The sequence below is a fragment of the Burkholderia sp. TSV86 genome (assembly GCF_001522865.1).
GTDB lineage: Bacteria > Pseudomonadota > Gammaproteobacteria > Burkholderiales > Burkholderiaceae > Burkholderia.
The window spans coordinates 1-115,343 of the sequence record NZ_LOWB01000070.1; the positions used below are offsets into that span (position 1 = coordinate 1).

Here is a 115,343-nt window from a genome sequence, read left to right on the forward strand (position 1 = left end):
ACTATCGGCAGTTTGAGGACGTCGCCAAGGCGGCCTGACTCAAACAAATCGGTCTCCGATGAACCCGGGGCGATTCAGCCGCGTCCATCCCGCCGAACTTGTTGCGCCAGCAATAGAGCATCTGTTCCGAAATGTTTCGGCGCCTGCGTAGATCCTTCACCGGCTCATCGTGGCTCTCGGCCTCGCGCAAGCTGCGGATGATCTGCTCGTCGGTAAATCGCTTCTTGATCGAATTCTCCTAATTTCTAGGATAAATGAGAACTCACTTGCCGGGTGGCTACAAGAAACGTCTCAGGTCAGCAAAATCTGACTGATTTTAACCATGAAATACGGATACCAAAATTCTATAGCGTCAGTCACGCGACAAACCCGCTTCTTGCTTGTTCATGCACATGTGTCCACGTTGATTGAGCGTAGACACATGCCCCCATGATTCAAGCTCGTCGCCCAATGACGTGCGTTCAAGCGCGCCTGTACTCGGTCGAACGCGCAACGAATTAACTGAATCACGAACGCAGTTGATCCAGTAATTGCCATGCTCGAGCATGGGTCGGTGGCGAATGTGTTTGAGAAACGCCCTGCAAGGCATGACTCAGGACCTCAATGGCTTGAGCTGGCCGATCCTCTTGTTTCAGCATCGCCAATTGATACGCTGCGGCAATGCGCGCGGGAACGGAGCCGATCGCTCTGGCCGTCAATAATGCGCTATGCAACCTCTGCTCGGCTTCCTCGCGATTGCCCAGGGCCCATTTCGCTCGTGCGATTTGCACGAGCATTTCACCTAAGTAAGTACGGTCCTGATGTTCCAGAACACTATCAAGCGCTTGAGAAATCACCTCGATGCAACGCTGCTCCTCTCCCATATTCAACAGCATGTCAGCAAAATGCCAAGCATGAAAAGACCCCAACAGATTACAACCGTGCAGTTGCGTGTAATGTTGGTAAGCGTCTTGCATACACTTTTCGGCTTCCTCGTAACACCCTTTCCACGCGAGATGATAGCCACGAAACACCTTCGCCCTGTCTTTGTAAAAACTAAATCCATGGGCAATCGATAGTCTCTCGAGAGAGGTCGAAATTTCACCAAGCAGCTCGACTTCCTCAAACGAGCAAGCCAGCCAAGCAGCTCCTTGCAAAGCAATCGCACAGCTAAAAGCGTGCGACGGTTGCCGTGAGGAACGTGCAATGAGTCGCTCCATTGCTGCGCGCGCCTGATCATAGGCACCGATCTGAAAAGCCGAGAGCCCTTCGGCTGTCAATGCCATCTCCGCCAGATCAAAGCCTTGGATGCCCACGCGAACATCGTCACGACTAATGCCCAGTAGACCGCCACGGCTCAGGTAGGCCAGCGCTTCCTCATAATCGCCCAGCAAGAAAAGGGTGCTCGACATTGCGACATGCGCCTCATCCAACGCATTTCGATCATCGAGGCGCTGCGCCCGCAAAAGCATATCCAGTGCCGTAGCCCGAGCCCTGCTCAGGTCCAAGGTCATGAATTGAGAAATCCATAGGCCGAACCGAATGGCAGCCAACTCCAATTCGTCGTCTTTCTCCTGGCTGATCTTCAAAGCATCTTCATAGCAAGCATGCACCTTGTCACTCGACCAGCCGTGGATGCCACGCAGGCAAATTCCCAGCAATCTCAATACCTCTAATCGACGCGACACTTCTGTCCGTTCGTCGCCTTGAAATCGTTCGAGATAGTGGCGCAGTGCTGGAATCGCCGTCGAGAACTTGGACGCTTCGACTAGCGCACGCACTTGCATCAGAAGCGTATCGGCGGCTTGAATACTAGCTTCCCTTACCTTAAGCCGCCGCTCCACGGTCTTGCGACTAACACCGAGCAGCCTTGCCGCAACTGTCTTATTACCCTGGCTTCGGTGCAAGGCTCGATCGATGAGTAAGCTCTCGGCAAAGGCTAGCTTATTACTCCCCTCGAGTAAAAGTAAGGTATCCGCCAGCGCATGATGGGCATTGTCGGCACGCTCGACGGGCATCAGAAAAGGTTCCAACGTGAGAACGTCGACGCAAGTGTTTTCGGACAGAACACTCAATTGCTCGATAACATTACGCAATTGCCGGACATTTCCTGGCCAAGGCTGTTGATACAATCTCTGCATGGCTTCCGGAGTGAAGGTGAGTTTACGAGGTTGGATACTGGAAAAATATTCGACAAGCGCCGGTATGTCTTCTCGCCGCTCATTGAGGCCCGGCAGATCCAGTATGAAAACAGCCAACCGATAATAAAGATCTTCCCTGAAGTGCCCCATCTTTACCATGGACACCAGGTCGCGATGGGTAGCCGCTATGATCCGGCCTTCGAATGGCAGGCTATTTGAAGCTCCAACTTGCCGAAAACAACGTGTTTCAAGCACTCGAAGGAGTTTAGGCTGCAGAGAGAGGGGCAGCTCTCCGATTTCGTCGAGAAAAAGCGTACCATTTCCAACTTCCTGAAAAAATCCGCGCCGAGTGTTAGATGCACCAGTAAACGCGCCTCTGACATGGCCAAACAACTCCGATTCGACCAAATTTTCCGGGATGGCACCACAATTCACATCGATGAATGGCGCGCTGGCTCGAGGGCTCACCGAATGCACGCGTCGCGCGAGCACCTCCTTACCCGCGCCAGTCGGGCCGTTGATCAGCACCGGTCGATCAGTTGGGGCAATGCGCTCGATCAGCTGATTGAGATGTCGCCAAGCAGATGAAGTGCCGATCATTTCGAACGGCGCTTCTTTATGCGCTTGCGAACGGGAAGGCAGAGCAACGACGTCTTCCTGCATACCAGAAGGCAATTGAGTCAGCATCCGGGACATAGCATTGACCTCGAGTATGCGCCAGCGCGCGTAGCAAATTGACTATCGTCAGGATGCACAGAGATATCGGCGTCGGATTTTGTCTTCCTCAGCCTCAACAAAAGCATCTTGGATACCACTCCCTTTGCCCTATTACTCTTGACCATCATATTTTTCTTAAAACGAGCGTTAAATAATAAAAAATTCATCGCCCATGAAAGCACTTGACGAAAGACATCAGCTCCATCAAATAAAAATTCGATCTTCAATCGGTCAATCGATACACTTTTATCTACACACAATCCTATTGATTTTGTTTCACAAAAAAAAATTTTCTCACCACAACCAACAACATCCTCGACATTGGCATTTCTCATCGCTTATTCCCAACTAATCGAAACATCAAAATCAACATACATTGTGATTGCATCACATTTACAGCCAGCCCCCAATTTAAGCCAATCAAAATTAATAAACCAAATTTAAAATAATCCAAAAGTTTTTGCCTCAACCCCGCGACAGGTGTCGAGAAAGCTTACGGAACTGGATGCGCGGCCACCACCCTAGCAATTCAGACAGGTATTGCTTCGCGCCAATTGATAATTTAGTCGTGCATCCATTTTCAAAAATGGATATTGATATCAATATATATTCAATCTCACATCAATGTTGATCCTTTTGTATTGGAGTAAACCCTGAAATATTTCACACCACTTAAAATATATCTAGCACGCCAAACAATTTATTTCTATATATCCGAATAAAACCCAATCAACATATCAAAAGCGAAAAAATTTTTTAATTGCATTAAATCGATAGCGGCTCCTCGCTCAAATAAGCCGCCCTCTCACATCAAAATCGCGTCACGAAAAAAATTAAATAACTAAAATATTTCGCCGCCTTTTTGCAGATAGACCTGACGCAGTGCAACGAGTGAATTTTCGAGCTGCCCGTAACCAGCCCCGGGAAGACTGGCCCATAAATTTCCAACTCTATAAACTGCCAAATCAAAATTACCGGCATCGATCAATGACAATGCATTATGCTCTTTAATTAGCTGAATAGCCCACGAATCCTGCGACGCAGGCCCGAAATCAGGCAAATTAAGTAATTTACGATAGTAAGACCAATCTTTTAGCATAAATTGATAGTGCCCGGATGCATTGGATTCCAATCCTCTATTATTAATTCGCTTGGATGCACGACCGCGCCCAAAGGGGTGCGTGCTGCAATCCGTAAGAATTTCCGGCACTCCATCTATCCTTGCCACAATGACATCGTATCCGTCATTTCTCGCTGCGGGACTAATATTGGTACCCTCCGATACCGCCAGCATATCTAAAAACGCCTTTCTATTTCGCATCTCCCCTCCTTTAACTAACAGCACAGCGCTAAAATTTCCCTCCAATCATCCCGCCCAAAACCAGTGAATCATTCCACCGCCTCCTTCAAGGCCCTCCTAAAACCCAATTATTTTGGATTCTTTTTTTAAAATAGAAATCAAGGATTTTCCTTGAATCTCCCCTCCAAAAAGCGAATTCTTTCTTGAGACAACATCAGTTCACGGTTTTGCCCTTCCAACTGCTCAAGCGCCCCCTTCAATTGACCTTTAAGCTCCCAAACCTGCTGATAGGCATCATTTCGCTCCTTTGCAAACTGATCAACACGTTGATCAGCACTCATTCGTGCTTCGCGTTCTGCCTTCAGGAGACCCTCATAAACCGCCAATGCTTTGATTTGCCCCGATGCGTCAGCTCCAGTCATCTCTCTCTGACTACGTTCTCGCCACATCCAGATTACGATCGACATCGCAACTGCAAGTACCCCTCCAACCACGCCTTTCAACTCTGTGAATAATTTAATGAGATCATCCATACGTAACCCTCTCATGCTCAATTTATTCACCGTCAATTTTTTTGTTAACGTAATAAATATTTGAAATTATGATTATTTCTCCAACCCGAAATTAATATCCTGCCGCGATCAGATCATGATCTGGATTCATCCATAAGCAAACATTCCAAAGGCAATGGCAAATTACGCATTCTTCGCGACATTCAACAAATCCACATCAATCAAAATAAGACATCTTTGGACTCCAGTAATTTGGAGCCCAAATTTTGACAATTAAAATCAAAAATTCTACGCTGGATTCTACGAGCAACTATTTTTATTGGTATCAGGACGATCCGGGTCCTGATGCTGCTTGGGCTCGGCAGGATATCGATACTTCTTTCCGCTTGGGAAATCAGCTTCCATCGATGTCACGATTCCGTAGATTTCCGGGCGCCTATTGATGAGATAATCTGTATCAGGAGGTTGAGTACTAGGAAAGTCGCAGATAATACAGTCAGCAATCAACAAAGTATCTTGGTTTCCAAAGGCTTTCACCAGCGGCTTTCCATAGGGGCTACAGATGATACTATTTCCAGAGTATTCTAGAACATTTTCTGATTTCCCGTTTTCCACTTTAAATTCCCAACTCGCCCGATTACCATAACTACAAAAATTTTGATTTTGCAGAGCGTTGGCAGGAATGTAATGCTCGGAAATATCCGGGTAAGGTTCGCTCTGTCCAGGCAATTTGGAATTTGGCGCAGCAGTCGGCATTGCGGCAATCAATGCCCCATTAAGCGCCAATGATCGCGCGACTTCCGGAAATTCCGCGTCATAACAGATAGCCACGCCAATAGGGATGCCATTAACCTCAAATGTCCGAAAAGGATTGTCCGTGCCGCCATATTCCGGGATACGGAACCAACGCCGTTCGTCAATCCCCCACAGATGGTTCTTGAATTGCATGCCAAGCTTCTTTCCATCAGCATCGAAAATGACAGCAGCATCATAGATGCCATCATTCCCTTTGGGATCACTTCCCGCATACGGCAAAGGACAGATAATTGCAATATTTCTATATTTTGCAATTTTCGAGATCGGCCCCAACTCCTCCAAATAACCATTATCCCTAATATATTCCGCAGTTTTCTTAACCGTCTCCACGGGAATATTTGATTTATCGGTTTCGCCGAATTCATATCCAGACAAGAACAACTCTGGAAAACTAATGAGCTGACTTTGGTAGAAACCAGCCATCTCACAAGCCTTTTCCAATGTGCCAAAATTAAATTCCACTGCTTCTTTAATAGTGTCGAGCGTAGCTACTTGACTAGGCCCTTGTGCAATGGCATACCGCACCCCTTTATTTACCGAAGGAGGTGTGTTCCGGCGAAAATAGCTTTGAATGACAGGATCAAACGTGTGAGCCATGATATTTCCTTTCAAAAATTTGCAATCAGCAATTTTGCTGGTGACGCCTTAAATTCATAAATCCCAACAAGCCCTTTAATTGATCGCTCGATTTTCAACCCATGCGGATCATATTTCACGACCCAAGATCGCTGGATTTTGCTTGCTCGGATTCAAGCTCGTCCATACCGAATGGTTTCCCACTCGGCTTTTCATATGGGCATATAAATCTTGTCGCCGAAAAAGCGACCAACGAAAATTTTCGCTTGAGATGGTGATTTTGCTTGTAATTTCAATCGAACATTCTTACCCATCCTCTCAAAGAAATTTATTTAAAGATAAAGCCACGAATTTCGATTTACTTCATTTATCCATACCCTCCTTACGAATAATTGATTTTTACTGCTTCATGTGCCATGGAGTCGAAAAATATTCACGACAGCCCAAATTCAATCTCAAAATAAATTATTCCTCACCGTGATTGCAACGATCAGGAACAGATATTTCACATGATCAATAACTCCAACCTCACTGGAGATATACAGCGACCACACTGGGATACAGTCAGCAGCATCATGAAAACTCGTTAGATCGGAGATCAAGCTTATGCAACAGCTATGCCAAGTACGCTAAGGTCCTGCTTTAATGGAAATTTTGATTTGTCGCGCGTTTGGCACAGATTTGGATGGACGGATTGGGCCACTCGACTCTCGGCGCCCGTGGACGGTATCGTCCACCTCGTTGGATATTGAGATTCCGCGTCGAGCTTGCGAGCCGGGCGGTCCTACCGAACGCCCAGCGCGAGATACCATCGCCCGATGCTTGTGAAACCGCAGCGCGCATTGATTCGCGCACGTCAAGGTCCCGATTGATCCGCGCTCCGTGGCCTTCCCCCTGTCATAACCTGGTGAAACCTGCACCGGTTAAGCAGCTGAAGCGAACGCCTCTACCGGCGTTTTCATCTTCAGCGCCAGGTGGGCCGTCGATAGTTGTAGAACCGGATCTTGTCGACGATCACACGGCTGGCGTGCGGCAGCGTTTCAAACGCGGTGACGGTGTACGCATTGCTCATTGAGCGTGCGAATCACGCGTTCGATCATGCCATTCTGTTGCAGGCCACACGGCGTGATGAACTTCCGGCGCAATACGTAACGCGCACTAAAGCCGTGTAGAGCCGCGGCTCGTGAAAACCCGCCCGTTGTCGGGGGCTTCAGAAAACGGAAAATATTGCCGGCTAAGGCCGGCCGAGGTCAGCGCTATCGTCTTTCGAATGCCTGATTGGTCTCTCCGGCGCGGAGGATATCGTCGCCGCGCTGATACATCGAGGCAGACATGGCGCACAAGTTGCCGAAAATCGTCGTCAATCCAGCGCCACGAGCAACGGCATGGCTGGCATGACTACGACGCATCCAGTGGGGAGTTGCCTGCTGCAGCTTTTTTGCGAGCGTGGAATGAGCTGACTTAATGATATCGGTGGCTTGCAGAGAGCCGACGCATGACATGTCACCGCCGCGCATCGACAATACCGGCGTTGCCGTCCTCTCGAGGTTGGTCACCAATGATGTCCGGAGCTTCCGCCGTTCAGACGTGACCGGCTCGTGCTGATCCGCCACGCCGTTTCGGCTGTGCGTGCCAGCCACCTCGTGTATGGTGCTCGACCGCTCGTTCAATTCTGGCGCCCCCGGCGACCAGCGGCTGCCATTCATCCGGCAGCCAGCAATCTTGCACGTCAACGGTGCGCACAGTTGCGCGTCTCGATACGTTCGTGCGCGTTGTCGTGATGCTTGTCACGATGCAGGGCCAGGTTTTCGCAAGTCTCCAGCACCGTTGGCCGGTTGCCTTTAATCTGTGCGAGCACATCGGCTTCCTTCGCCAGCGCGAGCATGCTGCGCAAGAGGCCCCGGCCTGCCGTGGCGATCGATGATGGAGTTTCAGCACTTAGTGTCTTGCCGGGCGGCGCTTCGTTGTTTGACAATTCCACGATACCGCGCCGAACCGTAAAACACGGCCAAGATCGCCCATGCCGCCGCATGAATTGCGCAACAAACGCGTAAGCCCGCCGGACAAGCCGGCGCCGGCGATTCCTCAACCGTTCCCCAACGCGCTCTCCACCACCACCTGCAGCAGCACGTTGGCGCCAGCCTCGGCCCACTCGGGCGTGATCGCCTCGGCTTCGTTGTGGCTGAGGCCGTCGATGCACGGCACGAAGATCATGCCCGTGGGCGCGATACGCGCGAGATAACAGGCATCGTGGCCCGCGCCCGACACGATATCGGCATGCGGCAAATTCAGCGTCACGGCCGCGCGCCGCACGGCATCGATGCACTCGGGCGCGAACGGCACGGGCGCGTAGTCGAAGATCTGCGTGATCGTGTGGTCAAGCTGCGCGTCCTGAGCCACGCGCGCCAGTTCGGCGCGCAATTGCGCATCGAATTCGGCCAGCGCGTCCGAATCCGGATGACGAAACTCCACCGTGAAAAAGCAGCGCCCCGGCACGGTGTTGCGCGAGTTGGGCTTCGCGTCGATCATGCCGACCGTAGCGCGCCCATGCGGCGCGTACCTGCGCCCCAGCGCCTCGACGAACGTGATCATGCGCGCCGCGCCGGCCAGCGCGTCGCGGCGCAGGTCCATCGGCGTGGTGCCCGCGTGCGCGTCCACGCCAACGAATTCGATCTCGTACCAGCGCTGCCCCTGCCCCGCCGTGACTACGCCGATGGTCTTGCCGCTGCGCTCGAGAATCGCGCCCTGCTCAATGTGCAGTTCGTACACGGCGCGCACCGGTGTGCCGCCCGCCGGCTCATCGCCGGCGTAGCCGATATGCGCGAGCGCTTCGCCTATCGTCGTGCCCGACGCATCGGTGCGCGAGAGCCCGTATTCGAGCGTGTATACGCCCGCATACACGCCCGACGCAATCATGGCCGGCGCGAAGCGCGAACCTTCCTCATTGGTCCAGATCACGGCCTCCACGGGGTGCTCGGTCTGCACGCCCGCATCGTTGAGTGCGCGGATCACTTCGAGCCCGCCCAACACGCCATAAATGCCGTCGTAGCGGCCGCCGGTGGGCTGGGTGTCGGCGTGCGAGCCGGTCAACACCGGCGCGGCGCCGGGATTGCGGCCCGCACGGCGCGCGAAGACGTTGCCCATCTTGTCGACGCGAATCGTGCAGCCCGCCTCGCGCGCCCATTGCACGAACAGGTCGCGCCCTTCGCGGTCGAGCTCGGTGAGCGCGAGGCGGCACACGCCGCCCTTTTCCGTCGCGCCAATTCGCGCCATGCCTTCGAGCGAATCCCACAGCCGCGCACCGTTCACGCGCAACGCGCTCGGGACCCATCCGCCATGTTGGGGGCGTTCAGTCATCGGCGCGCTCCTGCGCCGGCTCACCGGCTTCGGCCGGCTTCGCGTCGCGCATGCGGTAACGGAAATCGCAGCGCTTGCCGCCCTGCATGATGGTGCTCGTGCGCGTGAGTTCGACGCGCGGGTCATAGCCCGAGATGAATTCGGCATCGCGCGCGCAGCTCAGCAGATGGCCGATTTCCCCAAGGCCCATGGCGTGATACATCTCGGCATAAGCGCAGCGATGCACGTTGTAATCGTAGGCTTCGTCGTCGATGCGCAGCGTTTCCACGTCGAGCGCGCCGTCCTTTTCCCAGAGCACCTGAAGCGCGGCGAACGACGCGACGCTCGTGCCGTTCGGTTCGCGCGCCGCGAACTGGCGGCCCGCATCGATCGCCGCGCCGCGCACGGCCTCGGCGATCACGGCTTGCGCGCGCTCGATGCCGCAGTCGCGCTTGAGAATCTCGTAGATCGGCTTGATGATTTCCGCTTCGATGCGCCGGCGCGCGAGAATGCCGAGCGTCTCGCCGTTCACGCCAATCCCGTCCGCGACGCCTTCGCGTTGTTGCTGTGTCATCTTCGTCTCCTCGTTACGTCGTTGCATCGTCGGGTTCAGCGGGCGGCGGTCTTCGCGAGCGTCTTCATGGCCGCGCCGCCGCCGAGCACGTCCACCACGGCCCATTTGCCGTCCTTCACCTGATAAATCGTATAAGCGGGATCCAGCAGGTTGCCTTGTTCATCGAAGCCGATCGCACCCGTCACGCCGCTGCGGCGAATCGTGTGCAGCGCCGCGACAATCTTTTTCGGCGCAACCGAATTGGCCTGCTGGGTCGCGGCGATCAGCGTCGCCGCCACGTCATACGCAAACGGTGCGTGCAATTCGATCGGCGCGTGCCAGCGCGCGCGGTACTGCGCGTCGAACGCCGCGCCGCCCGGCATGCGATCGAGCGGACGGCCCGGTTCCAGTGCCGTCACGCCTTCGCCCGAGGGCCCAGACAGCGTGACGAAAGTCTGGCTCACGAAACCGCCCGCGCCGAGCAGCGGCGCCTGAATATGCAATTGGCGCATGCGGCGCACGAGCGGCGCGGCCTGGGCGTCAAGACCGCCGAAGAAGATCAGGTCGGCGCGCTTCGCCTTGATGGCCGTTAGCACGCCGCTGAAATCGAGCGTCTTGTCGGTGATGTACTGGCGATCGATCACCGTGCCGCCGTTGGCCTGCACGCCCTTGATGAACTGGTTCGCAAGTCCCGCGCCGAACGCGGTCTGATCGTCGATCACGGCAATGCGCCGTGCCTTCAGCGTTTTCACCGCATACGCGCCGGTGTACGCGCCGCCATCGTCGTCGTGGCCCATGATGCGAAACGCGGTGTCGAAGCCCTGCTGCGTGTATTGACGACCTGTCGAGGCCGGCGCGATCTGCGCGATGCCGGCGTCGTGATACACGCGCGCGGCCGGCACGCTGCAGCCGGTGTTCCAGTGGCCGACCACGCCAACCACGTGACGATCGACGAGTTGCTGCGCGACCGTCACGGCCGTGCGCGGGTCCGATTGATCGTCGGCGCTCACGAGCTTGTAGACCACGGGCTTGCCAGCAATGGTCGGATGCTTTGCGTTGGCGTCGTCGACGGCGAGCCGTGCGCCGTTTTCCAGATCCTTGCCGATGCGCGCGGATGCGCCGGTCAGCGGCGCGGCGAGCCCGATCAGCACCACCTGTTCGTCCTGGGCATGCGCGATGCCCGTGAAAAGCGATACCGCAAGCGCGGCGACCGGCAACGGCAGAGCTTTCTTTGTCATGTCGATCGATTCCGATGAGCCTATGTATTGAAGCGCCATTGGCGCGCATGCCTGCCCATTCCGAGGGCTCATGGCACGCAGCGTTGAATGATGAAAAAGATTAATCTTTTGTGTACGGCTGTTTAAATTACGTTTGGTTCGATCGATATGCCAGAACCTTATTCTAACGCTTAAGATTATGTTTTATATGGAGAAACCGAAAAACATCGGCGCTGCGCACCTTTCGATATAATTCGACACATGAATAAAATTCAGCTAATCGCCGACGATCCGCTGCTGCGTGCGGTGCGCGCGTTCGAGTCGTTCGCACGTCATGGCTCGGTCGCGGCCGCCGCGCGCGAACTCGAAATCACGGCCTCGGCGGTGAGCCATCAGTTGCAACTGCTCGAATCGTTCGTGCAAACGCCGTTGACGATCCGCCGCGGCCGCGCGCTCGTGCTCACCGACGAAGGCCGCGACTACTATCGCTCGATCAGCGCGGCGTTTTCGGTGTTGCGCAGCGCCACGGGGTTCGTGCGCGAGCGCTCGTCGCGGCGACAGATCACGATCAGCCTGATTCCGCTCTTTGGCATGGGCTGGTTCATTCCCCGGCTGCACGACTTTCTCGCGGCCAATGAAGACGTGGACGTGACGGTGCTCTATGCGAATCACCGCAATTACCGCAGCGATGCCGCCGATTTGTCGATCCGCTTCGGCACCGGCGACTGGATCGGCTATACGAGCACGCCGCTTATGTCGGGCGCGGTGGTGCCGGTGTGCACGCCGCGCTTTTTGCAGCGCTACGGGCCGCTGTGCAAACCCGCGGATCTCGCGAGCGTGCCGCTCGTTCACGACGAGGACCGCAGCACGTGGGCAAACTGGCTGCAAAGCGCGGGCGTGCGCCACGTGGCACGCACCGAGGGGCCGCTCTTCGAAGACGGCCAGCTCACGCTGAGCGCCACGCTCGCCGATCTGGGCGCGTCACTCATGCGCGCGCCGCTGATTTCGCGCGAGCTCGCGTCGGGCGCGTTGCGCAGGCTCTTCGATCACGAACTGAACGACGGGCGGCATTACTACCTTTGCTGGCGCGCCGATGCCGAAATGCCGGACGGCGCGCAGCGGCTCGCGCAATGGTTGCTGGCGTCGATGAAAACGCGTTGAAGATGCGTTGAGGGTGCGTTGATTGCGCGCTGATAACGCGAAAAGCGTCGGGCGCGACCGCCTGAGCGGTCATGCGCTGACGCAGTACTTCGTGACGCTCGGCATCGTGCTGTCAAGGTCGTCCGCGGTCGGCCCGCTGGCCGGGAAGCTTCTGTCCGACTAGCACAGTTACCGGGTGTGCAATGGGCCGTGACGGCGCCACCGATCTTCGCGGGCTTCGGTCCCACATTCCCGAACATCCCGGCGCCCGCGCTGCGCAACTATGGCGCTTGCCTAGGACGCGCCAGCGCACTGTTCGGCGTGACCTGCTACCTGATCATGAATCAGGCATCTTTCCATTGCCGATAAGTGGCTGCCTGCCCTCGATATATTCCATCACGGTCGACCAGATTCCAGACAGTCACGTCCTCGATCCAAAACCGTCTTCCCGACTTGGCAATGCGTAAGCCACGATAACCGCTTGCAAAACCTTGGGTTCGCACAGCTTCGAGCAATTGGTCGCGCTCTTGTCGATTAGGGTGTTCAGCGGAAAGCCGTGAGCGTAAAGCTGTCATTTCAGCCCAGTCGTATTCGAAACAGCGCTGCGCGGTTTTGTTTGCGTAAATGAACCGCGGGTCCTCATCCGTATTGTGAGCAAGGACACAAAAAGGTGCGTCTTCGTATAGCCAGCGTGCGGCCTCGGTATCTTGCATTGTTTGGTCCAATAGAGGCAGACCGGTCAGTCGGAGGTGGCTATCCACCAAGAGATTGAGAAAAGCGGGATTTGTGGCTAGAGAACTGGACATAGAACGGTACTCGTGAGCGTCACCGGCATGCGGCGATCGTAGGAATATGCAGCATTGGACCAAACGGCTGATTTTTATAGCCAGTCTGCGCCGGGTACGATTAGTTAGGCTCGGATTTGACTGATAACGCAACGCCCGGAGTTCCGGCATAAAACACAATCAGCTCGACCGGCTCATCGCCACTTTGGCCGCGATGCGGTGCGTCGACCATCTCAGGTAGCACGTCTCCCGGGCCGATCACCATCGTCTTCCCGTCGCTCTTCCGAATGACCGTTAGGTGACCGGAAAGAACATAGGCGACATTGATGACCGGATGGCTATGCCACGGTAGTCCGCTATGTGCAGGGATCTTATAGCGCAGTACTGATACTTCCGGCGGCCCATCCGGATATGCGCGATATTGAGTGCCGTCCCAGGAATGCGTTGTTTTCAACAACTGTATTACCTTGGGCCGTGGCCCGGACGCCATTGCCGTAGGGATATGCATGGCACCGGCAAATACAGGCAGCGCAGCCGCCAGAACAATTGCCGAGCGCGTTCGAAGACGGGGGCGACAGAACATAAGCAGACTCCTCCATGAACAATAAGGCAGGCGGGAACAGTTAGTGGCAGGCGATGACATTCATTATTAAATAACTTAACAATTATCGCGCATGATTCGCGGCTCAGCCAATCAGAATAAAAAAATAACCATCGAGAAACCAGCCCGTTAGCGGGTTTCACCCCGCTTATCCGCTCTTCAAGCCGGGCTCGCCTGCCCTGCCCGCGCGTTCGCGCGACCGTCACAGGTGCTCATACCCGATATCACTGCGCACCTTGCCGCAAAACCCCAAGTACGGCCAGCACACGTTCAGCAGCACCGGCAGCATGAACGTGGCGCAGATCATCAGGAATTCCAACGACATCTGCGCGGACGCAGCGGACCACGGCGTGGCCGACGGCGGCGCGACGCATGGCCACTGGCTGAGCGCGGTCAAATCCCGTCATGGCTGGCCTCCTGTTGCCGCGCGCCGCTTTCCGACACTGCCGCCAGCGGCCGCGCAGTGTGTCGATGCGCCCTGCTCCGGCGCCGCCGCGTGCGCGCCGTCCTGGGCAGCCGGCCCGATCCGTGCGCGCCGGCGCAGCAGCGCTAAGCCTGAGCCGAAGATCGCAACGTAGCCGATGATGTAAAGCGCGAGCGACAGCGCCACGTCATCCGTAGTCAGCGACGGCGCGCCCGCCCCGCCCGCGCGGCACGCCGCTTGCGCGACGCCCCGCATGGCCACGTGCCGCCGAGCGGCGTCGCGCGGCTCATCGGCTTCGGCCCATCGCGAATCAAGGAGAAACGGCATGGCGACAGTGGCGGATTTCATCGTCGAGCGGCTGTACGATTGGGGCGTGCGCCGCGTGTACGGCTACCCGGGCGACGGCATCAACGGCTTTTTCGGCGCGCTCGACCGGGCCGGCGGCAAGATCGAAATCATTCAGGCACGCCATGAGGAGATGGCGGCCTTCATGGCATCCGCGCATGCAAAATTTACAGGCGAGCTTGGCGTGTGCGTCGCGACTTCAGGCCCCGGTGCCGCGCACCTCGTGACCGGCCTGTACGACGCGCGGCTCGATCATATGCCGGTGCTCGCGATCGTCGGCCAGCAGGCTCGCGCGGCGCTTGGCGGCCACTACCAGCAGGAAGTCGATCTGCCGGCGCTTTACAAGGACGTGGCGGGCGCATTCGTCCAGCTTGCCACGGTGCCCGGCCAAGTGCGCCATCTGGTCGACCGTGCGGTGCGCACTGCGCTCGGCGCACGCACGGTCACCGCGCTGGTGCTGCCGAACGATTTGCAAAGGCTCGACTATGCGCCGCCGAAACGCGCGCACGGCACCGTGCATTCCGGGCTCGGCTACACGCCGCCGAAGGTCGTGCCATACGCGGATGATCTGCAGCGCGCGGCCGACGTGCTCAACGCGGGCGCGAAGGTCGCGATGCTGGTGGGCGCGGGCGCGCTGCACGCGACCGACGAGGTGATCGCAGTGGCTGACCGGCTCGGCGCGGGCGCCGCGAAAGCGCTGCTCGGCAAGGCCGCGCTGCCCGACGATCTGCCGTGGGTGACCGGCGCGATCGGGCTGCTCGGCACCCGGCCCAGCTACGCGCTGATGACCGAATGCGACACGCTGCTGGTGGTCGGCTCCAGCTTCCCGTATTCGGAATTCCTGCCGAAGGAAGGCCACGCGCGCGGCGTGCAGATCGACCTGAAAGCCGACATGCTGAGCCTGCGCTATCCGATGGAGGTCAATCTCGTCGGCGACAGCGCCGAGACGCTGCGCGCACTGCTGCCGCTGCTGAACGCGCGCCGCGACACGGGATGGCGCGAGCGGATCGCGAAATGGAACGCGCATTGGCGCGACACACTCGCCGCACGCGCGGCGGCCAAGGCTAGCCCCGGCCGTGGCGTGAATCCGCAGCGCGCGTTTACCGAGCTGTCGCCGCGCCTGCCCGACGGCGTCATTCTGACGAGCGATTCGGGTTCCTGCGCAAACTGGTATGCGCGCGACCTGATGATGCGGCGCGGGATGATGGCGTCGCTGTCGGGCGGCCTCGCATCGATGGGCGCGGCGGTGCCATATGCGATCGCCGCGAAGTTCGCGCATCCGGCGCGCCCGGTGATCGCGATAGCCGGCGACGGCGCGATGCAGATGAACAACCTGGCCGAGCTGATCACCGTCTCGAAGTACTGGCGCAAATGGTCCGACCCGCGCTGGATCTGCATGGTGCTGAACAACGAGGATCTGAACCAGGTCACGTGGGAGCAGCGCGTGATGGAAGGTGATCCGAAGTTCGACGCATCGCAGCAGATTCCGGACGTGCCGTACTCGCGCTTCGCGTCGCTGCTCGGGCTGAAAGGCATCTACGTCGACGATCCGGAGCAGCTTGGCGCCGCGTGGGACGAGGCACTCGCATCGGACCGCCCGGTGGTGCTCGAAGTGAAGACCGACCCCGAGGTGCCGCCGCTGCCGCCGCACGTGACGCTGCAGCAGGCAAAGCATTTCGCCGAAACGCTGCTCAAAGGCGACGCGCGCGGGGCGAACGTGATCGTCGAAACCGCGCGGCAAATGCTGTCGGGCGTGCTGCCGGGCAACGGCGAACCCGGCGCGGGCGCGGGCAAGGACGGGACAACGAGTCGTCGGGAGTGACTGGTATGACGGCGCGGCGCACGCGTCGCGGCGCGTCGTACCCGGGCGGGCCGAGCGTAGGCTCGCATCGGCGGCGTGCCGCCCGTCGGCAGCCAGTGCCAGTGCCGCGCCAATAAGCCAGTGCAGCGCGCGCGATTCGCAGGCAAGCCGCGATATCGACGCCACGCCGCGCGCACGCATGAGCGCTCGCGCGGCTGGCGCTGGTTCGCGCCCGCGATCGTGACGGTCTTCACGTTCGGCGCTTCCCGCTTTTACCGATAGGCGGCGGCATGCTGCCCCGCCGGCGTCTCGACGTCATATATCGCCATATATCACCATGTATTGCCTCATATCACGGCTATCACGGCGTATCATCGCGCGGCGCGCGGTATGCCGCACGCCGCGCCGGCGGGTTGACGGGCAACCCGATCGACGCCGCGATGTGTCCCCTCGCCGTCCACGACGCCGCCATCGCCCAGCTCTCGACGATATGCGCGAGTGGTCCTGCCTGGCATGTGCGCGCCGGCATGCGCCGCGCTTGCCGAATAGCCGGAAGATGGCGGCGGCCCGCCCGCGCGCCGATAATGTATCGAAGGATAGGTTCACGGACGATTCGCCCGACCCTCGTCGGGCCAGGAGATTCCCATGCGCATTGAAACGTCATTTCTGTTCGATCTTGACGGCACGCTCGTCGACAGCGTCTATCAGCACGTGCTCGCGTGGAAGGAAGCGCTCGATGCCGAAGGCATCGAGCTATCGGTGTGGCGCATTCACCGCAAGATCGGGATGAGCGGCGGCCTGTTCCTGAACCAGCTGCTGCGCGAGACGGCCGGCGACATCGACGCCGGACGCGTCGAGCGGCTGGCGCGGCTGCATGCGGCCGCGTACCAGCGGCTGCGCGGGCAGGTTCGGCCGCTGCCGGGCGCGCGCGAGTTGCTCGCCGCGCTGTCGGGCGCGGGGATACGCTGGGCGATCGCCACCAGCGGGCGGATGCAGACGGCGGCGGTCAATCTCGAAGCGCTCGGCGTCGATCCGGCGAAGCACGTGGTCATCACCCGCGATCAGGTCAAGTACGCGAAGCCGGACCCAGACCTGTTCCTGACCGCCGCCGCGAAACTGAACGTGCCGATCGAGCATACGCTGGTGGTCGGCGACAGCATTTGGGACATGCTCGCCGCAAGCCGCTGCCGTGCGCTCGGCGTTGGGCTCCTGTCCGGCGGGTACGGCCGCGACGAACTGGAACGTGCGGGGGCACTGCGCGTGTATGACGATCCGGCCGACCTGTTGTGGCATCTCGACGAGATTGCCGCGCGGCCATAGCGCCTAAACGGTTCGCCTGACCAGCATCGCGCGTATCTGCGCGATCGCCTGGGTCGGATTCAGCCCCTTCGGGCATACGTGCGTGCAGTTCATGATCGTCCGGCAGCGAAACAGCCGATACGGGTCCTCGAGATTGTCGAGCCGCTCGGCTGTCGCCTGATCGCGCGAATCCGCGATGAACCGGTAGGCTTGCAGCAACCCGGCCGGCCCGACGAACTTGTCCGGGTTCCACCAGTAGCTCGGGCACGCTGCCGAGCAGCATGCGCACAGGATGCATTCGTACAGCCCGTCGAGCTGGTCGCGCTGCTGCGGCGACTGCCGCCGCTCGCGCTCGGGCGGCGGCGTATCGTTGATCAAGTATGGGCGGATCGAATGATACTGATTGAAGAAATCGGTCATGTCGACGATCAGATCGCGCACCACCGGCAGCCCCGGCAACGGCCGCAGCACGATCTCGCGCGGCAGCGCCTTCATGTTCGTCAAGCACGCGAGCCCGTTTTGGCCGTTGATGTTCATCGCGTCCGAGCCGCAGATCCCCTCGCGGCACGAACGCCGATACGACAGCGTCTCGTCTACGCGCTTGAGACGCCCGAGCACGTCGAGCAGCATCCGGTCGTCGGAATTCAAGCTGATCTCGTAGCGCTGCATGTACGGCGCCGCGTCGCGATCGGGATCGTAGCGGTAGATATGAAGCGTGCGCGGATCGTTCATCTGTCCTCCCCGGCGCGGCGCCGGCATGCGGTCACGACATGCGGCGCGCAAGCGCCGTGCCGGCCGGCTCAGTCGTCGTCGAGGCGCTTGTCGACCAGATAGCGCCCGCGCTCGACGCCCGCGCGCAGCGCCTCGTCCTCGGTGAGCCATTCGGGGTTGGCCGGTTCCGGTACAACGAGTTCGATGCGCGCGCCGCCGACATACACCTGCACCTCGTCGGCCCACGCGCCGCGTCCGTTGGGCCGCGCCCATACGCGAATCTCGTGGCCGCGATACGAGTCGCGAGCCGGTGCGTCCGGTTGATGCTGCATGTTGGCCTCCTGTGCTTATCTGCGATGACATGAAAAAAATGCGCGCCGCACGATCGCCGCGCACGCCGCCAGCCCTGCGCGCACGCGCCGTGCCCGCCCCCGCGCCGCCCGGCACGCGTCTTGCATCCCTTTCGCGCATCGAACCGCTCAGCTACGCCATCCCAAGGGAGGCCGCGATGATCGGCCACGCCGAACTCCTCGGACGCCTGCTGCTCGCCGCGCTGCTTGGCAGCGTGATCGGGCTCGAACGCGAACGGCTCAACTGGGCCGCCGGATTGCGCACGCACATGCTCGTTTGCGTGGGCTCGGCACTGGTGATGCTCGTGTCGATTTTCGGCTTCGAGGACGTGCACGGGCAAAGCGGCGTCGTGCTCGACCCGTCGCGGGTTGCCGCGCAGGTCGTATCGGGCATCGGCTTTCTCGGCGCCGGCGCGATCCTGCTGCGCGGCGAAGTCGTGCGCGGGCTGACGACAGCCGCGAGCCTGTGGACGGTGGCCGGCATCGGCCTGGCGGCGGGCGGCGGCATGTATGTCGCGTCGATCGGCGCGACGGCGATCGTGCTGGCGATCCTCGCGGGCGTGAAGCCTCTCGAGCGCCGCTTCATCGCACGGCGCCAGCAGCGCACGCTGCGGCTCGTCGTCGAGCGCGGCGGCTTGACGCTCGGCACGCTGCACGACGCGCTCGGCACCCGCCGCGTGCGCGTGAAGCGGTTCATCGTCCAGCAGTCGGACGAAGACCCGGACACCGACGACATCTCGGTTTCGTTCTCGCGCATGAGCGGAGCGGAATTTGCGGCGATCTGCCGGACGCTGCAACGCATCGCCTGCGTGCGCGCCTGCTGCCCGGACACCTCGTCGCGGCGTTTCGCGTGAGCCAGGCGGCGCCCCGTCGTGTCTCGTGGCGGGCGGCGGCAGGCCGTGCGTATGCGCGGCCTGCCGCCGCCAAACAAGCGCGTTGCCGCGGCGAGCCGTATGACAACCCTTCGCCCCTCTGGAGGAACCATGCCGACAGACCGCAGCACGCCGCCCGCCACGCGCCGTCGCCTCGGCGGATGGATGGCCAGCGAGGAATCACACATGGCCGCGTACCGTGAAAAAATCGCAAGCGAAGCACGCGCGCATGCCGGCCAGCGGTTGCGCACGCCGGCAGTCCAGAAACTCGCCCGATTGCTCCAGGACAACGCATTGCTGCGCATGGGCCTCACGCGTGCGATCGACGAGGCGTGCGAAGCCGGCCATCGGCTCGGCTATACGTCGACCGGCGAACTGATGATGGTGATCGATTACCTGATGACGTACACGCCGCCGTTCAGCGAATCGAGCCTGATCGTATGCCCGCTGAACGCGTTCCTCGACTGGCCGATGTGCATGCCGTCGGGCCACGCGGTGTTTCGCGATGCGGCGGTGAACATGCATCTCAAGCGCGTGTTGAACGTATGGTGCGATTTTCTCGGCGGCCCGCATTCGCGCGCGCATCTCGATACGTCGGCGCCCGACGGCTGGTTCTGCGACGCGGCGCGCAAACGCCTGGGCCTGTCGCAATTCGAGTATCGGCAGGACAAGCCGCACTGGGGCTTCGATTCGTGGAACGACTTCTTCACGCGGCGCTTTCGCGCGGGCGCGCGGCCCGTCGCGGCGCCGGACGATCCGCACGTGATCGTCAGCGCATGCGAAGCGTCGCCATACCACCGCGCAACCAACGTGCAGTTGTGCGACTCGTTCTGGATCAAGGGCCAGCCGTATTCGCTGCGCGACATTTTCACGCCGAGGCGGCTGCCGCTGGCCAAGCGCTTCGTCGGCGGCGACCTGTATCAGGCGTATCTCAGCGCATACAACTACCACCGCTGGCATGCGCCGGTGCGCGGCACGCTCACGCATGCGTATCGCGTCGAAGGCACGTACTACTCGATTGCCGAGGCCGAAGGCCCCGACCCGGCCGGGCTCAACGACTCGCAAGGCTATACGACAGCCGTGGCCACGCGCGCGATCGTCGCGATCGCGGCCGACGATCCAGGAATCGGCACGGTAGCGGCCGTATTCGTCGGCATGGGTGACGTGTCGTCGTGCGTGATCGAGGTCATGCCAGGCCAACACGTGGACAAGGGCGACGAGATCGGCTATTTCCAGTACGGCGGCTCGACGTACTGCCTGCTGTTCGAGCCCGGCGTCATCGATCGCTTCCTGTATGTGCCGCCGTTCGACGGCGAGCCGCCGATCGTGCGGGTCAACGCGTCAGTGGCGATCGCGCGCGGCGCGGCGCGCGATCGCATCGCCTGACGCGTGCGCCGATCGTTCGGATGCGCCATGCACGGCCCGGCCGCCTGCCCCGTCATGCGGCATCGCGCCGCCGCAGTTCGGCCGGTGGAATCTTCATCGCCTGCCGGTATTTCGTGACGGTCCGGCGCGCGAGCAGAATACCGCGCCCGGCGAGGTTCTGCGCGAGCGCGACGTCGGACAGCGGGGCCGTGCGGCGCTCGGCGGCGATCATGTCGCGGATCAGCGCCTTCGCGGCCGAGGCCGAGCACACGCCCCGGCCGGCCGCCTCCAGCTTGCGCGGGAAGAAATGCTTGAATTCGAAGGTGCCGTGCGGCGTGGCCATGTACTTGTTGCCCGTTGCCCGCGACACGGTCGATTCGTGCAGGCCGAGTTCTTCCGCGATATCGCGCAGCACGAGCGGCTTCATCGCGATCTCGCCGTAACGGAAAAAATCGCGCTGCCGGGCAACGATGCATTCACCCACGCGCTGGATCGTGTCGAACCGCTTTTGCACGTTGCGGATCAGCCAGCGCGCTTCCTGCAGTTGCTGGCCGAGCGGTGAGTCGCGCTCGCCGCTCGACTGCGCGAACAGCGTCGCATAGCGTTCGTGCAGCCGCGCGCGCGGCAGCACCGCCGGGTTGATCGTCACGATCCATTCGCCGCGCACCTGGCGCACGATCACGTCGGGCACCACGTAGTCGCCGCGCGCGCTGCCGTAGTGATTGCCGGGCCGCGGATCGAGCCCGCGCACCAGCGCGCATGCGGCCTGCATCGTCTGCTGGCTGCAGCCGAGGCGCCGCTGAATTTCGGCCGTCTCGCGTCGCGCGAGCCGCTCGAGGTGCTCGCGCGCGATCGTCTTCGCTTCGGCAAGCGCGGGCGTGCCGGCGGCAATGGCGTCGAGTTGCAGCAGCAGGCATTCGGACAGCGAACGCGCCGCGATTCCCGGCCGATCGAGCATCTGCACGAGCCGCAGCGCGACCGCGAGATCCTGCCCGGTAAGCAGCAGCGCCGGATCGGCCGCCACGAGCAACTCCGGCAGTTCCAGGCGCAGATAGCCGTCGTCGTCGAGCGCGTCGATCACGAGGCGCGCGGCCTCGCGGTCGCGCCGGTTCAGCGGATAGAGGCGCAGCGCGTCATGCAGGTGCTGATGCAGCGACGGCTCGGCCGCCATCCATTCGCCGGGCGACAGCTCGCCGGCGTCGCCGCCCAGGCGGCTCGGGCCGCGCGGCGCCGGTGCGGCCGTATACGACACCTCGGGCATCATCTCGCCGGCCGCCTCCCCGTCCGGCGCGCGGGCGTCTTCGCGCTCGGGCGGCGGTTCGGCCGAAGCCGCTTCGGCCGCGCCGTCCGGCGCGTGCGCGACGCTCTCGTCGTCGCCCTGGCCGTCTTCGAGGAACGGATTGGAGTCGAGCGCGTGACGCAATTCCTGCTGGAATTCGAGCGAAGACAACTGCAACAGACGTAGCGACTGCTGAAGCCTTGGCGTGAGTGCCAGATGCTGCCGCATCTGGAGCGCAAGCGTGACGGACATCGATGCCCTCCTGACCATGTACGCAGTTGGTATGCACGAATCCACGCAGCATTCATGCCAGGACGGCAAAGCCCCGCCAGGCGCGGCTCTGGCGAGTTCGCGCCCCGTCATCACGCGTCTCGGCAGGTGCTTTTTTACAAGCGCTGGCAACGCCGGACACCGCACCACGCCGCCCCCCGCCGTTTTACAAACGCCATGTAACGCACCCGCGCGGGCGCGCATCATCGAGGGCCGCTGCTCGCCAATTCCAGATAGCGCAACAGCCGGTGCGGCGTCAGCGGCTTCGCGCAATGCGCATCGAAACCGGCTTGCCGCGCGCGCTCACGATCGCGCTGCGACGCAAGCGCGCTGCACGCGATGAGCAGCATGTCGGCGGTGAGCGGGTCACTGCGCAGGCGCGCCGCGAGTTGCAGGCCGTCGAGGCCCGGCATCGCGATGTCGAGCACGACCGCGAACGGCTGCCAGCCGCGCGCGAGGTCGCACACGGCACGCGGATCGTCGGCGACGCGGCATTCGAAGCCGCGTGCGTCGAGCAGCAATTGCAGCGCGTGCGCCGCGTCGCGATAGTCGTCGACGACCAGCACGCGGCGCGGGCGCGGCGGCACGCTGGCCGGTGCGCGCCACAGCAGCACATCGCCGTCGGCGGGATCGTCGGCGGGGGTGGTATGCATCGTGGTTCTCCTGGTGAGCGGATGCGGCACGGACGCAAACCGCGCGCCCATATCGACGATCGGCTCCCCATATCGGCTGCACCGCTTGGCTGCCGATAGCCGGCATGCCGGTTGCTGCGTGTCCGATACCGTCGATATGGGAGCCGCCGATGCACGCGATGCAGTCCTTGCGAACCCGTCATGCAGCCGGTGCGCTGGTGCGCGGCCGGGCGGCGCGCCGCCGCGCGGCCGCGAACGCCGGCATCGCACGCGTACCGTCATCGGGACGCGCCGCATGACGCTCAAACCGCGCGCAAAGCCCACGCAATCGCCCGCCGGCAACGGCAACGGCGACGCGCCCGCGACGCTCGACGCATGCCGCCGCTGCACGCTATGGGAACGCGCAACACAGCCGGTGCCCGGCGCGGGGCCGGCCGATGCGCGGATCATGTTGATCGGCGAGCAGCCGGGCGACCAGGAAGATCGCACCGGCGTACCGTTCGTCGGCGCGGCCGGCCACCTGCTCGCCCGCGCGCTGGACGAAGCCGGCATTGACCGCGCGAGCGTCTATCTGACCAATGCGGTCAAACACTTCAAATGGGAGTCGCGCGGCAAGCGGCGGCTGCACAAGACGCCCGCGCAACACGAGGTGGCCGCGTGCCGCTACTGGCTCGAGCGTGAACTCGATACGCTTGCGCCCCGCGTGATCGTCGCGCTCGGCGCGACGGCGCTGCGCGCGGTGCTGCGCGACAACGACGCGACGCTGGAGCGCACGCCGATACCGGTGCGAACCGGCGAGGGCTGTCTCGTCGTCGCGACCCATCACCCGTCGTATGTGCTGCGCACGCGCGGCGCCGATTCGCGCGAGCGCGCATACCGCGTGCTCGTCGACGCGCTGCGCACCGCCGCGCGCCTGGCGCGCGGCAACGGCGGCGCGCGCCGTGCCCACGGAGACGCTGGATGAGCGAGCTGCGCGGCAGTGCGCCGCAACCGGCGGCCGCCGCGCCGCCCGCCACGAAACCGTGGTACAAGCGGCTCGGCCCCGGCCTGCTCGCCGGCGCATCGGACGCGGACCCGAGCAACGTCGCCGTCTATGCGCAGGCCGGCAGCCAGTTCGGCTTTCACATGCTGTGGATGATCGTCGTCACGCTGCCGATGATGGTGGCCGTGCAGCTCGCGTCGGCGTTCATCGGGCGCGCCAACCGCGAAGGGCTCGTCGCCGGCATCCGCGAGCACTACTCCGAGCGGCTGGCCAAATGCCTGATCGCGATGGTTGCGATCGTCAACGTCGTGAACGTCGGCGCCGATCTGGCCGCGATGGGCGACGCGACGGCGCTCGTCGTCGGCGGCCGCAGCTACTGGTATGCGCCTGTCTACGGAATCGCGTCGCTCGCGCTGCAGGTGCTGCTGCCATACGATCGCTACGCGCGCTGGCTGAAATGGATGACGCTTGGGCTGATCGCATACGTGCTCGAACTCTCGTTCGTGCATATCGACTGGCGCAGCCTGTCGCATGCGATCGTGCTGCCGCACATCGCGTTCACGCATGCGTATGCGACAACCGCGGTCGCGGTGCTCGGCACGACGCTCAGCCCTTACCTGTTCGTATGGCAGGCCGCGCTGGAAGTCGAGGAAACCTCGGCCGAGCGGCGCAACGGCGATGCCGTCCGCGCGGCCGGCGCACGCCGCGAAACCGGGCGGCGCATCACGTTCGACACGTGGGCCGGGATGATCGTGACCAACGCGGTGTCGTTCTGCATCATGACGATCGGCGCGGCGGTGTTCTTCACGCACGGCAAGCACGACATCGGCTCGACCGCGCAGGCCGCCGAGGCGCTGCGGCCGATTGCCGGCGAGGCGGCGTTCGTGGTGTTCGCGCTCGGCATCGTCGGCTGCGGGCTGCTCGCGATCCCCGCGTTCGCGGGCAGCGCCGCGTATGGCTGCGCGGAGGCGTGGCGCTGGCGCGAAGGGCTGAACGAACCGGTGCGCCGCGCGCCGGCATTCTATGCGGTACTGACGCTGTGCGTCGTCGCCGGCATCGCGATCTGCTTCAGCCCGCTCAATCCGATCAAGGCGCTGTACTGGAGCGCCGTGCTCAACGGCATCGCGGCGGTGCCGATGCTCGTGCTCGTGATGCTGCTCGCGCAGCGGCGCGATGCGGCCGGGCAGCCGGGCAGCGGCCCTGCGTCGAAGCTGTTCGGATGGCTCGCGGTCGTGCTGATGGCGGCATCGGTGATCACAATGATCGTCGATTCGCTGACCTGAACCCGTGTATGAAAGCCCGCGAGAGCCCGCGTATGGCGCGGCCGGAACGGGGGCAATCGGACCTGACCGTGGCGCCGTGAGGCCGTGACACCCTGAGGCCGCGAAACCGTGAGAAGGCGGGAAAGACCCGAATACAATGCGCCGAACACCGAGCAGCAAGCAGCAAGCAGCAAGCGGCAAGCGCAACACGGTGAAAGCGGACAAATCCGAAAGCGGCCAACCGGGCGTTCGCGTGCGCGCCGCCCGGCTGCCGCGCCGGTACGGTTACATCATCTTGCCGCGCGAGCGTTCCGCGCGCGCCGCGTCGGCCGCCGATTCCACCTTCTTCACTTCCTCGGGCGGCGGCAGCACGGCCTTAAAGCCCATCGACTCGATCCACATCTCGCGCGCCCAGCCGCGGGTGTGATACAGGTGGTGATCCTCGTCTGCTTCCACTTCATCGTGCGCAGCCTTCAGCACCTTCACCGCGTCGCTGTCGGGCAACTGGTTCGCCGCATAGCCGATCAGCTCCCAGTTCAGATGGTCCTTGGTCTCGGCGAGCACCACGCACTCGGCCGCGACCACCTGCGCGACGGCCGGATCGGCGTGCTTCTTCGCGTGCCCGATCACCTCGACCAGCGATTCGCCCGTCATCGCCACCGCGCCGCGCCCCGGCGACTGCGCATCCGGATCGAGGCCAAGCTTTTCGAAAACGCCGCGCAGCACCTCCTGATGATGCAAGGTTTCGCGGTGGTACTTTTCCCATTCGTTGTGCAGATCCTCGTCGGTCGCGCACTGCAGCGCGGCCTCGTAGACCTTCGCGCCGCCAAGCTCGGTCTCGTAAGCCTGGCAGAGCAGTTCGACGATGCCTTCGTGCTTCGATTGGCGTTGGGCCATGACTGCTTCTCCGAAAAAGCGGGCCGCGCGCGGCCCATGGGTTGAACCGGGCGCGCGTCATTGCGCGCCCACCTTGCGCTGAAGCGTTTGTGCCATGCTCAGGTGATGCTCGAGCGTCGGCAGCATGGATTTCGCGAATGCCCGCAATGGAGCGTGCCGGCCGTTGCGCGCCTCGTCTTCGAACAGCGCGATCGCCTTGCGGTGCGCGCCGGGGCCGGCCGCCGCGAGATATGCGACGTCGACGTCGTGCCCCGCTTTGCCGCGCAGCGCGTCGACGTCCGGGTCCGAGATCTGTTCGACCTGCGGTTTCATGTGTTGGCGCGCCGCAATCTCGTTGAGCGTTGCGTTCGCTTTGCCGTGATCGGCGAGCATGCGCTTGGCGAACGCGCGCACGTCGGCCGACCGCGCCTGCTTCAGCGCAAGCTGGCTCGCCTGCACCTCGGCCTTGCCGGCAATCGCGGCCTGGTTGACGAATTGCGCGTCGTCGCCGGGCGCCGCCTTCGAGGCGTCCGAATCGCCGGCTGCGGCGCCCGGCGACGATTTGCCCAGGCCGCCCGGCACCTGCGAATTCGACGCGGGCGGCTCGCTCGGCATCTGCGCGCGGGCGGCGCCCGCTACGGCCAGCACGGTTGCGGCCAGCGCCGCGAATGTCCTGTGGCGTTGTTTCATGCGCGTTCTCCTTGTTGGGTCAATCGCTGCAATGGCTGTCCCATGCCCGTCAACCGCCGACGATCGAGCCGCCGTTCGGATGCAATGTCTGCCCCGTCATGTAGCTCGCGCCTTCAGAGGCGAGCAGCACGTAGCAGCCGATCAGTTCGTCCGGCTGCCCCGGCCGCTTGAGCAGCACGTTCGAGCCGAATTCCGACACCTGCTCGGCGGTAAAAGTCGACGGGATCAGCGCAGTCCAGATCGGGCCCGGCGCAACCGCGTTCACACGGATGTCGCGCTCGGCCAGTTCGGTCGACAGCGAGCGCGTGAACGCGACGATCGCGCCTTTCGTCGCCGAGTAGTCGGGCAGCTTCGGGTTGCCGTGATACGCCGTCACCGACGCGGTGTTGACGATGCGCGCGCCCTCCTTCATGTGCGCGAGCGCCGCCTGCGTGCAGAAGAACATGCCGAATACATTGGTGCGGAACGTGCGTTCGAGCTGCGCTTCGGTCACGTCTTCGATGCGCGGCTGCGGATGCTGCTCACCCGCGTTGTTCACGAGCACGTCCAGACCGCCCAGCCGTTCGACCGTGCGCGCGACGGCGTCGCGCACCTGCTGGCGATCGCCGATGTCGCATGCGATCGCCTCGCACCGCCGCCCGGCCTGCTCGATCAGCTTTTTCGTGTGCGCGGCATCGTCCGATTCGTTCAGATAGAGGATCGCGACGTCCGCGCCCTCCTTCGCGAAACCGATCGCGACCGCGCGGCCGATCCCGCTGTCGCCGCCCGTCACGAGCGCGACCTTGCCGGCGAGCTTGCCGCTGCCGGTGTAGTCGGCCGCTTCGTCGCGCGGCTTCGGATGCATTTCCCGCTCGGTGCCCGGCTGATGCGTCTGCTTTTGGGGCGGCAGGGTCTTTGCCGTGGTCATGGGGTTCCTCCTTGAACAGAACAGGTGGGAAAACTGCGTCGAATGCGGTGCCGCAAACGGCGTGCCGCGCGCCCCGCGTCGGGCGGCGTCCGATTGCGCGGGCCGCCGCGCGGCGCGTGTGCCAGCGCCGCGCTCAACGCGGGCCGCGCTGCGTGGCGCTGCCGGGCCGGCGCACCGGATCGAAGTCGCGCCATTCGCCGTCCTGCCAATCGCCTTCGACACGCTCGATCGACAGCGCGCCGCTCTCGCGCAGCACGTCTTCCGCGGCCGCGGCCGTCGCCGGCGTCACGCGAGCGGCGAGGATCACGCCGGTTTCGCTCTTCTCGAGCGTGCCCTTGCCTTCGGAGCACTCGCCGCGCATCCGGCCGAGCGCGCCGCCAAACGCGCCGAGATAGGCACCGGCGAGCGCACCGGCGGCCGGCACGAACCAGTAGCGCAAGCCGAGCGCATAGACGCTCGTCCCGGCGATGACGCCGATCAGCAGCCCGCGCAGCGCGCCGAGCACCGCGCCGCGCCCGCCGGGCTTGGCCGCCGTATCGGCATACACGTCACCGCCGAGCGGAAAACGCGCATGCTGGCCGCCGGGGTTCAGGAAAAAAATCGACACGTCCTGCGGGCCGAACGCGCGCTCGTAAAGGTGGCGCGCCCCGCCTTCGGCCTCGTCGAACGTCGTGAAGCGGCCTGTGACGATCATCGCCATGCTCATGCTCCTCGTGACGGTTGTGCGCCGCGCGCGGGCACGGCGCACGCGGCCGTCACATCAGCCGCCCGAGTTCCTTCGATACCGACGCCGGCGTGGCGTATTCGCGATCGGGAATCTGCTCGAGCATCTCCAGCACGTCGCGATCCGCGTGCGAGCGCCGCGCGCACTGCACGACGTCTGCCTTGCTCGCCGGATAGTCCATTCCCTTGAGTGCCTTCTGCACGTCGACCGGGCTCGGCGGCTTGCCGTGCCCGGTCTGGTGGCCGCCCTTGTCGTGGTCCTGCTGCGTGCGCTCGCCTTCGTGCGCGCGCGAGTGACTATGTTCGTGGCCCGTATGTTGTCGCGATGTCATGGAAACCTCCTTTGGAAATAAACGGAAAACAGGCGCGACGGGCGCCGTTACGTCGGCGCGCGCCGCGAACGTGCGCGCGCCGCGACCATCAGCGCCGCCGCGCCCAGCGCGAGCGCGCCCGCGATCTTCGGCCGCTGCACCACCGCGTTGTACGCACAACCGCGCAGCACCGGCCCGTCCATCCCTTCGCGCTCGTGCAGCGCGCGGCGCGATTCGTACAGCGCGTTGTCGTCGCGCGGGCGGGCCGGCCGCTGCGTGCGCTGGCCGCGCGAGAACAGCGCGGCCGCGACGCGATCGAACAGGTGCGGCGCGTGATATGCGCTCGCCGACGTGAATTTCGCGGCGCCGCCGACGAACAGCGTGCGCCGCGCGTGCGAGGCCGCGTACAGGATCGCGTCGGCCACGAGCGCCGGGTCGTAGACCGGCGGCGGCAGTTTCGCCTCGACGTTCATGTAGTTCTTCGCGTGCATCACGAACATCGTGTCTATCGCGGCCGGCTTGATCAGCGTGACGGACACCGGCAGACGGTCGGCCTCCAGCTCGAGCCGCAGTGAATCGGTGAAGCCCTTCACCGCGTGCTTCGACGCCACATAGGCGCTTTGCAGCGGCAGCGGCGCATCGGACGCCTCGCTGCCCATGTTGATGATCGCGCCGCCGCGCAAATCGCTGTCGCGCCGGAAATGGTCCGATGCAACGAGCGAGCCGTGCACGACGCCCCAGAAATTGGTTTCGAACAGCCGGCGCTGATCGTCGAGCGGCACCGCGGCCGCCGGGCCGAAGATCGACACGCCCGCGTTGTTGACCCACGTATCGAAGCCGCCGTAAGTCTGTACCGCCTGGGCAGCCGCACGCTGCACGTCGTCGAGATTGCCGACGTCGCCGGCGACCGGCACCGCGAGGCCGCCGTGCTGGCGGATTTCGTCGCACAGCGCGTTCAACGCGTCGTCGTTGCGCGCGAACAGCACCAGCTTCGCGCCACGCCGGGCAGCCTTGCGCGCCGTCACGAGGCCGATGCCGCTCGTGGCGCCGGTGATCACGATCGTCTGCTCGCCGACCGGTTTGAGCATGCACTTCATCACTGAACTCCTTTGGCTGCGCCGCGGTTATTTGGGCCGAATGGTCAACTGGTCGCGCACGTCCTGTACGCCGTCGATCTTCCTGACGATGCCAACCGCCTGCGCGCGCTGCCGCTCGTGCGGTACGCTGCCCGTCAGCGTCACGACGCCGTGGCGCGTCTTCACGTGGATGTCGCCGGCCGACAGGTCGCTCGCGCCGACCAGTTCGGCTTTCGCCTTGGCGGTGATCGCCGTGTCGCGGATCGCGGCGCCTGTCGACGAACCGGACGCCGAGGATGCCGCCGCCGCGTCGTCGCCGGCGGCGAGCACGTTCGGCGCAGCTACCGTGCACGCAGCCGCCGCGGCGAGCGCGAGCGCCATGCCGGCTCGCCTGGCGCGCCGGCAGCGAAAGCGTGGAGAACGCGGGGAGCGGGCTTGCAGCGGGAATACCTTCATCGTGACCTCCTTTCGTTTCTAGACTCGAAACCGGCATGGCCGGCGGTGTGATCCACCTGGCGCAAATCGCGTGCCGCGTGCGGCGCGCCGCACGGGCGTCGCACGGGCGTCGCGCAGTGCGATAAGACGCCCTTTCATCCAACGCGTTGTAAATTTTTCGACGCATCGGTGTGCCGTTTCCCCCGCAACGCGCCAGGCATGCCGATTGCCGACGACACCCGCAACGGGGCCCATCGGCGCGGCCCCGACATCGGGAGCGACACCATGCAAAGAATCGCGTTGATCAGTGAACATGCGTCGCCGCTGGGGGTGATCGGCGGCGTCGATGCAGGCGGGCAGAATATCTATGTCGCGAACGTCGCGAAGCAGTTGGCCGAGCGTGGCCTCGACGTCGACGTCTACACGCGCTGCGACAACGCGCACCTGCCCGAAGTCGTGCAGATCGGCCCGCGCATGCGCGTGATCCACGTTCCGGCCGGCCCTCCTGCCGCCGTGCCGAAGGAACGGCTGCTTCCGTATATGGGCGCATTCGCGGACTACATGATCGCGCGGATGCGGCGCGAGCCCGATCCGGTCGACGTGATGCACGCGAATTTCTTCATGTCCGGCGAGGCCGGGCTGCGTGTGAAGAAACGCATCGGCATTCCGCTGGTCATGACGTTCCATGCGCTCGGCCGCGTGCGCCGGCTGCATCAAGGCGCGGCCGACGGCTTTCCGGACGAGCGCTTCGCGATCGAGGACACGCTCGCGCGCCGCTGCGACCGGCTGATCGCCGAATGTCCGCAGGACGCGCTCGACCTGACGACGCATTACCGCGCCGACGCCTCGCGCATCGACATCGTGCCGTGCGGGTTCGACGCGCGCGAATTCCGGCCGGTGCCGCGCGCCGACGCGCGCGCGCGGCTCGGTTGGCCGCAGGATGCGTTCATCGTGCTGCAGCTCGGCCGCCTCGTGCCGCGCAAGGGGATCGACAACGTGATCGACGCGCTCGCGCGGATGCCGCACGAGCCGCGGCGGCCGGCTCGGCTCTATATCGTCGGCGGCAGCCAAGCCGCGCCCGACCCGTCCCGCGATCCGGAACTCGCGCGGCTCGCCGCGCGCGCGCGCGCGGCGGGCGTCGCGGATCGCGTGACCTTCGTCGGCCGGCGCGAGCGCGACACGCTGCATCTGTACTACAGCGCGGCCGACGTGTTCGTGACCACGCCGTGGTACGAGCCGTTCGGCATCACGCCGGTCGAGGCAATGGCGTGCGCGGCGGCGGTGATCGGCAGCGACGTCGGCGGCATCCGCACCACGGTCGACCACGGCGTGACCGGCTACCTAGTGCCGCCGCGCCAGCCGGCGGCGCTCGCCGCGCGGCTCGTGCAACTGCGCGCGCAGCCCGGGCTGTGCGAAGCGCTCGGCCGCGCGGGCTACCTGCGCGCGCACCGCTTCTACACGTGGCGCGGCGTCGCCGATCGCCTCGTTGCCATTTATCGCGACGTCGCGCACCCGCGGCGCGGCGGCGCCGCGGCCGGCACGGGGCGGCGCACACCTGTGGCGGCCACGCCGGGCGTGCTCGCCCACCGCAAGGAGAATGCATGATGAGGGGCTACGATCGCAAACGCGTGCTCGTCACCGGCGGCGCCGGGTTTCTGGGTTCGCATCTGTGCGAACGCCTCGTGAGTTGCGGCCACGACGTGCTGTGCGCCGACAATTTCTACACGGGCACGAAGGACAACATCGCGCATCTGCTCGATGCACCGAATTTCGAGCTGATGCGGCACGACGTGACGTTTCCGCTGTACGTCGAGGTCGACGAGATTTACAACCTCGCGTGCCCCGCGTCGCCGCTGCACTACCAGCGCAACCCGGTGCAGACGACCAAGACCAGCGTGCACGGCGCGATCAACCTGCTCGGCCTCGCCAAGCGCGTGAACGCGCGCATCCTGCAGGCGTCGACGAGCGAGGTGTACGGCGACCCGGACGTTCATCCGCAGGACGAGCGCTATTGCGGCCGAGTCAACCCGATCGGCGTGCGCGCGTGCTACGACGAAGGCAAGCGCTGCGCGGAAACGCTGTTCATGGACTACCACCGCCAGTACGGCGTCGACGTGCGCATCGCGCGGATTTTCAATACGTATGGGCCGCGCATGCATCCGGCCGACGGCCGCGTCGTGTCGAACTTCATCACGCAGGCGCTCGCCGGCGAGCCGCTGACCGTGTACGGCGACGGCAAGCAGACGCGGTCGTTCTGCTATGTCGACGACATGATCGACGCGCTGATCCGCCTGATGGACGAGCCGGGCGATGCGTGCGAGCCGGTGAATCTCGGCAGCGACGAAGAAATCGCGATGATCGACGTCGCGCGCGAAGTGGTGCGAATCGTCGGCGCGGCGGTCGCCATCGAGTTCCGGCCGCTGCCGAGCGACGATCCGCGTCAGCGCCGGCCCGATCTCGAAGCCGCGCGCCGGCGCCTCGGCTGGCGCGCGACGACGCCGCTGGCCAGCGGCCTCGCGCACACCGCGCGATATTTCATCCATCGGCAGGCGGAGCATCATACGCCGGGCGATCTGGTGCGCAGCACGCAGATCGCGTCGCACATGCTCGCGCAAATCGGCGCGCAGAACCGGCCGAAAGCGGCAACGTGACGCGGCGGCCGCGCGGGTTGCGCGCCGGTGCGCCAGCGAAACGGGATTTCGATCATCGGCGCGCGCTCATGCCGCAGGCGCGGCGCGGGCCCGCCGAAACGCAACGCGAACCGCACGGCGGCGCGCGGGCCCGCGCGCCATCTGCCCGCCGGCCGGCATTGCCGGTTCGCCCGCTCATCAAAAGGACCTTCACGACATGACTGCTCCGACACGCCGGTGCATCCTCTGCCGTCACCGGGATCAACCCGGAACAGACCGGCGGCTCGCATGCGCCAGCACATCCGCGTAACGCCGGCGCGCGCCGCGCTGCCGCCCGGCGAGCCGCGCATGACCGCGATCGTGCTGACTTACCAGCGCACGGCGGAACTCGCGCGCACGCTATCGCGGCTTGGCGAACTGCCCGACCGCCCGGTGATCGTCGTGGTCGACAACGCATCGGACGACGGCACCGCCGCGCTCGTGCGCAGCCGCTTTCCACACGTGACGCTGGTACATGCGCCGGCCAATCTCGGCGCGGCCGGACGCAATCTTGGCGCGGCGCTCGCGCGCACGCGGCACATTGCGTTCTGCGACGACGACACCTGGTGGGCGCCCGGCTCGCTGGCCGAAGCCGCCAACCTGCTCGATGCGTATCCGCACGTCGCGGCCGTCACCGCGCGCGTGCTGGTCGGCCCGGAGCGCCGGGAGGATCCCACCTGCCGGCTGATGGCCGACAGCCCGCTCGATGCGCCCGTCTCGCTGCCCGGCCGCCCGATTCTCGGGCTGCTGGCCGGCGCGAGCGCATTCCGGCGCGACGCGTTCGTGAGCGCGGGCGGCTACCACCCGCGCTATTTTCTCGGCGGCGAGGAAGCGCTGCTCGCGCTCGACCTGTGCCGCGCGGGCGCGTGGCTGGTGTATGCGCCGCATCTGACCGTTCATCATTACCCGTCGGCGCAGCGCGACATGCGCACGCGCGCGAGCGTGTCCGCCCGCAACGCGCTGTGGACCGCGTGGCTCAGATGGCCGGCCAGTGCCGCGCTCGCGCATACGGCGCGCATGCTGCCGCGTCTGTGGCGCGAGCACGGCGTCGCCGATGCATTTGCGGGGCTGCCGTGGATTTTGCGCGAGCGGCGCGCGATCGCGCCGCATATCGAACGCATGCGCCGCCGGCTCGACGACGACGCGCGACGCCGCGCACGCACACCCCCGCACGCATGAACGTGACCGGCGCGGCAGCATCGCGCATTGCGTATCGAACATATCGGCTCTTTACACGGGGCTTCCGGTCCAGCCGCCTCCGGACGCACCAACTGATTGCCGGCGATCCTTCAGATCGACCTTCTGTCTGAGCACTTCGGCCGCCTGCGGGTTCACACCGCCGCATTGCGCTCATGCCGAGCATCCGCCGCCGCTCCGCTGCCGGTGACGGCATTGCGCGAACACCGGGCGAGCGGCGGGTGAATCGGCGGCGGCAGGCTATTCAGCGCGTTGCCGCAGACACGCATCAGCGTGTCACGCGAGCATGCGCAGCCGCTTACGTGACGGGACGTCCGTGCTGCGCGAGCAGCTCGCCCGCCGGCTCCATCACGTCGTCGACGCCGATCGCCGTCGCGCACTCGTGCCCATATGGGCACGCGTCGAACATGCACGGCCGGCAGGCCGGATAGTTCGCGAGCACGCGATGGCGTTCGGCGTCGAGCGGCGCCCAGCGGCCCGTGTCGCTGCCGCATGCGACGACGATGCTCGGCGTGCCGAGCGCCGCCGCGACGTGCGATACGCCCGTGTCGTTGCACAGCAGCAGCCGCGCGCGGCCGATCAGCGCGGCAAGCGCGCCGAGCGGCGTGCGAGCGCACAGGTTCACGCACGGCCGGCCGAGACGGTCGGCAAGCGCGTTGGCCAGCGCGAGTTCGGCGCGCGTGCCGGTCAGCACGATCTGCCAGCCGTCGTCGGCAAGCCGCCGCGCGACGCTCGCGAAGCGTTCCAGCGGCCAGCGCCGCGACGCCATCCGCGCGCCCGGATGGACGATCACGTAGCGGCCCGGATCGAGCGCGTGCTCGTCGCAGAGCACGTGCCACAACGCATAGTCGAGGCCGCCGAGCGGGAATTCCAGGTAGTCACCCCAGTCCGGATAGCCGAGCTTGCGCATCAGCGTCAAATAGCGCGTGACCTCGGGCTCGCCGTCGCGCCACGGCAGCGTGCAATCGAGCGCGGCCGTGGCGCCGCCGGGCGGCACGAAACCGGCCGTGCGCGCCGCGCCGAGCGACGCGACGATCGCATTGGTCTGCGCGCCGCTGCCGTGCAGTTGGATCGCGAGATCGAAGTCGCGCGCGCGGCATTCGGCGACGAACGCCTCGCGCTCGGCCGCGTCGGCTTCAGGCTGCTCGGCAAGGCCCGGCGCGCCGGGAAACGCGATGAAGTGGTCGATGTAGCCGGAAAAACGCGATGCGAATTCGCGCGCCCACGGCAGCCCGATCAGCGTGATGCGCGCATCCGGCTCGCCGCGCCGCAGCGCGCGCAACGCCGGCACCGCGCACAGCATGTCGCCGAGTTGCAGCGCGCGGAACACCGCGATTCGCAACCGGCCGGATGAGGATGAGGCGGAATCGATTGTCATAGGAACAAGACCCGGAAATGGAGCGCACCGCGCACGCGCCAGTACAGCGACACCGGCGGAATCGCGATCGACGTGACGATCATCTCGGCGATATGCGATGGCGTGAGCCGTGTGCCGCGCAGTCGCGTCACGCAGAACGCGGCCGTGACCGCCGCCCAGACGGCCGCGCACGCGAGGCCCGGCAAGCGCCATGCGGCCACGAAACATGCGATCGCGCCGAGCGCGGCGAGCACCGCCGCGTAGTAATGCCACGGCGGCGCCGGCCGGATGTGGCGCCGATAGGTCGCGCGATGCTTCTTGTACAGCAGCGCGTCGAAATACACCTTCGACTGCTGGCCGATGCTCGCTCCCCAGCGGGCGGCGCGCACCGGATGCACGATCCGTGCGTCGCCGGCCTCGATGATCGGCCCGGCATGCTCGCGCAGCGCGAACATCAGGTCCGCATCCTCGCGCCACGCACGCGTGAAGCGCTCGTCGAAGCCGCCGACGCGCTCGAGCGCCGTGCGCCGCACGAAGCAGTTCGCGGTGGCGAACTCCGCGTGCGCGAGGCCCGCCGCGTCGCGCTCGTAGTCGGTCGGGCGCGCGCGCAACGGCACCTCGATGCGCCCGGCCGCGGCCGCCGCGGCCGGTTCGGCCACGAGCGCCGCCGCGCCGTGCTTAAGCCAGGCCGGATCGGGAATCGTGTCGTCGTCGGTGAAAGCGATCAGCGCGCCGCGCGCGCTGCGCCAGCCGACGTTGCGCGCGCCGGCCGGGCCCTGCGTGGCGGGCGCGCTCAGGTAGCGGATCACCGGTGCGCCGGCCGCGCGCGCGCGGTACGCATCGACGACGGCCCTCGCGCTGCCGGCACGGTCATCGTCGACGACGACGATCTCATACGCAGCGGGCTCGAACGCCTGCGCGCACAGCGCGCCGAGGCAGCGCGCGAGCAGCTCGGGCCGCCGGCAGGTCGGCACGACCACCGACACCATCGGCGGCCATTGCGTGTCGCGCCCGTTCATCTCGGCTTCTCCAGCAGGAACGAACCGATCACGAGCGCATCGAGCGGCGACGTCCAGAAGCATTCGACCGCATCGCGTGGCGAACAGACGATCGGCTCGCCGCGCGTGTTGAACGACGTATTGACGAGCACCGGCACGCCGGTCAGCGCATCGAACTCGGACAGCAGCGCGTGCAGCAGCGGATGTTGGTTTTCGTTCACCGTCTGCACGCGCGCGGTGCCGTCGATATGGCGCACCGCCGGAATCACCGCTTCGGCGCCCGGCGCGACGTCGTACACGAACAGCATGAACGGCGCGCGCAGCGGCGTGCGCCGGCCGCCGGTGAACCAGTGATGCGCGCGGCTTTCGAGCACGGCCGGCGCAACCGGCCGGAAGTCCTCGCGATCCTTGATCCTGTTGAGCTTGCGCTGCATGTCCGGATCGGTGGGCGATGCGAGGATCGAGCGCGCGCCGAGCGCGCGCGGCCCGAACTCCATGCGGCCCTGGAACCAGCCGATCACGCGGTTCGCCGCGAGCAGCGCGGCCGTTTGCGCGGCGACGTCGTCAAGCCGCCGGTACGGCAGTTGCGCTTCGTTCAAAAACGCCTCGATCGCGCCGTCGCTGTACGACGGCCCGAGATACGCATGGTCCATCCGCCAGCCGCCGCGCGCGCCGCGTATCCGGAAGTCGGTCCATAGCGCCGCACCGAGCGCGGTGCCCGCGTCGCCGGCCGCCGGTTGCACCCACACGTCGTCGAACGGGCCGCGATCGCGGATTTTCGCGTTCATCACACAATTCAGCGCGACGCCGCCCGCCATCGCGAGCTGCTGCTCGCCGCTTTGCCCGGCAAGCCAGCCGGCCGCCTGCAGCGCCGTCTCCTCGAGCACGAGTTGCAGTGCGTGCGCGATGTCGCAATGACGCGGCTCGACCGGGCCGCCGCGTTCGCGCGGCGCGCCGAACAGCGCGCTCAGATCGCCGTCGACGATTTCGTAGCGGCCTTCGCCGCGATAGCGGACCAGCTTGCGCATGTCGTCGGCAAACACCGGCTTGCCATACGACGCGAGCGCCATCACCTTGTACTCGTCGGACGAATGCAGAAAGCCGAGATAGCGCGTCACGCGCTCGTACAGCAGGCCGAGCGAATGCGGCAGGTTGACCTGGCCGAGCCGCCGGTACGACCGGCCGTCGAACACGCCGTAGCTCGTGGTCGCGCGTTCGCCGCGCCCATCCATCGTCATCACCGCGCAACGGTCGAACGGCGCCGCGAGAAACGCGCTCGCCTCGTGCGCGAGATGGTGCTCGACGAAATGCCAGCGGAACGGCCCGTCGTGCGTGACGCCTCGAAAACGGCGCTGCAGATGGTGCGGCGCGCCGCCCGCGAGCTGGCGCGGCGCATTCACGATCGACGACAGGAACAGCGGATGCCACGGCGACGCGCCGTCCGCGCGCGGCGCATGCGCGGACGGCGCGAGCGGCAGCGTCAGCGCGGGCTCGCTGCGGTGACGGCCGAGTTCGAGCCACGGATCATACGAATACGCGACATGGTCGACGTCCGCAAGCGCGATGCCCGCTTCGGCGAGACAGTAGTCGATCGCGTGATACGGCAGCTCCCACGTCGAGAACGGCACCGGCCGTTTCGCGTGCTTCACGTGCGTGAAGCGTTCGTCCTCGGCCGCCGCGATCACGGCGCCGTCGCGCACGACGCACGCGGCGCTGTCGTGAAACGCGGCATTGATGCCGAGCGTATAGATCGGTTCGGGCATGCGTCAGCTCCTCGTGATGACGGGCGTGAAGGCCGGCAGGTTCGACGCACTCGCCGTGGGCGGCCCGCGCGGCCGCACGTTGCGCATGACGCGCGCGGCCGCCCAGCAGCGCATGCGTGGCTTGGACGACGTCGTCCACGCTCACGCCGAGCAGGCACGGATGGCCCGGCTGGTTGCACACGCTGCGATAGCAATTGCGGCACGGCACGTCGGCATTCAGCGCGCGATGCGGCACGCGCCACGGCGTGTGCTGCGGGTTGGTCAGCGCATAGAGATCGACGACCGGCGTGCCGAGCGCGGCCGCGAGATGGACGGGGCCGCTGTTGTTCGACAGCAGCAGCTCGGCCGTCTCGATCAGCGCGCCGAGTTCGCCAAGCGGCAGCACGCCGGCAAGCGGCAGCGCACGCGGCCCCACCCGCTCGCATACCATGTCCACCAGCGCACGCTCGCTCGCGCTGCCCGTCACGGCGATGCCGTCGAACAGCGGCGCGACACGCGCGGCCGCCTCGCCGAAGCGTTCGGCCGGCCAGCGCCGCGACGCCGCGCTCGCGCCCGGATGCACGACCAGCCAGCGCGCGCGCGCCGGGTCCGGCTGGCGCGGCCCGCCCGGGCGCTGCAACGCCGCACGCAGCCGCGCATGCAACGCGCGCCGCGCCGCGTCGCCGGGCTCGAACGCCATCCGCCAATCGGACGTGTTCGAGCCGACCGAGCGCACCAGCGCAAGCTGGCGCGCAACCTCGTGGCGCACCCGCGACTGCGGCTCGGTCTCCGGCACGCGGTCACTCAACAGTTGATACGGATTCTCGCGGCAATGCGCGAGCCGCAGCGGAATGCCCGCGAGCCAGCACATCATCGCGGCCGGCAGCGGGCTCTGGCTGTAGACGGTGAAGATCACGGCCGCGTCGAAACGGCCCGCCAGCAGCTTGTCGATCATGCCGCGGTCGGCGGCCGGATCGCCGCGCGCATCCGGATGCTTGACCCACGGCGCGTCGTATATCCATACGTCGTCGACCATCGGCAAATGATTCGCGAGCGCGGCGCCCGTGTGCGAGGTCAGCAGCGTGAGCCGGCGCCCGGCGCCGCTTTCCTTCAGCGCGCGCATTGCGGGCGTCGTCATCAGCACGTCGCCGAGATTGTCCAGCCGCACGCACAGAATGCGCCGCGCACGCTCCCACGCGGCGCTCATTGCCGCCTCCACGAACCGTGGCGGCGCGTGGCCTCGCGCACGACGATGTCGGCCGCGAGATCGACACGGCAGGCCACGTAATGCGGCGTGCGCGTGGTGTCGAGCCGCCATTCGGTTTCATTGCCGCAGTCGACGAGAATCGTGTTGCAGCGTGCGGCACGGCCGGCTTCGACGTCATCGAGGATGTCGCCGATCATCCAGCTCCATTCGGCGTGCGCGCCGAGCGTCGCGAGCGCGCGGCGCAGCATGCCGGGGCGCGGCTTGCGGCAGATACAATCGCACGTATAGCGCGGCACGCTGCCCGCCGGATGATGCGGACAGTAAAAAAAATCCGCCAGCGTCGCACCGTTTGCTTCGAACAATTCGGCCAAACGCTGGCGGACCGCGCCAAGCTCGTTTTCGGTAAAGCGGCCGAGCGCGACGCCCGGCTGGTTCGACACCACCGCAAGCGGCATGCCGGTCGCGCCAAGCGTGCGCAGCGCGCGCGCCGCGCCCGGCGCGACGCGCATCCGCGCGGGATCGACGTTGTACGGCACGTTTTCGAGCAGCGTGCCGTCCTTGTCGAGCAGCACCGCGCCGGGCCACCGGCCTTCGCGCATCACGGCCATGATGTCTCCTTCATCGGCAGCACCATCAGTTCCGGCACGACGGTGCCCGGCGGCTGCGTCAGCACGAAGCGCACCGCCGCCGCGACGTGCTGCGGCGGCTGCAGCGTGTCCTCGTCGATATCCGGGAAGCGCTCGAGCAGGAACGGCGTGCGCATCCCGCCCGCGACGATCGCCGACACGCACACGCCGGCCGGGCGCAACTCCGCGTGCAGCGCGTGCGACAGCCCGAGCAGCCCCCACTTCGTCGCGTGATACGCGGATGCATTCGGCCATGCGCGCTTCGATGCGGTCGACGCGATATTGACGATGTGGCCGCCGCCGCGCGCCTTCATGATCGGCACGGCTGCGCGGCACATCAGGTACGGGCCGAACAGGTTCGTCATCATCACCTGCCGCCACGCGTCGGTGCCGATGCCGTCGATCGGCGCGGTCACGTCGATCGCCGCGTTGTTGACGATCACGTCGAGGCTGCCGAGCGCTTCGCGCGCATCGCGCACGGCCTGCGATACCGACGCCTCGTCGCGCACGTCGAGCGGCTGTCCGAGCGCCCGACCACCGTGCCGCTCGAGACGTTGCGCGAGCGCGGCCGCGCTCGCGCCGTCCAAATCGGCAACGACCACATGCGCGCCGTGCCGCGCGAGATCCTCGCAGATGGCCTCGCCAAGGCCGCGGCCGCCGCCCGTCACGAGCGCGGTGCGGCCGGCGAGCGGCGCGCGGGCTGGATCGTGAGTCGCGTTCACATGCACCTCCTGTCAGCGTCCAAAGAATCGTGACGCGAACACTTGTCCCGACAAGTGTTCGTGCACCAAGTGCAGCGAAAAGCGTTCCCGTGCGCACGAGGCCGCGCCATATCGGGCCCCGAGGGCCCGCCGCGCGCGAGCGCTGGCATTTTTATAACCGGCTGTAAAAACGGGGCTGCCGCTCGCGCTCAGATCGCAAGCCCGTCCGGCGTGGCCTGCGCGCGGTGCTTGGCGAGCGCGCGCAGGCAATGCGCGAGGCATCCGGCGAACGCCTCGTCGAACCATGGCTGCGCGCCCGATACGCCGACCACGATCCCGTGCTGCGCGACCGCGCCCCACAGGTTCGTGTCGCCCGCGCGCAGCCGATGCGGCTCGAGCGCTTGCACGACATGGCCGTCGCGGCCGGTTTCCCACGACAGCCGCGCCTTCGCGCGCGCGTAGGCGCGGTAATCGGCGTCCCAGTCTTTCGGGTCGGGCAGCGAGAATTCGTACAGGATCGCGTCCTCGAACGACGTGTCGCGCGGCCCGAGCGCGGGGTCCATGATCACGATGTGCAGGCAGCCGCTGTCACCGACAAAATCGCTCTGCAACGCGGCCGACAGCGTCGGCAACAGCAGTTCGACGGCCGCGACCGCCGCCTGGCGATCAGCGAATGCACTACCGCCTCGACGTGTGTTCAGTACGTTCGATGCGTTCGGCACGCCGGCCGTCATCGGGTTCGGAAGATTCGGCATGGATGGCTCCGGAGGAAAACGCGAGCGCGCGCAGCGCCGCGATCAGGTCGGCCGCTACCGCGGGCTTGGTCAGATAAGCGTGAAAACCCGCTTCGACCGCACGGGTGCGGTCGCGATCGCGCGCATGGCCGGACAGCGCAAGCGCTTCCAGCGGCGCGCGGCCCTCGCGCGGGCGATCGGCGTCGAGTTGGCGCACGCGGCGCAGCACTGTGTAGCCGTCCTCGTCGTCGCCGCCGAAATCGATGTCGCACACGAGCAGCGCCGGCCAGTGCGCGCGGCGCGTGTGCCGCAGCTCGTCGAGCAGCGCCTGTCCGGATGCGAACGCGCGCACGTGCGCGCCGGCGCTCTGCAATAGCGCGGTAAGCGCTTCGCGCGCCTCGTCGTGATCGTCGACACACGCGATGCGCAAGCCGCCGAGCGGCTTCGCGTCCGCGTCCGGAGCGGCGGACTCCGATTCCGGCGAAGCCGGCGCCACTGTGCACATCGGCAACGACAGATGCAGCGTCACGCCCACGTCGTCACGTTCGCGCACGACGTAGCCGCCCGCGTCGTCGATCGCGCCTTGCAGCCGTTCGAGATCGACCAGCGGCAGCTCCGGCGCATCGACGCCCGCCAGCACGATCGTGATCCGCGCGTCGGGGTCGTGCCGCGCGGTGTGGACTTCGATCTGCCCGCCGCTGCTCACGTCGATCCCGCCGCGGCACAACTCCCACACGAAACGGCGCAGCCCGGCCGGATCGGCCTTCACGGCGAGATCCTCGTCGGACAGGTGGCGAAACACCGGCACGCCGCGCTGGGCGGCCGCATCGGCCAGGCTGTCGAGCACCTGCGCGACGAGCGGATTGATCCGCACCGGCTGCCGCGCGAACTTCGCCTCGGTGCGCTCCAGCTCGCGCTGCTTCGCCTGCAGCGACCACATCTGCGCATACACGCCGCCGCTCGCGAGCAGCGCGTCGTGCGTGCCCTGCTCGACGAGCCTGCCGTGCTCCATCACGAGAATGCGGTCCGCATCGACGATCGTCGACAGCCGGTGCGCGATGATGAGGCTCGTGCGATGCCGCGCGACGCGCATCAGCTCCTGCTGGATCGCGCGCTCCGAGCGCGTGTCGAGGGCCGACGTCGCCTCGTCGAACACGACGATCGGCGGCGCCTTCAGCAGCGCGCGCGCGATCGCGACGCGCTGCCGCTCGCCGCCCGACAGCCGCACGCCGCGTTCGCCGACGCGCGTATCGTATGCATCGGGCAGCCGCTCGATGAACGCGTCGAGCTGCGCGCCGCGCGCGGCCGCGATCACTTCGGCGCGCGTTGCGTCGCGCTTGCCGTATCCGATGTTGTAGGCCAGCGTGTCGTTGAACAGGATCGTGTCCTGCGGCACGATGCCGAGCGCGTCGCGCAGGCTGCGCGCGGTGACGCGCCGCAGATCCTGGCCGTCGACGCGGATCGTGCCCGCATCGGGCTGGTACAGCCGGAACAGCAGCCGCGCGAGCGTCGATTTCCCCGAGCCGCTGCCGCCGACCACCGCGACCGACTGCCCCGGCTCGATGCGAAACGACACGTCCCACAGAATCTGCCGGCTCGGCTCGTAGCCGAAATCCACGTGCTCGAACTCGATCGCGCCGCCGCGCACCACGAGCAGCTGCGCGCCCGGCGCGTCGCCGTCCTCGCCCGGCTTGCCGCGCGCGTCGAGCAGCCCGAACAGCCGTTCGATGTTGGTCATCGCGTCGTTCGCCTCGCGAAACACGAAGCCGAGCGCATTCAGCGGCAGGCTGATCTGGATGACGTATGCGTTGATCAGCACGAGATCGCCGAGCGTCATCGTGCCGCGCGCGACATGCTGGCCGGCGAGCAGCATCACCGCCGCGATGCCCGCGCCAATGCACGCGCTCTGCCCAATATGCAGCGCCGACAACGCGTACTGATTGTCGACGCCCGCCTCGCGCCATGCGTCGAGCACGCGCTCGAGGCGGCTGCGCTCGACGTCCTCGCGCGCGAAGTACTTCACCGTATCGACATTGAGCAGGCTGTCGACCACGCGCGCGTTCAATTCGGCCTCGAGCGCATTCACGTGGCGCTGATAGCGCATGCGCCGCCGCGTAAACACGATCGTATACGCGGCGTACACGCCGAACGTCGCGAAGATGATGCCGGTGAAGCCGCCGCCGTACTTGCCGATCACGATTACCAGCACCGAGCCGATCTCGATTGCGGTCGGCACGACCGTAAACACCGCGACGCCGAGCAGGTAGCCGATGCCGGCCGTGCCCTTCTCGAGATCGCGCACGACCGCGCCGGTCTCGCGCTGCGAATGAAAGCGCGCGCCAAGCCGGTGCAGGTGCCCGAACGTGCGGACCGTAAACGCCGCGACCGTGTGCTGCGTCACCTGCACGAACGTCATGTCGCGCACTTCGTTCAACGCGTTCGCGGCAAAGCGCACGAGCGCATACGCGAACAGCAGCAGCACGGGCAGCGCGATCGGCTGGCCGCCCGCGCGGCCGAATCCGTCGACGATATCCTTCAGCAGCAGCGGCACCGCGACGGCGGCCGCCTTCGCGAGCACGAGCAGCATGATCGCCGCCAGTACGCGCGTGCGGTAATGCCAGATCCCACGCCACAGCTCAGCCGCGATGCGCAGCCGCAGGCCGCGCTCGGCGGGCTGGCCTTGGCTGCCGCGCGGCGCGGGCGGCGGGCCGTGCGGGCCGGCTGTCATGCGGGCCGTTCGGGCCGTTCGCGCGATCCGGGCAAATCGTGCGCTTCGCGCCGGCCGCCGGGCCTCTCGGGATATCGTCGTGGCATCGTGTCCCTCCTTGAATCGCGCCAGTGTGAATCGCGCCTGTGCCGCGCAACCCCAGGCCGCGTCGGCGCGCGCATCGGGCGCGACGTTGCAAATCGCGCGTGGCCATCGCCGTGGCCGTAGCCGTAGCCGTAGCCGTAGCCGTCGCCGTGGCCGTAGCCGTAGCCGTAGCCGGGCGCGGCCCGCGCCGGCCATCCTGTGCCGCTCGCCCGGCGCCGGTCGCCATGCGTGCGTTCGCCGTGCCTACCTATCTGCAACGCCATTGCAGTTTTTGCGCCAACGGCAGCCGGGCGGCGCCACGCAGCCGCTATACGCGGCCGGTGCCCGGCGCGCCGGGTTTCTTCGGCGCGCCAGGCTCGTCGACACTGCCCGGCTCGCTCAGCCGTTCGGTGCGATCCGGCGCGATGTCCGCGCCGTCGTCGAACGTCGAGTCGCCGTCCGCCGATGCACGCTCGCCAGTGCCCGCGCGGTCCGTGTCGGTGTCGAGCGACGCGTCGCCGCGCTCGAGCGGATGGCCGTCGAGCGGCGAATCGATGTCGAACACATGACGCCGCGCGCCAGCCGTGTCGCTGCCGCTGTCGGACGAGTCGCTCGGCCCCAGCGCGCGGCCGTCGCGGCCGCGCCGCGCGTTGTCGTCGTCTGGGCCGGCCGGTTCGTTGTCGGGGTTCAGGGTGCTGTTCATCGCGATCTCCTCATCTGGCGGCAGGCCGCAGCCTGCGCATTCGCGCGCGGTGTGCGCGGCCTGCACGCCGGGCCACGAAGCAAGCGGCATGCCGCGCCGCCGCCCGCCGGTTGTGCGGCGGCGGATTTGCCCCGAGGCACGCCGGGCGGCACAGGTGATGCGCAGCCGTTGATCGGCAGAATTGAGTTCCTTATGCTTTCGAAGGTGCCCATTCCATTTTGAATATCCCGTCGGCCGACGCGCGCGGCGGCCGGGCGGCGTCGCCCGCATCCAACCGTTTCGATGACGAAAGACCACACCCTTACCGATCCCCATGCGCCGCTCGGCCCGGCCGATGCGCGCGACCTGCTGCATCGTTTCGCCGAGTTCCGCTTCGAGACCGTCGTCGAGGCGATCAGCGACTACGCGGTCTTCATGCTCGATCCGCATGGCAACGTCGCCACGTGGAACGCGGGCGCGCAACGTATCAAGGGCTACCGCGCGGCCGAGATCATCGGCAACCATTTTTCCCGGTTCTATCCGCCGGAGGCCGCCGCATCCGGGCGGCCCGCGTTCGGGCTCCAGCAGGCGATCGCCCATGGCCGCTTCGAGGACGAAGGCTGGCGCGTGCGCAAGGACGGCTCGTTGTTCTGGGCCAGCGTGACGATCACCGCCGTGCGCGATCCCGCGGGCCAATTGACTGGCTTCATCAAGATCACGCGCGACATGACCGAGCGCAAACGCCTCGCGGAATTGGAAGCCTCCACGCACCGGCTGAGCGTGTTCATCGCGATGCTCGCGCACGAGCTGCGCAACCATCTCGCGCCGCTGCGGCATTCGGTCGGCGTGCTGCAAAGCCTGCCCGATCCCGCGCCCGCGCTCGCACAGTGCCGCGACGCCGTGCACCGCCAGGTCGGCCAGCTGACGCGGCTCGTCGACGATCTGCTCGACGTCGGGCGCATCACCGCCGGCAAGGTCGAACTCGACAACGAGCCGGTGACGGTGCGCGATATCGTGTGCCGCGGCGTGGAAAGCATCCAGCCGAAACTCGCCGCGCGTGGGCAGCACATTCGCGTCGACCTGCCGGCCGATCCGGTGCTGTTGCGCGGCGACGCCGCGCGACTCGTGCAGGTGCTGCACAACCTGCTCGACAACGCGGCGAAATTCTCGCCGCACGGCGCGCGTATCGACGTCGACGCGCACGTCGAAGAGCCCGTCGTCGTGATCCGCGTGACCGATCATGGCATGGGCATCGCGCCCGGCGCGCTCGAATCGATCTTCGATCTGTTCGAACAGGAAGGCGTGCCGGGCCGGCGCCCGTCAGACGGCTTCGGGCTCGGACTCGCGATTTGCCGGTCGTTCGTCGAACTGCACGGCGGGATGATTTCCGCCGAAAGCGGCGGCCCCGGCCTCGGCGCGACGTTCACCATACGGCTGCCGGTCGAGCGCACGCCGCGCGCCGCCCCCGCCGATACCCCCGCACCGCGCGCGCCGCGGCAGCCGGCCGCCGGGCCGCTGCGCATCGTCGTGGTGGACGACAACCGCGATTCGGCCGACACGCTCGCCGTGCTGCTGCAAGTAAAGGGACACGCGCCGCGCGTCGCGTACAACGCGCACGACGCGCTGGCGCTCGCGCGCGACACCGTCCCGCACCTGATGCTGGTCGATCTGTCGATGCCGGACGTCGACGGCTACACGCTGCTGCGCGAACTGCGCGCGATCGATGCGTTGGCCGGCATGACCTGCGTCGCGCTGTCCGGCCACGCGCGAACGTCCGACCTTGCGCGCACCGCGAATGAAGGCTTCGACGATCACCTCGTGAAACCCGTCGAGATGGCGGTGCTCGATGCGCTGCTGCAGCGCGTCGAGCGCAAGGCCGGCAGCATGCCGTAATCGCTCCGGCCATCGCGTGGCAGATCGCGGCCTATCGCCGCGCAGATTGCGCAGGCGAGCGCGCAGCAGCGGCCAGGCGCGTGCGCGTGGCGCATGTATGCGTGCCACACGCCGGCCGCGCGCATGCGCCGCACCGCCCGCATGCGCGCGGCATGCCATCGCCCCGACGCAAAGCGGCCCGGTTGCGTGCAATCGCCATCGAGCGATGCAACGCGCACGCGAATGCGGGCCGGCTCGCGCATCGCCGCCGGCGGTACGCGCACGCGCCTCACGCGGCCATGCCGTGGCCGCCCGGACCGCTCGCCTCGCTCGGCGCGGGCTTCCCGCACGGCACGGCCTGTCACGGCATGAGCTTCGCCTTCATCCCGTCAGCCGGTACGGCGGGGCTGTCGGAAGCCGATCGAACAGCCGCACTGAGCGTAGCGACACCGGCCCGAATGTAACGAGCGAAATACGGCGTCGGACAATGCATCAATCTTCGTTTGCCAGCCATGCGCCATGAAACCCCGCCGGGATTCGCGTGGGCAGATGCACGGTTGCAACAGGTCCAGCAGCAAGATCGCCCGCATCCAGCACGACTACGTCGGTGGTATCGGCCGCATGTCGATACACGCAACACAGCACCCACCCGTCGTCTTCCGCTGCCGCCATGCGGCGCGGCACGAAAATCGGCTCGCTGTTCTGGTCGCCGGGCGGCACCGCATACCGGGCGAGCGTGCCGCCGTGCCAGTCGTACTGCACGACGCCCCGGAGTTCGAACGGCGTCGGCTGCTCGGCGGCATAGAAATACCGATAAGGCTGGCCCGTCCGCTGCTCGTTGATCCGCGGCAACTCCATTCCGGCTTCGCAGGCCGCGGTCTGCGTCACGGCGCCCGACGTCAGGTCGATCCGATACCGCCACAGCGTCCCGAGCGGGTTGTCCTCGAATGCAGTTCCGTCCGGCGTGAGCCGCAGAAACCACGGATAACGGACGGCATCGAGCACGATCGTCGTTTCGTCCGCGTCGTAAGCATTGATCACATGCTGAATGAAACATGGCGCAATCTCGAACCACCTCACGTCGCCACCGTGCCGAGGGATCACGCATAGCCGTGAGCCGCGTTCGTCGTGCCACCGCAGCGGCATCCGGTGCCCGCGCGCGAGCATCGCGAAGTCGTAGCCGACGTTCAGATCGAGCAGGATGCTGTAATTCGCGGTGATTGCGATGTCGTGCATCATCGACGGGGCCGGCAGCGCAATCTCGATGTCCACGGTCAGCTCGCCCCCGGCGTCGGCCACGCCATAGCGCAGGAACGGCGCTTTCCAATCGGCGCAAAACGTCACGAGTTCGCCAGTGCGCGGGTCGATCTTCGGATGCGCGGTCATTCCCGCGACGGCGCCCGGATGCCGGCGCGCCGGCCCGAGCGTGTCGAGCGCCGACGTAACCGCCAGCGGCGTGCCGCCTTCGGCCAGTGCGAGTGTTTCGCCCGCGTGCCGGATCACGTTGACATTCGGATTGGTATCCGGCCACGACGGCGCGCTTTGCGGCGCATGCGCCTGTGCCCATCGCCGTGTGCGCAGCCAGCGGTTGCGGTAGCTGCTCACGCGGCCGTGTTCGAAGGCAACCGCATGCAGCATCGCGGCCTCCGGCCACCAGGACAGGACGCCGCTGCCTTCGAACCGCCCCGATAGCGGATTCGGGCCGTTGCGCACAAGCACGCCATGGAGATCGTCCGGCACTGTGCCGGACACGCGCGGCGCGGCGATATCGATTTCGCGCGCAACCGGCGCGACGGCGCCGGCGTTAAGGTCGAGGGTGGCCATCGATACTCCCTGTTGATGGAAGTTTGGGTCACGGCGGCAGCCGGAGCGCAGTGCGAACGCGTGATGGCGGAAATCGAGCGGCCAGCCGAAATGAGCACGTGCAGCCTATTCGAAGCCGGGTAGATCGCCTGCCGCGCGCGCATGGAAGAACGCACGTGCTTGTGAGATGCCGCCACGCTCACGCTGTGCATAGGCGGCACGCGTTTTCGATGAGCTGCCGGCACTCAGCCGGAGTTGCGACAGTGCCCGTTCCGGGGACGGCGAGTCGCTGTCGATCAAAAACAATCGGGAATGCAAGCATGCGAGGCAGATGCATGGCAGTTGGCTTGATGATAGTACGGCCAATTTATACCCGGATAAAAATATTGTCAATATTATCCGGGTATAATTCAGTCATCCTTCCTCCTCCTCGGCACGCCGGCAAGTCGTCCTCCGCCCGCAACGTGCGGGGCCCGCACCCGCCCGCCCGGCGGCATGGCTCATGGCAAGATGCCGCGCTCGATCAGCGCGAGGTCTTGACCGGCGCAATGGCCGACCTCCTCCGCCAGGAATGCGAGCAACACGTGCATCCGCGCAGACGAGCGAATGCTCTTGCGAGGCAAGATCGAAACTTGGCCGCCCCGCAGCGCATACTCGGTGAGCACCGGAACGAGTTCGCCGCGGAGCCGTGCATCGAATGCGGCGAAGGCCGGCACGATCGCGAGGCCGAGGCCAGCGCCCGCGCCAGTGAGCACCGGGCGGCCCGAATCGGTCCGCACGCGAACGCCGATACGAAGCGATTTCGATTCGCCATTTGGCGGCAAGCGCCATATGCCGTTCAGTGCGCGATTCGGATAGAACAAACCCGTGCCACTGCAGGCCGTCCGCATGAACCGGCGCACCGTGCAAGACTGGCCGGACGCGTGCACACCAGATGCGTGATTCGCTCTGGGCGAGCGCGCCATCGGGCTGAAATCGGCGCGTTTCCCCATACGGATCGCCACATCGAAATGGCCCCCTGGAGATTGGACAGACAGTCTGGCGCCTCAATAGCCTCAATGCCGACGCAGAGCGCCGGATACGTGGCCGCGAAACGCAACAGCAGCGGCCCAAGCTGGCACGTGACGAAGGTCACCGGCGTCGCAAAGCCGACGCTTGCCGCTCAGGCTTGCGCCTGCTCCATGCATTTCGTCCTCGACACGCTCGAGCTTCGGCTGCAAATGCCGTGAGCGCTCGAAACAGCACCGGCCTGACTCGGTGAGCTGCAACGGACGGCCGCGCTTGAGCAGCGTGCAGCGAAAACACGCCTGACGATTCCGGACACGCTGATTGACCGCCAATTGGGCCGTGCCGAGGCGGCTCGCCGCTTCGAAAAAGCCGCCCGATTCGATGACAACCGAAACAAGCTCGTATCGAAAGCTTGAGACGGGTAACGCAGGCCGCCCAGAATCCGCACCGGCCACCTGATCGGAAAGTTCCATGCCATGGAAAGGAGGCAGATGCGGCACTTGTTCCTGGATATCTTCGTTTCGAAAAACAGCGTGAAGGAGGCCATGGGAAACGTCATTGAATTATGCTTTCTTGGAGGAAAAATGAAGAAGAAAGGACCGACGCGGTTCGGGCTTTCGATCGAAGTTCAACCCGCATGAGATGCGAACGGGCACGCCCCAGGCATGCTCCATGAGTATTTAGCCATCTTCTAATTTAGCCGTTTTTTTGATTTTCGATTACATACGCATAAGACGACAATTCCAATGCCATTGGATTTTATACACTCCAGCAGATGGCATTATTCTTCGATTTTTTTGGGAGAATACTATGTCTAGCCCCGCCGTTCCCGAATCGCTGTACACAAGCAGTACGATTGTCGAATTTCCTGGCGACTGGCAAGTGAAACGAATGCTTCAACCGCAGGAACCATTCGATTATACGACTCCCAATCGACCGGCTCTGGCAGGCTGGTTCAAAAACAAGATCTGGTGTGTATACCGTCATGGTTACAAAATTAACTCGCTATATTACACCACCGCCGAGCACAGTGAGGCGTTCAGTCCTGAAAAGGAGATTTTGGGCTGTTCAACTCTTCAAGGCCCGGCACTTGTTGTGTTCAACGATATACTTTATTGCGTATTCACGAACTCGAATGATTCCAACCGTTTATATTACACAGTTTTTATCAACGACGATTGGACAAAACCCTTGCGGCTCAGAGGCTATTCCAGTGCTCAAAGTCCGGCTCTCGCTGTTTTTAATGGCAAGCTTTGGTGCGTACACACCGGCAGCCAAAAAGATCAAAATTTGTATTGCACGACATTCAACGGTAATGCCTGGAGCAGCGATCAAAAACTTTCCAACCATGCCAGCGCGGCAGGCCCTGCTCTGGCTGCCTCGGCTAGCACGCTATTGTGCGTGCACCGCGGCGCAGACAATGATGAGAGCCTGTGGTACACGACTTCGGACGGCTCCGCGTGGAAACCGGACAGGCAGATTGCGGTTGGTATCGTGGGAAACAAGCTCTATAGCGGTGGTGACGGACCGGCCTTGGCCTACGATCCCGCCAGCAACACATTTGGGCTCGTATACAAAGGCCAAGACAGTGAAAATGACACTCTTCTGTATTACACAGTAGCAGGATCTTCTGATTGGGCTTTTCCGTCTAGATTGCACACATTCAACAGCCTGGCTGGGCCGGCGCTAATCGCATATCCAACAGGGCCACAGAATAAATTCATGGTAATGTTTCGTGGAGTCAAACAATCCTAATATAAAAATTCAATAATACAGCCGAATAAACCGGCGCTCGAGAATGCGCGGCACGCGATCAGCGTCGCCGCGCGATCGAGCCTGCGATGTCCGCTCGACCTACCAATCGGTAACCGAATGCCGCGTGCGACAGCGAAATGAACTGCGCCACTCGACTATGAATTCACGGCGCGGCATCGCCGCCATCCATTTTATTTGTCAGCCAAAACAAATCCCGCCACGCGCTCTTTCTTACCCGTTCGCAATTTCATTTCAACTCATAGCGTCGACGACTATTTCAAATGAATAAATTGCGACTCGATTTACGCAAGCCAATTTTCCATCTCATATTAACGCGGCAGATCGACCGGCAATCATTCCGCTCAATCGATAATAATTTGACATGATTACCCGCTATCGCGCCGAAATCACCAACGTAACCGGCAATTCCATCGCCCCCCTTCACTCTAGCCTATCGCGCAAGCCATCGAATATGGAAATTTCAATCGCAACCGGCATTAATTGACCACGGCTCGGACTGTAATCCATCTATCCGGCATACGTTAAATTCGAGCATTTGAATTTAAATTAGCCGCCAAATTCATATCAATTACATACCAGAAATTCGAATAAGCGCATTTCGAAGCGGCGACTATAATCCGCCGTGACGCATCACAAGACGGCCCAATCGCAACGCGTTCATGCTCGGCCCGCATCTGCATATAAACGTTTCAATTCACGGAGTGTTATATGTCGGGACAGCATCACTTTCTCATGACGCCGGGGCCATTGGCCCTGAGCGACGAAGTCAAGGCGCAAATGCAGTTCGACATGGGTTCACGCGATGCGAGCTTCAAGCGCATCACCGCGCTCATGCGCGAGCTGACGCTCGACTTGATCGACGGCAACGGCACGCATTCGGTGGTCCCGATCCAGGGCGGCGGATCGTATGGGATGGAGGCCGCGCTGACCACGTTCGTGCGGGCGTCCGATCGGCCGCTCGTCTGCATCAACGGAATTTATGGCGAGCGGATCCTCAAAATCCTTCAACTACGGGGCGTCCAGGCCGTCAGCCTCACGGCGCCGACCGATCAGCCGCTTTCGGTAGCCGACATCGCCGCGCGTCTGGAGCAGGATCACAAGATTACCCATCTCTGCTTCGTGCACTGCGAAACGACGGCCGGCGTCATCAATCCGCTCGGCCCGCTCGTCGAATTAGCGACGCGCGCCGGCGTCAAGACGATCATCGATGCGATGAGTTCGTTCGGCGCGACGGATATCAGCGCCCGGCGCATCCCTTTCGACGTCCTCGTGACGTCCAGCAACAAATGCATCGAAGGGCCGCCCGGCGTGGCCTTCGTCATCGCGTCGCTGGATCTTCTCAAGCGCAAGTCCGATCCGGTCAACTCGTTCGTGCTGGACGTGCGCGATCAATGGCTCGGCTTCGAGCGCACCGGCGAATGGCGCTCCACCCCGCCCACCCATATCGTCCAGGCGTGTGCGAAGGCGCTCGACGTGCTGTCGATCGAAGGTCCGCTGCAACGAGGCGAGCGTTACGGCGCGGTGCGCGACGAGATCATTCGCGCGACCGGGCGTTACGCATCGCCGCTGCTGAACGCACATGTGCGCTCGCCGGTCTGCGTGGCGCTCACGGCGCACGGCGTCATCGATACGCAACAGGACTTCGACGCACTGTACGCACATCTGGCCAACTACAACCTGTACATCTACTCGAAGCTGCATCTTCCCACGCGCAGTTTCAGGATCGGCTGCATCGGCTCGATCCGGCCCGCGTGGATTCGCCTGCTTGCGACCGCCTTTCGCGATTTCTTCAATACGCGCCCCATCCCGGATAAAGCACTGTGCCACGCCGAAGCCGAATTCGTGAAAGAGGTCTTGTGACATGCCGCGCAACCTCCCCAACATCGAACTGTCCCGCGAAACCGCGCTGCTGCATGCCGGCTACCGGCATGATCCCGTCACCAAGGCCGTTGCGGTGCCGATCTACCAATCGACCGCGTATGAGCTGGACGGCGACCTGGAAAAGATCGCCGATATCTACAACGTCAAGGAAGACGGCTTCACCTATACGCGAATCATCAACCCGACCACGCGTGTGCTCGAACAGCGCTTTGCCGCAGTCGACAACGCCGGCGATGCGCTCGCCGTCGCATCGGGGCAAGCCGCCACCTTCCTGGCCATCGCGAACCTGTGCAGCGGACGGCCGGGCGACAATGTAGTCACGTCGAAGTACCTGTACGGGAATTCGTGGAACCTGCTGTTCAACACGTTCAAACGGCTCGGCATCGAGGCGCGCTCCGCCGACCCGCACGAGATCTCGTCGTTCGAGTCGCAGATCGACGACCGGACCATCGCGATTTTCGGCGAGGTGTTTTCCAACCCGTGCGTCGTTCCCTTTCCGGTTGCCGCGCTTGCCGAAATCGGCGGGCGGCACGGCATTCCGCTCGTCGTCGACAACACGACCACGCCGCTGATATGCCGCCCCGGCGCGCTAGGCGCGGCCATCACGACGTACTCCGCGACGAAATATGTCTGCGGTCACGGAACGACGCTCGGTGGACTGATCATCGACAATGGCCATTTCGCCTTCGACGATCACGCCCGTTTCCCGTTGTTCAATGAGCCCGACGAAGCGCATGGCGGCATCGTCTGGCGGGATGCCGTCCATGCGCTCGGCGATCTCGGCGCGAGCGCCTATTTGCTGAAGACGCGGATGACATGGCTGCGCGACACGGGCGCCGCGATCAGCCCGCTTTCCAGTTTTCAGTTGATCCAGGGGCTGGAGACGTTGCATCTGCGCATGCAGCGGCACAGCGAAAATGCCGCGGCAATCGCTGCGTACCTGAAGCGCCATCCGAAGGTTACGCGCGTGTCGTATCCGGGGCTCGCGACCGGACGCGAGCGCGAGCTGGTCGACGAACTGGTCGATGCGAGCGTGGGCTACGGCGCGATGATCATGTTCGAGCTGGACAGCGAAGCGGCCGGCCGCAAGTTCATCCAGAACATCCGGCTCATGTATCACGTGTCGAACGTCGGTGATGCGCGCACTCTGGTCACGCATCCCGTGTCCACGACGCACACGACCGTGCCCAGGGCCAAGCGCGAAGCCGCCGGCATCTTCGACGGTTCGATCCGCCTGTGCGTCGGCATCGAGAACGTGAACGACATCATCGCGGACCTTCAACGAGGACTCGACGCCATCTGACGCCCCATTTCGATGAGGACTATTGCGATCATGGAAACCTCTCAGGTTTGGAAACTTCGCAACAAGCGGTTCGAGACGTTTCAATTTCCCCGGGACATCACGCGCGAGTTGTCCGAATTGCGGCCCGACAACATCACCGGCGCACTCTACATCCTGAAGGACTATCTGGTCATGCTGGCGTGCGCGCTCGCCACGGTTCGACTGTCGTGGTGGCTGTATCCGCTTGCGGTGCTCATCATCGGCGCCCATCAGCGCGGGCTGACGACGATCTCCCATGACGCCGCACACCGGACGCTCGCGAAGAACGCGACATGGAACTACCTCCTCGGGATCCTGTTCGCCGCGTATCCGCTCTTTCAGCGGCATTGGGCTTACCGTGTGTCTCACGTGCATCTTCATCATCCGCATCTCGGCGACCCGGAAAAGGACCCCGACCTGAAATTCTTCATTTCGTCAGGCGTCTACCAGGTTCGTCCGCCGCGCGAATATGCGTTCGCGATCGTCTGGAAAGCGATCCTGGGCGGAGCGACGCTGCGCTATCTGAATTATCTGTGGCACAACCGCTTCCTCGTCTCGAGCAAGGCGGACAACGCGATCGACAGGCGAGGAGTCGCGATCGACTCCTACGGTTTCGCGGCGTTCTGGCTGGCCGTGATCGTCGGATTCGCTCAGGCGCAGTCGTTGCATCTGCTGGTGCTGTTCTGGCTGATTCCCTATCTGACCACGTTCCAGATTCTCGGCTGGTTCGTCGAGATCGCCGAACACTCGCCGATGTGCGAGACCGAGGTGGAAAATGTCTATCTGACGCGCAACCGCAAGGGCAACCTGATCGAGCGGCTCCTGTTCGGCGTCAATCTGGACGAATACCATCTGGAACATCACCTTTCGCCCGGCGTACCGTTCTGGCTGCTGAAGCGCGCGCAGAAAATCCGCATGCGAGACCCGCGCTATGCGCAGGTCGCCGATTCCTGGGGTGGGCTCTTCGTGCGCGGCCCCAACGGGCAACCCAGCGTGATCCGCCAGTTGCTGGAGCGCAACCGGCGCCTCTACGACGCGGGCCCCGCACCCTTCCCCGCGCCGGCACGAGAACAATGATGGAACACTATCGCGAAGCAACGCGCGCCGTCGTCGGGGTAAGCGCCAATCGCCATCTCAACGACGGCGTTCACCGCGACTGGTTGCGGCGACGCTATCTCGAAGCGCTCGACAAGCACGCCGGTGTCGAATGCATGATCCTGCCGACGATCGACGGAGATCTGCCCTGGGACGCGAGCGTGCGCAAATTCGGCGATGCGCTGCGCCGCCTGGACGGGCTGGTTTTAACGGGCGACGAGTCCGACCTCGATCCGGCCATCTTCAACGACACCGAGCGCGCGTGGCGTCGCGCGGACGACGACGTGATTCCCGGCAAGCGCGACCGGCCGCGGGACCGCTTGTCGTGTGCCGCGCTGAGCGTGGCGACGGCGCTCGAGATGCCGATCCTCGGCATCTGCCGCGGCCTGCAGGAAATGAACGTGCATCGCAATGGAACGCTGCATCCCGATCTGTCGCTCGCGAACAAGGGCGTCGCCCATCATGAAAACCCGGCTCTGCCCCGAGATCAGCAGTACCTGCCCGTTCATACGGTAAACGTCGTGCCGGGCGGCATCCTGTCGTCGATCGTCGATGGCCGCGCGCTGTTCGTCAATTCACTGCACAATCAGGGCATTGCCGAGGCCGCTGCCGATATCCGGGTGGAAGCCGTCGCCGACGACGGCGTGATCGAAGCACTGTCGTATCCGGCGCCGGCAACCTTTCAGCTCGCGCTGCAATGGCACCCGGAATGGCACGCGTCCAGCGATGCCGTCAGCCAGACGATCTTCAGAGCGTTCGGGCGTGCCTGCGTTGCTTATCAAACGGAACGGTCATGGAAATGGCGACATGGCGAGCCTTCCGAGCATTGAAACCTTTCGTCACCTCAAAAAATTTCGTATCTATCGGCGGCCCCATGGATTTGCATTTGCTGGCGTTGTTCTGCGTTGCCTTCACTTCCGCGGTCGCGGTGCCCGGGCCGAACGTGGCGTTCGCGGTTGCGCAGGCCATCAAGCATGGCCTCAAGACCGCGATCCCCGGCGCGTTCGGTTTCGGGCTCGCAACCGCCATTCACGCAACGGTGGTGTTGTCCGGCGTGGGCTTGCTGATTCGCGACCATCAATGGGTTCTGGTTTATCTGCGATGGATCGGCGCGATTTATCTGGCGTACCTGGCGCTGACAACCTTTTTCAGCCGCTCGGAACCGCGCGACGGCGCCGCCGGGAATTCGAGTACGAAGCAGATGTTCGTGGATTCGCTGCTCGTCTCCTTGACCAATCCGAAGGGATGGCTGGCGAGCCTGCTTACGTACCCGAGCTTCATCAGCCCGCATTTTTCGTACACCACGCAGGCTGTCTCGCTGGGCGTCGCGGCGACGGCCATTTCGCTGTCGATCTATGGCGGCTATATGTTTCTCGCGCACAACGCGCGCGTGGCCTTCAATAACACGGCCGCGCTCAACAAGATCACCGCGCTGCTGTATGCGCTCGTTGCGCTTGGCCTCGTTCTGTTTCCTTATTGAGAGTTGGCATGACCGACGGCATATCGATCAACGGCACGCTGGAAGGGAGGAGCATGGTTTTCGACTACATCGTTATCGGCGGCGGCAGCGCCGGCGCGATCATTGCGCGGCGGCTCGCGGATGCAAACATCGGCTCGGTTTTGCTCGTCGAAGCCGGACCGCCGGACGAAGGGATTCCGGCGATGATGGACATTTCCCGCCTGTTCGAGCTGGACGCCAGTACGGATTGGGGCTTCCTGGCCAATCCCACGACGCAATCCGGCCGCCAGCTCACCTATTCGCGTGCGAAGATGCTGGGCGGATGCGGCAACCATAACGATTGCGCGTACCTGGTGCCGCCGAAAGAAGATTTCGACGCATGGCGCGATCTTGGCGGCGACGGGTGGTCGGGCGCGGACGTCAGCCGCTATTTCGATCGCCTGGAGGCGCGCATCACGATCGAACGGCGCCCGGAGCGCCACCCGTTTTCCACGGCGTTCGTGCGGGCCGGAGAAGAACTCGGGCTGCCGAAGGTGGATTTCAGCGCCAAGGTCGCGCCCGGCATCGGCATGCTCACGTTGAACGCGCACGGACGCCTGCGCAGTTCGTCATCCGTTGCCTATCTTCATCCGTTGACGTCGCTGCCGGCGAATCTGCAGATTCTGACGCAAACGCTCGTCAGCAAGATCGAATTCACCGGCAAGGCCGCCACCGCGTGCGTCACGGACAAGGGGCGCATTGCCGCGCGCCGGGAAATCATTCTCTGCGCGGGAAGCATCCAGTCACCTCAGCTTCTGCTGACTTCCGGAATCGGCAACGCCGCCGATCTGCGCACGCTCGGCATCGACGTCGTGCACGACAGTCCGGGGGTCGGGCAGCACCTGCTCGATCACTATACGGTGCCCGTGGTATTCGAGACGGCGGCGCCGGTTCCCGACTGGGACATCACGCCCTATGAGGCAATTGCGATGCTGAAGCTCTCACCGCACGCCCGCGCGGCGGAAAGCCAAGTGCAGTTCGGGCTGACGGCCGGCTGGTTCAACGGCCGGTTCGGCGACGAATATCACCCGTCGGCGCCGAAAGGGCGATCCATCATCGCACTCGAGCCGAACGTTGCCATCAGCCGAAGCCACGGGAGCGTGAAGATCACGTCCGCCGACATTCGCGTCGCGCCGACGATCGACCTGAACTACCTGTCCGACGCCGACCGCTACGACGAAGATGTGCTGCTGCAAGCGGTCGCATTCTGCCGGCGCATGGGCAACACGCAGAGCTTGGGCCGAATCGTCCACAAGGAGCTGCTGCCGGGGCCCGATATCGTCGACGAACAGGATCTGCGTGCCTACATCCGCAATAACTGCCAGACGTACTACCACGCTTGCGGCACCTGCCGCCTGGGTTCCGCGCATGATCCGCAGGCCGTTGTCACGCCGGATCTGAAGGTGAAAGGCGTCACCGGCTTGAGAGTCTGCGACGCGTCGGTGTTCCCCGCGATGGTGTCGGTCAATATCAATGCGACGGTCATGATGGTCGGCGAAAAAGCTGCCGACCTCATTATTTCGGATGCCAAATGATTTGCAAGACGAAAAACATCGGAGATCCCACACCGATATCGATGCGCGCGGCCGATGTGCGGCCGAAATCGTTCGGCGTCACGGCCCGCTGCCGGTGCTGCCATCACGTAAGCCGTGGCCGGCTGCCCTGACGCCCGTGTGCGATTGACTGATAACGGAGGCTTGCAAGTCCATGCCGATCAGAATTCCCAAAGGTTTGCCCGCCGTGACCGCGCTCGAGACGGAGGGCGTCATGGTCATGGACGGCGAGCGCACGCTTCGCCAGCATAACCGGCCGTTGCACTTCGGCTTGCTGAACCTGATGCCGAACAAGATCAAGACCGAAATCCAGATCGCCCGCTTGCTCGGCGCCACGCCGCTGCATGTCGAACTCACATTGATCAAGATCACCAATCACGCGCCGAAGAACACGCCGACGGGCCATCTCGTTTCGTTCTATCACGACTGGGCCGACGTCAAGGCGCAGAAATTCGACGGTTTCGTCATTACCGGCGCACCGGTCGAGACGCTGCCTTTCGCCGAAGTGAGCTACTGGGACGAGCTCGTAAAGATTTTCAACTGGACGCAAACCAACGTTCACAGCTGCTTCAACATTTGCTGGGGCGCGCAGGCGGCCATGCACTACTTTCACGGCATGCCGAAATATGTGCTGAACAAAAAGGCATTCGGCGTATTCAGGCATCATCGCCTGGAAGCCGGGTCGCCCTATCTGCAAGGCTTTTCCGACGATGTGCATATTCCGGTGTCGCGCTGGACCGAAATGCGCCGCGCGGATATTCCGCCGGACAGCGGCGTGTCCGTGCTGATCGAATCGCCGGAGACGGGCCTGTGCCTTCTCAACGATCCGAAACATCATTCGCTGCACATCTTCAACCACATCGAGTACGACTCGCACACGCTGGCGGACGAGTATTTTCGCGATCGCGCGATTGGCCGGGACATCAGCGTTCCCCGGCACTATTTCCCCGACGACTGCGAAAACCTCGCCCCCCGGAACCAGTGGCGCAGTCACGCACATCTGTTGTTCGGTAACTGGATCAACCAGATCTATCAAACGACGCCGGCCGACGTGAGCCGGATCGGCATCGATCGATGACGACGGCGCAGGTTGACTTCGCGCGCGCCGGCCAGCGCGCATTTGCCTGATTTGCCTGAACAGCGGCCGCGTGCTCCACGGCTTTCCATGCAACGAATTGAATCGACATCCACTCTTTTGACCGGACGCAGAATATGAGCCTTTCGTTCGACGAATTGAAGCAGGCGGCCGCGTCGGGCGCCATCGACACCGTGCTTGTCTGCATTGTCGACATGCAGGGACGTCTGGTCGGCAAGCGGTTTCATGCCGACTTCTTCGTAAAGCACGGCTACCGGGAAACGCATGCGTGCAATTACCTGCTGGCCGACGACATCGACATGGAGCCGGTGCCCGGCTACGCCAGCGCGAGCTGGGCAGACGGATATGGCGACTTCGTGCTCAAGCCGGATCTTTCCACGCTGCGGCGGCTGCCGTGGCTCGATGCCACCGCGCTGGTGATTTGCGACGTGCTCGATCATCGCGAGCGGCCCATCGCGCATTCGCCGAGGCAGATCCTGCAACGGCAGTTACGCCGCCTGGCCGAGCGAGCGATGACGGCATGCTTCGCATCGGAGCTGGAATTCTATTTGTTCGACGAGACCTACGAAGCGATCTCGCGCAGGAAATATGTCGACCCGCAGACGGCTGGCACCTACAGCCAGGATTACCACATCCTGTCGACGACGCGCCAGGAATCCGTCATGCGCCCGATCAGAAACGGGCTGCATGACGCGGGCATCGCGATCGAATGCTCGAAGGGCGAATGGGGCGCGGGACAAGGCGAAATCAACGTGCGTTATGCCGATCCGCTCGTGATGGCCGATCAACACACGATCATCAAGCATGGCAGCAAGGAAATCGCCGCGCAGCATCACAAGGCGATCACCTACATGGCGAAATGGCGTTACGATCTGGCCGGCTCATCCAGCCATATTCATGCATCGCTATGGTCGCTGGATCAAAAGCCGCTTTTTTATGACGCCAGCGCGCGTCACGGCATGTCGGACCTCATGCGGCACTATATGGCGGGCCTGCTGAAATATTCGAGAGACATCACGCTGCTGCTCGCCCCCTACGTCAATTCATACAAGCGATTCCAGGCCGGCACCTTCGCACCGACCAAGGCCGCATGGAGCCGGGACAACCGGACTGCCGGATACCGCCTCTGCGGCGAAGGCTCGCACGCCATCCGAGTGGAATGCCGCATCGGCGGCGCGGATCTGAATCCGTATCTCGCCTTTGCCGGGTTGATCGCCGCCGGCCTCGCGGGCATCGACGAGAAGCTCCCGCTGACCGGCCCGTTCGTCGGCGACGCGTACCGCGACGATGCCCTGCCCGAGATTCCGAAGACATTGCGGGATGCCATCGATATCAGCGCCAATTCGACGTGGTTGCGCGAAGCATTGGGCGACGAGGTGGTCAATCATTACGTGCATGCCGCGCAGTGGGAACAACTGGAATACGATCGCCGCGTCACGGACTGGGAATTGGCTAGGGGCTTCGAGCGAAGCTGAGCGCCACCGGCGCCACATCCCGCCACTGACGAAAAGCATGCCCCGCCGCCGGCGAACAGGGCCGCCGGAATCGAGTCAAGCAAGCCAAACGAGGCGATCCCGAAGAAGAGCGGCATCTGCGATGCGTCGGCGCGCCGGCTTGCCGGGCTTGCTCGCAGCGGCGGCCATACGATGCGAAGCGCGAACCGCATGAACGAAGCGCCCACCGTGCGCTCGGCGAAATCGGCAGACGAGCGCAGGCGATTCGGTGATCGACGATCGCATATGGTCCGTTCGAGCATACGAACGAGCACCGGGGCGGCTGCGCGAGCGTTCGGCAACACGGCAATCAGCGCTTGCACGCCGGGATTGGCGTTCATTGCCGCACGCGTTGCGATGCGCGTGCATGGAGCGGAAAGCGCTGCGCGATTGCCACACCGGCGAGCGCGACGCTGCCACCAATCAAGTGATAAAGCCGCAGCGATTCGCCGAGCAGCATGATCGCGCCGCCGGCCGTCATCACGGGCAGCAGGTTCATGAACATCGCGCAGCGGCTCGGGCCGAGCAGCCGCACGCCCTGCATCCACAGATACGGCAGCACCACCGATGCCAGCACGCCGGCGTACAGGATCAGCGGCACGCTCGCGCGCGTCGGCCATGCGGCGTGCGCGGGCAGCCGGATCAGCATTGGCGCCATGAACACGAGCGCGGCGAGCGCCTGCACATAAGTCGACTGCCATGCCGGCAAATGGCCGATACGCCAGCGTTTGAGCAGCACGCCATAGAGCGCATAAGCGGCCGACGCGGCCAGCATCAGCAGGTCACCGACATGCACACCACGCGCCGCGATCGCCATGGGATGCCCTTCGGCGATCAGGTAGACAACGCCTGCGAGCGACAGCATGCCGCCGCCCACCATCCCCGCACCCGGCGGATCGCCAAGCAGCATCGAGCTGAGCACCATCGTCATCAACGGCACGAGCGCGGTGATGATCGCCATGTTGGTCGCGCTCGCCGTTTTCGCGGCCTCGTAGGACAGGCTCTGGAACAGCGCCATCGCGAGAAAGCCGAGTGCCGCGAGCTTCGGCAGATATGCGACAAGCGCCGCGCGATTGCGCCACGCGGGGCGCAGCGTGAAGACGCTCATCAGCGCGACCGCGAGCAGCAGCCGATAGAACGTGATCGCAGACGGGTCGATCGTCGACGCGGACAGCTTCGATACGACGACGTTGCCGGCCCACAGTGCGATCGCGCAAAAGGGAAACAGAAAAGGAGACTTGTTCATCGCGTTTGACGGATTAAGATAGCGACACGGCTTGGCGTGCAGCGGAACGCCATCGTGCCAGCCCGCCCACCTGCCTGTCTCGCGCCAACATGCCACGACTTGTCGCCAATCGGACAATCGAGTCCACGCCGCCCTTTGCACACCTGCGCTACGAATCGACACCGATGCCCGTGTCGGCGATGGCGGCAATGTACGCGCACGGCACATCGATCGCGCCGCACCGCCATCGCCGCGCGCAATTGCTCTACGCGATCGAGGGTGTGATGCACGTGCAGTCCGAAGGCGCGTCGTGGGTCGTGCCGCCCACGCGCGGCGTATGGCTCGAAGCCGGCCTCGACCATACGGTGCAGATGAGCGGCGACGTTCAGATGCGCACCGTGTTCGTCGAGCCAGGCGCGATCGAGCGCCTGCCCACGCGCAGTTGCGTGGTGGAAGTGCATCCGCTGCTGCGCGAACTGATCCTCGCCGCAGTGGATATGCCTCTCGACTACGCGCCAGGCTCGCGCCACGATCACCTGGCGCACCTGCTGCTCGCCGAGGTGACGGCCGCGCCGCTGCTGCCGCTGTATTTGCCGTGGCCGCACGACGCGCGTCTGCGGACGATCTGCGACACACTCGTCGCCGCACCGGACGACCCGCGCACGATTGCTGAGTGGGCCGATCTGCTCGGCCTGTCGGTACGCACGCTTCATCGCGCGTTCCAGCGCGAGACTGGCCTCAACTTCCGCCGCTGGCGCGAGCAGGCACGGCTGCTGCTCGCCCTCAAGCGCCTTGCGCGCGGCGAGAAGGTATTGACCGTCGCGATGGATCACGGCTACAGCAGCCAGAGCGCGTTCTCCGCGATGTTCAAGCGGCACTTCGGTGTGCCGCCATCAGCGTTTTATGCGTAGCGGCGCTGTCGCAGCGGCGTTTCCGCGATGAAGAACGCGCGCGCCGACGCCATCGTCCGGAGGTGATTCCGCTCGCCCAGCCATGCACGGCACAGGTTCACGGCGCGGTGCCCGGCGTGATCGCCGGATCGGCTGCTGCAAGCGGTTCGCAGCACATCCCGAACAGGGGGTTACACCGAGGCCCCGGTGCCCCCCTCAACCAAGGTCGGCCGCCTCTTATTTCAAGATCGTGAAGTTCGTGGGTGTCACGGCGAAGAACACGTTGTCAGTGCAACTTACCCGGATGCGCGCCTTGTTCGACGCCACCGCCGGCAGCGTGACCCTGGCCTTGCCGTTATTGGACGTACTCGCCAGCAGCGGCTCGGACAGATAGTGATACCCCCCGTCCAGCGATAAATCCAGCTTGACGTTAGTGCAGGCGATCGGCGCGGCGTTGGTCTGCGCCACATTCCAGGCCACGGTTTGCTCGGAACCCGCCTCCCATTTCACCGCAGATCTCGGCGCGGTGACGGCGAACGGGCTGCCGGTATCGACCACGTTCACATACATGTTGCCGCTCGCAGTGTTCGGTCCCACGCCTAGTGAACGAGCCATCGCGACGTTGTCTCGCACCGCCACCCGGAAGCTGAGTTTGCGATTGGTCGCGGGATAGACTTCGCCATTGCCAAGCGGCTCGTCGCCCAGCACGGCGGCCAGGTGCGGGAACGTCTGCTCGGCTTGGGCATGCGGCTTGAACGAGCGGAAGATTGGACCTTGGCCGTCGTCCTTCAGCTTGCCGAATTGCTCCGGACCGAAATCGAATTGCTCCCAGGTATAGGTCAAGCCGCTTGCCTTGCTGCCTTTAGCCGCCGCCACCTTCAGCGTGAAAGGCGTTTTGGCCGGAATGGTGTAGTGTTCGCGGGCATCCGGCGGAACCAGCGATTCAGGATCGAGCCACGGCGCGCTGTTCTTGTTGAGCGTGCGCGTCGCGCAACTTCCGCCCGCGCTGGAGATCCAATCCTGGATCATGCCGATGCTGCTGCTGTTGAAATAAGGATCGCTATGCGGTTGGTAGGAAAACTCAGGGTAGTCCCGACGAAACACGCCTGCGTAGCCCATGATGGTGGAACCCTCGCCGGGTTCGACCGCATCCTCTTCCGGTGTACTGCGCTTGGCATTGAACGAATGGTACGAGCCGAATGAATGCCCCAGCTCGTGCGCCACATAATCCACCGCGAACGCATCGCCCACCGGATTGGGCCGGCCAGTGCTGCCTGCCGCCTTGGTCGCATCCTGACAGGTGCTGGCGATCGACGCCATGCCACCGGAGCCATCGCCCGCCACGACATGGCCGACGTCGAAGTTCTTGTTGCCGATCACCTTGGCGAGATTCTTCACGTTCTTGTTGTTGATCACGTCACTACCGGGAGACAGCCCCGCGTATGGATCGGTTTTGGTATCCGTGTAAATGATCTTGTCTTCGTTGTCGATCAGGGTCAGGTGTACGCCCAGATCGTTCTCGTAAATTTCGTTGATGCGGTTGACCATCGTTGCCACCGCGGCCAGCCCATCGACGACAGTTTCGCCAAAGCTCTTGGTATACGTGCTGGTCGCCGCCATGGCCAGACGGTAGTCATACATGACGGAGCCGCTTGCACGCGCGCCGGTTGCATTGCCAGCCGCCGCCTTGGCCGAATTCTTTCGCACCCCGCTGCCGTTGAGCAGGTTCTTGTCGAACCCATCCTCGTTGAACGGGGATGAACCACGCAGCGCGGCCCGTCTGAACGACCAATACACGTCGCCGCTGTCTGCCGCCTTACTGGCCCGTCCGGACAGTTGTCCCGCCGGCTGCACCAGCCACATGCCGTCCGAGTCTCCGTACACTGCCGCCTGCAGCCCCTGCGGTGTGATGTCGATCCTGGCGCGGCGTCCCTTGTCATCCACCCCCTTGTAGCTTTTCAGTGTCGGATAGCGTTTGGCCAATGCAGGCGGCAATACATTGGATTCGGACAGCGTGAAGTATGTCACGCCGCCTTCCGGCAGTGGCAACGCGAGCTTGTTGCTCTGCGCGCTTTTGATCGCCGCGGCGTTCGCCAACAGTTCCGACTTGAGGTTACCAAAATTGAGCGTAACCGCCCGATAGGACGCGGGCTCGGACGTTGTCGCGCCGCGAGCCGAGACTCCCGACGAAGCCGGAACGTCATACCAAAATCCGGCCGTATCGGCCGCCTGCGCCAGCGATGCACACCCCCAGGCAGCCAGTACCGCGCACGTCATCAGCAACTTCTTCATATTCAGTTATCCTATTTAAATTGGACAAAGTTCGTTGGACAAGCACATTCCAACTTTCCATTCCCCCCGATTGATCAACCGAAGGGCACAGACGCGTAACCGCTCATGCTGACGCCGGAACGTGATCAGTACGGGCGGCACCGTGCCCGGTCGTATTCCTGCGACCGAGGTGAAAGACTTTCGGATCGTTTCCGATACCTGACCTGCCGGCGGAGATAAAACCGGCAGGCTCCGAGCCAAAGTGGATGGCGATACCTCACCCTTGCCGAATATCTACGGCAAAAAACAGTCTCCGATATCGCATTTAAATAGACAAATAACTACGTGTAGACATTCATGATGGCCGACCTTTTCGTTTATTTAAAATCGGTAAACAAGCTGAATTCTTTCACGCACACTTGCTCGTGAATTTCAAGAGCGACTGATTATTGCTTGGCAGTTATCACTCTAAGAAACGACATTCCGTTCGCAGCGTTCGATGGAGCGGCGCGATCGATGCACTCCCTATCCAGCACAGCCAGCGCACTAAGCCTTTCCCGCACCAAACGTCACCCGATCTTTGGATAGACATACTTCGCAAAATCTCGGAATGAAATATGAATACATTAGATTTCAAAAAATTACAAATCCACCGACACATTGAAATCGATTCATTGACAATCACGCAAATAAAATTCCATGGGCTTCCAAGGAAGCGCTAATGTGGGCGCCGGCGTACCAATAAGAGTTGGCTTCCCATAGCGCTGCCAGGCCGGCTAAATCGCGGAAGATGGTGCGCACGCAGTCGGCCAGTACGGCATCGAACACGACATCCTGCCGCAGAAACGCCGAGTCACGGCCGCTGCGCAACACTTTTCCTGCGCCTGCCTTGAGGGCCAGAAGGAATCATCACCGATCAACTGTCGTTACCCGGCCACGAAGACAGCACCTCCGAAGCCGGCAAATATCCAGCACGTGTCGTCAAATCTGCGCCGGCCAGATCGACTGCAACAACCGAAAGCCTTTGACCGTCATAGAACGATTTTGGCTTTTACCCCCCTTTTCCGAGGCGTTTAAAAACCAAACGCCTACAGTTCCCAAGGATTACATTCGATTTATTGGCAATTATTTTCGATATAAGAAATTATGAATTTCGGATGCGAAATATACGATATATCTCAATGTGAAAATTTGATGATTCACGGCTTCCTTTTCAAAATTTTGCCGTATATATTCGACGACAAGTTGATGCAGTGGAGCCTGCATGCTTCCCCGCAAAAACAAGGCTTTGTTTAGCGAAAAAATAAACAAGAGGGCCATCGATTTTGAATATATTCAATTAATTTATCGCAACACCTCTCAAGTACTTAGCGTTATCTCATTTCGTCGTTGATTAACGACGAAGGGCTCTTATTGCCGGTGAATTTATGTGGAGCCGATCCACCTTATTTCATTCGAGGTCTCAGTATGCGGATAATCGTTCATACGATTCGCTATCTATATTTGACCGGGGCACTGGCGCTTGCCGCCTGCGGCGGTGACGATGGCGGCGTGGGCGGCTCGCCTACCCTGCTCGGCTCCGCACATAACCCGGCGGCGAACTCCGTCACCGCCCAACCCGTCGCGGAAAATCCGGCGGCCAATCCCGTTACCGCCACCCCCATCGCTCAAACGCCGGCAAATAAAAGTACCAAGCCCGTCGAGTTGCCTGACACGGTCATGCCGCTCAACTACCGGCTCTGGTTCCGCCCGAACGCCGACTTGAACCAGTTCGACGGACGCGCCGATGTCGAGATCAAGGTGCTCAAACCGGTTGACGCGATCGTGGTCGCAGCTCATCGGCTCCAGTTCATCAACGGCAAAACCACATTGCAGCCGGGAAACGTACAACTGATCGCGACACCTCAAAACAAGGGCGATTACTATCAACTTCGCCCGGCAAATGGCTCAATCGCGCCCGGCAACTATTCGCTGCACATGGAATGGCAAGGCATCATCAATTTCATGTCGCAGGGTGACCCTACAAAGGGCACTGTCGGCAGTTGCGACAACGATCCATATCCTGGCTGCTCGGCCGCCGAAGGCGTGTTCCGCGTAGACCTGAAGGGCACCGACGGCAAGACGAGCGGCGCGATCCTGACACAGGGCGAAACCGACCTGGCTCGGCAGTGGTTCCCCGGCTGGGACGAGCCGGCGTTCCGCCCGACCTACGAGGTGACGGCCGAGGTGCCTCAGGCATGGCGAGTTGTGTCCAATGCGGCGGAGAAGCCCGCCGCAAACGTTGGCGGCGGCTACAAACTGGTGTCGTTCGAGAAGACTCCGCCAATGCCGTCGTACCTGCTGTTCTTCGGTGGCGGCCTGTTCGACGTGCTCGAGGACGATTTCACGAGCCCCCTGCCCGACGGCAAGGGGCTGCATCTGCGCATCTTCACGCCGCCCGGCATGCGTGACTGGGCCAAGCCCGCGATGGAGCGCACCAAGCAGGCGCTCAACTTCTACTACCAATACACCGGCATTGCGCTGCCGCTCACCAAGTTCGACACCGTCGCGGCCAACGACGCATTCAAAGCCCAGAAGAATCTGAACTTCGGCGGCATGGAGAACTGGGGGGCGATTCTCGAATTTGCCGACGATATCTTGCCCAAGCCCGGCGAACCAATGTCCACCTTTGGAGACGAGGTGCTAACACACGAAATCGCGCATCAATGGTTCGGCGATCTCGTGACCGCCGACTGGTGGGACAACGTTTGGCTTAACGAATCGTTCGCGACGTACTTCGAGACTCGCACCACAATCCAGTTCTTCCCGGACAAATTCAACTGGATCGATGACGTCAGCGATCGCTACGGCGTGATTGAAGCGGACATCAGCTCGAACGCCTACCCGATCGCACCGAACTTCAACGCGTGGGGGTCGAACGACTTCGTGATCGGCGGCTCCACGTTCGTCTACAGAAAAGGCGGCCACGTGCTGAAGATGCTCGAGGGCTTCATCGGCGATGAAGCGATGCGCAAGGGGCTGCGGCAGTATCTGACCGACTATTCGTTCGGCAACGGCACGCCAAAGCGTCTGTGGGACGCGCTGTCGAAAGCGAGCGGCCAGCCTATCGGCGCGATCGGCGACAGCTACGTGCGTCAGACCGGCGTGCCCCTGCTGTCGCTCGACACGCAGTGCGATCTTACGAAAAACCAAAATATCGTAACGATCAAGCAAGCGCCGTTTCCGAACAAGAACGCGTACCCAGGCACGCAATGGACTGTACCCGTGACGCTCGCCTATGGCGACAGTCTCGTCAATCGCAAGACGCTCGTACTGAAGGACACGCAGGCACAGATCCGTCTGAATGGCTGCTCGGCCGTGCTCGTCAACCCGACGGGCCACGACTACTACGTGACGAACTATGCCGACGCCGCATGGAGCGCGCTGCTCACGCAGCTTAATCGATCGACGGATCCGGTCCTGCTGCAAAGTCTCAAGAGCGAAGCGGCGCTGCTAGTCAACTCGAACCTCGCGCCACAGACACGCTTGACGAGCATCGAGTCAATCAACTCACCGGCCGCGATGTCGCTGCGTCAGCTGCCGCCCAGGAGTGCGCTGCCGTCCCCGGCCGCGACGCCGCAGAGGGTGCACCCAATGCTGCGTTACCAGGGTGAATTCAAACTCCGGCGACAACACAGTGAGTGATCAAGGCCCACGGCACGGCTTTGCCGTGCCGTGGGGCATGCGGCATGCATTCACAACGTCTCGCCTCTGCTCAGGGAAAGAGGCGTGAAAACTCATCGGCCGGGTATGGTTCGCCGGTAGAGCAAAAGATCGATTTGATAGGCCTTTATGAAAGGAGGGGTAAGCAACGAGAGATTATAAATTTCGGATTACTAATATACTTCTGAGAGATGATATGAAAAACTTATATTATTTTGTTTGTGCCCCCATCCTCGTGACGGCCTGCGCCAGTGCATTCGCCCAAGTAACCGACAAGCAGGCCGCTGTCGACCGCGCACTTGCATTGATCCAAGCCAATCCGTCGGCTTTTCAGTTGGCTCCGAGCCGCGTCGAACGTTCCGCGAAGGCGCTCGATTTTAATGTGGCAAGTAACGCCGCAATAACGGCCGGTGTGGCTGTGGATCAATTTAAAGCCCGCGACGTGATCGTAGATCACGACGGCACGGAACATGTCCGGTTCGAGCGGTTTTATGGTGGATTGCCCGTGATTGGCGCAGACGTTGTCGTACATTCGAAACAAGGTCAAATGTTGCAACCGAGTGCGACGCTGGCTGCCCCGATCAGCTTGCCGAACTTAACCGCAACTCAAGGAAAAATGGCTAGCGCACCGGATATCGGCGCTGCCGGGGCAGAGAAAATTGCTGTTGCCCAGTTTGCATCGACCGTCAAACGCACTGACAGTCCGGTCAAAGTTATCTATGCACGCGATACCTCTCCCGTTCTTGCGTATCAAGTCAATGTGTACGGTCCGTCCACGAAAGACCATTCGTCCGCGATGCGCTATTCAATTGATGCGCGCACGGGGCGCGTTTTGGATATCGAAAGCTTGATACAGCAAGATGCAGCAACGGGCATCGGACGTTCTTACTATTATGGCGACGTGCAGTTGACGACGGATCAAACGTCCGCCAATGGTTATCGCATGCTGGATCCGCAGCGCGGCAGTGGATCGGTGCATGACGGAAGCAACTTAGAGGATTATGACGTTGCATCCCAGGCAGATAGTCTGCCGATTTATACCAGCACCACCAATACATGGGGCAATAACACGACGAGTGATCGTCAAACGGTGGCTGCGGATATCGATTATGGCTTGGCGATGACGTGGGATTACTACAAGAACACTCATGGCCGCGCTGGAGTCGCGAATGATGGAAAGGGTGTGAGGAGTTACGCCCACGTGTTGTTCAAGGGTGACGGAGGCAATGCTTCATGGGCTCCATCTCCGGGAATTATGCTGTACGGTGACGGAGCGTCCTATCTCGGTAACAAGCCGGTGGTGACGATTGATGTGGCCGGACACGAAATGACCCACGGCGTTACCAGCAAGACAGCAAATCTCGTTTACAACTTCAAGGACTCGGGTGGTCTCAACGAATCGACGTCCGATATTTTTGGAACGCTGGTCAAGTTCTATGCGAACAATCCGAAGGATCCGGGCAATTACGTCATCGGCGCATCGCTGTTGCCAGGTGGACTGCGCAAGATGTATAAGCAGGATTTGGACGGTAACTCGTCCAGTTGTTATCCGAAAAGCGGATTCACGCGAACCGACCCGCACTATTCGTCCGGTGTCGGCAATCGGTTCTTCTATCTGCTTGCTGAAGGAGCAACGGTCCCTGTCACCGATCCGAAGCTGACCCGAAACCAGCTCGTATGCAATGGTGATACGTCACTCGTTGGCATCGGGCGGGACAAGGCAGGCAAAATCTGGTATCGGGCACTAACGGTCTATTTGACGTCTAGTTCGACATACCCTGATGCCAGGAAAGCATCGATCCGGGCAGCGGGTGATTTATATGGTTCGACTTCCGCTGAAGCGACAGCCGTGGCACGGGCATGGTCCGCGGTGAACGTCAAGTAATCCAAACCGTTGTTATCATTTCGCTTGGATATTTGATTGCGCGAAAGCTCTGACGAAGAAAATGTCTCGTGCCAAAAGCACGGGACATTTTCAAATCGGATCCATTGAGTATGGTTGGCTCGATCTCGCAGCCGTACAGGGTGCTGATGCGCGAGGTTCGATGTATCGCTGATGCCGGATATTGCTTCGCCACTGCTGCCGGGACTGCGGATCGTGCGAATACCGTTACCGAAGAAGATGAAACCAAGGCGCTTCAGTGTGCAGCGGCAACGTGGATCGGCGCGAGAAAAACTTGTTCGAAATTTACTCGGAATCACACATGAGGTCGCGCGAAGCACGCGACCGCGATGAGCGTTGGGATGTGGGACAAGCCGCTTGCGGAAGTACGCCCGGCTAAACGCAGGTCGTTATCCAGAGCAAGCCTAATCGGATAAGCAGCGCATCGGCTCAGACGTTTGATATCCAATCATACGGCGCGCCTCCGTTTTGCACGCTCGGATCACAATCGAATAACCGTTAGGCTTGCCGATAATACAAATTCTGAGGATGTCTTGCTTCGGCAAAGAAGAACCACCGCTCCGCGACGAGCCCCGCATACTGAATCGCAGACGCCGCGCATAACAGCACGAACGAACCATAGATCGAACGAATGCTGCCGCCGAGTGCCACTAGAAAAATCGGTACGACGAAGGCAGCAACGATGAACGTCCACTTGATGCGCTCAAGCGTCTCGGGCGTCTTGCCGTGAAAGAATTCGTGCAGATTGAAGGCGCCCGCCGTAAAGCCGCGTGACTTCTGCTCGACCCGCGCGGCACGTATGCCGGTCGCGCTCTGCACCGTCGATTTCGGTTTGAGCCGCGCATTGCGCGCAAGCGATGCACTGCGCGATGCGAAACCCGCGAGCGTCAATGTGCAGGCGGCTACCGCAAGCGGTGTCAAAAGCGTGGGCGCGAGCAATGCAGCACAAGCGGTAGCAACAGTGAAACCCGATGCGCAACCCAGCAGGGCGAAATTGATCAGCGTAAGCGGTGTCGCCCATTCCTGCAGAAAACGCAAACATGCGTAAATCATTGCCGTACAGATGAACAACGCCGCGCTCGCAATAGCCGCAATCATGCCGATCGCCAGTGCATAAGGCGATGAAACGGCATGTGCTACGCCATAAACAAACGTGCATGCGAGAAACAGCGGCAACGCCAGACATTCGCGTGAGAGCCACGATGTTCGCCACATCGCGATAGCGCGCCACGCGCGTTCAGGATGACCCAAATGGAAGAACGATGCAAAGAGCCCCAGTGCAGCGAGCAGACATGACAGTGCCGCACCGGCGACGTAGAACACCGGCGGCACGGCGGCAGCATCGCCGAAACCGAGCCGTAACGCGGCTTGGCTGCCGACAAGCGCGATCAACAACCCCTGCCCCGCACCGCTCAGCGTCGTGAGAAACACCACGGAAAATGCTGGATTCATTGTCTTTTCCCCAAGCGTTCGGATTCAGACCCGCGTCGCGATGGAAGCGAGATGAAGCTCGCCGCGCTCGAGCTGAGCCTCGATTGATGCAATGTCGTCGCGCTCAGGAGGTGTCTTGCATGAGCATGACCCGCCGCCGCACGACGACACTTTTTGGCGCGGCAGATAGTGATTCGCGGGCCGCGTACCCCACTCTGGCATCAACTGATAGCCGCCGCGTTCGCGGATCGCTTTCGATACGGTCGAATCCGGATCATGTATATCGCCAAACAACCGCGCCGAGGTCGGGCAGGCAAGTACGCATGCAGGCTTGCGATCGCGCTCGGGCAACGTTTCATTGTGGATCCGGTCCGCACACAGCGTGCACTTGGTCATTTCCTTGCGTGCTTCGTCGATTTCGCGTGCGCCGTAAGGGCAAGCCCATGAACAGTACTTGCAACCGATACACCGGTCATAGTCGACCAGCACCAGCCCGTCTTCCTTGCGCTTGTAGCTCGCGCCAGTCGGGCAGACAGGCACGCACGGCGGATCCTCGCAGTGCAGGCACGACTTCGGAAAATGAATGGTATCAGCGAGCGGAAACTCGCCGGCTTCGAAGGTCTGCACGCGGTTGAAGAAGGTGCCGGACGGATCGGCGTCATATGGGCGAAAGTCGGCGAGACTGCCCGCTTCGCCAGACGTGTTCCATTCCTTGCAACTCGTCACGCAGGCGTGGCAGCCCACGCAGACATTCAGATCGATTACGAGTGCCATCTGGGTCATGCCATGCTCCGTTCAATTGCGCTGTGTCGATTTGCGCAGCCGCGCCGCGAATTCGCCGCGGCCCGCGAAATATGTCTGCACGATGCGATGAAGCAGGCCGCCGGAATCCGTGCCCACCAGCCCGGGCATAGCCGCAGGCATCGGCGCGAATTGCGGCAGGGTATGGTTGGCGTGCGCCTCGGCAGGATAGACGCGCACGCGCACGTCATACCAAGCGGCCTGTCCCGTCACGGGATCGGAGTTGGAGGTGCGCGCATGATGCGGGTCGGCAACGGGAATCTCATCCGTGATCAGGTGATTCAGCAGGAAGCCACGCTGCGATTCGTTCGCCTCCGGGCCGAGATTCCATGCGCCGGCCGCCTTGCCGATCGCATTCCATGTCCATACCGTGCCCGGCTCGACGGCCTCGCTATAGCGCGCAAGACAGCGCACCTTGCCCCATTGCGATTCGACATAGATCCACCCGCCGTCCTCGATACCCTGCGCGGCAGCCATGCGTGGATTCATGTACAGATAGTTTTCGCCATGGATCTGGCGCAACCAGGCGTTCTGCGAATCCCACGAGTGATACATCGCCATTGGACGCTGCGTGATGGCCGCCAGCGGAAAACGCGCGTGATCGGTCGTCCCGTGTTCGAGCGGCGGATGCCAGAACGGTAGCGGATCGAAATAGTGCGCCACGCGCGCACGCAAATGGTCGGGCGGCTGCCGCCCTTCGGTCTTGCCCTGCGCGGCGAGCCTGAATTTCTGCATCACATCCGAATACAACGCAATAACGATCGGCTCTGCGAATTTGCGAAAACCCTTCTCGACTGCGAATTGCAGGTATGGGCCGTTCGCATTGCGCATGTACTGCAACGGCTCGGGCAGCGTGTAGTGATAAACGCAGTTGTGCTGCGCATAGGCTTCCCATTGCCGCGGATTCGGCTCACCGACCAGGGCATCCTGACCGTCCTTGCCGCGCCAGCCGATCAGGAAGCCAACTCCGGAACCTGGCGCTGTCTGGTAATTGACGACGAAATCGGGATAGTCGCGATACTTGCGTTTGCCGTCCGGTGTCGTGAAGGCGGGGAGTTTCAGCCGGCTTGCCAGCTCGACGAGCACCTCCTGAAACGGTTTGCATTCGCCCGTCGGCGGCACGACAGGAACGCGCACGGAGTCGACCGGGCCATCGAATTCGGAGATCGGGCGGTCTAGCATCGACATCGCATCGTAGCGTTCAAGATAAGTCGTGTCGGGCAGGATGAGATCGGCAAATGCCGTCATTTCCGACTGGAACGCATCGCATACGACGATGAATGGAATTTTGTACTCGCCGTTTTCATTACGATCCGCGAGCATCTTGCGGACCTCCACGGTGTTCATCGACGAATTCCATGCCATGTTGGCCATGAAAATCAGCAGCGTATCGATTGGATAGGGATCGCCGCGCCACGCGTTGGTGATGACGCTGTGCATCAGGCCATGCACGGCGAGCGGATATTCCCATGAAAACGCCTTGTCGATGCGCACCGGGTCGCCATTGTCGTGAATGAACAGGTCTTCGGGGCCGGCCGGCCAGCCCAGCGGGCCATTGGCGAGCGGCGTATTCGGCTTGACGTCGCTGGGGCTGTTCGGCGGCTTCGCCGATGGCGGCACGGCACGCGGATATGGCGACTTGTGCCGGAAGCCGCCCGGCCTATCAATGGTGCCGAGCAGCGACATCAGCACGGCAAGCGCGCGGATCGTCTGAAAGCCGTTCGAATGCCCGGCCAGACCGCGCATTGCGTGGAATGCGATCGGCGCCCCCGTCACGGTGTCATGCGTTTGCCCCCAGGCATCGGTCCATTGAATCGGCAACGAGATCTTTTGGTCGCGCGCGACGTCGGCCATTTCCTGCGCGAGCCGGCGGATCGTATCGGGGGCAATGCCCGTGATGTCCGACGCCCATTGAGGTGTGCAGCCCGCCACTTGTTCGCGCAGCAGCTCAAACGACGGCGCGACGGGCGTGCCGTTTGCTAGCGTATAACGTCCGTCAAGCGCGGGACGCACCCCCGGCGTATGATGCAGGACTTCACGCCGGCTTACGGGGTCCCACCACATATGGTTCTGTGGAAATAGGGCATTGCGTTCTTGCACCCCTTCGTCTCGCACGAAAAGGCCATATGTGCTGGAACCCTCGCGCATGTCGAGCAATTCGCCCGCATTCGTATAACGCTCCACGAACTCGCGGTCATACGCATTGTTTTCGATCAGCTCATGCATCAACGCCATGAACAGCGCGCCGTCGGTTCCAGGACGGATCGGCACCCATTCGTCCGCGATTGCCGCATAGCCCGTGCGGACCGGATTGATCGCGATGAAGCGGCCGCCCGCGCGCTTGAACTTCGAGATCGCAATCTTGAGCGGATTCGAATGATGGTCTTCGGCGGTGCCGATCATGAAGAACAGCTTCGCGCGATCGAGATCGGGGCCGCCAAACTCCCAGAACGAGCCGCCCATCGTATAAATCATGCCCGCAGCCATGTTCACCGAGCAGAAGCCGCCATGCGCGGCATAATTAGGGGTGCCGAACTGCTTCGCGAAAAGCCCCGTCAAAGCCTGCATCTGATCGCGACCGGTGAAGAGCGCGAATTTTTTCGGGTCGGTCGCGCGCAGATGCGCAAGGCGCTTTTCGAGCACGTCGAATGCGACATCCCATGAAACTGGCTCGAACTGCGCCGTGCCACGCAACGCATCGGGCTTACGCATCAAAGGCTGCGTGAGCCGCGCGGGCGAATATTGCTTCATGATGCCCGACGAACCCTTCGCGCAGATCACTCCCTGATTGAGCGGATGGGCCGGATTGCCGTCGATATAACGCACCTCGCCGTCGCGCAGATGCACACGAATCCCACACCGGCAGGCGCACATGTAGCAGGTCGTCGTCTTGACTTCCAATTTTTCGTTTTGCGTGCGTGCTTTGCGCTCCATCCCATCCTCCGTCGACACTCTTGTCAGCAGCGGCACAAGCTCGGCAAACAACGGCAACGGCCACGATGCGTATGCTTGCCGGACTTCATTGATCTCCATGCTAAGAGCGACACGCGCAAAAGAAAAATCGCCATTTCGTATCAAAATCATCGCAGCAACCGATAGTTAGGCATGCTGCGTGCGGTGGCTCACGATGCGGCTGCACGGCGAAAATCGCTGCCGCTGCGTCGCGGTGAGCGGCACCCAGCAATCGGCCGGCATGTTGCGCGGCGCCGGCCAGATGCGTTTCACTCGCACCTCGCCTTTCGGAAAGCATCCTCGAGTCGAGCCTTGAGGGTCAAGGGTGGCTGCGAACTGATATGTTCAAATGCCGAGTCGAATTCGCGCGCCTGAGCGCAGGCGGCCAAGCCATGCGGCTGCCGTCCGGTGAACGGCCCATCGGCTGGCTACGCCAATCGCATCGGGCAGCCGGCGTGGAGCCGATCTCGATCAAATGCGCCATGCCGGGCAATCGGGCATGCCGATCGATAATGGAATCGGCATTTCACCGGCATCCGCCACATCGCGTTACTAGACTGCACTAGCCGCGCTCGCCGCCTTTGTCTTCTTCGCCGCGTGATGATGGCCAAGCGCGCACCCCGCTGCCGAGCCGACTACGCCATGATGACCGGCAACGTGGCCGGCGACAGCGCCCACCGCCGCCCCCTTCAAACACCCTTCTGCCCGCGCCGAAACGGAGATGGCTAACAATGCGGCGCAGGTCGCTGTGATCGCGAAGAATTTCATTGCAGGTTCTCCTTGCAAAAACGAGTAATCAGCGCGGGACTCTCCCACACGACAACGTACACGCCGTATTCTCAAAAACGCGTTTGGCAAGCAAGGGCGCAGGCAGGACGCTCGCGCCGTCCGCTCAAACACATCCAATTTTCGTCCGATGCCGCGCCGCCCTATTTCTGGACGGCGTCCCGCGCCATTCGTCCGACCAGCGCGGCGAGGCCTGCGCGCGCGGCCGTCATGACCAAGCGCCGTGGCCCCAGCACCACGCATCCGACGAGTGCCACCGCGATTGCAACGCCTGCCGATCCGCCGAGGTTCGGCAGCGTCATCGCCCGATAGCCAGCAGTATTGCCGCCCGCGGAAATCGGCCTCGTCATGTCGATCACTCGATTCGATGAAGATAATTCGGTGCGCGTCGCGGCCATGCGGGCAAGCAGCACCCTGCGTTGTGCTTCCGGCGAACGCTCTGCTGCTCGTCGTTTCATCACATACTCTCTTTAATGGTCTGAATGTCGCGCTGCAATTCCGCGGCCAGAACGGAAAACGTGCCGCGCTCATCCCGCATGCGCACCGCAACCCAGCACCCGATGGACACGAGCATCCAGAACGCGGCAACACTCCACGCGATCTCGATCAGGTACGGTGTCGCCGCAGCACTGACAATCGCTGCCACGGACACGAACGCCAGCCCCAGCATGACGCTCAAGCCGAGCAGCGCATACAGGATCAAATCGCGCAGGAAGTACTTCCGGGCGAGATTGAACTCGACTGCCGCCAGACCTGCATAATCGGTCAGACGCGAGACCGAGAATTGGGCGGCGTTTTGCCATTTTCTGATTTTTGAAAGCACAACCATGAGATGTTCCCGTGATGACTTCACCGCGCGCGGACCTTTTCCTCTAAAGCGATTAGCGCTTCGACCACATTGCGCCGATGATGAAGCTCACAGCCGCAACAGCGGCCAGCGTCGCAAGCGGGTTGTTTGCCGCAACGTCGCGCACTTGCTCGAGCGCCTCGCCATAGGACTGTTGGACCTTGCCTGCCACCTCGCGTACCGTTCCCTCGACCTGCAGGTCGGTATTGCCCACGGCGTCGCCCACCGCCGCCTGCGCCTTGCCCACCAGCTTCTGTACCGTACCTTCGGCTTTTTCGAACATAATTGACCTCGTCGTTAAGTTTGCTTGTCTAATCATCGGGATAACGTTGGCTCAAATCCGCGAAGCCATTCGATATCCCGGGACTCAGTGTAGAAAAGCCGTCGTTGGCGCACCATGTTCAAACGTACCGGAACAATTAGTGCATTTGAGGGATGGGAGGGTGCGGGCTCAACCGCCGTGCATATCGATTTAGCGTGATATGTGCCGATCAAACGGAACGGGAAAAGAAATAGCAGAATAATTCAGGACGACCAACGACAGCGCGATCGACACGACGCAATTTGAATGCGGATATTCACCCGGACGCCTCGCGAAGTATCCCGACGTCATCGTCATGCTTCGCGGAGCAATGGCGGCAACGCTGCGCGCCATATGCCAACTTCTGTTACCGTCGACCGTGGCCGGCAGTCACCTTCTTCTCGTGGCTATTCATTACACGCGCAACCACTTCGATGAAGTGCTCAAGCGGCGGCGTCTCGTATCCAGCCTGTTTAGCCGTGTCGTCCCACCGCCGCAAACGTAACGCATCTTCGGCGAATGGTTTTCGCATGAATTCCACGGCCTCGGTTCGAGAGAATATCCCGCCTTGCAATCGCAGGCTACGCACCGAATCCGCGGATAATCGACTCAAGTATTCAGCGTCGATCAAACACAAATAGCGTTTGGCATCCACATGAAGCCGGATCGGCTCAAGTACGGCGTCTGGCAGAACAAGACGAAGAAAAGGCAAGATGCAATATTGATGCAAGTCATCGGCGTCATGATCGGCCGGGCCGTTGGCGCGATGTGCCAGAAGATGGCCCAGGTCGTGCAAAAATGCCGCGCAGACGAGATGATCGTGCGCGCCTTCGGCTTGCGCAAGCGTGCCGCATTGCAATGCATGCTCAAGCTGGGTGACGGGCTCGCCGCTATAGGCCAGAGAACCGTGCGACCGGAACAGGCTTCGAATATCTTCGAGATTGAATGCCATCGGTCCTCCTGAAAGCGGCCGGCTCGATCGCGCACGATCGCCCTGCCTCAGCGGAAGGTTAGCAGACAGCGATGACAACCGAATGACGTTATCTGGACATCTAGACCTATCGAGATGGGCAATCGGCAAGCCGCCGACGCATCGAGCGCACGGCCGGCCGCGGCCGAAATGGACTCGTGCCCCGCCGATATTCGGCGGCTCAATGTCCGGCGCTGATGCACCGCAACGCATAACGCCGCCGCACCGCGAAACCAAGCCCAATGCGCCACTTCGAGCGGCCGACCATCTAAGCGGCTTCGACGCGGCGGCGCTGCACGATGCCATCCGTCGCGCGAGCGTCAAGCGGCGTGATCGCGAAGTCGAAAGCGATCTCGGCAAACGGAGCGCTCAAGCCGCGCGCCTGGAGCGACGCAGCATCGCTACGCTCGACGATGTCGGCAATCAGATCGTCACGCGTCGCGAACGCGAAGTCGTCGTGCAAATACGCATCGCCGGCGATGTTGATTTGCGTCGTCAACTGGCGATGGCAGGGCGCGCTGACGAAGAAATGGATGTGCGCCGGGCGCTGACCGTGGCGGCCGATCTGATTGAGCAAATGCTGGGTCGGGCCGTCCGGCGGGCAGCCGTAGCCGGACGGCAGAATGCTGCGGAATTCGTAGCGGCCGTCGGCGCCGGTCCGAATCCGGCGGCGCAGGTTGTACCGGCTCTGCGATTTGTCGAAGAATGAATACATCCCTTTCGTATTCGCGTGCCAGACGTCGACGATCGCGTTCGGAACCGGCTCGCCCGCGAGATTGCGCACGACGCCGTGCATGATCAGCGTGCGGCCTGCGTCGGTGCCGTCGTCCAGGCGCGCGGCGCCGTCCGACAGCGGCGCGCCGCCGACGTACAGCGGCCCTTCGATCGTGCGCGACGTCCCGGTTTGGATGCCGGCGGCAGCGTCTTGCGCGTCCATCCGGACGTCCAGATAGCGCTCGAGGCCGAGACCGGCGGCGAGCAGCCCCGCCTCGCCCGCCGCGCCGAGATCGTTCAGGTACGCGATACCCGCCCAGATTTCGTCGGGCGTGATATCGAGGTCGTCGATCGCCTTAAACAGATCGGTCAGCAAACGATGGACGATTTGCTTCGCGCGACGCGAGCCCTGCTCCGATGTCAGTCCGCTGGCGAGTTCGACGAATGCGCGCATTTCGGGCGTGATTGCGATCTTGATGCTCATCTGAGCAGTCTCCTGAATGATGGGCGGCGCGGCGGCCGCGCCTTTCGGTATCGGCAGCGGCGGAATTAGCGGTCGTCGTCGAGCAGCGACGACGGATGCCGGCACAACGGCATCACGTCGATCCGCATGTACGGAAAAAGCGGCAGCGACATCAGATAGTCGTGCAGTTGCGCGGGGCTCTCGACGTCGAAGATGCTCACGTTCGCGTATTGCCCGACGATGCGCCAGATATGGCGCCATGCACCGCTGCGCTGCAATTGCTGAAAGCGCGTCTTCTCGTCGGCCTTGAGCTGGGCGGCGACGTCGGCCGGCATGTCGTGCGGCAGTTTCACGTCCATACGCACATGGAACAGCATGGGTTCGTCTCCTCGAATCAATGTCGAATTCAACGGCGCGCAGCCGCGAACGTCACGCGCGGGCGATCGCGCCGCAGCGCATCGACACGCGCTTCGTCGAGCGCGATGCCCAGACCGGGGCCTGTCGGCACATGCAGTTCGAACGCCTCGTAGCGCAGCGGCTCGGTCAGGATTTCCTCCGTCAGCAGCAGCGGCCCGAACAGCTCGGTGCCCCATTGCAAGCGCGCAAAGGTCGAGAAAAGCTGCGCCGACGCAATGGTGCCCACCGCGCCTTCAAGCATCGTGCCGCCATAAAGCTCGATACCCGCCGCATCGGCAATGGCGGCCACCTGCGCCGCGGCGAACAGCCCGCCCGATTGCTCGATCTTCACCGCGAACACATCGGCGGCTTCGAGGCGCGCGAGTTCGAGCGCCGTCTGCGGACCTTGCAGCGATTCGTCGGCCATCACCGCGACCGGAAAGCGCCGGACGAGCCGCGCAAGCGCGCGCGGCGACGCGACCGGCTGCTCGACGAGATCGCATCCCGCGTGCGCGAGCGCCGCGAGCCCGCGCGCCGCCTCGGTCTCGCTCCACGCCATGTTCACGTCCACCCGCACGCTCGCGCGCCCGCCGAGCGCGCGCTTAATCGCCGCGACATGCGCAATGTCGTGCGCGAGCGGCCGGCCGCCGATTTTCAGCTTGAACACGTTGTGACGGCGCAGCGCGAGCATCTGCTCGGCTTCGGCGATATCTCGCGCGGTGTCGCCGGACGCAAGCGTCCAGGCTACCGGCAACGTATCGCGACGACGCCCGCCGAGCAGCTCCGATACCGGCAGGCCGGCGCGCCGGCCGAGCGCGTCGAGCAGCGCGGTCTCGACCGCGCACTTCGCGAAATGATTGCCTTTGACGAACTGGCCGATCCGCGCCATCAGCGCCTGCACGCGCGTCGCATCCGCGCCGACCAGTTGCGGCGCGATGTAACGGTCGATCGTCAGCTTCATGCCTTCGGGGCTTTCCGCACCGTAGGCCATGCCGGCGATCGTCGTGCCCTCTCCAATGCCGACGATGCCGTCGGCGGTATGAATGCGCACGAGCATCAGCGTCTGGCTCTGCATCGTCGCCATCGACAACCGATGCGCGCGGATCGTCGGAATGTCGAGCAGCAGGGTTTCCACGCGCTCGATGCGCGCTTCGGCATGGCGGGAAAGAGTGAGTGCGGTATCCATGGGCACGAGTCTAGAAATGCGCACACGCCGAATCCAACACTATTTGCGTCTTATTGAATACCTTGAAGGTATGATGTGAAGTAAATATTTGATTTTTTTCTGATTTTTATCGATCAAAATACCTTGATCGATAGGAATACCGGAGATTGACTCGATGGACCTCAGACAACTGCGCTACTTCGTTGCCGTCGCGAACGAACGCAACGTCACGCGCGCGGCCGAGTTGCTGCATATCGCGCAGCCGCCGCTGAGCCGGCAAATCCAGCAGCTCGAGGACGAGCTGGGCGTGCCGCTGCTGATCCGCACGAGCCGGCCGCTGAAGCTCACCGAGGCCGGGCGACTCTTTTACGAGCAGGCGCTGCAGATTCTCGGGCGCGTCGAGCAGGTGAAAAACATGACGCGCCGCGTCGGCAACGGCGAGCGCAGTGTGTTGTCGATCGGCTTCGTCGCGTCGACGCTTTACAGCGGGCTGCCAACGCTGGTGCGGCGTCTGCGGCAGCACGATCCCGCGCTCGACGTGCAATTGATCGAGATGTATTCGATCCAGCAAACGCAAGCGCTGAAAAGCGGACGGATCGATCTCGGCTTCGGGCGATTGCGCGTCACGGACCCGGGCGTCGAGCGGCTCGTGATACACGCGGAACGGCTGATGGCCGCGTATTCGCCCGAGCACCCGTTCGCTGACGACACCGCGCCGCTGCCGGTCGGCCTGCTCGACGGCCAGCGCGTGATCATTTACCCGAAGGAGCCGCGGCCGAGTTATGCGGACCAGGTGCTGTCGCTGCTGCACGATCATGGCGTGCATCCGCCGGAAATCACCGAAGTTCGAGAACTGCAAACCGCGCTCGGGCTCGTGGCCGCGGACGCCGGAATCTGCATCGTGCCTTCGTCCGCGCGCTTCATCCGCCCGGACGTGCTGTACCGGCCGCTCGCCGACGAATTCGCGACATCGCCGATCGTGCTCAGCCATCGGCGGCACGACCGGTCCGAGTATGTCGAGTTCGTAAAGGCATTGACGCTGGAGATGTACCGCGAGCATCCGGGCTGAGCCGAGCTGGCCGGATCACGCCGGATAAGAATATCGAGACTGGACAGTCGGCCTTGCCGGCTCGGCTCCCCCCGACAAACCGGCTTGCCAGCCAAGCCGCGCCGATTGTTTCAATCGGAACTCAGCAATCCCGATGAATTGCCTTCAACAGCGAACGATGCCGATTGCCGCTTGTTTAAAACATGCGAAACGGCGACGTAAAACTAAAGGAAATAGGCTGAATCTTCGGTTCCGGCAGCATACGGACATCTGTATCCGGCGGTATATTCGGATAACGAATGAACGACAAAATGGCTGTTTGGATATAAAGTCCGTCAGGCGCCCCGGCGTGCTTCGAGTCTGCATTCGAACGCATCGGTCGACAACGCTTGCGCCGTCGCAGCGCAAGCGCTGCTGCACAGCAAAACCGCGGGACGCTAAATAAATTCAATATAGAAACAGGGAGACATGAAATGCAGGATGGAAAAAGGGGATGGCCTCCCCTGCTCGGCGTGGCAGCGGCGTTGCTGTCGCTCGCGCACTGCCCGGCGGCCGGCGCGGCGGCGGACCCGTCGAATCCGGCCGGGGCTTACCCGGCGAGCGCCGCGTTGGCGGCAGTATCCGCGCAGTGCGCCGACCGGCGGGCGACGCGCTTCATCGCCAATAATCTCGAATTCCGCTTTTCCGGCGACGCGGGTTTTCAAATCCGCCACGTGAATGCGTGGCTGAACGCCAACGATCCGTCGCGCCCCATCGTGATGGACGATCCCGAATCGTTCCGGGTCGATGTGTCGAACGGCGAAATATCGATGACCGGCGCCAATCTTGCCGCGCTGCTGAACCGCGAACTGTCGGACGCGCACGCGCCGATTCGCAACACACAAATCAAGGTCGTCAAGAACGGGCTGCAAATTGTCGGCGAACTGCTGCGCGGCAAAAGCTGGCTGCCGATGACGCTCACCGGACGCCTGATGCTGGACGATGCGGCAACGCTCGGCTTCGAAGCCGACAATATCCTGATCGACGGCGTCGAGGTCGCCCCCAGCCTGCATGTCGCGCGGCTGACCATCCAGAGCATCGTGCCGTTGCACACCCGCTCGATCTCGCTGCGGGACAACCGCATCGTGATCCGTGTGATGTCGATGCTGCCACCGCCGCAATTCCGCTTCTCGATTCAGGCAATCAGCCAAACCGGCGAGCGCATCGTCATGACGCTGGGCCCCAACCTAGGTTCGCGTTCGGCTTCGAACCCGGCCACAAGTGCGGCGGCCGGCGTCAACGCCGCCCCCCATGCCAACGCGAAAGCCGGCGCAGATGCGTGTGGCGAGCCGCCGCTTGCATCGATCGCCACCGGGCTAATCAGCGATCCGGCCCGCAGCTATCTGCTGCTGTCGGGCGGCGACATTCGCGTCGAGCGCGTGCTCGCCCGAGACACCACGCTCGCATTTTCCAGCGCCGATGCGTCAGAAACGCTGACGTTCAGCCTTTACGATTACCGCACCCTGCTGCAGCGCTGCAACGTCCGCTTGGGAACAGACGGCAGCGTTTCGATCATCAAGCGGCCGGATGCCGATAGACAAGCAAGGGGGCTCCAATGAAGCCGATCTGCGCATGGCGATGGGCGATGGCGGCCGCCATTTGCAGCGCCGCCGCGTTGCCAGTCTTGGGCGCGGACACCGCCCCGGCTGCACGCCCGCAATGCGACCGTTTGACGTCGGCCGCACCATCGCCGGTCGCGCCTGACTCGCCGGATGACGACACGGCCATCGCGCAAGCCGTCATCGATCCGGTGTCCGGCTACGCAACGCTGCGCAAAAAAAGCGCCGCCGGCGATGCTGGCCGGCCGTCGACCAGCTATGCCGCATGGCGCAAGTTCTGGCAAGCCGACATCACGCCGCTGCCCGCCAGCGCGCGGCCACCTTGCCCGCCTGCCGCGACCGACCGCCGCTCGGGCTATCCCCGCGTCGGCATCCAGATCCGGAACAGTGACATCTATTTGAATCAGGATCTCGGTTTTCATGTGTTGCAGCTGGATGGCTGGCTCGAACCCAAGCGCGCCGACATGCCGGTCGATTTCGACGCGCCCGACAGTTACAACCTGCGCATCGAGAGCGGCGAAATCATGGTGCCGTTCGAGGTGCTCGCGACGCTGTTCAACCGCTACATTCTGACTTACCCGGGCGCGCGGTTCACCGACGTCAAAACGAGCTACTACACGGCCAAGCAACTGATGATCACCGGCCGCGCGAATCCGTGGGGCCTGCTGCCGCATCCCAGCGTGCCAGTGACGATGATCGCCGACATCGCGACCATCGACGACCGGCCGGTGCTGCGGCTGACACCCCAGCAAACTCAGGCGTTCGGCCTGCCGCTCACGACGATGATGCACTTGACGGGCATCGGGCTGGCGTCGGTCGTGCCGATCACCGCGGCGGGCGTGGACTTCAAGGGCAATACGCTCGATATCGACTATCAGACGCTGTTCCCGCCGCCAAAGATCGTCGGCAACGCAAGCGCGGCGTGGGTCGGCGCGCGCGGGCTGTATCTGCGCTTCGGCAAACAGGGCGAAACGGCCATGACTTTCGCGCCGCCCGGCACGTTGCCGCAGTCGTACATCTGGCTGCAATCGGGCGACGTCAAGTTTTTCAACCTGACCTTGCTCAATGCGCGAGCGTTGATCCGGCCGGCGCCGTTTACGCGCACGTTCAGGTTCGCGCTCAACGATTACCGGCAGCGGCTCGCGTCCGGCGACGCGACCATCGCGCCCGACGGTACGCTCGAAATCGCGCTTCCGCCGAATTGACGCGATGGCTGACGCCGCAGGCTCCCCGGCGGCCCGATCCGGCGTGACGCGGCGCGACGCCGCGCTCGCATCCGGCATCGCGCCGGCCTCGGCAGCCTGCTTCGCGTCCGGCCGCTCGTCGCGGGGCGCGCTCATCGATCCCGGCCGCGACGCCGCCGCCCGCCCGGCTCGTTCGACGCCTCGCCGATCGAGCTGACCGGGGGCGTCTGCCGCTGCTGCATCAGTGCTATCCACAACCTTCTCGCTTGCGCTTTATCGTTACATCGTGCAATGTAACGATAAATAGAGACGCAGCCGTCTGCCCGCGCGCCGTCTGCGCTCGGAATACGACACGGAGACACGCCCGATGGCGCATTACGACACAATCATCCGCAATGGCTTATGGTTCGACGGCACGGGCGCCGCACCGCGCACCCGCGATCTTGGCATCCGTAACGGAAGCGTCGCCACGGTGTCGGACACCCCGCTCGCCGCCGACGGCGTGCAATCGATCGACGCAAGCGGCAAATGGGTGATGCCCGGCTTCGTCGACATCCACACGCACTATGACGCCGAGATTCTTGTGTCGCCGGGCCTGCCCGAATCGGTGCGGCATGGCGTGACGAGCGTTTTTCTCGGCTCGTGCTCGCTGTCGACCGTGCATGCCGACGCGCTCGACTGCACCGACCTCTTCAGCCGCGTCGAGGCGTTGCCGCGCGAGCAGATGCTCAGCGTGCTGTCGCGCGTGAAGACCTGGGATAGCGCCGCCGGTTACGTCAGCCATCTCGAATCGCTGCCGCTCGGTCCGAACGTTGCCGCGTTCCTCGGCCATTCGGACTTGCGCACGTATGTAATGGGGCTCGGACGCGCGGTCGACGACCACGTGCGCCCCGACCGCGCCGAATTGCAGCGCATGGAAGCACTGCTCGACGACGCGCTCGACGCGGGCTTCGTCGGACTGTCGTCGATGACGACACCGTGGGACAAGCTCGACGGCGAGCGATACCGGTCGAAATCGCTGCCGTCGACATTCGCGACATGGCACGAATATCGGCGTCTGAACCGTGTGCTGCGCCGCCGCGGGCGGGTGTTGCAAAGCGCGCCGAACACGACTAATCCGCTGAACGGCCTGCTGTTCATGGCCGCGAGCGCGGGCTATTTCCTGCGCAAACCGCTGCGCACGTCGCTGCTCGTCGCCGCCGACAGCAAGGCGGCCCCGAAAGGCACGCTCGACGTGCTGCTGAACGGCGTGAAGTTCGCGAACGCGCTGCTGCGCGCCAAGCTCGTCTGGCAGCATTTGCCGGTGCCGTTCGAGGTGTACGCGGACGGCATCGATTTCGTGATCTTCGAGGAATTCGGCGCGGGGCGCGCAGCGCTGCACCTGAACGACGCGCTCGAGCGCAACAAGCTGCTGCAAAATGAAGGCTATCGGCGCCAATTCCGCAAGCAGGTCGACAAGGGGCTCGATCTGCGGCTGTGGACCCGCGATTTGTACGATACGTTGATTGTCAACTGTCCCGATGCGTCGGTGATCGGTAAATCGTTCGGCCAGGTCGCCGACGAGCGCGGGCTGCATCCGGCCGATGCGCTGCTCGATCTCGTCGTCGCGCACGGCAAGCAAGTGCGCTGGCGGATGACGATCGCGAATCATCGCGCCGACGTGCTCGACCGGGTCGCGACGCATCCCGCATTGCAGATCGGTTTTGCCGATTCGGGCGCGCATCTGCGCAACATGGCGTTCTATAACGCCCCGGTGCGTTTCCTGCGGCGCGTGCACGAAGCCGAGCGGGCCGGGCGGCCGTTCATGACGATCCAGCAGGCCGTGCATCGCGTAACGGGCGAACTGGCCGCGTATTTCGGCATCGATGCCGGCACGTTGCGCATCGGCGATCGCGCGGATATCGCGATCATCGATCCCGCGCATCTGGACGCGTCGGTCGACGCATATCACGAGCAGGCGATGCCGGTATTCGACGGGCTGCGCCGGCTCGTGAACCGCAGCGGCTCGGCCGTCGCGGCAACGCTCGTCAACGGACAGACCGTGTACCGCGACGGCGCGTTCGCCGACGGTTATGGCGAGCGGCAACGCACCGGGCGTTTTTTGCGCGCGGCAACCCGCTAGCATGTCCCGGCCCGGCCGCCGCAACGCGACGACCGCCCGTCTACGCACGCGTCTTCGACGCGCCGAGCAACGGCAGCCCGCCGGGCTGGTTTTGCCGGCCCTGCGGCGGTGGTGCAGGACAGGCCCAAGCGTTGCGATATGGCAAGATGACGGAAATTCGATCATTGGCCTTGCGCCGTCCGCCGTCCCATGTCACTGCCTCATGCGCTGCTCACCTCCCTCGCCGAACGCCCGGGCTCCGGCTCCGAGCTGACTCGCCGCTTCGACCGGTCGATCGGCTACTTCTGGCATGCGACGCATCAGCAGATCTATCGCGAGCTGGCGCGGCTCGAGCAACGAGGCTGGGTGGAATCGTCGCCGGTCGAACAGGCGCGCGGACGCAAGCGCGCGTACCGGATTCTGCCTGCCGGATGCGAGGAACTCAGGCGCTGGGTCGCTCAGCACGACGATCCGAAGCCGCAACGCGACGAATTGTTGATCCGGCTGCGCGCGGAGGCGGCGGTAGGACCGACCGGGCTCGTCGATACGGTCCGGCAGCGGCTCGAACAGCATCGGCAAAAGCTCACGCTCTATCGCGAAATTGAAGCGCGCGATTTCGCACTCGATGGGCAGACAAAAAATCGGCGCTTGCAGCATCTCGTGCTACAAGCCGGAATCATGTACGAGCGAACCCAGGCCGAGCTGCTGCAACAAGCGCTGGACATTCTGGCGCTGCCGGACGAACAAGCGCGGCCGAGCGACGCATGACGCAGAACGCCGCTCGCGAAACGGCGCCGGCGGTTCCGTTCGCCCCCAAGCGATTCATCAGCGCTCCTGCCGAACCGGTCGCACCGGCCGAAAAGCAGCGGCTGGCTTGACGGCAACGGCGAACGGCTTCGCCCGCCGATCGAAATAAACGGCATGAAAGCCGCCGCATCGCTATCCGCGCCCCTTTTCGAGCATTTCACCGAGATCCGCCATCCCAAAAAATACCCGGCGCCCGGCAAATCCGCCCAAATCGACGGTACAGCGCGGCAATACAGGCACGATCGTTGCCGGCATCGCTTTGTTCGGAACACAAACCATTCGTTCGCTCCGCCGATTCATCGCCGGACAGTTTGCCCTCCATTCATCGCCCGGCATGCGCGAAGCGTTACATATCCAACATGTCAAGCCGATGTGCATCGGCGTTTCGATGTATTAAAATAAGCGGCTGACCCTTACGCCGGCATCTCGTCCGGCTCCGCTCAACCGCCCGCGCGCTGTGCTCGAGCGCAACGCGCCAACCTGGAGACATACGTGTTCGACATGCATGTGGCCCTCCTCGCGCATGACTACGCACATCGCGAGCCACGCGACGTGATGGGTGATCAAGGGCTCGTGATCGTCGGCGTCGGCAGGAGCGGCGAACGCGGTTTTCAAATGCTGTACCGGTTCGCGGATGTTTGCGCGTGCCTTGAGTCGTGCGGGACGAACGTGATCTTCGTCTATCCGAAAGAATCGGCGCGTCACGTGCTCGACCCGATTTCGGTGTCCAGCGCGCGAATCAGACGCAGCCCGAGCCTCTTTCTCGATGCCGAAGGGCTCTTCTTTCGCCGGCCGTGCCCGCCGAGATCATTAGCGCTCGCGCATCTAAGCCGCGACATGGAGCCGCTCGATACGGCAACGGTCGTGCTGCAAGACAATGGATGGGAAAGTGAACTGCGTGCGTTCCTCGCCCGCGCGCAGGCTCGCGTAATGCATTGAACCGGCGGTGCCGGTGCAATGCGATGATCGCGCCGGAAATGGCGAAGAGGCCGAACGACGGCCTGGAATTGTGTCGATGAAGCCTTGTGATGTTTGTCTGCCGTTCGCCGACGAGCGGCCCCCGAGCGACGCGCCGCTGATCGCTATCGGCAAGCCGACGAAGTTGCGGCCGCTGATGAGCAAGCCGCTGATCGTCGGCAAATTTCGTTGCCACACATGCGGCGCATACTGGATGCGGGAAACCGATATGTCCGAGCCGCAACGCGACCAATGGCTATTTCTCGGCAACGCGACGAGCATTCTCGAACCGGCCGCGCGCCGGCCGTGACCGACCGCCGGCCGGCAATGCCGCCGGCTCTGCGCAACGCATGTGCCGCGCCCGCCTGCAGGCAGATATGCCTATCGTGCCGTCCAAAACGAATTCGAATCCTTGCCAGCCCGCGCGCTGGCCGGTTACGCGAGCCGGCGGCGACGGCAAAAGATCGGCACTGCCATGCCCCCCGCAGCCGGAGCCGCCGGATATCCGCCACATCTGCAATAAGCCGCGAAAATAAAAACCGGCTATCGTGCCGGCAATTCAAACCGCATCACACCTGTTCGCGGCTGCGCGCAGTCACCGCAACGGTGGTCGGTGACTCGGCGAGCGGCACAAAGCGTCGCGTTGCGCCATCGAGCGCGTCGATACTGCCTGTTTCGATGTCGTAGACCCAGCCGTGCAGCGTCATGCGCCCTTGTTCGAGCGCAAGCGCCACCGAAGGATGTGTGCGCAGATTCGCCAGCTGGGCGATCACGTTTTCGCGCACGAGCCCATCGAGCTTGGCGCGAGGCGTATCGAACTGATGCGCGGCATTGATCGCCTTCGCGGCATCCGAATGGCGCAGCCAGTTGGCCACCGCTGGCAGATGATCGAGGCATGTGCAACGCGAAATCGCGCCCATCGCGCCGCAGTCGGAATGACCGCAAATCACGATGTCCCGCACACCTAGTACCGCAACCGCATATTCGACGGTAGCCGACACACCGCCCGGTTCCGGGCCGTAAGACGGCACGATATTGCCCGCATTGCGAATCACGAACAGCTCGCCCGGCTCGCGCTGCGTGAGGAGTTCGGGTACGACGCGACTGTCCGAGCAGGTGACGAATAATGCCTTCGGATTTTGCGTCGTCGCGAGTTGCTTGAAAAGCTCGACGCGCTGCCGATAGATCTCGCGCTGAAAACGCAGAAAGCCGTCGATGATGTCACGCATGTAACGTCCTCCAGATTCGATTGCTGGTACGGCCGTTCGATAAGCTGCCGCACCGGGCGGCCGCCATTATCGCCGAAATCGAATATCCGCCGAACATCCATGTCCGTTTTAATGCACTCATTGTGATGCGCTCGTCCACGCCGCGCCGCCGGCGCAAACATGCCACGCCAGCATCAGTGGCACATACGAATACCGCGCCGACGAGCAAGCCGTCAGCAGGCTGATTCGTGCCGCGGCCGGGTTGCCACTTTCGTCATTCAGGACGGCCGCGCCACTGCCGACATCGTCCGCGCTTGCGCATATCGGGCCTGCTACCCGGCCCGCGTCCATTCAACCGTCAAGCGCAAAGCATTGCCGGTGAAACTGCACACAGCGCGCGGGCGCAAACACGCCGCCGTCACCGATCCGGTGGCCCGATCACGTCCGGGTCCACATCAAGCGTACTGGAATTCGGACATCGCGCGCGCCGGTTCGGTTGAGCAGCGCTGCCGCGCATTCACCGTGGCGGCACGCGCGAGCGCTGCCGCCACGGTGCTCACGCCGCCTCGCTGCCGGCGCGTCCGGCCGTTTTCACCTCAATACGCCGCGGGCGTGCCTCTTCGCGACGTGGAATCGTCAGTTTCAGCACGCCGTCCTGAAGGCTGGCCTCGATTTTCGCCGCATCGAAATCCGGTGACAGCGTGAAAGTACGCGCGAAATGCGGCTCGCGTACTTCGGCATGCTGCAACTGGAGATTGGCGGGCGTCGGCACGATGGCTTCAGCTTCGATGGAAAGGTTGCCGTCATGAACCCGCACGTCGAGCTTGTCTTTCGTCACTCCAGGCAGATCAGCCCATAGCGTCACGCCGTGGCTGTTCTCATAGATGTCGACTGCCGGCGTGACTGCCGTGCGGCGCGCGGACCGCTCGCCTTGCGTGCGCGTGACGGCGGATCGTTCAGGTTGAGTGAGTCCGGTGGTGTCGCTCATTTTCAGCTCCTCGAATTACTGAATGGTGATTGCACGCGGTTTGGACGATTCGCGCTTGCCCACTTTGATCGACAGGCAACCATTTTCGTAACGTGCATCGACCTTGTCGGGATCTGCCGTTTGCGGCAGTTCGATGACGCGCCGGAACGTGCCGGTGAAGCGCTCCTGCGCATAGGCGCGCATTTCCTCTTCGCCCGGTTGCACGGGTTTGCGTTCACCGCTGATAGTCAGCAACCCTTTGTCGATCGAGACATCGAGCGCCGCAGCGTCGACGCCCGGCACAAACGCGACGATCTCGATCGAGTCATCGGTCGCCCCGATGTTGATGGCTGGAAAAGTGCCGAAACGGCTCGCCCGAATGCTGGACGGGAAAGTGCCGAACAGGCCCTCCATCTGCCGCTGCAAGCGGTCGAGCTCCCTGAAAAGACCCGTGCCGGAATAAAGATCGCTCATGATGGTGCTCTCCTCATGTGATGCGTGGAGGCGAACGGGCCTACGCGCTCCAGTTCGCCTGCCAACGTCTGGCAAACAAATCGAAACACGCAGCGCACGGCGCAGGTACTCGCCATGCCTCTGCTTGAGCGAAGCTTTAGATAGGCACTCGGATGAGGAATTCAAGAGGCCAAGAGGCGAAAACGAAATCGCGGCCTTGGAAATCGTCCGACAGATCCTATCATCGCAGGCAACGGCAACCCCGAACGGAGGACTCGATGGAATTCGACACTGACTGGATGACGCTCGGCAGGCACCGCGTGCGGCTACGCTCGACCAAGGGCTTTCCGACGGAAGCGATGCGCACCGCGGCGGAAGTGGTCCGAATTGCGATCGACAACAACATGAGCGCCCGTGCGCGGCTGGTCGAACTCGTCTGCCGGCAGGAAAAGGCCTACGACATCGTCATCGGAACCACGATAGCCGAGGACAAGGTTTGTGCGCCGCAGCTCGAAGCCGCCATTGCGGTCGTGCTCGGACTGCTGCCGCAGCAGATCAATATCACCGTCACGCCGGTCGCGCAGGCGGACGTGGACCTGCACTTCGGCGTCTACGAGCGGATGCTGGCCGAAAAATTGGGCACGGCACCGCCGATCCAGTAGCGCGGCATGCAACGGAAATTCTGCGCGCGGCGTCCGCCTGAACGGCAATGCGCCCGATACGAAGACACGCGCCGGGACACGCCGCGCCACGCCCCTCCGGCATGCGGCGTGTGCGCCCTGCCAGGCCGCCTGGCATGTAGCGGCAGCGGAACACGCACGCATGCGGTGGCGCCGCATGCCGGCATCGCGCCTCTAAACATCGCGCCTCTAAAATATGAAGAAATACCGGCGATGGCGGCCGGCATGGAACCCGGGTGTTGAAATTTGCCCACGCTAACGGGCCGGCTCACGCAATCGGCTCAATCGGTTCGATCGGCTCAACCGGTTCGATCGTCGAAAAACTGCATCGACTTGGTTCGCCCATTCGGCAAGCCTCGCGCCGCCTCGCTCGATAGCGGCAGCGTCACCGTCGCGATCAATCCGCCGCCCGCGGCATCGGTCAGCTCGACCCGCCCTTGGTGCAACCGCGCGATCTCCCGCACGATCGACAGCCCGAGCCCAGTGCCTTCGACCGTCTGCGCATTGCTGCCGCGATGGAAACGGGCAAACACGGCATCGCGCTCGTGCGCCGCAATCCCCGGCCCGTTGTCGATCACGTCGAGCCGTGCGCCGTCGCCTTCGCGCCCCACGCGCACGGTGATCACCGCGCGATTGCCTGCATAGCGGATCGCGTTGTCGATCAGATTGCCGATCATCTCCGACAGCAATTCGGGCCGCCCGTCCACGACGACATTCGCCTCGTGCTCGAAGCCGAGGTCGATGTCGCGCGAGCGTGCGACAGGCGACCAGTCGAGCGTCACGCTGCGCGCGACACGGTGCAGCGCGACCGGCTCGTGCGTGGCCATCTGGCCGCTGTCCGAATCGAGCCGCGACAGCGACAGCAATTGCTGAACGGTCTTCGCTGCCTGCCGCACCGCGCCATCCACGCGCTGCAAATGCACGCCGACCCGCTGTTGCTCGGCTGGCCGCAGCGCAAGCTCGACGCCCGCCTGCACGGCCGCGAGCGGCGTTTTCAACTGATGCGCGGCATCCGCGAAAAAGCGCCGCCGCGCGATCTGCATGCGCTGGGTGCGGCCGATGTACTGATTGATCGATTCGACAAGCGGCGCAAGCTCGCTCGGCATGCCAAGCGTATCGAGCGGAGCCGGATCGTCCTCGGCGCGCGCGGCGACCGTCGCGGACAGCCTGCTCAGCGGGCGCAGCCCGCGCGCCACACCCAGCCAAACGATGCCAAGCGCCAGCACGACGAGCAGCCCTTCCTGCAGCAGCGAGCCGGTCAGAATCTCGCGCGCGAGCGCCTGGCGCGCTTCGATCGTTTCGCCAACCATCACCCAGACGACTCGCGATTGCGCACTCGGCACATCGTGGATCGGCAGGCGCAGCGCCGCCATGCGCAGCCGCTCGCCGCGATAGACGGCATCGTAGTAATGCGTGACGAACGGCTCGCCGCTGCCAGCGCCGAGCACCTCCGGCAACGGCAGGTCGGGATAGCCGGTAACCGCGCGGCCGCCGCTCTCGCGAATCAGATAGTAGATCTTGCCGCCGTCGTTCGATTCGAACATCTCCAGCGCGAGATACGGCAAATTGACTTGGATCTCGCCGCCATTGAGCTGCACGCCCTCGCAGATCGATTTCAGCGACGACAACAGCGTGCGGTCGAACGCGACATGCGCGGCGTTCATCGCGCGCTGATAAGTGAGCCACGAATCGAGGACGAGCAGCCCCAAAAGCGGCAGCAGCAGCCATAGCGTAAGCTGCGTGCGCAGATTCGGACGCATCATGCCGAAGCGCTCGCTTCGAGCAGATAGCCCAGCCCGCGCAGCGTCACGATCGCCACGCCGCGATTGTCGAGCTTCCTGCGCAGCCGATGCACGTAAATCTCGATCGCGTCTGTGTTGACCGATTCGTCGAGCCCGAAGATCTTCTCCGACAGCGTTTCCTTATTGATCGCGCGGCCGTTGCGCAGGATCAGCACTTCGAGCACGGAACGCTCGCGCGGCGTCAGCGGCAGCGCTTCGCCGGCCAGCCGGAAGTTGCGATCAACGCTGTCGTAGACGAGCGGCCCGCATTCGACGCGCGAATGCTCGTGTCCCAGGCTGCGCCGGATCAGCGCGCGGGCGCGCGCCTCCAGTTCGGTCAAATCGAACGGCTTGGACAGATAGTCGTCGGCGCCCAGGTCGAGCCCCCTCACACGATCCTCGACCGAGCCGTGCGCGGTGAGGATCAGCACTGGCACCGGGTTGCGCCGCGCGCGCAGACGCCTGAGCACTTCGAGCCCGTCGAGCTTCGGCAACCCGAGGTCGAGAATCACGAGCGCGTAATCCTGGGTGTGCAGCACGTGGTCCGCCGCCTCCCCGTCCGCCATGTGATCGACCGCGAAGCACGCGGTGCTCAGCGCGTCGGTGAGCGACTGCGCAAGGATTGGGTTGTCTTCAACGAGCAGCACACGCATGGGAACCTCGGGAAATCCATGACACAAAATGCATTATTTTGAACCGAAATGAAAGCAGGCTGAAAGTGCGCCGCCCTTACCATCCGCGTCACTCGAACAACACAACAAATCATTGGAGGAAGACATGCCGTTCACATCCAAGCGCGCAGCCGCGCTCGCCACGATCGTCGCGAGCGTGGCCGCCAGCGCCGTTTGCGCGCAGGTTCCCGCCGGATATCCGGGAAATTACCAAGGCACGATCGACGCAGCGAAAAAGGAAGGCAAGCTGATCGTCTATTCGACGACCGACACCGGCCTGGTGCGGCCGTTGCTCAAGGATTTCGAAAGCCTATACGGCGTGAAGGTCGAATACAACGATATGAACAGCACCGAACTGTACAACCGCTACATCAGCGAGAACGCAGCGAACAGCACGAGCGCCGACGTGCTGTGGAGTTCCGCGATGGATCTGCAGATCAAGCTGGTCAACGACGGCCTGATGACGTCATACGATTCGCCGGAGAGTGCGCACATCCCGCAATGGGCGCAGTACCAGAAGCAGGCTTACGGCACGACCTTCGAGCCGCTATCGATCGTCTATAACAAGCGGTTGATTGCCGGCAACGAAGTGCCCAAGACCCGCGCCGATCTGATCCGGCTGCTGCAATCGCAGCCCGAACGCTTCAAGGGCAAGGTCACGACTTACGACATCGAGAAATCCGGCGTCGGCTTCAACTATCTGACCCAGGATGCGCACGTCAACGAGAAGGTCACCTGGGAGCTGGTGAAGGCGATCGGCGCCACCGGGCCAAAGCTGCAATCCAGCACTGGCGCGATGATGGAGCGGATCTCGTCCGGCGAGAACCTGATCGGCTACAACATCATCGGCTCGTATGCATACGCGAAAGCGAAGAAGGACAAATCGATCGGCTATGTGTTTCCGAGCGACTACACGCAAATCGTCAGCCGCCTCGCGACGATCTCGAAAAAAGCGAAGAGCCCGAATGCCGCCCGGCTGTGGATCGATTACCTGCTGTCGCAGCGCGGCCAGACGTTGATCGCGAATCAGGCGAATCTGTATGCGATCCGCTCGGACGTGAACGGCGAGACGTCGGCGGCGGGCCTGTCGAAGGCGCTCGGCGATTCGTTGAAGCCGATCCAGATCGGCACGGGCCTGCTCGTCTATCTCGACCAGTCGAAGCGCCTCGCGTTCCTCAAGCAATGGCAACAGTCGATCAAGCGCTGAGCGCCGCCTAGCGCGCCGCCCGCGCGGCGCGCCCTTCCCCTTTAGACGACTTCCCTTTCGACGATTTTCTTTTCAGGCGGCCCGCGGGCCGCAGGGGCAAACTCATGCTTTCAACCAGTACACGCGGCGCCCCGCCGGGCGCGTCCCCGCGCGTCGCGCAGCCCACGGCCGGCGGCGCGGCGCAACCGCTGCCGGCAAGCAGTTTGCAGCCGCTTGCCGGCATGCTGCGCTGGATCGTCATCGCGACGCTTACCGTCGCGGTCGCGCTGCCGCTCGGCTTCATTCTGTTCCAGAGCCTGCTGTCCGCGCCGTTCTTCGACGCGAACAAAACGCTGGGCATCGACGGCTTCCGTTTCATCTTCGACGATCCCGATTTCTGGTCAGCGGCGAAAAACTCGTTCGTGATCGCGGGCGGGATGCTGCTGATCTCGATTCCGCTCGGCGGTATCCTCGCGTTCCTGATGGTACGCACCGACCTGCCCGGCCGCCGCTGGCTCGAACCGCTGTTGCTCACGCCGGTATTCGTGTCGCCGATGGTGCTTGCGTTCGGCTATGTCGTCGCAGCGGGCCCGGTCGGCTTCTATTCGGTGTGGTTCCGCGAATTGACGGGCGCCGCGAGCGCGCCGTGGAACATCTATTCGATCGCCGCGATCACCGTGATCGTCGGTCTCACGCACGTACCGCACGTGTACCTGTATTCGTCGGCCGCGTTGCGCAACCTCGGCTCGGACGCCGAGGAAGCCGCGCGCGTGACGGGCGCGCGGCCATTTCGCGTCGCGCTCGACGTGAGCCTGCCGATGACGATGCCCGCGCTGCTGTTCGCCGGCGTGCTGGTGTTCTTTCTCGGCTTCGAGGTGTTCGGCCTGCCGCTGGTGCTCGGCGACCCGGAAGGCCATCTCGTGCTCGCAACCTATCTGTACAAGCTGACCAACAAGCTTGGCGTACCGTCGTATCACCTGATGGCCGCGGTGGCGATCTGCATCGTCGCGATCACGTTCCCGCTCGTGCTGTTGCAGCGCCGCCTGCTGAAAAGCGCGAACCGCTTCGTCACCGTCAAGGGCAAGGCCGCACGCATGACGGTGCTGCCGCTTGGCGCATGGCGCTGGGTCGCGGTCGCGCTCGTCGCGCTGTGGCTCACGCTGAGCGTGATCGTGCCGCTGTCCGGCATCGTGCTGCGCGCGTTCGTGACGAACTGGGGCGAAGGCGTGGCGCTTGCCGAGGTGCTGACGCTTGCGAACTTCGTCGAGCTGTTCGAGCAGGACAACCTAGTGCGCGCGATCGTCAACACGCTCGGCATCGGCGTGGCCGGCGGCGCGCTGTCGGTCGGCTTCTATTCGCTCGTCGCGTTCGCCGGCCACCGGCGCCACGACTGGGCAACCAAGCTGCTCGACTACCTGGTGCTGCTGCCGCGCGCGGTGCCGGGCTTGCTCGCGGGGCTCGCGTTCCTGTGGATCTTCCTGTTCGTGCCGGGCCTGCGTGAATTGAAGAACTCGATGTGGAGCATCTGGATCGCATACACGGTGGTCTGGCTTGCGTATGGCATCCGGCTCATTCAGAGCGCGCTGCTGCAGGTCGGCCCGGAGCTGGAGGAAGCCGCGCGCAGCGTCGGCGCGACGCGCGAGCGCGCATCGCTCGACGTGACGCTGCCGCTCGTGCGCTTCGGCCTGCTCGCCGCGTGGCTGCTGATCTTCATGATCTTCGAGCGCGAATACTCGACGGCCGTCTACCTGCTGTCGCCCGGCACCGAGGTGATCGGCTCGCTGCTCGTGTCGCTATGGGCAACGGGCGCAGTCGATCAGGTTGCGGCGCTGTCTGTCATCAACATCGCGATGGTCGGCGCCGGTCTCGGCGTGGCATTGCGCGTCGGAGTAAAACTTCATGGATAAGCTTACCGTCGATAATCTCCATCTCAGCTACGGCACGAACGCGATTCTCAACGGCGTGTCGTTCGAACTGAAGGCGGGCGAGGTGGTGTGCCTGCTCGGCGCGTCCGGCAGCGGCAAAACCACGCTGCTGCGCGCGGTCGCGGGCCTCGAACAACCGTCCGGCGGGCGCATTCAACTCGACGAGCAGGTTTTCTTCGACGGCGCGCGGCGCATCGATCTGCCCGTCGAGCAGCGCTCGCTCGGGCTCGTATTCCAGTCGTATGCGCTGTGGCCGCATCGCACCGTCGCCGACAACGTCGGCTACGGGCTGAAGCTGCGCCGCGTCGCGCCCGCCGAACAGCAGCGCCGCGTGCGCGGCGCGCTCGAGCAACTCGGCCTCGGCCACCTCGCCGAGCGCTTCCCTCACCAGCTCTCCGGCGGTCAGCAGCAGCGCGTCGCGATCGCGCGCGCGCTCGTCTACAACCCGCCCGTGATCCTGCTCGACGAGCCGCTGTCGAATCTCGACGCGAAGCTGCGCGAATTGATCGTGTCGCTTGGGCTTTCAGCGCTGTGCGTGACGCACGACCAGACAGAGGCGATGGCGATGTCCGACCGCATCCTGCTGCTGCGCAACGGCCGCATCGAGCAGGAAGGCACGCCCGCCGAACTGTACGGCGCGCCGCGCTCACTCTATGCGGCCGAGTTCATGGGCAGCAACAACCGGATCGACGCACAGGTCGCGGCCGTCGACGGCGATTGCGTGACGCTCGCCGGCGACGGCTGGCAGTTGCGCGCGCGCGCGCGCGATACGTTCGCGCCGGGCCAGCACGCGCAGGCGGTGATCCGCCTGGAGCGCGTGCAGCTTGCCGACGGCCCCGGCGCGAACCGGTTGCAGGCTGAGCTTGTCACGTCGATGTATCTCGGCGATCGCTGGGAATACCTGTTCCATTGCGGCGGCTTGCGGCTGCGCGCATTCGGCACTGGGCCGCGCGCGGCCGGCAAGCACTGGCTGGAGTTTCCGACCAACGACTGCTGGGCGTTCGCGAAAGCGGGCTGAGCGTTGCGCAGCGGCGCGCCGGCCGATCCGGCAGCCGCGCATGCGGCGTGCCATGCGCGGCGGCGCACCCGCGCAGCGGCGCGCGCCGCGCCGATTTTCCCCAACCATAAGAAATTGGAGACACCGTCAATGAAGTCATTCGCGAAACGCGCGCTGCGCACCGCGGCAGCCGGCGGCTCGGCCGCCGCGCTCGCGGCCGCCCCCACCGCCCATGCGCAATCGTCGGTCACGATCTACGGGATCATGGATGCCGGCGTCGAATATACGAACCACGCGGCGCCGGACGGCGGCAACGCATTAAGGCTCAAGTCCGGCAACAAGAACACGTCGCGCTGGGGATTGCGCGGCGTCGAGGATCTCGGCGGCGGGCTCAAGGCGATCTTCCGCCTCGAAAGCGGCATCGACCTGGCGAACGGCGGATTCGACGACGGTCCCGATTCTATCTTCGCGCGCCGCGCGACGATCGGGCTGAAAGGCAAATGGGGAGAACTGACGCTCGGGCGGACGTTCACCGTCACCTACGACTACATGCTGCCGTTCGACCCGATGGGCTACGCGCAAAATTATTCGTGGGCGACGTCGTCGATGGCCACCGGCGCACGCAAGGATGGCATGCTCACGCGCTCGTCCAACGCGGTGCGTTATGACGGCGATTTCAGCGGCGTCAAGTTCGGCGCGATGTACGGTTTCGGCAATGTGCCGGGCAGCTTGAAGACCAGCTCGACATACGATTTCGCGCTCGGCTACGCAGCCGGGCCGTTTGCCGCGGCGGTCACGTTCGACCGGCAAAACGGCGCGGCCGACAGCGTGACGCCCGCCGATCCGGTTAACTACACGCAGAGCATTCATGCGGGCCTGTCCTACGACTTCGGCGCGTTGAAGACGATGGCGGGCTACCGCCATTACCGGCGCACGTTCCATGCGGCGGCCAAGCAGTTGAGCGATATGTATTGGATCGGCGGCTCGTATCAGCTCACGCCGGCGTTTTCGTTGGTCGCCGCGGTGTATCACCAGAACATCAAGGGCGCCACCGATGCCGACCCGACACTCGTTTCGATGCGTGCGCAATATGCGCTGTCCAAGCGCACGGTGTTATACGCGGCGGGCGGTTTCGCGATCGCCAAGCATGGCAGCAAGGTCGGCGTATCGCGCGACGTCGCCGGGTACGGCAATACGCAAGTCGGCGTGACCGCGGGCATTCAGCAACGGTTTTAACAGTGGCCGGCGCACGCGACCTCTCGAGGTTCTGCCGTCGAGCGCCGCCAGCCGCGCGCATCACTTTCGCGCGTATTCGGGCCTGTATTCAGAGCGTGTTCAGGGCATATCGATCAGCCGCGAACGAACTGCATGCCGCGTCAATTCGGGCAGCCGAAACGGCGCGGGCCCGGCAATTCGCCGGGCCCGCCCTGCATCGCATGCGTAGGCTCGTCGAGCCGGCTGCTTGCTTTACCGCTTACTTGGCCTTTTCGGCCGTGTTCGAGATGGCTTGGCCACCCTTCGAAATGTCCTGGCCGACGCCCGCGATCGTATTGCAACCAGCCAACGCGGCAGTGAAGATCAACAGTGCTGCGGCGATCACACGGTTCATTCGTTTTCTCCTGATCAATGCGGTCGCGTCGACGAGCGCCCGTTAGTAGCGAAACTCACCCGCGCATGGGCGCGCGGGGGCGGGGTCAGATTATACGGATGCACCGGCTGTTCGAGACACTGCAATTGTTAAACGTCGTGCGGTGCGGGCAGTGCTGAATGCCGCCGCGCGGCAGTGGCTCAGGGGACTTAACGGAAGCGCGCAGCGGGATGGCGGGCCGCTCCAGCGGCCTGTTCGCCTGTTCGCCTGTTCGCCCGTTCGCCGGCAGTATCGGTTCCGAAGCGCCGCCAGTCCCGCTCAAAGCTACCGGCCGGGGGCGGATCACGCTCAAATCAGTTCGCCGCATTCCAGCCGTCGCGGCATGCAGTCTCGCCCGCATTTTTACTTGACTTCAATCGCCACCCGCATATTATACGCATCGCGTATATTTTCACCTGCCTCCACCGACCGATGACTATCCCTCAACAAGCGTTTCTGCGCGACGCGATGCGCCGTCTCAACATGACCCGCGATGCGTTCGCCCACCGCATCGGCGTCAGCCGCCGCGCGCTCGACACCTGGCTGCTGCCCGATGACTCGCAGGAATCGCGCGGCATGCCCGAGATCGTCGAACGCTTCGTGTCGGAGATCGTCGCCGGGCCATTACCTGCCGCAGGATATACGCAAAGCGTATATTCCCGGCAGCCGCTTACGAATCAGATCCTGCACGAAGGCAAGCCCCAGTTGCTGTCGGTCGATCAGTTCTCGCGCGATTCGGTCGAGGCCCTGTTCCGCGTGGCCGACGTGATGCAGCCGATCGCCCGCCGCCGCAAGATTTCGCGCGTACTCGAAGGCGCGGTGCTCGGCAATCTGTTCTTCGAAGCCAGCACGCGCACCCGCGTGTCATTCGGCGCGGCGTTCTGCCGGCTCGGCGGCTCGGTGTGCGATACGACGGGCTTCACGTTCTCGTCGATGGCCAAGGGCGAATCGATCTACGATACGAGCCGCGTGATGGCGGGCTACGTCGACGCGCTGGTGATCCGCCACCCCGAGCAAGGCTCGGTCGCCGAATTCGCCCGCGCGACGAACCTGCCCGTGATCAACGGCGGCGACGGCCCCGGCGAGCATCCGAGCCAGGCGCTGCTCGATCTGTACACGATTCAGCGCGAATTCTCGCGGCTCGGCAAGATTGTTGACGGCGCGCATATCGCGCTGGTCGGCGACCTCAAGTACGGCCGCACGGTCCATTCGCTCGTGAAACTGCTCGCGCTCTACCGCGGGCTGAAATTCACGCTCGTTTCGCCGCCGACACTGGAAATGCCCGCACACATCGTCGAGCAGATCGCGAAAAACGGCCATGTGATCGAGCAGACGCACGATCTCGCGCACGGGTTGAAAGGCGCGGATGTTGTCTATGCGACACGAATCCAGAAGGAGCGCTTCACCGACGAGTCGTTCGAGGGCTACACGCCGGATTTCCAGATCAATCAGGCGCTCGTCGACGCAACCTGTGGCCGCGATACGCTGATCATGCACCCGCTGCCGCGCGACAGCCGTCCAGGCGCCAACGACCTGTCGACCGACTTGAACCGCGACTCGCGCCTCGCAATCTTCCGGCAGACCGACAATGGGATTCCGGTGCGGATGGCGATTTTCGCGGTGCTGCTCGGCGTCGAGCATCTGGTCCAGCACTCGATGCGCGACGCGGCTTGGCGCCCGCCGGCTTACCTGGGACCGGAAGACGCACCGTTTCACGGGATCGATTGAACCGGCGGCGACGCACCCCGCGTCTCGCCCCCCCGCCCGCATCTTTCAACAAACATGAACGATAACGCTTCTCATTTATAAATTTATTTACTAAAATGTCGCCCGAAAACAATTTGTAATATTCGGACGCGAGCTGTCGAGCTATCCCGCAGGCTCTCATGGCGCCCTCGTCCGATCGAGTCTTATCTGGCAAGGATTACCATCGATGAAGTCGCGCCCCGACGAGCTGAAGCTCGGAAAATTCACCACGCTGGTCGGCGTACTCGCCACCAGCCCGGCGTTCGCGCAGAACGCCTCGCCGAGCGCCGCGCCCGCCGGCCACGACAACGAGCTTGCACCGATCCAGATCAAGGGCGCCGCCGAGCATAGCTACAAGGCCGATTTCGCGTCGTCCGCGAAATTCACCGCCCCGCTCGTCGACACGCCGAAATCGGTCACCGTGATTCCGCAGGCGCTGATCGAAAGCAGCGGCGCGTCCACCCTCACCGAAGCGTTGCGCACGGTGCCCGGCATCACGTTCGGCGCGGGCGAAGGCGGCAATCCGCTCGGCGACCGCCCGTTCCTGCGCGGCTACGACACGCAAGGCAGCCTGTTCGCCGACGGCATGCGCGACGTCGGCGCGACGACGCGCGAAATCTTCAACACCGAGCGCATCGAGATCACGAAAGGCTCGGACGGCGCCTACGGCGGGCGCGGCGGCGCGGGCGGCAGCATCAACCTGGTGACGAAGACGCCGCGCCTCGGCACGACGGCCGCCGCGAGCGCCGGGCTCGGCACCGACCGCTACCGCCGCTTCACCGCCGACGGCAACTGGCAGTTCGCCGAACACGCGGCATTCCGGCTCAACGTGATGAGCCACAACAACGACGTCGCCGGCCGCGACTGGGTGAACAACGAACGCTGGGGCGTCGCGCCGTCGATCGCGTTCGGCCTCGGCACGCCCACGCGCGTCACCGCAAGCTACTATCACCTGTCGACCGACGACCTGCCCGACAGCGGTATCCCGTACTTCTACACGACGTCGAACAAGCCGGCGAACGTCGATACGATCTATCCGGCGAACGTGAACCGGCACAATTTCTACGGCCTCGTCGACCGCGATTTCCGCAAGACCACGTCCGACATCGGCACCGTGCGTATCGAGCACGACATCACGCCGTCGCTGACGGTGCGCAACACGACGCGCTACACCAAATCGACGCAGGACTACATCTGGACCCAGCCGGACGACAGCCAAGGCAACGTGATCAACGGCCGCGTCTGGCGCCGCAACAACAATCGCGACAGTTCCGTCCATAGCATCGCGAACCAGACCGAACTGTTCGGCGAGTTCAAGACCGGACCGTTCAAGCACAACTTCACGACGGGCATCGAACTGTCGCGCGAATCGTCCGAGCGCGACGCGTACACGGTCGCGACCGGCAACGGCAAGAGCTGCGCAGCCGGAATCGGCGCGGCGTCCAGCTACAACTGCACGAGCCTGTGGTCACCGAGCCCGAGCGATCCGTGGGCCGGCTCGATCACGCGAAACAACGATCCGTCGTATGCGCGCACGGTAACGAAGTCGATCTACGGCTTCGATACGATCGAACTCAGCAAGCGCTGGCAGGTGAACGCCGGCGTGCGGATCGACGATTACTCGACCCGCTTCACCGACACCCGCGCGAACGGCTCGAAGACCTACACGCGCGACGACACGCTCGTCAACTGGCAGTTGGGCGTCGTGTTCAAGCCCGCGCCGAACGGCAGCGTCTATGCGTCGTATGCGACGTCGTCGACGCCCGCGGGCGCGCTGCTCGGCGAAGGTGCCGAAACGCAGTCGCTCACGCCCGGCCGCGGCGGCGTCGGCGCGAACGCAGACCAACTCGCGCCCGAGAAAAACCACAGCATCGAGCTGGGCACCAAGTGGAACGTGCTGGCCGACAAGCTGTCGCTGACGGCCGCGCTGTTCCAGATCGATACGACGAATGCGCGCGTCACGCTGCCGAACAACGAATACGCGATGGCCGGCAACAAACGCGTGCAAGGGCTCGAACTCGGCTTCGCGGGCCGGCTCACGCGCGCGTGGCAAGTGTTCGGCGGCTACACATACATGAAGAGCGTGTTGCGCGACAACGGCAAAAACTGGGCCGACAACGGCCATCAATTCCCGAACACGCCGAAGCATAGCTTCACTTTGTGGACGAACTACGACGTGACGCCGAAATTCACGCTCGGCGGCGGCGCATTCTATATGTCGAAGGTGTTCGGCGATACCGCGAACCTGCGCGCCGTGCCGTCGTACTGGCGCTTCGACGCGACGGCGCAGTACCGGATCAACAAGAAGCTCGATGTGCAGTTGAACGTGCAGAATCTGTTCAACCGCACGTACTACGATCAAGCGTATCCGGCGCACTATGCGTCGATCGCGCCAGGCCGCTCGGCGTTCGTCACGCTCAATGCGCGCTACTGACGCGATGCAGACGGTATCGCTTGCCGCGCTTGCGTCGGCCACGCGCGAATCGCTCGCCGAGATCCTCGGCGGCCCGCCCGAGCGCGCCGCCGCATGGGTCGCGGCGGCGGCCGAAAACGGCATCGTCGACGCACAGGCCGTGTACGGCCAATATCTGCTCGACGGCCGCGGCGTCGCGCGCGATCCCGCCGCCGCGCTCGAATGGTTCAAGCATGCGGCGCGCGCCGATCATCCGATGGCAATGAACATGGTCGGACGCTGCTACGAGTTCGGCTGGGGGACGGCCGCGAGCGCGGCCGTCGCCGTGTATTGGTATCGCGAGGCCGCGCGTGCCGGGCTCGATTGGGGCATGTACAACTACGCGACGATGCTCGCCCTCGGCAATGGCATCGACGAAAACCGTGCCGCCGCGCTCGAATGGTTCGAGAAAGCAGCCGCGCTCGGCCACGCGAAATCGATCAACCTGATCGGCGGATTTTACGAGGACGGCTGGACCGTCGCCGCGAACCGCGACATCGCCTTCGATTACTACCGGCGCGCCGCGCAGGCCGGCGATTTTCGCGGGCAGTTCAATTACGCGCGGCTGCTCGCCGAGCGCGGATGCATCGCGCAAGCGCTCGAATGGCTTGCGCGCGTACCGCGCACCGCCACGCCCGCGTTCATCGCGAAGATGCGCGCCTATCTGGCGGCTTCGCCAATCGATGCGTTTCGCGCCGCGGCAGCGCAGGAGTTCGCCGGATGATGCTCAGAATTGCCGGCGTACTGACGAAAGACGAGGTCGCGCAATGCCGGGCCGTGCTGGACCGCGCGGACTGGACCGACGGCAACGCGACGTCCGGCGCGCAATCCGCGCTCGCCAAGCGCAATCTGCAATTGCCGGAAGATTCGGCCGCCGCGCGCGCGGTCGGCAACGCGATCCAGGACGCGCTCGCGCGCCATCCGCTGTTTTTCTCGGCCGCGCTGCCGCTCAAGGTATTTCCGCCGCTGTTCAACCGCTACGCAGGCGGCGACGCGTTCGGCACGCACGTCGACAACGCGATCCGTCTGCTGCGCGGCACCGATTTTCGCGTGCGCAGCGATCTGTCCGCGACGCTCTTTCTCGAAGAGCCCAATGCATACGACGGCGGCGAGCTGTGCGTTGAGGACACGTTCGGCGTGCATCGCGCGAAGCTGCCGGCGGGCGATATGGTGCTGTATCCGGCGTCGAGCCTGCATCGCGTGACGCCGGTGACGCGCGGCGTGCGGGTTGCGTCGTTTTTCTGGATTCAGAGCATGGTGCGCGACGATGCCGAGCGCACGCTGCTCTTCCAACTCGATACGCAGATCCAACAGCTCACCGCGGAAAAAGGCGCGGACGACGCGGGCGTGATCGCGCTCACCGGGATTTACCACAACTTGCTGCGGCGCTGGGCGGATGCGTGACGGCCGGGGGTGCACGACATGCCGGCTGCGGCCGGCCGCGCTTGCATCCTGCACAACCAGCGCGGCGCGGCGAACTCATCTGCCAGCCTGAACCGCGCGCCCGACGATCTCTCGCGTATCCATGATCGTCGCGTAATCCATCGCGAGATTGCTCAGCGATAGCGCATGAACGTCGGCCGCGGCCCAAACACGCCCCGACAAATCGCGCTGATCGAACGTGAAACACGCATCGCTCGCGACGATCGTATCGAAGCCGAGATTACCCGCCGAGCGCGCAGTCGATTCCACCGAATTGTTCGTGATCACGCCGGCGATCACGAGTTGCGCGATGCCCCGCTCGTGCAGCCAGCGCGCGAGCCCCGTCGCCGCGAACGCGTCAGGGACGTTTTTTTCGATCACGTGCTCGCGCGCGAGCGGTGCGAATGCGTCGTGGAATTCCGCGCCGGGCTGGCCTGGCCGGAATACCGAATCCGGCGAGCGGGAAATATGCCGGACATGCACGATCGGCCGGGCGGTACGGCGCCAGCAGTCGAGCAGCGCCGCCCAATGCGTTTGCGCATCGGGATTGTTGCGCGGGACCGCCGGATTCGGCGCGAGAATGCCTTTTTGCAGATCGATGAGCAACAGCGCGGCATGCGCGCAAAGCGGCGGCGTATCCATGCGAGGGGACGGAAGCGGGAGTTGAAATAAGCGATTCTAGCGGCGCGCGGCGAACTTCACGCCGCGCCGCGCCCGCGCGCATCGCGCCGGCCGGCTGGCCGGACGCCCCGCAATGGGACTGCGCGTGCTTGCGTCTGCTTCTCCTGCATCGCACAATCGCGACATGTCCGCCACCGGTTACCTTTCTCATGACGTACGCGCTGCGCGCCACCGGAATACTGCTGGCCGCCGGCTTCGGCACCCGCTTCGATCCCAGCGGCGTCCATAGCAAGCTGCTCGCGAAGCTGCCCGACGGGACGCCCGTCGCGGTCGCCGCCGCGCAACGGCTTGCCGCCGTGCTGCCCAACGTGATTGCAGTGGTACGGCCTAGCGCGGAAAAACTCGCGCGGCTGCTCAACGGCGTCGGCTGCCAAGTCGTGTTCGCGCCCGACGCCGTCCGGGGGATGGGCGCGAGCCTCGCGGCCGGCGTGGGCGCGAGCGCCGACAGCCCCGGCTGGATCGTCGCGCTCGCGGATATGCCGTGGATCGCGCCAGCGACGATCGAGGCGGTCGCGCGAACGCTCGAAGCAGCAGGCTCGGCGTCAATCGTCGCGCCCGCCTATCGCGGACAACGCGGGCATCCGGTCGGGTTCGCCCGCCGCCATGGCGAGGCGCTCGCCGCGCTCGACGGCGATTCGGGCGCTCGCGCGCTGCTTGCCGCGAATCCACCCGCGATCGTCGACGTTGACGATGCGGCCGTGCTGCGCGACGTCGATACGCCCGCCGATTTACCCGGCTCGATGCCGCCCGGCTGAGAACCTGTTCACGGTCTCGCGAGCAGAAGTGTCAAGAAGGCTAAATAGGGAAACTGCGGATCAATGTCGAGCTTGCCAAATAAGACGCGCTTGGTTACCGGTAAATTCCGTTCATCTCTTTTCATTCTTCCATGCGGCCATCTTATTTCACATATCTCGATCAATCGCCATAGAATATGAAAGGGCCATCATTGGTATTGTAGGACGTGGAAATTTGATTAACTTTAGTCGCGGGCATCCGTTTATTTTTAAGGTCCAACAAAGCCAGATCGACTTCAAATATAATTAACTTGGTTTTATTATCATCATCCGGATCCGGACCAAAAGCGGAAGCGCACGCACGACTAGTGTTATACCTTCCGTTAAAATAATATGGCGCAACCGATGGCGGCGACGTGACGCCAAATTCCCTGTTACCCTCCGAAAAAACTGCTATATCGACCGGCTCCAGTAATTCCAGGCCGACCAAGTCAAAGACGTGACAGCGAAGCGTATCATTTGCGGACTTAGAAAACAAAAAAATATAATTATCAGTAACCCCATTCACAGCAAACTCACCCATAATGGCGGATGGGCGTCCAACAATCACTTTATCGAAGGTTTTTAAATCTCCCAGCGTTTGATTCTGAAAACTTGTGATCAAAGAGCAAATTATTCGCCCACTATCATCACAAGTAATTATCCACCCACAATCATCGCCAATCACACGTTGCACGATACTTGGATAACTCCTTGTCTGTACACTAGTAATTTTCACGTCATTGTTTCCCTTCCTCCACCACAAGGCTCCATCCTGAGTTTTATAGAACCAGTGGTACGTCAATGTTTTTCCTTTTTCATTATCCTGCCTAAATGGAACGACTGCACTGGAGGGGGATGTCACATTGACCCGCGTCATGAAATTGAAATTTCCCTGCCCACCAGGGGTGGCAGTATAAGGTCTAACTGCATATGGGATTCCATCTCCCCCAGGAACCAAGATGAATTGAGGCTGCCTGGGATCTTTAATTCCGCCATTATAGAATACTCCGGTCGGCGGGTAATCAAGCGGATTTAAATCCAATGAATATTTATTTGGATATTCCCCACTTGTTCCGCCAGTCCTCATATATCTTTCCGGGGAGAACTTTTTATCATCCTGCCCAAACGATATATATGCGGAATAGAAATAATAGTTTTTCACGGACCGCTCAATTATCGGATAGGTAATATAGTATTTTCCCACGATATTACTCCCATTTTACCAGAGAATCACAGCTCCGCCCAACCAACGACTGGATGGGCATATTACAACGCAAATCGACCCTCAACCTTCAAATTATACGGACACACTTTATAAAACAATGATAAATCGCTCCATTTCCATTTAAACCTCCCAACCGCAAGAGGGCGAGAGCACAAGAAAATCATCATCTTGAGTGAGAAGACAAACAATTCGGATAATGTAGGACATTTGTAAATTTTCAGAAATCAACAATTACCCCCCGATAAATAGCAGCTTCCACCACAATAAATGGCGGCGGTATATTTCCCAAACACTTCAAGCAGAGGAGGATCAAATGGCCAACATCACGAACATAAAAATGGTTATAAATAACACATTCAATATCCTTGTGCTCAAGGATGGAGAAAATAATTCAAAATTATTCTCCGTCCCGGCAAATGGGGTGTGGAACGGCGACATTTGGGTTCCATGGGTCAGCAGCCAAGACGATGAAAAAAAGGCAATAAACATTATTGACGCCGCCCCTTCACAAATACTGGCTTTTCTATTTCAGGATTATTGGAACCCGCCGGGCGAAAATGCCGTTAAGTATTGCAACACTACGTTTTCATATAGTGGCGCAATCGAAGTTCCGGGCAACAATCGAGGTGGAGGCGAGAAAATTCTTATCGTAAATCCAGCCGAAAGCGGATTTTCGTTATTCATGAAATGAACCCCGGTCATTTTAATCACGAGCAGCATCCCGCGGCAATTCAGCCATATTCCGATATGGCGGCGAATATAGATTTTTCGAATATCCCATCAGTGCCATTGCCGCTCGAAATTTCAAATTCAAGAATGGCGACAAAAGACGATGTGGCGCAATATTTAACGCGTCCAATTAAAATTGGGCCGTCGATGTAGTCAAGCCGCTCAACACTGAGAAAACAATTGATGTTTAAATGAGGCGCCGAGAGACAAGAAACCCATAAGCGGCAATGCACAACGATGCATGATGATGGAATCCGCGCCAACCACGTCCTTCGATGTGCCCCAGGCCGAATTCCTGCTCGAGAACCTGATCGTCCCGCTCGATACGCCAGCGTATCTTGGCGACACGAAGCATACGTTCGAACGCTGTATCTGGAGGCAAAGGTCAAAAGCCAATATTTGAGCAGCTCAGCATCCATCACCTTCGGGCATTCGTTCAGCAGCCATTTCTCATCGCGCAGTGTGGAGCGCCAATCATCGCGGCGTGACGCGCGCCCACGCATGGCGGCAACGCGCGAATTGAGTGCGGCGCATCGACCTTCGCGCCACAACACGTTGCGATAGCGCGACGCATCGAGCGTTGGGGCCGGATCCTTGGCGATCGGCTAATGTCCCGGCGCCCGCAGCAACAAACTACGCGGCCAGCCCGATTTCCCACGGAAAGGCCCGGACGGTAGAGAAGCCGTGCCCGGCGCCCCTCACTCCCTCCGATTCGCCCGCCATCACCCAGCCGAGGAGCCGGCGGCACAACACGACTCAGCCGGCCGCGTATCCGGCGGTCTACGCCGAGATCCGGCAAACGCGCGCCCGATCACCTATAACAAGAAACGAAACCCGGCGCGCGCCGCGCGGCCGCGCCGGGCATGCATGCGCATTGCAAGACTTGCTGGCAGACCGTTATGACCGATCACACATCGCCGCAGCCGGAATCACCCATCGACCCTACTCGCGACCCCGAAGAGGACGCATTCGCGCCACCTTCGTCCGGTCATCACCACCATCACGAGCATCCGCAAAAACCGCAAGAGCCGCCCAGCAAAGATCCGGTTTGACACAAAGCCGGCGTCGATTGGCACGCAGCGGGCGGGCACGATGGCGCGAAACGATTCGTTTGCACGCGCTGCCGCTTAGTGGCTTGTGCCCTTGAGCCTGCATCTGCGCCGCGCGTGCGCGGTTGGATTGACACCGCCGCGCACCCGCCCCTACGAAACGATGCGGCAAACGGCGCGGCAATCACCGCCGGCGCAAAAATCGACGCAGCGCCCGTGCGGACCACGCGTCGAAATCAACCGATAAATCCACGAATCAGCGCATTGATCCGTTCCGGCTGCTCGTGTATCACCCAATGCGATCCTTCCGGAATGCGCTCGATCCGCAGGTCCGGCACGAAGCGCTCGATACCGTCGAGCAGCGTTTTGGGCAGCGCGGTATCGCTTTCGCCCCAGATCACCATCGTCGGCACCTGCACGACCCATTCCTCGGGCACAAGCTTCGATACGTCCGCCGCAGCCTCGCCATCGGCCGGCGGATGCAGCGGCGACGCGCGGTAGTAGTTCAAGCCGCCCGTCAGGCCGTGCGATCCGCCGTCGCCGGGCACAGACCACGCCGCATGATATTTGCCGCGCACTTCGGGCGTATACCACGACGCCCCGGACTGCCCGCCTCCCGTGAAAAATTTCTCCAGATTCTCGAAATCGTTGGCGGCAAGCGCGTCTTCCGAGCCGGGCTGCCGCAGCCAGTTCATATATGCGGAAGCGGCCCTCTGCGCGGGATCGTTTGCGAGCGCGTTCGCAAACAGCAACGGATGCGGCGCATTCACGATCACTAATTTGTCGATCAACTGAGGAAACTTGATCGCGAGACTCCAGCAAACCGCGCCGCCCCAATCGTGCGCGACGACAATCGCGCGGCTGTAGCCGAGCGCGTCGATCAGTTGAGCCAGATCGTCGACGATCAGCTTAGGATGGTATTCGCCCAGCTCCGCCGGCTTGCTCGACAAGTTGAAACCGCGCAAGTCCGGCGCGACCGCGTAATACGCATCGCCGAATGCGGCCAGCTGCGCTTGCCAGGCGTACCAGAATTCGGGAAAGCCATGCACGAACAGCACCAACGGCTGGCCGGGCTGGCCCGCGCTCGCGTAATGCAGGCGCACGCCATTCTTCAGCGTCGCGAACTGCGGATGAACGATGTTTCCATGATCCATGGGGAGTTCCGTCAGGTTTGAGGGTTCGAGGAAGAAATGCGGCCAGCGGTGGACACATCGGCATGGCGAGCCTGCCGTGATGATTGCACGCGGGCCCACCATGCCGACCGAGGCAAGACGGCCGCGCGGATATAACGCGGCCCGCATCCGGTGGGCAAGCCTTCACTGCGGCCAGCCATCTTGCCTGATATCAGGTTTTCTTGGCTATTTATTAAATATCGGAAAACAATCCACCGCCATATGCGTCCATCGGCAGACCGAATCGAGGCAGGAATCGCCAATTGCCTGGAAGCGTCGAATCCGGCCGTTGCTGCCGCCTGGCATCCCGCGGCGGCGCAAGCCGCTCGGCCTAGGGAATACCCGCCTGCGCTCGTGTCGCCCCACGCCGATAAACAGGCATCCCCGCCTCCACGCGCCACCACCCGGCGCTCCGAACCTATGCGCAACCTGTCGTTGAACCACAAGCTCACATCGCTGATCGTCTTCGTCTGGATCGGGCTGCTGATGATCGGCGCGATCGGCGCGTGGCAAAACCGCGCATCGATGATCGCAGAGCGGCGCGCGCAGCTCGCGAACCTCACCGCGCAAGCGTATGGCGTCAGCGAATACTTCCACGTGCTCGCCCAGCAGCGCGCGATGCCCGAAGCCGATGCGAAGCGCGCCGCGCTCGACGCGATCGCCGCGATGCGCTACGGCAAGGACGGCTACGTATCGATCAACGATTCGAGACCCGTCATCGTGATGCACCCCATCAAACCCGAGCTGAACGGCAAAGACGCGTCGAATCTCGCCGATCCGGCCGGCACGCGCGTGTTCGTCGAGATCGTCAAGGCCGCGAACGCCGGCGGCGGCCTCGGCTACGTCGAGTATCGATGGCCCAAGCCCGGCGCCGACCGGCCGATCGACAAGACGAGCGCCGTGCGCCATTTCGCGCCGTGGGACTGGTACATCGTGACCGGCATGTACATGGACGACGTGCAGGCGGCCGTGCTCGTCAGCATCGGCCGCTGGCTGGCGATGGCGGCCGCGCTCGGCGTGGTCGGGACCATCGTGATGGCGGGCGTGCTGCGCAGCGTGCGGCGCAGCCTCGGCGGCGATCTGGAGGCGGCCGTCGCCACCGCGCACCGGATCGCGCAGGGCGATCTGACCGCGCAGGTCGGCGTGCGCGGCAACGATCGTTCCAGTCTGTTGCACGCGCTGCGCGCGATGCAGACGGCGTTGATCGACATGGTGTCGCGCGTGCGGCTCGGCACCGAGAACATCAATGTCGGCGCATCCGAAATCGCGGCCGGCAATACCGACCTGTCGCAGCGCACCGAGCAGCAGGCGGCGGCGCTCGTGCAAACGGCCACGAGCATGGACCAGATGACGGCGAACGTGAAACAGAATGCCGACAGCGCGCTGCAAGCCGCGCGGCTCGCCGACGAGGCGGCGCAGGTTGCCACGCGCGGCAGCGTGGTTGTCGGCGACGTCGTGCGGACGATGGCCGAGATCACCGGCGCATCGCGCAAGATTGGCGACATCATCGGCGTGATCGACGGCATTGCGTTCCAGACCAACATTCTGGCGCTGAACGCGGCCGTCGAGGCGGCGCGCGCGGGCGAGCAAGGGCGGGGCTTCGCGGTCGTCGCGAGCGAGGTGCGCTCGCTCGCGCAGCGCTCGGCGAGCGCGGCCAAGGAGATCAAATCGCTGATCGAGACGTCCAATGCGACGGTCGAGCACGGCGCGTCGCTCGTCACGCGCGCTGGGACGACGATGACCGAGATCGTTCAATCGGTCACGCGCGTCAACGAAATTCTCGACGAGATCAGCCATGCGTCGCGCGAACAAAGCATGGGAATCGAGCAGGTGAACCGGGCGGTCGGCGAGATGGATCAGGTCACTCAGCAAAACGCCGCGCTCGTCGAGCAGGCCGCCGCTGCCGCGCATTCGCTGAAGGATCAGGCGGATGCGTTGCGCGCGGCGGTTACCCAATTCGCGTTGCCGGCGTGACGCGGCAGCGCCCGGCGCGACGTGGCTCGCGACGGGCGCGATGCGGCGCGCGCCCGGACGCGGGTGAGCGGCCGCAGACAACAAACCCGCGGCCGGCGGATTCACGGCGGGCCGCGTCGCCGCAGGCCGCGCCGGCATGCGAAACACACGCAGGCACTCGCTCAGCCGCCTGAAAACGAAGCGCAAACGCCTGCACGAACGCCAAGCGCCCCGCTGCCGCCCGCGCGATGGCTAGCCGCCACGGCCACTGCGCGCCCAGGCGGCGTGCGCGGAAAATCGATCGCCTGCCACGCGACGCAGATCGCGGACAGCACGAAATCCGTGCGCAGCACCGCCGCGCACCCCGCACCCTTCCCGCGCCGCTTCCCTTCCTTCGCATCCGCCTCAAATTGTCAGATTTATCAAGATGTTGCCGTCATTTTCAGACGAAACTATTACTTATTAATTACAATTACATTCCTTCCAACCTCCTCTGGCCGCCCGACGCACGCGATAGCCTCCCCTCATGCGCCTGAAGAAGAAATCGACCTCGTCCTCCGATCCGTACCTCGCCGTCGCCAAAAACCCGATGCTGGCATCGAGCCTGCCGATGTGGCGCTCGAAACTTGTCGTGATCCTGGTCTTTGCCGGGTTCGCCGCGCTGATCGGCCGCGCGTTCTGGGTCCAAGTCGCCAACCAGGATTTCTATGTCGGACAAGGCCAGAAACGCTATCAGCGGACCATCGAG

101 protein-coding genes and 5 pseudogenes (1 of these 106 running past the window's edge) are annotated in these 115,343 nt (G+C 63.2%); 45 read left to right on the top strand and 61 right to left on the bottom strand.

Features of this window, described 5'->3' with window-relative positions; all coding sequences use genetic code 11:
* Positions 1-61: 61 nt before the first annotated feature.
* From WS68_RS25990 to WS68_RS10035, 11 genes and pseudogenes are all read right to left on the bottom strand, one after another.
* Positions 62-229, bottom strand: a pseudogene (locus WS68_RS25990) (transposase); the annotation flags it as partial.
* A gap of 277 nt (positions 230-506) precedes the next feature.
* Positions 507-2,816 (bottom strand): sigma 54-interacting transcriptional regulator, encoded by a 2,310-nt coding sequence (locus WS68_RS10010; protein WP_231752980.1) that lies wholly within the window; start codon positions 2,814-2,816, stop codon positions 507-509.
* Complete coding sequence (locus WS68_RS27495) at positions 2,801-3,172, bottom strand: hypothetical protein (RefSeq protein WP_156429439.1); 372 nt, start codon at positions 3,170-3,172, stop codon at positions 2,801-2,803. Before WS68_RS27495 ends, WS68_RS10010 begins: the two co-directional genes overlap by 16 nt.
* Before the next feature lie 506 nt (positions 3,173-3,678).
* Positions 3,679-4,158, bottom strand: a complete 480-nt coding sequence (locus WS68_RS25995) for a glycoside hydrolase family 24 protein (protein WP_082709934.1) — start codon at positions 4,156-4,158, stop codon at positions 3,679-3,681.
* Positions 4,159-4,295: 137 nt separating this feature from the next.
* Positions 4,296-4,670 carry a hypothetical protein gene (locus WS68_RS10015; protein ID WP_059570649.1) on the bottom strand — a complete coding sequence of 125 codons (375 nt, stop codon included), beginning with the start codon at positions 4,668-4,670 and terminating at the stop codon, positions 4,296-4,298.
* 279 nt (positions 4,671-4,949) lie between these two features.
* Positions 4,950-6,062 carry a nitrilase-related carbon-nitrogen hydrolase gene (locus WS68_RS26000; RefSeq protein WP_082709935.1) on the bottom strand — a complete coding sequence of 371 codons (1,113 nt, stop codon included), beginning with the start codon at positions 6,060-6,062 and terminating at the stop codon, positions 4,950-4,952.
* Positions 6,063-7,297: 1,235 nt separating this feature from the next.
* Positions 7,298-7,747, bottom strand: coding sequence for a hypothetical protein (locus WS68_RS28320; RefSeq protein ID WP_197419582.1), 450 nt, complete (start codon positions 7,745-7,747; stop codon positions 7,298-7,300).
* A gap of 23 nt (positions 7,748-7,770) precedes the next feature.
* Positions 7,771-8,022, bottom strand: a complete 252-nt coding sequence (locus tag WS68_RS27500; protein WP_156429440.1) for a hypothetical protein — start codon at positions 8,020-8,022, stop codon at positions 7,771-7,773.
* A 104-nt stretch (positions 8,023-8,126) separates the two neighbouring features.
* Positions 8,127-9,398 carry a M20 family metallo-hydrolase gene (locus tag WS68_RS10025; RefSeq protein WP_059570651.1) on the bottom strand — a complete coding sequence of 424 codons (1,272 nt, stop codon included), beginning with the start codon at positions 9,396-9,398 and terminating at the stop codon, positions 8,127-8,129.
* The gene (locus WS68_RS10030) at positions 9,391-9,951 is read right to left on the bottom strand and encodes an L-2-amino-thiazoline-4-carboxylic acid hydrolase (RefSeq protein WP_059570652.1); all 561 of its coding nucleotides are present in this window, start codon (positions 9,949-9,951) and stop codon (positions 9,391-9,393) included. The genes WS68_RS10025 and WS68_RS10030 overlap by 8 nt, the downstream gene beginning before the upstream one ends.
* 35 nt (positions 9,952-9,986) lie before the next feature.
* Positions 9,987-11,168 carry a branched-chain amino acid ABC transporter substrate-binding protein gene (locus WS68_RS10035; RefSeq protein ID WP_082709936.1) on the bottom strand — a complete coding sequence of 394 codons (1,182 nt, stop codon included), beginning with the start codon at positions 11,166-11,168 and terminating at the stop codon, positions 9,987-9,989.
* A 240-nt stretch (positions 11,169-11,408) separates the two neighbouring features.
* Here WS68_RS10035 and WS68_RS10040 point away from each other — a divergent pair, with 240 nt between their 5' ends.
* Together WS68_RS10040 and WS68_RS27505 are read left to right on the top strand one after the other, a co-directional pair.
* Positions 11,409-12,308, top strand: a complete 900-nt coding sequence (locus WS68_RS10040; protein WP_059570653.1) for a LysR substrate-binding domain-containing protein — start codon at positions 11,409-11,411, stop codon at positions 12,306-12,308.
* A 22-nt stretch (positions 12,309-12,330) separates the two neighbouring features.
* Entirely contained in the window at positions 12,331-12,471 is a 141-nt protein-coding gene (locus tag WS68_RS27505) for a hypothetical protein (protein WP_156429441.1), read from the top strand.
* A gap of 160 nt (positions 12,472-12,631) precedes the next feature.
* Here the strand turns inward: WS68_RS27505 and WS68_RS26010 are convergent, their stop codons facing one another.
* The 4 genes and pseudogenes from WS68_RS26010 to WS68_RS28325 all read right to left on the bottom strand — a co-directional run bounded on the left by WS68_RS26010 (position 12,632) and on the right by WS68_RS28325 (position 14,445).
* Positions 12,632-13,093 (bottom strand): MEKHLA domain-containing protein, encoded by a 462-nt coding sequence (locus WS68_RS26010; RefSeq protein ID WP_082709937.1) that lies wholly within the window; start codon positions 13,091-13,093, stop codon positions 12,632-12,634.
* Between the two features lie 100 nt (positions 13,094-13,193).
* A complete protein-coding gene (locus tag WS68_RS26015) occupies positions 13,194-13,529 on the bottom strand; it encodes a cupin domain-containing protein (protein ID WP_231752981.1) in 336 nt (111 codons plus the stop codon).
* Between the two features lie 346 nt (positions 13,530-13,875).
* Positions 13,876-14,061 (bottom strand): annotated as a pseudogene (locus WS68_RS10045) (ubiquinol oxidase subunit II); the annotation flags it as partial.
* A gap of 15 nt (positions 14,062-14,076) precedes the next feature.
* The gene (locus tag WS68_RS28325) at positions 14,077-14,445 is read right to left on the bottom strand and encodes a hypothetical protein (protein ID WP_059570655.1); all 369 of its coding nucleotides are present in this window, start codon (positions 14,443-14,445) and stop codon (positions 14,077-14,079) included.
* On the opposite strand from WS68_RS28325, the gene WS68_RS10055 reads away from it, so the two are divergent.
* Entirely contained in the window at positions 14,423-16,264 is a 1,842-nt protein-coding gene (locus WS68_RS10055) for a thiamine pyrophosphate-requiring protein (RefSeq protein WP_059570656.1), read from the top strand. The two genes, WS68_RS28325 and WS68_RS10055, sit on opposite strands and share 23 nt — an antisense overlap.
* A 624-nt stretch (positions 16,265-16,888) precedes the next feature.
* Complete coding sequence (locus WS68_RS10065) at positions 16,889-17,563, top strand: HAD family hydrolase (protein ID WP_059570658.1); 675 nt, start codon at positions 16,889-16,891, stop codon at positions 17,561-17,563.
* 3 nt (positions 17,564-17,566) lie between these two features.
* Here WS68_RS10065 and WS68_RS10070 read toward each other — a convergent pair whose 3' ends face one another.
* Together WS68_RS10070 and WS68_RS10075 are read right to left on the bottom strand one after the other, a co-directional pair.
* Positions 17,567-18,274 (bottom strand): succinate dehydrogenase/fumarate reductase iron-sulfur subunit, encoded by a 708-nt coding sequence (locus tag WS68_RS10070; RefSeq protein WP_059570659.1) that lies wholly within the window; start codon positions 18,272-18,274, stop codon positions 17,567-17,569.
* Positions 18,275-18,342: 68 nt separating this feature from the next.
* A complete protein-coding gene (locus tag WS68_RS10075) occupies positions 18,343-18,585 on the bottom strand; it encodes a DUF6566 family protein (RefSeq protein ID WP_059570660.1) in 243 nt (80 codons plus the stop codon).
* Between the two features lie 176 nt (positions 18,586-18,761).
* On the opposite strand from WS68_RS10075, the gene WS68_RS10080 reads away from it, so the two are divergent.
* Positions 18,762-19,457: an MgtC/SapB family protein gene (locus WS68_RS10080; protein WP_059570784.1), complete on the top strand. Its 696-nt coding sequence runs from the start codon at positions 18,762-18,764 to the stop codon at positions 19,455-19,457.
* 129 nt (positions 19,458-19,586) lie between these two features.
* The gene (locus tag WS68_RS10085; protein ID WP_059570661.1) at positions 19,587-20,861 is read left to right on the top strand and encodes a phosphatidylserine decarboxylase family protein; all 1,275 of its coding nucleotides are present in this window, start codon (positions 19,587-19,589) and stop codon (positions 20,859-20,861) included.
* Between the two features lie 52 nt (positions 20,862-20,913).
* Here the strand turns inward: WS68_RS10085 and WS68_RS10090 are convergent, their stop codons facing one another.
* Both WS68_RS10090 and WS68_RS10095 read right to left on the bottom strand, forming a co-directional pair.
* Positions 20,914-22,371, bottom strand: coding sequence for an RNA polymerase factor sigma-54 (locus tag WS68_RS10090; protein WP_059570786.1), 1,458 nt, complete (start codon positions 22,369-22,371; stop codon positions 20,914-20,916).
* A gap of 221 nt (positions 22,372-22,592) precedes the next feature.
* A complete protein-coding gene (locus WS68_RS10095) occupies positions 22,593-23,042 on the bottom strand; it encodes a response regulator (protein ID WP_059570787.1) in 450 nt (149 codons plus the stop codon).
* Positions 23,043-23,316: 274 nt separating this feature from the next.
* Between WS68_RS10095 and WS68_RS10100 the strand changes: the two genes are divergently transcribed.
* Positions 23,317-23,985 carry a UdgX family uracil-DNA binding protein gene (locus tag WS68_RS10100; RefSeq protein ID WP_059570789.1) on the top strand — a complete coding sequence of 223 codons (669 nt, stop codon included), beginning with the start codon at positions 23,317-23,319 and terminating at the stop codon, positions 23,983-23,985.
* A complete protein-coding gene (locus tag WS68_RS10105) occupies positions 23,982-25,286 on the top strand; it encodes an NRAMP family divalent metal transporter (protein ID WP_059570662.1) in 1,305 nt (434 codons plus the stop codon). The genes WS68_RS10100 and WS68_RS10105 overlap by 4 nt, the downstream gene beginning before the upstream one ends.
* A 264-nt stretch (positions 25,287-25,550) precedes the next feature.
* Here the strand turns inward: WS68_RS10105 and WS68_RS10110 are convergent, their stop codons facing one another.
* From WS68_RS10110 to WS68_RS10140, 7 genes are all read right to left on the bottom strand, one after another.
* The gene (locus WS68_RS10110; RefSeq protein WP_059570663.1) at positions 25,551-26,162 is read right to left on the bottom strand and encodes a hypothetical protein; all 612 of its coding nucleotides are present in this window, start codon (positions 26,160-26,162) and stop codon (positions 25,551-25,553) included.
* 57 nt (positions 26,163-26,219) lie between these two features.
* Positions 26,220-26,831 (bottom strand): DUF4142 domain-containing protein, encoded by a 612-nt coding sequence (locus tag WS68_RS10115; RefSeq protein WP_059570664.1) that lies wholly within the window; start codon positions 26,829-26,831, stop codon positions 26,220-26,222.
* Positions 26,832-26,880: 49 nt separating this feature from the next.
* Positions 26,881-27,738, bottom strand: coding sequence for an SDR family oxidoreductase (locus WS68_RS10120; RefSeq protein WP_059570665.1), 858 nt, complete (start codon positions 27,736-27,738; stop codon positions 26,881-26,883).
* Positions 27,739-27,871: 133 nt separating this feature from the next.
* The gene (locus tag WS68_RS10125) at positions 27,872-28,438 is read right to left on the bottom strand and encodes a hypothetical protein (RefSeq protein WP_059570791.1); all 567 of its coding nucleotides are present in this window, start codon (positions 28,436-28,438) and stop codon (positions 27,872-27,874) included.
* Between the two features lie 55 nt (positions 28,439-28,493).
* Positions 28,494-28,793 carry a DUF2795 domain-containing protein gene (locus WS68_RS10130; protein WP_059570666.1) on the bottom strand — a complete coding sequence of 100 codons (300 nt, stop codon included), beginning with the start codon at positions 28,791-28,793 and terminating at the stop codon, positions 28,494-28,496.
* Between the two features lie 47 nt (positions 28,794-28,840).
* A complete protein-coding gene (locus WS68_RS10135) occupies positions 28,841-29,869 on the bottom strand; it encodes an SDR family oxidoreductase (RefSeq protein ID WP_059570793.1) in 1,029 nt (342 codons plus the stop codon).
* A gap of 27 nt (positions 29,870-29,896) precedes the next feature.
* Positions 29,897-30,304: a BON domain-containing protein gene (locus WS68_RS10140; RefSeq protein ID WP_059570667.1), complete on the bottom strand. Its 408-nt coding sequence runs from the start codon at positions 30,302-30,304 to the stop codon at positions 29,897-29,899.
* 264 nt (positions 30,305-30,568) lie between these two features.
* Here WS68_RS10140 and WS68_RS10145 point away from each other — a divergent pair, with 264 nt between their 5' ends.
* The 3 genes from WS68_RS10145 to WS68_RS10160 all read left to right on the top strand — a co-directional run bounded on the left by WS68_RS10145 (position 30,569) and on the right by WS68_RS10160 (position 34,131).
* Entirely contained in the window at positions 30,569-31,888 is a 1,320-nt protein-coding gene (locus WS68_RS10145) for a glycosyltransferase family 4 protein (protein ID WP_059570795.1), read from the top strand.
* Complete coding sequence (locus WS68_RS10150; RefSeq protein WP_059570668.1) at positions 31,888-32,934, top strand: UDP-glucuronic acid decarboxylase family protein; 1,047 nt, start codon at positions 31,888-31,890, stop codon at positions 32,932-32,934. The genes WS68_RS10145 and WS68_RS10150 overlap by 1 nt, the downstream gene beginning before the upstream one ends.
* A 267-nt stretch (positions 32,935-33,201) precedes the next feature.
* Complete coding sequence (locus WS68_RS10160; protein ID WP_059570670.1) at positions 33,202-34,131, top strand: glycosyltransferase family 2 protein; 930 nt, start codon at positions 33,202-33,204, stop codon at positions 34,129-34,131.
* Between the two features lie 316 nt (positions 34,132-34,447).
* Here WS68_RS10160 and WS68_RS10165 read toward each other — a convergent pair whose 3' ends face one another.
* The 9 genes and pseudogenes from WS68_RS10165 to WS68_RS10210 form a co-directional block, all read right to left on the bottom strand.
* Positions 34,448-35,527 carry a glycosyltransferase family 9 protein gene (locus tag WS68_RS10165; protein WP_059570671.1) on the bottom strand — a complete coding sequence of 360 codons (1,080 nt, stop codon included), beginning with the start codon at positions 35,525-35,527 and terminating at the stop codon, positions 34,448-34,450.
* Positions 35,524-36,525: a glycosyltransferase family 2 protein gene (locus WS68_RS10170; protein WP_059570672.1), complete on the bottom strand. Its 1,002-nt coding sequence runs from the start codon at positions 36,523-36,525 to the stop codon at positions 35,524-35,526. Before WS68_RS10170 ends, WS68_RS10165 begins: the two co-directional genes overlap by 4 nt.
* Positions 36,522-38,267 (bottom strand): carbamoyltransferase family protein, encoded by a 1,746-nt coding sequence (locus WS68_RS10175; protein WP_059570673.1) that lies wholly within the window; start codon positions 38,265-38,267, stop codon positions 36,522-36,524. The genes WS68_RS10170 and WS68_RS10175 overlap by 4 nt, the downstream gene beginning before the upstream one ends.
* Before the next feature lie 3 nt (positions 38,268-38,270).
* Positions 38,271-39,453 (bottom strand): annotated as a pseudogene (locus tag WS68_RS10180) (glycosyltransferase family 9 protein).
* Positions 39,450-40,061, bottom strand: coding sequence for a D-glycero-alpha-D-manno-heptose-1,7-bisphosphate 7-phosphatase (locus tag WS68_RS10185; RefSeq protein WP_059570674.1), 612 nt, complete (start codon positions 40,059-40,061; stop codon positions 39,450-39,452). The pseudogene WS68_RS10180 and the gene WS68_RS10185 overlap by 4 nt, the downstream one beginning before the upstream one ends.
* A complete protein-coding gene (locus WS68_RS10190; RefSeq protein ID WP_059570797.1) occupies positions 40,052-40,801 on the bottom strand; it encodes an SDR family oxidoreductase in 750 nt (249 codons plus the stop codon). The genes WS68_RS10185 and WS68_RS10190 overlap by 10 nt, the downstream gene beginning before the upstream one ends.
* A 188-nt stretch (positions 40,802-40,989) precedes the next feature.
* On the bottom strand, positions 40,990-41,514 hold the full coding sequence (locus tag WS68_RS10195; protein ID WP_059570675.1) for a hypothetical protein: 525 nt from the start codon (positions 41,512-41,514) through the stop codon (positions 40,990-40,992).
* A complete protein-coding gene (locus WS68_RS10200; protein WP_082709939.1) occupies positions 41,459-44,242 on the bottom strand; it encodes an ATP-binding cassette domain-containing protein in 2,784 nt (927 codons plus the stop codon). The genes WS68_RS10195 and WS68_RS10200 overlap by 56 nt, the downstream gene beginning before the upstream one ends.
* A gap of 391 nt (positions 44,243-44,633) precedes the next feature.
* Positions 44,634-45,008, bottom strand: a complete 375-nt coding sequence (locus WS68_RS10210) for a hypothetical protein (protein WP_059570801.1) — start codon at positions 45,006-45,008, stop codon at positions 44,634-44,636.
* A gap of 282 nt (positions 45,009-45,290) precedes the next feature.
* Here WS68_RS10210 and WS68_RS10215 point away from each other — a divergent pair, with 282 nt between their 5' ends.
* Positions 45,291-46,880, top strand: a complete 1,590-nt coding sequence (locus WS68_RS10215) for a PAS domain-containing hybrid sensor histidine kinase/response regulator (protein ID WP_059570677.1) — start codon at positions 45,291-45,293, stop codon at positions 46,878-46,880.
* Positions 46,881-47,351: 471 nt separating this feature from the next.
* On the opposite strand, the gene WS68_RS10225 is transcribed toward WS68_RS10215, so the two are convergent.
* Positions 47,352-48,683: a carotenoid oxygenase family protein gene (locus tag WS68_RS10225; protein WP_059570679.1), complete on the bottom strand. Its 1,332-nt coding sequence runs from the start codon at positions 48,681-48,683 to the stop codon at positions 47,352-47,354.
* A 479-nt stretch (positions 48,684-49,162) separates the two neighbouring features.
* Positions 49,163-49,654 carry a LysR substrate-binding domain-containing protein gene (locus tag WS68_RS28840; protein WP_331457858.1) on the bottom strand — a complete coding sequence of 164 codons (492 nt, stop codon included), beginning with the start codon at positions 49,652-49,654 and terminating at the stop codon, positions 49,163-49,165.
* A 66-nt stretch (positions 49,655-49,720) separates the two neighbouring features.
* On the opposite strand from WS68_RS28840, the gene WS68_RS28845 reads away from it, so the two are divergent.
* Positions 49,721-49,891, top strand: coding sequence for a hypothetical protein (locus WS68_RS28845; RefSeq protein ID WP_231752992.1), 171 nt, complete (start codon positions 49,721-49,723; stop codon positions 49,889-49,891).
* A 27-nt stretch (positions 49,892-49,918) separates the two neighbouring features.
* On the opposite strand, the pseudogene WS68_RS28850 reads toward WS68_RS28845, so the two are convergent.
* Positions 49,919-50,143 (bottom strand): annotated as a pseudogene (locus WS68_RS28850) (LysR family transcriptional regulator); the annotation flags it as partial.
* Positions 50,144-50,480: 337 nt separating this feature from the next.
* Here WS68_RS28850 and WS68_RS27510 point away from each other — a divergent pair.
* From WS68_RS27510 to WS68_RS10275, 9 genes are all read left to right on the top strand, one after another.
* Positions 50,481-51,425: a hypothetical protein gene (locus WS68_RS27510; protein WP_156429442.1), complete on the top strand. Its 945-nt coding sequence runs from the start codon at positions 50,481-50,483 to the stop codon at positions 51,423-51,425.
* A gap of 729 nt (positions 51,426-52,154) precedes the next feature.
* Positions 52,155-53,306: a 2-aminoethylphosphonate--pyruvate transaminase gene (locus tag WS68_RS10240; RefSeq protein WP_059570681.1), complete on the top strand. Its 1,152-nt coding sequence runs from the start codon at positions 52,155-52,157 to the stop codon at positions 53,304-53,306.
* 1 nt (position 53,307) lies between these two features.
* A complete protein-coding gene (locus tag WS68_RS10245; protein ID WP_059570682.1) occupies positions 53,308-54,630 on the top strand; it encodes an O-acetylhomoserine aminocarboxypropyltransferase/cysteine synthase family protein in 1,323 nt (440 codons plus the stop codon).
* A gap of 30 nt (positions 54,631-54,660) precedes the next feature.
* Positions 54,661-55,725 (top strand): fatty acid desaturase family protein, encoded by a 1,065-nt coding sequence (locus tag WS68_RS10250; RefSeq protein ID WP_059570683.1) that lies wholly within the window; start codon positions 54,661-54,663, stop codon positions 55,723-55,725.
* Entirely contained in the window at positions 55,722-56,573 is an 852-nt protein-coding gene (locus WS68_RS10255; RefSeq protein WP_059570684.1) for a gamma-glutamyl-gamma-aminobutyrate hydrolase family protein, read from the top strand. Before WS68_RS10250 ends, WS68_RS10255 begins: the two co-directional genes overlap by 4 nt.
* 44 nt (positions 56,574-56,617) lie before the next feature.
* Positions 56,618-57,223 carry a LysE family translocator gene (locus WS68_RS10260; protein ID WP_059570685.1) on the top strand — a complete coding sequence of 202 codons (606 nt, stop codon included), beginning with the start codon at positions 56,618-56,620 and terminating at the stop codon, positions 57,221-57,223.
* Positions 57,224-57,231: 8 nt separating this feature from the next.
* On the top strand, positions 57,232-58,776 hold the full coding sequence (locus tag WS68_RS10265) for a GMC family oxidoreductase (protein WP_059570686.1): 1,545 nt from the start codon (positions 57,232-57,234) through the stop codon (positions 58,774-58,776).
* Between the two features lie 172 nt (positions 58,777-58,948).
* Complete coding sequence (locus WS68_RS10270) at positions 58,949-59,872, top strand: homoserine O-succinyltransferase (protein WP_059570687.1); 924 nt, start codon at positions 58,949-58,951, stop codon at positions 59,870-59,872.
* A 134-nt stretch (positions 59,873-60,006) separates the two neighbouring features.
* Positions 60,007-61,365, top strand: a complete 1,359-nt coding sequence (locus WS68_RS10275; RefSeq protein WP_059570688.1) for a glutamine synthetase family protein — start codon at positions 60,007-60,009, stop codon at positions 61,363-61,365.
* A 355-nt stretch (positions 61,366-61,720) separates the two neighbouring features.
* Here WS68_RS10275 and WS68_RS10280 read toward each other — a convergent pair whose 3' ends face one another.
* A complete protein-coding gene (locus WS68_RS10280; protein ID WP_059570689.1) occupies positions 61,721-62,629 on the bottom strand; it encodes a DMT family transporter in 909 nt (302 codons plus the stop codon).
* Between the two features lie 89 nt (positions 62,630-62,718).
* Between WS68_RS10280 and WS68_RS10285 the strand changes: the two genes are divergently transcribed.
* Positions 62,719-63,519: an AraC family transcriptional regulator gene (locus WS68_RS10285; protein WP_059570690.1), complete on the top strand. Its 801-nt coding sequence runs from the start codon at positions 62,719-62,721 to the stop codon at positions 63,517-63,519.
* 216 nt (positions 63,520-63,735) lie between these two features.
* On the opposite strand, the gene WS68_RS10290 is transcribed toward WS68_RS10285, so the two are convergent.
* Positions 63,736-65,790 carry a reprolysin-like metallopeptidase gene (locus tag WS68_RS10290; RefSeq protein WP_059570691.1) on the bottom strand — a complete coding sequence of 685 codons (2,055 nt, stop codon included), beginning with the start codon at positions 65,788-65,790 and terminating at the stop codon, positions 63,736-63,738.
* Between the two features lie 660 nt (positions 65,791-66,450).
* Positions 66,451-66,639, bottom strand: coding sequence for a hypothetical protein (locus tag WS68_RS10295; RefSeq protein ID WP_156429443.1), 189 nt, complete (start codon positions 66,637-66,639; stop codon positions 66,451-66,453).
* A gap of 597 nt (positions 66,640-67,236) precedes the next feature.
* Here WS68_RS10295 and WS68_RS10300 point away from each other — a divergent pair.
* Positions 67,237-69,453, top strand: coding sequence for a M1 family metallopeptidase (locus WS68_RS10300; RefSeq protein WP_059570693.1), 2,217 nt, complete (start codon positions 67,237-67,239; stop codon positions 69,451-69,453).
* 214 nt (positions 69,454-69,667) lie between these two features.
* The gene (locus WS68_RS10305; RefSeq protein WP_059570694.1) at positions 69,668-71,356 is read left to right on the top strand and encodes a M4 family metallopeptidase; all 1,689 of its coding nucleotides are present in this window, start codon (positions 69,668-69,670) and stop codon (positions 71,354-71,356) included.
* A gap of 516 nt (positions 71,357-71,872) precedes the next feature.
* On the opposite strand, the gene WS68_RS10310 is transcribed toward WS68_RS10305, so the two are convergent.
* From WS68_RS10310 to WS68_RS10360, 10 genes are all read right to left on the bottom strand, one after another.
* Positions 71,873-72,826, bottom strand: coding sequence for a dimethyl sulfoxide reductase anchor subunit family protein (locus WS68_RS10310; protein ID WP_059570695.1), 954 nt, complete (start codon positions 72,824-72,826; stop codon positions 71,873-71,875).
* A 24-nt stretch (positions 72,827-72,850) separates the two neighbouring features.
* Complete coding sequence (locus WS68_RS10315) at positions 72,851-73,588, bottom strand: 4Fe-4S dicluster domain-containing protein (protein WP_059570696.1); 738 nt, start codon at positions 73,586-73,588, stop codon at positions 72,851-72,853.
* Positions 73,589-73,600: 12 nt separating this feature from the next.
* Positions 73,601-76,540 carry a molybdopterin oxidoreductase family protein gene (locus WS68_RS10320; protein WP_059570803.1) on the bottom strand — a complete coding sequence of 980 codons (2,940 nt, stop codon included), beginning with the start codon at positions 76,538-76,540 and terminating at the stop codon, positions 73,601-73,603.
* A gap of 947 nt (positions 76,541-77,487) precedes the next feature.
* Positions 77,488-77,694: a hypothetical protein gene (locus tag WS68_RS10330; RefSeq protein WP_231752983.1), complete on the bottom strand. Its 207-nt coding sequence runs from the start codon at positions 77,692-77,694 to the stop codon at positions 77,488-77,490.
* A 107-nt stretch (positions 77,695-77,801) separates the two neighbouring features.
* Complete coding sequence (locus WS68_RS10335; RefSeq protein ID WP_059570699.1) at positions 77,802-78,173, bottom strand: hypothetical protein; 372 nt, start codon at positions 78,171-78,173, stop codon at positions 77,802-77,804.
* A gap of 52 nt (positions 78,174-78,225) precedes the next feature.
* Positions 78,226-78,474: a CsbD family protein gene (locus tag WS68_RS10340; RefSeq protein ID WP_059570700.1), complete on the bottom strand. Its 249-nt coding sequence runs from the start codon at positions 78,472-78,474 to the stop codon at positions 78,226-78,228.
* A gap of 385 nt (positions 78,475-78,859) precedes the next feature.
* Positions 78,860-79,444 carry a phosphonate degradation HD-domain oxygenase gene (locus tag WS68_RS10345; protein ID WP_059570701.1) on the bottom strand — a complete coding sequence of 195 codons (585 nt, stop codon included), beginning with the start codon at positions 79,442-79,444 and terminating at the stop codon, positions 78,860-78,862.
* A 286-nt stretch (positions 79,445-79,730) separates the two neighbouring features.
* Entirely contained in the window at positions 79,731-80,660 is a 930-nt protein-coding gene (gene catA / locus WS68_RS10350; RefSeq protein WP_059570702.1) for a catechol 1,2-dioxygenase, read from the bottom strand.
* Between the two features lie 65 nt (positions 80,661-80,725).
* Positions 80,726-81,016: a muconolactone Delta-isomerase gene (gene catC / locus WS68_RS10355; protein WP_059570703.1), complete on the bottom strand. Its 291-nt coding sequence runs from the start codon at positions 81,014-81,016 to the stop codon at positions 80,726-80,728.
* 29 nt (positions 81,017-81,045) lie between these two features.
* Positions 81,046-82,221: a muconate/chloromuconate family cycloisomerase gene (locus WS68_RS10360; RefSeq protein ID WP_059570704.1), complete on the bottom strand. Its 1,176-nt coding sequence runs from the start codon at positions 82,219-82,221 to the stop codon at positions 81,046-81,048.
* Between the two features lie 154 nt (positions 82,222-82,375).
* Here WS68_RS10360 and WS68_RS10365 point away from each other — a divergent pair, with 154 nt between their 5' ends.
* From WS68_RS10365 to WS68_RS10400, 7 genes are all read left to right on the top strand, one after another.
* On the top strand, positions 82,376-83,269 hold the full coding sequence (locus WS68_RS10365; RefSeq protein WP_059570705.1) for a LysR family transcriptional regulator: 894 nt from the start codon (positions 82,376-82,378) through the stop codon (positions 83,267-83,269).
* A gap of 452 nt (positions 83,270-83,721) precedes the next feature.
* On the top strand, positions 83,722-84,846 hold the full coding sequence (locus WS68_RS10370) for a hypothetical protein (protein ID WP_059570706.1): 1,125 nt from the start codon (positions 83,722-83,724) through the stop codon (positions 84,844-84,846).
* Entirely contained in the window at positions 84,843-86,051 is a 1,209-nt protein-coding gene (locus tag WS68_RS10375; protein ID WP_156429444.1) for a hypothetical protein, read from the top strand. Before WS68_RS10370 ends, WS68_RS10375 begins: the two co-directional genes overlap by 4 nt.
* Before the next feature lie 346 nt (positions 86,052-86,397).
* On the top strand, positions 86,398-88,152 hold the full coding sequence (locus WS68_RS10385; RefSeq protein WP_059570709.1) for an N-acyl-D-amino-acid deacylase family protein: 1,755 nt from the start codon (positions 86,398-86,400) through the stop codon (positions 88,150-88,152).
* A 189-nt stretch (positions 88,153-88,341) separates the two neighbouring features.
* On the top strand, positions 88,342-88,899 hold the full coding sequence (locus tag WS68_RS10390; RefSeq protein ID WP_059570710.1) for a PadR family transcriptional regulator: 558 nt from the start codon (positions 88,342-88,344) through the stop codon (positions 88,897-88,899).
* 531 nt (positions 88,900-89,430) lie between these two features.
* On the top strand, positions 89,431-89,877 hold the full coding sequence (locus WS68_RS10395; RefSeq protein WP_059570711.1) for a hypothetical protein: 447 nt from the start codon (positions 89,431-89,433) through the stop codon (positions 89,875-89,877).
* Positions 89,878-89,953: 76 nt separating this feature from the next.
* Entirely contained in the window at positions 89,954-90,205 is a 252-nt protein-coding gene (locus WS68_RS10400; RefSeq protein ID WP_059570712.1) for a hypothetical protein, read from the top strand.
* 259 nt (positions 90,206-90,464) lie between these two features.
* Here WS68_RS10400 and WS68_RS10405 read toward each other — a convergent pair whose 3' ends face one another.
* From WS68_RS10405 to WS68_RS10420, 3 genes are all read right to left on the bottom strand, one after another.
* Positions 90,465-91,124, bottom strand: a complete 660-nt coding sequence (locus tag WS68_RS10405; protein WP_059570713.1) for a carbonic anhydrase — start codon at positions 91,122-91,124, stop codon at positions 90,465-90,467.
* A gap of 535 nt (positions 91,125-91,659) precedes the next feature.
* On the bottom strand, positions 91,660-92,091 hold the full coding sequence (locus tag WS68_RS10415) for an Hsp20/alpha crystallin family protein (protein ID WP_059570715.1): 432 nt from the start codon (positions 92,089-92,091) through the stop codon (positions 91,660-91,662).
* A gap of 15 nt (positions 92,092-92,106) precedes the next feature.
* Positions 92,107-92,544 (bottom strand): Hsp20/alpha crystallin family protein, encoded by a 438-nt coding sequence (locus tag WS68_RS10420; protein WP_059570716.1) that lies wholly within the window; start codon positions 92,542-92,544, stop codon positions 92,107-92,109.
* 257 nt (positions 92,545-92,801) lie between these two features.
* Between WS68_RS10420 and WS68_RS10425 the strand changes: the two genes are divergently transcribed.
* Positions 92,802-93,185 (top strand): hypothetical protein, encoded by a 384-nt coding sequence (locus tag WS68_RS10425; RefSeq protein WP_059570717.1) that lies wholly within the window; start codon positions 92,802-92,804, stop codon positions 93,183-93,185.
* Between the two features lie 317 nt (positions 93,186-93,502).
* Here WS68_RS10425 and WS68_RS10430 read toward each other — a convergent pair whose 3' ends face one another.
* Positions 93,503-94,966, bottom strand: a complete 1,464-nt coding sequence (locus WS68_RS10430; RefSeq protein WP_059570718.1) for a sensor histidine kinase — start codon at positions 94,964-94,966, stop codon at positions 93,503-93,505.
* Positions 94,963-95,637: a response regulator gene (locus tag WS68_RS10435; RefSeq protein ID WP_059570719.1), complete on the bottom strand. Its 675-nt coding sequence runs from the start codon at positions 95,635-95,637 to the stop codon at positions 94,963-94,965. Before WS68_RS10435 ends, WS68_RS10430 begins: the two co-directional genes overlap by 4 nt.
* A gap of 124 nt (positions 95,638-95,761) precedes the next feature.
* On the opposite strand from WS68_RS10435, the gene WS68_RS10440 reads away from it, so the two are divergent.
* The 4 genes from WS68_RS10440 (at position 95,762) to WS68_RS10455 (ending at position 100,999) form a co-directional block, all read left to right on the top strand.
* Entirely contained in the window at positions 95,762-96,862 is a 1,101-nt protein-coding gene (locus WS68_RS10440; protein ID WP_059570720.1) for an ABC transporter substrate-binding protein, read from the top strand.
* Positions 96,863-96,966: 104 nt separating this feature from the next.
* Positions 96,967-98,748 (top strand): ABC transporter permease, encoded by a 1,782-nt coding sequence (locus WS68_RS10445; protein WP_059570721.1) that lies wholly within the window; start codon positions 96,967-96,969, stop codon positions 98,746-98,748.
* Positions 98,741-99,784 (top strand): ABC transporter ATP-binding protein, encoded by a 1,044-nt coding sequence (locus WS68_RS10450; protein ID WP_059570722.1) that lies wholly within the window; start codon positions 98,741-98,743, stop codon positions 99,782-99,784. The genes WS68_RS10445 and WS68_RS10450 overlap by 8 nt, the downstream gene beginning before the upstream one ends.
* A 129-nt stretch (positions 99,785-99,913) precedes the next feature.
* Positions 99,914-100,999, top strand: a complete 1,086-nt coding sequence (locus WS68_RS10455) for a porin (protein ID WP_059570805.1) — start codon at positions 99,914-99,916, stop codon at positions 100,997-100,999.
* A gap of 238 nt (positions 101,000-101,237) precedes the next feature.
* Here the strand turns inward: WS68_RS10455 and WS68_RS10460 are convergent, their stop codons facing one another.
* On the bottom strand, positions 101,238-101,372 hold the full coding sequence (locus WS68_RS10460) for an entericidin A/B family lipoprotein (protein WP_059570723.1): 135 nt from the start codon (positions 101,370-101,372) through the stop codon (positions 101,238-101,240).
* Positions 101,373-101,822: 450 nt separating this feature from the next.
* Here WS68_RS10460 and WS68_RS10465 point away from each other — a divergent pair, with 450 nt between their 5' ends.
* From WS68_RS10465 to WS68_RS10480, 4 genes are all read left to right on the top strand, one after another.
* A complete protein-coding gene (locus WS68_RS10465) occupies positions 101,823-103,118 on the top strand; it encodes an aspartate carbamoyltransferase (protein ID WP_059570724.1) in 1,296 nt (431 codons plus the stop codon).
* Between the two features lie 205 nt (positions 103,119-103,323).
* Positions 103,324-105,570 (top strand): TonB-dependent receptor, encoded by a 2,247-nt coding sequence (locus tag WS68_RS10470; protein ID WP_059570725.1) that lies wholly within the window; start codon positions 103,324-103,326, stop codon positions 105,568-105,570.
* Between the two features lie 4 nt (positions 105,571-105,574).
* Entirely contained in the window at positions 105,575-106,312 is a 738-nt protein-coding gene (locus WS68_RS10475) for a tetratricopeptide repeat protein (RefSeq protein WP_059570807.1), read from the top strand.
* Complete coding sequence (locus WS68_RS10480; RefSeq protein ID WP_059570726.1) at positions 106,309-106,992, top strand: Fe2+-dependent dioxygenase; 684 nt, start codon at positions 106,309-106,311, stop codon at positions 106,990-106,992. Before WS68_RS10475 ends, WS68_RS10480 begins: the two co-directional genes overlap by 4 nt.
* Positions 106,993-107,067: 75 nt before the next feature.
* Here WS68_RS10480 and WS68_RS10485 read toward each other — a convergent pair whose 3' ends face one another.
* Complete coding sequence (locus tag WS68_RS10485; protein ID WP_059570727.1) at positions 107,068-107,652, bottom strand: cysteine hydrolase family protein; 585 nt, start codon at positions 107,650-107,652, stop codon at positions 107,068-107,070.
* 188 nt (positions 107,653-107,840) lie between these two features.
* On the opposite strand from WS68_RS10485, the gene WS68_RS10490 reads away from it, so the two are divergent.
* A complete protein-coding gene (locus WS68_RS10490; protein ID WP_059570728.1) occupies positions 107,841-108,446 on the top strand; it encodes a nucleotidyltransferase family protein in 606 nt (201 codons plus the stop codon).
* A 160-nt stretch (positions 108,447-108,606) separates the two neighbouring features.
* On the opposite strand, the gene WS68_RS27515 is transcribed toward WS68_RS10490, so the two are convergent.
* Positions 108,607-109,671: a hypothetical protein gene (locus WS68_RS27515; protein WP_156429445.1), complete on the bottom strand. Its 1,065-nt coding sequence runs from the start codon at positions 109,669-109,671 to the stop codon at positions 108,607-108,609.
* Between the two features lie 334 nt (positions 109,672-110,005).
* Here WS68_RS27515 and WS68_RS27520 point away from each other — a divergent pair, with 334 nt between their 5' ends.
* Positions 110,006-110,383, top strand: coding sequence for a hypothetical protein (locus WS68_RS27520; protein WP_156429446.1), 378 nt, complete (start codon positions 110,006-110,008; stop codon positions 110,381-110,383).
* 228 nt (positions 110,384-110,611) lie between these two features.
* On the opposite strand, the pseudogene WS68_RS28860 reads toward WS68_RS27520, so the two are convergent.
* A pseudogene (locus WS68_RS28860) lies at positions 110,612-111,113 on the bottom strand (IS701 family transposase); the annotation flags it as partial.
* A 593-nt stretch (positions 111,114-111,706) separates the two neighbouring features.
* A complete protein-coding gene (locus WS68_RS10500) occupies positions 111,707-112,624 on the bottom strand; it encodes an alpha/beta fold hydrolase (protein WP_059570730.1) in 918 nt (305 codons plus the stop codon).
* A 438-nt stretch (positions 112,625-113,062) separates the two neighbouring features.
* Between WS68_RS10500 and WS68_RS10505 the strand changes: the two genes are divergently transcribed.
* Positions 113,063-114,616 (top strand): methyl-accepting chemotaxis protein, encoded by a 1,554-nt coding sequence (locus tag WS68_RS10505; protein WP_059570731.1) that lies wholly within the window; start codon positions 113,063-113,065, stop codon positions 114,614-114,616.
* 505 nt (positions 114,617-115,121) lie between these two features.
* Positions 115,122-115,343: the start of a peptidoglycan D,D-transpeptidase FtsI family protein gene (locus WS68_RS10510; protein ID WP_059570732.1), read on the top strand. 1,548 nt of this gene lie beyond the right edge of the window; the window shows 222 of its 1,770 coding nt (coding positions 1-222); its start codon is at positions 115,122-115,124; its stop codon lies off the right edge, out of view.

Coding starts and splice junctions, on each gene's coding strand:
- WS68_RS10010 (WP_231752980.1), bottom strand. CDS start 2,816: ATGTCCCGGATGCTGACTCAATTGCCTTCTGGTATGCAGGAAGACGTC.
- WS68_RS27495 (WP_156429439.1), bottom strand. CDS start 3,172: ATGAGAAATGCCAATGTCGAGGATGTTGTTGGTTGTGGTGAGAAAATT.
- WS68_RS25995 (WP_082709934.1), bottom strand. CDS start 4,158: ATGCGAAATAGAAAGGCGTTTTTAGATATGCTGGCGGTATCGGAGGGT.
- WS68_RS10015 (WP_059570649.1), bottom strand. CDS start 4,670: ATGGATGATCTCATTAAATTATTCACAGAGTTGAAAGGCGTGGTTGGA.
- WS68_RS26000 (WP_082709935.1), bottom strand. CDS start 6,062: ATGGCTCACACGTTTGATCCTGTCATTCAAAGCTATTTTCGCCGGAAC.
- WS68_RS28320 (WP_197419582.1), bottom strand. CDS start 7,747: ATGAATGGCAGCCGCTGGTCGCCGGGGGCGCCAGAATTGAACGAGCGG.
- WS68_RS10025 (WP_059570651.1), bottom strand. CDS start 9,398: ATGACTGAACGCCCCCAACATGGCGGATGGGTCCCGAGCGCGTTGCGC.
- WS68_RS10030 (WP_059570652.1), bottom strand. CDS start 9,951: ATGACACAGCAACAACGCGAAGGCGTCGCGGACGGGATTGGCGTGAAC.
- WS68_RS10035 (WP_082709936.1), bottom strand. CDS start 11,168: ATGACAAAGAAAGCTCTGCCGTTGCCGGTCGCCGCGCTTGCGGTATCG.
- WS68_RS10040 (WP_059570653.1), top strand. CDS start 11,409: ATGAATAAAATTCAGCTAATCGCCGACGATCCGCTGCTGCGTGCGGTG.
- WS68_RS26010 (WP_082709937.1), bottom strand. CDS start 13,093: ATGTCCAGTTCTCTAGCCACAAATCCCGCTTTTCTCAATCTCTTGGTG.
- WS68_RS10055 (WP_059570656.1), top strand. CDS start 14,423: ATGGCGACAGTGGCGGATTTCATCGTCGAGCGGCTGTACGATTGGGGC.
- WS68_RS28325 (WP_059570655.1), bottom strand. CDS start 14,445: ATGAAATCCGCCACTGTCGCCATGCCGTTTCTCCTTGATTCGCGATGG.
- WS68_RS10065 (WP_059570658.1), top strand. CDS start 16,889: ATGCGCATTGAAACGTCATTTCTGTTCGATCTTGACGGCACGCTCGTC.
- WS68_RS10070 (WP_059570659.1), bottom strand. CDS start 18,274: ATGAACGATCCGCGCACGCTTCATATCTACCGCTACGATCCCGATCGC.
- WS68_RS10075 (WP_059570660.1), bottom strand. CDS start 18,585: ATGCAGCATCAACCGGACGCACCGGCTCGCGACTCGTATCGCGGCCAC.
- WS68_RS10080 (WP_059570784.1), top strand. CDS start 18,762: ATGATCGGCCACGCCGAACTCCTCGGACGCCTGCTGCTCGCCGCGCTG.
- WS68_RS10085 (WP_059570661.1), top strand. CDS start 19,587: ATGCCGACAGACCGCAGCACGCCGCCCGCCACGCGCCGTCGCCTCGGC.
- WS68_RS10090 (WP_059570786.1), bottom strand. CDS start 22,371: ATGTCCGTCACGCTTGCGCTCCAGATGCGGCAGCATCTGGCACTCACG.
- WS68_RS10095 (WP_059570787.1), bottom strand. CDS start 23,042: ATGCATACCACCCCCGCCGACGATCCCGCCGACGGCGATGTGCTGCTG.
- WS68_RS10100 (WP_059570789.1), top strand. CDS start 23,317: ATGACGCTCAAACCGCGCGCAAAGCCCACGCAATCGCCCGCCGGCAAC.
- WS68_RS10105 (WP_059570662.1), top strand. CDS start 23,982: ATGAGCGAGCTGCGCGGCAGTGCGCCGCAACCGGCGGCCGCCGCGCCG.
- WS68_RS10110 (WP_059570663.1), bottom strand. CDS start 26,162: ATGGCCCAACGCCAATCGAAGCACGAAGGCATCGTCGAACTGCTCTGC.
- WS68_RS10115 (WP_059570664.1), bottom strand. CDS start 26,831: ATGAAACAACGCCACAGGACATTCGCGGCGCTGGCCGCAACCGTGCTG.
- WS68_RS10120 (WP_059570665.1), bottom strand. CDS start 27,738: ATGACCACGGCAAAGACCCTGCCGCCCCAAAAGCAGACGCATCAGCCG.
- WS68_RS10125 (WP_059570791.1), bottom strand. CDS start 28,438: ATGGCGATGATCGTCACAGGCCGCTTCACGACGTTCGACGAGGCCGAA.
- WS68_RS10130 (WP_059570666.1), bottom strand. CDS start 28,793: ATGACATCGCGACAACATACGGGCCACGAACATAGTCACTCGCGCGCG.
- WS68_RS10135 (WP_059570793.1), bottom strand. CDS start 29,869: ATGAAGTGCATGCTCAAACCGGTCGGCGAGCAGACGATCGTGATCACC.
- WS68_RS10140 (WP_059570667.1), bottom strand. CDS start 30,304: ATGAAGGTATTCCCGCTGCAAGCCCGCTCCCCGCGTTCTCCACGCTTT.
- WS68_RS10145 (WP_059570795.1), top strand. CDS start 30,569: ATGCAAAGAATCGCGTTGATCAGTGAACATGCGTCGCCGCTGGGGGTG.
- WS68_RS10150 (WP_059570668.1), top strand. CDS start 31,888: ATGAGGGGCTACGATCGCAAACGCGTGCTCGTCACCGGCGGCGCCGGG.
- WS68_RS10160 (WP_059570670.1), top strand. CDS start 33,202: ATGCGCCAGCACATCCGCGTAACGCCGGCGCGCGCCGCGCTGCCGCCC.
- WS68_RS10165 (WP_059570671.1), bottom strand. CDS start 35,527: ATGACAATCGATTCCGCCTCATCCTCATCCGGCCGGTTGCGAATCGCG.
- WS68_RS10170 (WP_059570672.1), bottom strand. CDS start 36,525: ATGAACGGGCGCGACACGCAATGGCCGCCGATGGTGTCGGTGGTCGTG.
- WS68_RS10175 (WP_059570673.1), bottom strand. CDS start 38,267: ATGCCCGAACCGATCTATACGCTCGGCATCAATGCCGCGTTTCACGAC.
- WS68_RS10185 (WP_059570674.1), bottom strand. CDS start 40,061: ATGGCCGTGATGCGCGAAGGCCGGTGGCCCGGCGCGGTGCTGCTCGAC.
- WS68_RS10195 (WP_059570675.1), bottom strand. CDS start 41,514: ATGACGGCCGGCGTGCCGAACGCATCGAACGTACTGAACACACGTCGA.
- WS68_RS10200 (WP_082709939.1), bottom strand. CDS start 44,242: ATGACAGCCGGCCCGCACGGCCCGCCGCCCGCGCCGCGCGGCAGCCAA.
- WS68_RS10210 (WP_059570801.1), bottom strand. CDS start 45,008: ATGAACAGCACCCTGAACCCCGACAACGAACCGGCCGGCCCAGACGAC.
- WS68_RS10215 (WP_059570677.1), top strand. CDS start 45,291: ATGACGAAAGACCACACCCTTACCGATCCCCATGCGCCGCTCGGCCCG.
- WS68_RS10225 (WP_059570679.1), bottom strand. CDS start 48,683: ATGGCCACCCTCGACCTTAACGCCGGCGCCGTCGCGCCGGTTGCGCGC.
- WS68_RS28840 (WP_331457858.1), bottom strand. CDS start 49,654: ATGGGGAAACGCGCCGATTTCAGCCCGATGGCGCGCTCGCCCAGAGCG.
- WS68_RS28845 (WP_231752992.1), top strand. CDS start 49,721: ATGCCGACGCAGAGCGCCGGATACGTGGCCGCGAAACGCAACAGCAGC.
- WS68_RS27510 (WP_156429442.1), top strand. CDS start 50,481: ATGTCTAGCCCCGCCGTTCCCGAATCGCTGTACACAAGCAGTACGATT.
- WS68_RS10240 (WP_059570681.1), top strand. CDS start 52,155: ATGTCGGGACAGCATCACTTTCTCATGACGCCGGGGCCATTGGCCCTG.
- WS68_RS10245 (WP_059570682.1), top strand. CDS start 53,308: ATGCCGCGCAACCTCCCCAACATCGAACTGTCCCGCGAAACCGCGCTG.
- WS68_RS10250 (WP_059570683.1), top strand. CDS start 54,661: ATGGAAACCTCTCAGGTTTGGAAACTTCGCAACAAGCGGTTCGAGACG.
- WS68_RS10255 (WP_059570684.1), top strand. CDS start 55,722: ATGATGGAACACTATCGCGAAGCAACGCGCGCCGTCGTCGGGGTAAGC.
- WS68_RS10260 (WP_059570685.1), top strand. CDS start 56,618: ATGGATTTGCATTTGCTGGCGTTGTTCTGCGTTGCCTTCACTTCCGCG.
- WS68_RS10265 (WP_059570686.1), top strand. CDS start 57,232: ATGACCGACGGCATATCGATCAACGGCACGCTGGAAGGGAGGAGCATG.
- WS68_RS10270 (WP_059570687.1), top strand. CDS start 58,949: ATGCCGATCAGAATTCCCAAAGGTTTGCCCGCCGTGACCGCGCTCGAG.
- WS68_RS10275 (WP_059570688.1), top strand. CDS start 60,007: ATGAGCCTTTCGTTCGACGAATTGAAGCAGGCGGCCGCGTCGGGCGCC.
- WS68_RS10280 (WP_059570689.1), bottom strand. CDS start 62,629: ATGAACAAGTCTCCTTTTCTGTTTCCCTTTTGCGCGATCGCACTGTGG.
- WS68_RS10285 (WP_059570690.1), top strand. CDS start 62,719: ATGCCACGACTTGTCGCCAATCGGACAATCGAGTCCACGCCGCCCTTT.
- WS68_RS10290 (WP_059570691.1), bottom strand. CDS start 65,790: ATGAAGAAGTTGCTGATGACGTGCGCGGTACTGGCTGCCTGGGGGTGT.
- WS68_RS10300 (WP_059570693.1), top strand. CDS start 67,237: ATGCGGATAATCGTTCATACGATTCGCTATCTATATTTGACCGGGGCA.
- WS68_RS10305 (WP_059570694.1), top strand. CDS start 69,668: ATGAAAAACTTATATTATTTTGTTTGTGCCCCCATCCTCGTGACGGCC.
- WS68_RS10310 (WP_059570695.1), bottom strand. CDS start 72,826: ATGAATCCAGCATTTTCCGTGGTGTTTCTCACGACGCTGAGCGGTGCG.
- WS68_RS10315 (WP_059570696.1), bottom strand. CDS start 73,588: ATGACCCAGATGGCACTCGTAATCGATCTGAATGTCTGCGTGGGCTGC.
- WS68_RS10320 (WP_059570803.1), bottom strand. CDS start 76,540: ATGGAGCGCAAAGCACGCACGCAAAACGAAAAATTGGAAGTCAAGACG.
- WS68_RS10330 (WP_231752983.1), bottom strand. CDS start 77,694: ATGACGAGGCCGATTTCCGCGGGCGGCAATACTGCTGGCTATCGGGCG.
- WS68_RS10335 (WP_059570699.1), bottom strand. CDS start 78,173: ATGGTTGTGCTTTCAAAAATCAGAAAATGGCAAAACGCCGCCCAATTC.
- WS68_RS10340 (WP_059570700.1), bottom strand. CDS start 78,474: ATGTTCGAAAAAGCCGAAGGTACGGTACAGAAGCTGGTGGGCAAGGCG.
- WS68_RS10345 (WP_059570701.1), bottom strand. CDS start 79,444: ATGGCATTCAATCTCGAAGATATTCGAAGCCTGTTCCGGTCGCACGGT.
- catA (WP_059570702.1), bottom strand. CDS start 80,660: ATGAGCATCAAGATCGCAATCACGCCCGAAATGCGCGCATTCGTCGAA.
- catC (WP_059570703.1), bottom strand. CDS start 81,016: ATGCTGTTCCATGTGCGTATGGACGTGAAACTGCCGCACGACATGCCG.
- WS68_RS10360 (WP_059570704.1), bottom strand. CDS start 82,221: ATGGATACCGCACTCACTCTTTCCCGCCATGCCGAAGCGCGCATCGAG.
- WS68_RS10365 (WP_059570705.1), top strand. CDS start 82,376: ATGGACCTCAGACAACTGCGCTACTTCGTTGCCGTCGCGAACGAACGC.
- WS68_RS10370 (WP_059570706.1), top strand. CDS start 83,722: ATGCAGGATGGAAAAAGGGGATGGCCTCCCCTGCTCGGCGTGGCAGCG.
- WS68_RS10375 (WP_156429444.1), top strand. CDS start 84,843: ATGAAGCCGATCTGCGCATGGCGATGGGCGATGGCGGCCGCCATTTGC.
- WS68_RS10385 (WP_059570709.1), top strand. CDS start 86,398: ATGGCGCATTACGACACAATCATCCGCAATGGCTTATGGTTCGACGGC.
- WS68_RS10390 (WP_059570710.1), top strand. CDS start 88,342: ATGTCACTGCCTCATGCGCTGCTCACCTCCCTCGCCGAACGCCCGGGC.
- WS68_RS10400 (WP_059570712.1), top strand. CDS start 89,954: ATGAAGCCTTGTGATGTTTGTCTGCCGTTCGCCGACGAGCGGCCCCCG.
- WS68_RS10405 (WP_059570713.1), bottom strand. CDS start 91,124: ATGCGTGACATCATCGACGGCTTTCTGCGTTTTCAGCGCGAGATCTAT.
- WS68_RS10415 (WP_059570715.1), bottom strand. CDS start 92,091: ATGAGCGACACCACCGGACTCACTCAACCTGAACGATCCGCCGTCACG.
- WS68_RS10420 (WP_059570716.1), bottom strand. CDS start 92,544: ATGAGCGATCTTTATTCCGGCACGGGTCTTTTCAGGGAGCTCGACCGC.
- WS68_RS10425 (WP_059570717.1), top strand. CDS start 92,802: ATGGAATTCGACACTGACTGGATGACGCTCGGCAGGCACCGCGTGCGG.
- WS68_RS10430 (WP_059570718.1), bottom strand. CDS start 94,966: ATGATGCGTCCGAATCTGCGCACGCAGCTTACGCTATGGCTGCTGCTG.
- WS68_RS10435 (WP_059570719.1), bottom strand. CDS start 95,637: ATGCGTGTGCTGCTCGTTGAAGACAACCCAATCCTTGCGCAGTCGCTC.
- WS68_RS10440 (WP_059570720.1), top strand. CDS start 95,762: ATGCCGTTCACATCCAAGCGCGCAGCCGCGCTCGCCACGATCGTCGCG.
- WS68_RS10445 (WP_059570721.1), top strand. CDS start 96,967: ATGCTTTCAACCAGTACACGCGGCGCCCCGCCGGGCGCGTCCCCGCGC.
- WS68_RS10450 (WP_059570722.1), top strand. CDS start 98,741: ATGGATAAGCTTACCGTCGATAATCTCCATCTCAGCTACGGCACGAAC.
- WS68_RS10455 (WP_059570805.1), top strand. CDS start 99,914: ATGAAGTCATTCGCGAAACGCGCGCTGCGCACCGCGGCAGCCGGCGGC.
- WS68_RS10460 (WP_059570723.1), bottom strand. CDS start 101,372: ATGAACCGTGTGATCGCCGCAGCACTGTTGATCTTCACTGCCGCGTTG.
- WS68_RS10465 (WP_059570724.1), top strand. CDS start 101,823: ATGACTATCCCTCAACAAGCGTTTCTGCGCGACGCGATGCGCCGTCTC.
- WS68_RS10470 (WP_059570725.1), top strand. CDS start 103,324: ATGAAGTCGCGCCCCGACGAGCTGAAGCTCGGAAAATTCACCACGCTG.
- WS68_RS10475 (WP_059570807.1), top strand. CDS start 105,575: ATGCAGACGGTATCGCTTGCCGCGCTTGCGTCGGCCACGCGCGAATCG.
- WS68_RS10480 (WP_059570726.1), top strand. CDS start 106,309: ATGATGCTCAGAATTGCCGGCGTACTGACGAAAGACGAGGTCGCGCAA.
- WS68_RS10485 (WP_059570727.1), bottom strand. CDS start 107,652: ATGGATACGCCGCCGCTTTGCGCGCATGCCGCGCTGTTGCTCATCGAT.
- WS68_RS10490 (WP_059570728.1), top strand. CDS start 107,841: ATGACGTACGCGCTGCGCGCCACCGGAATACTGCTGGCCGCCGGCTTC.
- WS68_RS27520 (WP_156429446.1), top strand. CDS start 110,006: ATGGCCAACATCACGAACATAAAAATGGTTATAAATAACACATTCAAT.
- WS68_RS10500 (WP_059570730.1), bottom strand. CDS start 112,624: ATGGATCATGGAAACATCGTTCATCCGCAGTTCGCGACGCTGAAGAAT.
- WS68_RS10505 (WP_059570731.1), top strand. CDS start 113,063: ATGCGCAACCTGTCGTTGAACCACAAGCTCACATCGCTGATCGTCTTC.